Raw genomic sequence first — 83,665 nt, 5'->3', positions numbered from 1 at the left:
GGGCGCGGGGCAGGAAGGCGGTGGGCGATTTTCCCACAGATGGGCGCTTCAGCCGAGCAGCACGTTGCCCAGGCGGTCGAACAGCAGGCAGCACAGCAACAGCGGGATCGGCAGGCCGAGCAGGGTGCCGAGCATGTAGGGTGCGAAGCCGATGCCCGAGAGGGCGAGGCTGTAGTTCAGCGTCGGCGAGGTGATGAAGGCGTGGCGCAGGAGGAACACGCTGCTGGCCGGGCGTTGGTCGAGGTGGCTGAACACCGCGCGGGTCAGCCTGTTGTTCAGCAGGCGCAGGCCGTTGCCGCCGATGGAGCGCACGATCAGGAAGGTGAAGCCGCAGGAGAACACCGCCGCGCCGTAGGTGATCAGCCCGCCCCACAGCTTGCCCAGCGCCAGCACGGCGGCGGCGAGGAACAGCAGGCCGGGGATGTGCAGCAAGTTGCCCAGGGCGAACAGCCCGACGAACAGCAGCAGGCCGCGCAGGCGATTGTCCTGCAACTCATTGCGTAGATAGTCGAGGCTGAAATCCTCGTGCAGGCCACTGACGCGGTAGAGCGCGACCAGCACCCCGGCGAAGGCCAGCAGCAGGATCAGTCGGCGATAGCGCCAGATGAGGGGCGGGACGGCAAGCATACGGGTGGCTCAGGGGTACTGCAGAACGTCCTTGATCTGCGCCAGGTGCTGGGCGATCCAGCGCGGATCGATGGCGCCCCAGTCGCGGATGCGATAGTGGCCGGCATTGTTGCGTTCGCCGTCGTGCTGCTCGAAGGCGCAGTCGATGTCGAGGTCGGCCAGCGCGGCCAGGGTGTCCTGGGCGGTGCGCCGGGGCATGCCGGTGGCCTCCATCAGCGCCGGGACGCTGGTGGCGGTGCCGCTGTCGATCAGCCAGGCGACGTAGAGGCGGCGGTAGAAACTGCTTTTGGTCTTGCTCACTTCCATCGAGACATTTCCTTGTTGGCCTTGTGGGGCTGCTACAGCGGCAGCAGCCAGGGTACCAGCACAACGCTGACGATCATCACCAGAATCGTGAAGGGTACGCCAACCTTGACGAAATCTCCGAATCGATAGCGCCCGGGGCCAAGCACCAGGGTGTTCACCGGTGAGGAGATCGGCGTCATGAAGGCGGCCGAGGCGGCCAGTGCGACGATCATCGCGAAGGCCTCGGGCGAAGCGCCGAGGGCCTTGGCGGTGGCGATGGCGACTGGCGCCATGAGCACGGCGGTGGCGGTGTTGGAGATGAACAGGCCGATCAGTGCGGTGAGCACGAACAGGCTGGCGAGAATCGCATAGGGTCCGGCTTCGCCGAGTACGCCGACCAGGGCATTGACCGCGAGGTCGATGCCGCCGGTCTTCTGCAGGGCGAGGGCGAAGGGCAGCATGCCGACGATCAGCAGCAGGCTCTGCCAGTGGATGGCGCGGTAGGCACTGTCCATGTCGATGCAGCGGAAGGCGCCCATCAGCAGGCAACCGATCAGTGCGGCCATGACGTTGGGCACCAGGCCGCTGACCATCAGGATCACCATCACCGCCAGGCTGAACAGCGCGTGGGGCGCCTGGCTGGCGGCGGGAGCGGCTTCGTCCACCTCGGCCGGCAGGCTGAGCACCAGGAAGTCGCGCCCGCGCGCCTGGAGCTGGCGGATGTCCTTCCAGGCGCCGATCACCAGCAGGGTGTCGCCGACCTTCAGCTTGGCTTCCAGCAGGCCTTCCACCAGCGCTTCACGGTTGCGTCGCAGGCCGACCACGTTGAGGCCGAACTGGCTGCGGAACTCCAGTTCCAGCACGCTCTTGCCCAGCAGGGTGGATTCCGGGGGCAGCGTCACTTCGGCCATGCCCACTTCGTGGGCGCGCTCGGTGAAGTAGTCGCCCTGCAGGCTCAGCGGTTCCAGACCGTATTCGTGGTACAGGCCCAGCAGGTCGCCGCGCTCGCCGTAGATGTCCACCAGCAGCACGTCGCCGGCGTGCAGGGTGATGTTGGCGGTGGGGCCGAAGATCTTCAGGCGGAAGTGCAGCATGCGTTCGATGGCGACCACATTGGTGCCGGCGCGGGCACGCAGTTCCACGTCGCCCAGGCTCATGCCCACCAGCTGCGAGTCGGCGCGGATGCGCAGGCGGCGTTCGCGACCGGCGAGCTGGTAGTCACGGATCAGGTCGCTCAAGGTGCGGCGCTTGGCGCGCTGGCCGGCATCGCCGTCGTCGTCGCCCAGCCAGCGGCGCGCCATCAGCATGTAGCCGACGCCCAGGACGAGGATGACCAGGCCGAAGGGGGTGAAGCTGAAGAAGCCGAAGCCTTTCGAACCTTCGCGTACCAGTTCGCTGTGCACCACCACGTTGGGTGCGGTGGCGACCAGGGTGAGCATGCCGCTGATCAGCCCGGCGAAGCTCAGCGGCATCATCAGCCGTCGCGGCGAGACATGCAGGCGCGCGGTGATGCTCAGGACCACGGGAATGAAGATGGCGACCACGCCGGTGGAACTCATCACCGAGCCGAGCCCGGCCACGGCCAGCATCAGCAGTACCAGCAGGCGCGTTTCGCTGGCGCCTGCGCGGCGGGTCAGCCATTCGCCGATGCGATAGGCCACCCCGGTGCGCACCAGCCCTTCGCCAATGACGAACAGCGCGGCGATCAGGATGACGTTGGGATCGGCAAAGCCGGCCAGGGACTCCTGCACGCTGAGGATGCCGGACAGCGGCAGCGCGACCATCACCAGCAGGGCGACCACGTCCATGCGCGGCCGGTTGATGACGAACAGCGCCACGGCGGTGGCGAGCAGGAACAGAACCCAGATCAGTGGCAGACTCATGCGCTTCCCTAGCGGTATGTCGGCAGGCATTGTGCCCGCAGGGGCGGGCGCAATGCCTTGATCCGGTGCAGCTTAGCGAAGCCTGGCGCTGGCGTGCAGTCGCACGGATTCTACGGCAGGCGTGCCACCGGGGTGATCTGCCGTGGGTCGGTGCGCAGTTCGATCAGCGCCGGCTTGCCGCTGGCCTGGGCACGCTCGAAAGCGGCGGCGAAGTCCTCGGTGCGCTCGACGAGTTCGCTGTGGGCGCCGAAGGCGCGAGCCAGGGCGACGAAGTCGGGGTTGCGCAGTTCGGTCGCGCTGATGCGCCCCGGATACTCGCGTTCCTGGTGCATGCGGATGGTGCCGAGCATGCCATTGTTGACCACGATGACGATCAGCGCGGCGCCATATTGCACCGCGGTGGCCAGTTCCTGCGGGTACATCATGAAGCAGCCGTCGCCAGCGAAGCACACCACGCTGCGTTGCGGGTCGCGCAGCTTGGCGGCGATCGCCGCCGGGAAGCCGTAGCCCATTGCGCCGTTGGTGGGCGCCAGCTGGCAGCGCGCGGCGCGATAGCGGTAGAAGCGGTGCACCCAGACCGCGTAGTTGCCGGCGCCATTGCTGATTACCGCATCCTCGGGCAGGACTTCGCTGAGGTGGCTGACCACGGCGGCCAGGTCGACGCCGTTCAGTTCAGCCGGGCTGGCCGGAGGCAGGGAGTAGGCGAGGTAGTCCGCGCGGGCGGCGGCGGTCCATTCGGCCCAGGGGCGTTCGGCGAGTGGTGGCAGAGCGTCGAGGGCCGCGGCGATGGCCGGCATGCTGGCCTGCAACGGCAGGTCGGCCTGGTAGACCCGGCCCAGTTCGCCGGCGTCCGAATGGATGTGGATCAGTGTCTGCGTGGGGCGCGGGCTTTGAATCAGGGTGTAGCCGGCGCTGGGCGTCTCGCTCAGGCGCGAGCCGAGCACCAGCAGCAGGTCGGCCTCCTGCACCCGCGCGGTGAGCTTGGGCGAGGCGCCGAAGCCGAGCTGGCCGGCGTACTGGGCGTCGCGGTTGTCGTAGAGATCCTGGCGACGGAACGAGGCCACCACTGGCAGGTCATTGGCCTTGGCGAAGCGTTGCAGCGCACCGCGCGCGGCTTCATCCCAACCGGTGCCGCCGACGACCAGCAGCGGTTTACGGGCGCGGGCCAGCAGGCTGCGCAGTTCCTCCATCGCCTGCTGCGATGGGGCAGTCTGCGGAATTCGCGGCGCAGGGACGTCCGCGACGGCGGCCGAGCCGAACAGGACTTCCTCCGGCAGCCCGACCACCACCGGGCCCGGGCGGCCGGACTGGGCCACGGCGAAGGCCTGGGCGACCACTTCGGGGATGCGGCGGATGTCGTCGATCTCCGTGGCCCACTTGGCCAGGCCGCCGAACATCTGCCGATAGTCCACCTCCTGGAAGGCCTCGCGGCCCATGAACGCGCTTTCCACCTGGCCGACGAAGAGGATCATCGGCGTCGAATCCTGCTTGGCCGTATGCACGCCGTTGGCGGCATGGGTAGCGCCCGGGCCTCGGGTGACGAAGCAGATGCCCGGCCGCCCGGTGAGCTTGCCGTAGGCATCGGCCATGTTCGAGGCGGCGCCTTCGTGACGGGTGACGATGGTGCTGATCGAGGGGGCGTCGTGCAGGGCATCGAGCACCGGCAGGTAGCTTTCGCCGGGGATGCAGTAGACGGTATCGACCGCGTTGCGCAGCAGGGCTTCGACGAGGATCTGGCCGCCATTGCGGACGGGGAGGTCGGACATGGACTTCGGGCTCCTTGGGCTGAAACCGGGGCCGCTCCCGGAAGAGCGCCGACGAACCCCTGGAGCGGCCCGGCGTTGCGATCTTCGATGCAAAGCGCGGCGGGCGCCAAGTGACCATTCTTCGCGAGGTCATTCCGTGGGGGAATGACGCGGGCGGCATCTGCTCGGAGTGGTCCGGGATGCGCTGGGTGAGCGCTGTTCATTGTAGGAGCGAGCTTGCTCGCGAACCGCCTGGCACTTTGGCTTCAGGCAAAGCGTTCGCGAGCAAGCTCGCTCCTACAGGCAGGTTATGCTGTGAGTTGAACCCCGAAAAGCACAAGGCCCGCATTGGCGGGCCTTGTGATGGGGATTACAGACTGGCGATCTTCTCGCGCTGCTGGATCAGGTTGGTCACCGCCTGCTCGGCTTCAGCCAGCTTGGCGCGTTCCTTCTCGATCACTTCCGGCGGGGCCTTGGCGACGAAGCCTTCGTTGGCGAGCTTGCCGCCGACGCGTTTGACTTCGCCTTCCAGGCGCTGGATTTCCTTGTCCAGACGGGCCATTTCGGCGGCCTTGTCGATCAGGCCGGCCATCGGCACCAGTACCTGCAGGTCGCCGACCAGCGCGGTGGCGGACATCGGCGGCTCTTCGCCAGCGTCCAGCACGCGGATGGTCTCGAGCTTGGCCAGCTTCATCAGCAGCGGCTCGTTGTCGGCCAGGCGGCGGTGGTCTTCGGGCGATGCGTTGTTCAGCACCAGGTCGATGCGCTTGGCCATGGAGATGTTCATCTCGCCGCGAATCTGGCGGATGCCCAGCATCAGGGCCTTGACCCACTCGATGTCGCCTTCGGCGGCGGCGTCGATCTTCGCTTCGTCGGCGATCGGCCAGGGTTGCAGCATCAGGGTGTCACCGCTCTTGCCGGCGGACGCCTTGATGCGCTGCCAGATTTCCTCGGTGATGAACGGCATGAACGGGTGCGCCAGGCGCAGTGCGGTTTCCAGCACGCGGGCCAGGGTGCGACGGGTGCCGCGCTGGCGTTCGATGGGCGCGTTCTCGTCCCACAGCACCGGCTTGACCAGTTCCAGGTACCAGGCGCAGTACTCGTCCCAGATGAACTCGTAGAGGGCCTGGGTGGCCAGGTCGAAGCGGAAGGCGTCCAGCTGGCGCGCGACTTCGATCTCGGTGCGCTGCAGGGCGGAGATGATCCAGCGGTCCACCGAGGACAGCTCGACCGGCTCGCCATTGACGCCGGTGTCCTTGCCATCGGTGTTCTCGATGACGAAGTTGGCGGCGTTCCACAGCTTGTTGCAGAAGTTGCGGTAGCCCTCGACGCGGCCCATGTCGAACTTGATGTCGCGGCCGGTGGACGCCAGGGAGCAGAAGGTGAAGCGCAGGGCGTCGGTGCCGTAGCTGGCGATGCCTTCGGGGAACTCGGCCTTGGTCTGCTTGGCGATCTTCTCGGCGAGCTTGGGCTGCATCATGCCGCTGGTGCGTTTCTCCAGCAGTTCGTCGAGGGTGATGCCATCGACGATGTCCAGCGGGTCAAGGACGTTGCCCTTGGACTTGGACATCTTCTGGCCCTGGCCATCGCGTACCAGACCGTGGACGTAGACGGTCTTGAACGGGATCTGTGCGCTGCCATCGCCATTCTTGATCAGGTGCATGGTCAGCATGATCATGCGCGCAACCCAGAAGAAGATGATGTCGAAGCCGGTCACCAGCACGTCGGTGGGGTGGAAGGTCTTCAGGTATTCGGTCTGTTCCGGCCAGCCGAGGGTGGAGAAGGTCCACAGGCCCGAGCTGAACCAGGTGTCCAGGACGTCTTCGTCCTGGCGCAGGTTGGCTTCGCCCAGGTTGTACTTGGCGCGCACTTCGGCCTCGTTGCGACCGACGTAGACGTTGCCGGCGTCGTCGTACCAGGCCGGGATGCGGTGGCCCCACCACAGCTGACGGCTGATGCACCAGTCCTGGATGTCGCGCATCCAGCTGAAGTACATGTTCTCGTACTGCTTGGGCACGAACTGGATGCGGCCATCTTCCACGGCGGCGATGGCGGGTTCGGCCAGCGGCTTGGTGGAGACGTACCACTGGTCGGTCAGCCAGGGCTCGATGACGGTGCCGGAGCGGTCGCCCTTGGGCACTTTCAGCGCGTGGTCGTCGATCTTCTCCAGCAGGCCGGCGGCCTCGAAGTCGGCAACGATCTGCTTGCGCGCGACGAAGCGGTCGAGACCGGCGTAGGCGGCCGGCAGGCTGGCGTCGAGGTCGGGATTCACGCTGCCGTCAAGCTTGAACACCTGGGCGACGGCGAGGACGGCGGCGTCCTTGTCGAAGATGTTGATCAGCGGCAGGTCGTGGCGCTTGCCGACTTCATAGTCGTTGAAGTCGTGGGCCGGGGTGATCTTCACGCAGCCGGTGCCGAACTCGCGGTCGACGTAGTCGTCGGCGATGATCGGAATGCGTCGGCCCACCAGCGGCAGGTCGATGAAGGTGCCGATCAGCGCGGCGTAGCGCTCGTCTTCCGGATGCACGGCGACGGCGCTGTCACCCAGCACGGTTTCCGGGCGGGTGGTGGCGACGACCAGGTGGTCCTTGCCGTCGGCGGTCTTGTGGCCGTCGGCCAGCGGGTAGCGCAGGTGCCAGAGGTGGCCCTTCTCGTCGTGGTTCTCCACTTCGAGGTCGGAAATGGCGGTGTGGAACTTGGTGTCCCAGTTGACCAGGCGCTTGCCACGGTAGATCAGGCCGTCCTCGTGCAGGCGCACGAAGGCTTCCTTCACGGCGTTGGACAGGCCTTCGTCCATGGTGAAGCGCTCGCGCGACCAGTCCACGGAGGAGCCCAGGCGGCGAATCTGGCGGGTGATGGTGCCGCCGGACTGGTCCTTCCACTCCCAGACCTTCTCCAGGAACTTCTCGCGGCCCAGGTCATGACGGGCGATGCCCTGTGCGGCCAGCTGGCGTTCCACCACCATCTGGGTGGCGATGCCGGCGTGGTCGGTGCCCGGTTGCCACAGGGTGTTGCGGCCCTGCATGCGGCGGTAGCGGATCAGCGCGTCCATGATGGCGTTGTTGAAGCCGTGGCCCATGTGCAGGCTGCCGGTGACGTTCGGCGGCGGAATCATGATGGTGTACGGCTCGCCGGAACCTTGCGGGGCGAAGTAGTTCTCTTTTTCCCACAGGGGGTACCAGTGGGATTCGATGGCGTGGGGCTGGTAGGTCTTGTCCATGAGCGCGGCGGGACCCTGATAAGGCTAGACGGAAAACCGGTGAGTATAACGGGGCGCGGGGCTCTCAGGCCACCGGGGGCTTAATCGGTGGGGCTCAGGGGACAGGAGCGAGCCACCCAGCGCCGACGTTCCCTGTAGGAGCGGGCCACGCCCGCGATCGCGCGCATGGCGCGCTCCTACAGGTTAGTTACGGCGCCTCCCTTGGCGTAGGAGCGGACTTTGTCCGCGATTGGCCCGCTGCCGCGCGGAGGGTATGGAGCGGGACGTCAGCTCTTGCGCTGGGCCAGCAGGCGCTGCATCCGCGCTTCCAGGCGACGCTGCAGTTCGGCTTCGATCTGCGGTGCGAAGTCGTCGATCACGTCCTGCAGGATAAGCTGGGCGGCGGCGCGCAGCTCCAGGTCCAGACGATTGAGTTCGCTGGCCTGGGGCGAGACTTTCGGCTCGGCGGGCTCGGCGGGCTCGGCGGGCTCGGTGGACTCAGCGGCCTTGGCGGTCGACGGTTCCGGCGCACGCGGTGCCGGCGTGACGACATCGGACAGCAGCGGGATGTTGTCCGGTTCGAAGGATTCGGTGAGCAGCGGCGGCTCGGCGCCTGATTCGTCCAGCAGTTCCTGGATCGATTTCAGGTCTTCCAGCAGGTGATCGGGGTCGTGCGGGGGCTTGCGGTTGTCCATGGTCTTGGCTGAGACGTTCTCAAGGGCGCGGCAGGCGATGGTCCTGCAAAGGATAGCCCTGCTCGCGGTAGCGGCGGAAATTCTCCCGCGCGGCCTGACGAATTGCCGGTTCTTCGATCACCAGTTCGGCGACCCGGTTGAAGTGGTCGACGAAAGCGGGAATGGCCAGGGTCAGGTTGATCAGCAGGTCCCGGTGGCTCTGGGGCGGCTCGCCCAGGGCGAGTACCACCGGCGAGTCGGCGTCTTCTTCCACCGCATTGTGTGGGATGAAGGTTTCGCCTCGGAAGTTCCACAACCGCGCATCCAGCGCTTCGCGCTGGGCCTCGTCGGCGCACAGCACGAAGATGCGCATGCCCTGCCGCCAGGCCTTTTCGGCCAGGCGGCAGGCGATGGTCAGGCGTGCGTCGGGATCGGCGCTGGGGATGACGTAGAAGTCCACGCGCGTCATTTTTTGGCCCCAAAGCTGCTGCGTTTGCTCATGCTGCGTTGAAAACCTGCGCAAATTGCTCATTTACAAAACGTAAACTGCGCTTTTGCGCAGGCTTTCGCCTTGCCTGAGCGGCACTCGCGACGCTTTGGGTTCCAAAAAACATTGCTGTCTTACTCCGTTACTTCACGCGATCCAGCAGGTACTGGGTCAGCAGCGGAACAGGGCGGCCCGTGGCGCCCTTGTCCTTGCCTCCGCTGATCCAGGCGGTGCCGGCGATATCCAGGTGCGCCCAGTGGAACTTCTTGGCGAAGCGCGACAGGAAGCAGCCGGCGGTGATGGTGCCGGCCTTCGGCCCGCCGATGTTGGCGATGTCGGCGAAGGGGCTGTCCAGCTGCTCCTGGTATTCGTCGAACAGCGGCAGTTGCCAGGCGCGGTCGTCGGCGACTTCGCCGGCCTTGAGCAGTTGCTTGATCAGCGCGTCGTTGTTGCCCATCAGGCCCGAGGTGTTGGAGCCCAGGGCGACGATGCAGGCACCGGTCAGGGTGGCAATATCCACTACCGACTGCGGCTTGAAGCGTTCGACATAGGTCAGCGCGTCGCACAGCACCAGGCGGCCTTCGGCATCGGTATTGAGGATTTCGACGGTCTGGCCGCTCATGGTAGTGACGATGTCGCCCGGACGGGTCGCACCGCCGCTGGGCATGTTCTCGGCGCAGGCCATGACGCCCACCAGGTTGATCGGCAGCTGCAATTCCAGCACGGCGCGGAAGGTGCCGAATACCGAGGCGGCGCCGCACATGTCGAACTTCATCTCGTCCATGCCCAGGCCGGGCTTCAGGCTGATGCCGCCGGTGTCGAAGGTGATGCCCTTGCCGACCAGCACGTGCGGGGCTTCGTCTTTCGTCTTCGCGCCGTTGTACTGCAGCACGATCAGGCGCGGCGGCTGGTCGCTGCCCTGGGCGACGGCAAGGAAGGAACCCATGCCCAGCTCACGCAGCTTCTTCTCATCGAGGACTTCGACCTTCAGACCCTTGTATTCCTTGCCCAGCGCCTTGGCCTGCTCGCCGAGGAAGGTCGGGTGGCAGAGGTTCGGCGGCAGGTTGCCCAGGTCGCGGGTCAGGGCCATGCCGTTGGCGATGGCCTGGGCTTCCCTGGCGCCCTGTTCGACGGCGGCGGCATCGGCCTTGTCGACCAGCAGGGTGATTTTCTTCAGCTTCGGCGCTTCGGCCTTCTGGCTCTTGAAACGGTCGAAGACGTAGGTGCCGTCGGCCAGGGTTTCTACTTGCAGGCGGGCTTTGCCATGGGCGTTACGGCCTTTCACGGCGAGATCGCCCAGGGCCAGGACGGCGTCGGCGCCGCCCAGATTCTTCAAATTGCCCAGGACGGCGGAAACCAGTTTGCGGTAGGCGCGGTCGGAGAGGTCGCGTTCCTTGCCGGCGCCGACCAGCAACACGCGGTCGGCCTTAAGGTTCGGCAAATCTTGCAGGAGTAGCGTCTGACCAACCTTGCCCGTCAGATCGCCACGCTTGAGCAGGGTGCTGATGGCGCCGCCGGTGACGTCGTCAACGGCCTTGGCCGTGGCGCCAAGCTTGCGGCCTTCGCCCACGGCGATGACCAGGGTGGCGGTTTTCAGGGTTTCCGGGCGTACGCTTTTTACAAGGAATTCCATGGCTTGGTGTCCCCAGGACAAAAGGCTCACGATGGCAAGGTGGTCCGCGAGGCTCAGGCTGACTGTGCAGTGACAGGCCTGGCGAATCGCAGGATAATGCCGGCTATTTTCGCTGGTTCGCGCTCGCGCGGGCCGGCAAACGCTTCACGACGGCTAGTTTGAGCGCAGCCGCCTGAGCGTGACAACCCTGGAGTGTCCGGTTTGATTGTCTTCCGTTATCTGTCCCGTGAAGTGCTGATTACCATGAGCGCGGTCAGCGCCGTGCTGCTGGTCATCATCATGAGCGGCCGTTTCATCAAATACCTGGCGCAGGCCGCCCAAGGCATGCTCGATCCGGGCTCGCTGTTCATGATCATGGGCACGCGACTGCCGGGCTTCCTCCAGCTGATCCTGCCGCTGGGGCTGTTCCTGGGTGTCCTGCTGGCCTACGGACGGCTGTACCTGGACAGCGAGATGACGGTGCTGACCGCTACCGGCATGAGCCAGCAGCGCCTGACGGCTTACACCCTGGCTCCGGCCTTGCTGGTGGCGCTGGTCGTGGCCTGGCTGAGCCTGTGGGCGGCGCCCCAGGGCATCGCGCAGATGCAGCTGCTGCTGAACAAGCAGGACGCGATGACCGAGTTCGACACCCTGGCTCCGGGGCGTTTCCAGTCGATGCGCGATGGTTCGCGGGTGACCTACACCGAGACGCTGGCCAACGAGCGTACCCAGTTGGGCGGCGTGTTCATTGCCGACAAGAACCCGCCGCGCAATGGCAAGCCGGGCAGCGCTTCGGTGCTGGTGGCCGATAGCGGCGAGCAGCAGATTCATGCCGACGGTAGCCGCTACCTGATCCTCAAGGACGGCTATCGCTACGATGGCCTGCCGGGGCAGGCCGACTACCGGGCGATCAAGTACGACACTTATGGCGTGATGTTGCCCAAGCCGGAAGTCAGCAGCGAGATCGACGACCGCGACGCCGTTCCCACCAGCGAGCTGATCGGTAGCAAGGACGTGCGCATGCGCTCCGAGCTGCAATGGCGTCTTTCCATTCCGCTGCTGGTCTTCGTGGTCACTGTGCTGGCAGTGCCGCTCTCCCGCGTGAACCCACGCCAGGGCCGCTTCCTCAAGCTGCTGCCGGCGGTGCTTCTTTATATGGCGTACCTGGCGCTGCTGATCGCCGGTCGCGGCATGCTCGACAAGGGCAAGATTCCGCTCGCCCTGGGCCTGTGGTGGATCCATGCGCTGTTCCTGACGATTGGATTGTTGCTGCTGTATTGGGAGCCGCTGAGGCTCAAGCTGGCCGCCGCACGGGCGAATTCTGGGCGGGAGCCGAAACATGCGTAAGCTGGACCGTTACATCGGCACCACCGTTTTCATCTCCATCCTCGGTGTGCTCGGGGTGATTCTCGGCCTGGCCGAACTGTTCGCCTTCGTCGACCAGTTGAGCCAGATCACCGATACCTACACCCTCGTTGACGCGCTCAAGTTCGTGCTCCTCACCGCGCCCGGGCGCACCTACGACATGTTGCCGATGGCGGCGCTGATCGGTTGCCTGGTGGGCCTTGGCAGCCTGGCCAGCAGCAGCGAACTGACCATCATGCGTGCCGCTGGCGTGTCGCTGCAGCGCATCGTCTGGGCGGTAATGAAGCCGATGCTGGTGCTGATGTGCGCCGGCATCCTGCTCGGCGAATACGTGGTGCCCTACACCGAGACCCAGGCCCAGAACGATCGTGCCTTGGCACAGAGCGCCGGCGGGGTAGTGAGTTCGCGGAACGGCCTGTGGCATCGCCAGGGCCATGAGTTCATCCAGATCAACGTGGTCCGCTCCGATGGGGTATTGCTGGGCGTGACCCGCTACAACTTCGATGACGCGCGTCGCCTGCAGACTGCCAGTTTCGCCAAGAGTGCGCGTTTCCGTGACAACCAGTGGGTGCTGGAGAACGTGACCACCACGGTGCTGCACATGGATGAAAAGCGCAGCGAAGTGCGCCAGGCGAAGTCCGAACCGTGGAATATCCAGCTCACGCCGCGCTTGCTGAACACCGTTGTGACGGAGCCGGAAGCCCTGTCGATCAGCGGACTGTGGAGCTACATCCATTACCTGGAAGAGCAGGGTCTGAGCGCCAACCGCTATTGGCTGGCGTTCTGGACCAAGATCATGCAGCCGGCGGTCACGGCGGCGCTGGTGCTGATGGCGATTTCCTTCATCTTCGGTCCGCTGCGCAGCGTGACGCTCGGTCAGCGTGTGTTCACCGGCGTGCTGGTGGGCTTCAGCTTCCGCATTGCCCAGGACCTGCTTGGCCCGTCGAGCCAGGTGTTCAACTTCCCGCCGTTGCTCGCAGTGCTGGTCCCGGCAGCCATCTGTGCTTTCCTCGGCATGCTGCTGCTGCGCAGGGCCGGGTGATCCCGCCCCTATAGGAACGAGACGTTCCGACTAAAAAAGCCCGCCGATTGGCGGGCTTTTTGGTTCGGGCTCGGTGCGGGATCAGCGCTGTCCCTGCGTCGCCTTGCGTACGTCCTTCGGAATCTGGATCACCACGCTCTCCGAGTAGCGGTCCTGCCAGGTGCGCTTGTCCTTGTCCCAGAGCATCCACAGGAAGCCCAGCCCCAGGCAGGCCCAGGAGCCGATGGAAATGACGAAGCGCAACAGCGCCTGGAGCAGGCTGATGCGCGAGCCGTCGGCGTTCTGCACGCGAATGCCCCAGACCTGCATGCCGAGGGTCTGGCCGTTGTGGGTCCAGAACTTCGCGAAGAAGGCGAACAGGCTGATGAACAGCAGGCTGGACAGCAGCGGATCGCCGATCAGGCCGCCCTGGTCGGCCAGTTGCTTGAGCTTTTCGCCACCATAGATGAGCCGCAGGACACCCTGTTGATAGATCAGGGTCACGACCATCATCAGGGCCACGCAGAGCAGGAAGTCATAGAACATGGCGGCGAAACGGCGGATGAGCGTGGCGGGCGGGAAATTCCCCGCGGGCTGGAGCTGCGGTTTGGACATGGCGCCTTCTGGATCGAGTCGTGGATCGGCAGGGCACTGCCCTGGATGAATGGGGCGGATTATACGGTTTCCTACCGGGTTCGGCCCTTGTCGAGCTGCCCCTGTTCTAAGCTGCATCCAGAGTGCTTCCCAGGAGGCGAAGCGAAAGGTCGTACAGCAAGGAACAAGGATGCCGTTACGCAACTTTGCCCGACGCCGGCTGGTGCCGCGATTGGTGTTTGCCCTGTCGATGGCAGTGCTTCCCCTGGCACTGGGCAGTTCCATCATCTATTGGCAGACCCTGCGCAGCCTGTCCGCCGAGGCACGCCTGGCCTCCGAGGAGGCGCTGCGCCTGTTCGATCTGATGTTGGGCAATGCCGAGGGCGCGGCGAGGGTAGCGCTGTCGCAGCGAGGAAAGCCCTGCAATGACTCGGCACTGGTACTGCGCGAGCAGGTGGCCGTGGTGCCCTTCGTGCGCTCGGTCAATCTCACGCGGGGCGACAGCATCTACTGCACTTCCTTGTTCGGTGATTTCACGGCGCCGCTGGAAGGCGCCTCCTACGTGGAGGGACGCCTGCGCCTGATGGCGGGCAATCCGGTGACACCTAATGTCGCTGTGTTGATCCTGCGTCAGTTCGATGGTGAGTACGGCGCGGTGGCCACCGTCGATGGACGTTACCTGAGCAACACGCTGCAACTGGTCGATCAACGCAGCGACCTGCAGCTGCAGGTCGGCGAGACGTGGATGGATGAAGAGGGCAAAGTCCACTCCGGGCAGCCTGATCCGTTGCCGATCGGCCACATCCGCCTGGTTTCCGAACGCTACCCGTACGCGGTGATAGGGGGATTTTCCGATGGATCCCAGTGGCTCCATATTCGTCAGGAGGCCCTGCCGCTTGCCATCTTGTTATTGATGCTGGGGGTTGTCTCCGGGGTGGCCTGCTATTGGTTGTGGGGGCGCTCCGCGACGCCGAGCCTGGAGCTGGAGCGGGCGCTGCTGGCCGGAGAGTTCGTCCCCTACCTGCAGCCGCTGGTGGATGCGCGCGATGGACGCTGGGTCGGCGCGGAAGTGCTGATGCGCTGGCAGCACCCGAGCGAGGGAATGGTCGGGCCGGACCTGTTCATCCCGATGGCCGAGCGCTCGGGCCTGATCGTGCCGATGACGCGTGACCTGATGCGCCAGGTGGGGGAGGGGCTGGCGCCCTATGGCGAGTTGCTGGGAGAGGGCTTCCACCTGGGCATCAATATCAGCGCCGTGCATTGCGGCGAGACAGGGTTGCTCGATGATTGCCTGAGCCTGCAGGCGAAGTTCCTGCCGTACCGGCCGAGCCTGATGCTGGAGTTGACCGAGCGGGAGCTGATCGCCGCCAGTGAGGTCACCGAGCAGCTGTTCGGTCGCCTGGATGCCCAGGGTATCCAGTTGGCCCTCGATGATTTTGGCACTGGCAACTCGAGTCTCGCCTACCTGCACCGTTTCAAGGTGGATGCGCTGAAGATCGACAAGAGTTTCGTCGCGATGATCGGCGTGGATGCGCTTTCGGTTCGCATCCTCGACAGCATCGTCGAGCTGTGCGGCAAGCTGGATCTGATGATCATCGCCGAGGGGGTGGAGACCGAAGAGCAGCGGCGCTACCTGGTTGAGCGCGGCGTGGATGTGTTGCAGGGGTATTTGTTTGGGAGGCCGATGCCGTTGGAGGCATTTGTGCAGGCGATGCGGGGGAGAGCGAAAGAATTCGCTAATGGCAGAGGTAGGTCATGACGTGATCCAGAAGCACGAGGCCGCGCCGACTGGCTTCAAGGCCAACTCCACCGCTACAAAGATCAACTTTCAGCCTTCCGGTGTTGGCGGTGCCCGGACGACTCATTACCGTCTGTCGAGCTTTATCTAGCGTGGCGTCGCAGTAACGAGAGGTGCAAGTCGACGCGACCGGCCCTGTTTATCTCAGCAAAACTACCACTGGCAGTTGCTCATAACGCTCGCTTAAGTGAGGTCGAGAGCACTTTCATCCGCAGTCCCTTGGACATCAAAAAGGTAATGCCCTCCCTCCAGCCATCCAGCTCCGCCTTGGGCTCCGCGCCCCAATTACGGAGCTGCTGGATCACACCGCACACCAGGACTTCCAGTACCACTGACGATGATACCGAGGCGTTGAACACCATCGAACAATTCTCTCTTCAGATCCCCGCGTCATTGATCAGGTCATCCAAGGTGCTCATGCACCCGGCTGGGAAGTCTGCTCCTCCAATGAGAAATCCAATCGATCGGTTTTTTGGGGAGGCATGGAGATGGGGCGTACGTTTAGCTACACCGTTTAGTAGTTAATGGTTTGTTTTGTGAGATGGGTCACAATTTCGGTTGCCAGGTGGGAAAAGCTGCAGCCATTCACACATATAAATGCACCAATTGTCCTTGGTACATGGATTTTGGGTGTTGTTAGATGTGATCTTTCCTACGCCGGTTAAGGATTTAGGAGTCGTATTCCGTGCGTAGGAACAGTGGTTTTACCTTGATCGAACTGATGATCACGGTGGCGATCGTTGCCATTCTCGCGGCCGTTGCCTATCCCTCGTACAAGCAATACGTGATCCGAGCGAACCGCAGCGAGGCCCAGGCTTACCTGATGGATCTTTCCCAGCGCCAGCAACAGTATCTGATGGATTCGCGCACCTATGCCGACAGCGATACGACCCTCGGGGCAACCCAGCCCAGCAGGGTTGCAGCTAACTACACCATCACTGTGACCGTTCCCGCGCCCGGCGAACCTTCCCCTAGCTTTCAGATAAAAGCCGCACCCAAGAGTGGCACGATGCAGGCAGGTGACGGCGACCTTTCGATCAATCAGGCGGGGACCAAAACATGGACCAAGGGCGTCTGGTGAGGGGCCTGGGTCGTGGCCAGACGCCGGCAGGGAGGGCTTGCAGCCATTCTCTCGGCCAGGAGCATCGGGGATTCACCCTGGTGGAACTGATGGTGAGCCTGCTCGTCCTTTCCATTCTGCTGGTCATCGGTATCCCGTCGTTCAAATCGATCATCGCCGACCAGCGTGTCCGAGCGGCGACTACCGATCTACAGTCGGCGCTGATACTGGCGCGCGTCGAGGCGATCAAGCGCGGTGTCGTCATCACGCTACGCCCTGCCTCGGGGCAGACCTGGGCACAGGGATGGCTTATCCAGAATCCGGCCACAGGCAACGACAACAATCCACTCGCCAAGAACTCGTTGGGTGATGGCGTGAAGATAGATTCCGCCGCTTCTCAGGTGACGTTCCGCCCCTCCGGCCGCTTGAGCGCAGGCGCCGTGGTCAGCTTTCAGGTCAGCGCTAGCCAGGACAGTGGGAAGGTTCGCTGTGTGTCGTTGGGAATTGATGGTCGTGCCACTTCCGCCAAGGGAGGTTGCTGAAATGATGGCGGACAGACTCCACAAGACAGGAGTGCGTGGCTTCACCCTTATCGAGGTACTGGTCGCCATGCTGGTGCTGGCGATAGGGCTGTTGGGGCTCGCCGGCCTGCAAAGCCGCATGATCAATTCGCAGTTCGAGGCCTACCAGCGTGCCCAGGCGTTGACGCTTGCCGAAGACATGGCCAACCGGATTCGCAGCAATCCAGCCGCGGCCCGCTCGGAGAGCTATGTGAGCACTGCCGTGTACGGAGTCGGAAATACCACCGGTGACGGCGGTTGCAGTGCTACTGACGTAGTTGGAAAGGACCTGTGTGCCTGGAACCAGGCACTGAAGGGGGCCTCGGTGACTACCGATGACAGCCGTCAGATCGGCAGCATGATCGGTGCGCGCGGGTGCATATCCACAATAAAAACAGCTGCCAAGGCTGAGGCAGTTATTCGCGTTTCGGTAGCCTGGATGGGGACAACCCCCACCGTTTCCCCGGCCAATGCCTGCGGCAAGGGAAGCTTCGGCGGCGATGACAGTATGCGCCGTGCGATCTACATCGATGTCACGCTGGCATACCTGGGAGTTTGATCTATGCCTGTCACGAACACTGGGCAGCGTGGCTTTTCGATGATCGAGGTCATGATCGCCATGGCGCTGGGCCTGGTGATCCTGTTGGCCGTCACCGTCATCTTCACCAACAACAGCCGAACTCGCAGCGAAATGGAAAAGAGTGGCCGTCAGGTTGAGAACGGCCGTTATGCGCTGACGCTGCTGAGCGATGAGATCAGTAACGCAGGATTTTGGGGAGAGGCCGGGACCCAGAACGTGCCGGCTACATTGCCGCCTCTTTGTCCTCTGAGTGCGGCCGAAGTCAGTGACGCCCTTGGCGTACCCGTGCAAGGCGGTTCGGTTTCAGGCTCGGCGCCATCCTGCATCTCGACAGCAAAGTCCGCTAGTGACTACCTGGCGATTCGCCGCGCAAGCACTTGCGCAACGGGCAGCAGCGGGTGTGATGCCTTTGTGGCAGATTATTTCCATCTGCAGGTATCGGCGTGCGCAACGAAGACCCCAGGTGTACCGCTGGTGAAAACCGTGGCCGCTGATCTGACCGCCAAGAAACGCGACTGCACCACTGCGGCTCCCATCTACCGATTGCTCAGCCGGGTGTATTTCATCTCGGGGGCGGATGTGCTGAGTCGGGTTGAGTTGGAAAACGGCGTCTACTCTGGCGCGACTCAACTGGTTGAAGGTATCGAGCAGTTGCATTTCGAGTATGGCCTGGATACGGCTCCCGTGGCGCGAGATGGCGCTGTCGATCTATTCACGGCGACTCCGACAGCCACCCAGTGGCCCGATGTGGTGGCTATCCGCATCTGGCTGGTGGCGCGAAACCTGGAGAAGACTCCCGGATATGTCGATGGGCGAACCTACCAACTGGGTGGAAGCAGTTACAGCGTGCCGACGGGGGCTACGGGCTACAAGCGGGAGGTCTACTCCACCACCGTGTACTTGAACAATGTTTCGGGACGGAGGCAGGCGCCATGAGCCGCTTCAATCGGGGCGTACACCGGCAACGGGGCGCCGTGCTGGCGGTGGCGTTGATCATGCTGCTGCTGGTTACGCTGTTGGCGGTTGCGGGCTTCAACCTTGCCCAGACCAACCTGAAGGTCGTACAGAACCTGGAGAGCCGGGAGCTGGCCGAGAATGCGGCCAGTGCGACACTGGAAGAGGCCATCAGCACCAGCCTGTTCACCAAGAATCCGGGCAACATCTTCGCCAACTCATGCGTCAACGCGAATACCAAGTGCTATGACGTCAATGGTGACGGCGTCAATGACATCACCGTGGTCGTGGATCGTCCGTCCTGTGTGATCGTGCTGCCAATCAAGAACTCCGAACTGGACGTGTCCAAGCCCGCCGATGCGGGATGTTTCATTCAGGACCGGGAAGACTCCCTCTGCGTCAACTCCGTCTGGGAGCTTCGTGCAACCGCCACGGACAACCTGACGTCAGCAGTAACGGTCACTCGGCAAGGCGTGGCCATTCGCGCGAGCAGCGACGATGCCGAAACGGCCTGCCCGAAATAGTTGAGGAAAATTACATGAATACCTGGCTGAAGACGCTTCGTGTGACGGTTTATATCCTCGCCCTGGCTTTTCCGTTCGTGGGGGCGAAGGCCGAGGACATCGACATCTTCGTCAGGGGAGGTACCACCGACTCCAGCCTGCCCAATGTCATCTTCGTTCTCGACAACACCTCCAACTGGGCCCGGCAGAGCCAGAAGTGGCCTGGTGGCCAGCAGCAGGGGCAGTCCGAGGTCCGGGCGATTCGCAGTGCTCTGGCCGGGCAGACCGACAAGCTGAACGTTGGCTTGCTGGAGTTCACGACCGGCGGAAACGCCAATCAGGACGGTGCTTTCGTTCGTTTTGCACTACAGAAGCTGACCACGTCCAGCCAGGCCACATTGAATACCAAGCTGGACGAAATCTATAACGGTATCAACTCTACGGACGAGAAGCGCAACTCGAATACCTCATACGGCAACTTGATCTACGACCTCTACAACTACCTGGGCGGCTTCCAGCAGAGCTTCGCCGGCCAAGGTACAGTTGCCTCCAAGGCGGACGCAAACGGTTATACCTCGGCCTACTCGACATTCCGCTCGCCGCTGGCAGCCGACAGCGTGTGCGCGAAGACATTCCTTATTTTCATCAGCAACCCCAACAGTAGCGGCCCCGCGTCCGATAATGCCACCAACAGCGCTGCCCTGAGGGCGCTCTACCAAGCGGTGAATACGACCCCGGCCAAACTGGCTGGTGATGGCTCCGGGACCGCGCTGCCCATTCCCCTGTTTACCACGGTGACCGGCGCGCCGGAGACACTGGGCAAGTCGGCGCAGTGCTATGCCGATACCGAGGTAGCAGCGTGTACGACCGCTGAATCTACCGGTACCGGGCTATGTGTCGGCCAGGAAAACTGTTCATGTATTGCACCCTCCGGTAAGAAGGACAACAGTTGCGCAAACAAGAAATACCATCTGGACGTGCAGCGGGCGGGCAGTACCACCGTCACGCCCACTGGTACCGTAAACTCCACCTCCGGCGCTGCATGGAACCTCGATGACTGGACCAAGTTCCTCTTCAATTACGGTGTGCCGGTAACGGCACCGAATGAAAGCGGCGACCTGGTGACTCAGCGGGTGCCCGTCATCACCTATGCCATCGATGTTTTCAATGCGCAGCAGAACGCTGACAATACCGGGCTAATGCTGAGTGCTTCCAAGGGCGTAGGTGGCGGCAACTACTTTGCCGCGCGCAGTGAGGCGGAGCTGATCAGCTCACTCAACTCGGCGCTGTCCGATATCCTGTCGGTCAGTTCCACCTTCGCTGCGGTGAGCCTGCCGCTGAGCGCAACCAACCGCGCTCAGCAGGATAACCAGGTCTTCATCGGTATGTTCCGCCCTGATCAACAAACCAAGCCGCGCTGGTTTGGCAATCTCAAGCGTTATCAGATTGCCCTGTTCAACGGGGTCCCCGATCTGGCCGATTCGGTTGGCCGGAAGGCTGTATCTACGGCGACGGGCTTTGTCGAGGACTGTACGCAAAGTTACTGGAGTACGGACTCCCAAGGCTACTGGAATGGCCTGGGCGTTACTCCGCCGCCCAGAAGCAAGTGCACGGATAGCGCCTTCAGCTCCTATAACGTCTGGTCGGATATTCCCGATGGTGATTTCGTGGAGAAGGGCGGGGCGGCCCAGGTTGCGCGTAAAAGTACCATTGCCAATCGGAGCATATTGACGCTTTCGAGTGGTGCTCTTACTGCCATGACATCAAGCATGTTCGGCCCCAGCGATGTGGACAGCACAGTTACCAAGGACACCCTCTTTGGCTACCTGAAAGGGAGCATTGCCGGCGTTGGGGAGACCCTGCCCGCTGCTCCCAACCCCATCAGCCGCCCCAGCATTCACGGCGATGTCATCCACTCGCGACCTCTGCCGATCAACTACGGTGGCACCACCGGTACGGTGCTCTATTACGGCGGCAATGATGGTCTGTTCCGCGCGGTGGGTGCAGAGAACGGCGCGGAGAAATGGACTTTCCTCGCTCCCGAACATTACGGCAGGATCAAGCGCCTGTACGCCAACAGTCCGCTGGTGAGCTTCCCGAACCAGCCTACCGGCACCACACCGGTGGCGCCGAAGGACTATTTCTTTGACGGCTCGGCGGGGCAGATTGTCCATTACAACAGCAACAACCAGGTCGATCTGGCCTATATCTACCCGACGATGAGGCGCGGAGGGCGCATGGTCTATGCGTTCAACGTGACCAACCCGGACTCCCCGGCATTACTGTGGCGACATGGATGCACGGATGCAGGGTGCGATACTGGTTTTGACGACATGGGCCAGACCTGGTCGACACCACGTGGGGCAAGGCTGAGCGGGTACGCGGGCGGTACGACCAATCCGAGCAATTCGGTCGTGATCTTCGGTGCGGGTTATGACAATTGCCTTGATCCTGACCAGATTTCCTTTGACTGCTCGTCGGGAAAGGGCAAGGGCGTTTATGTGCTCGATGCCGTTACCGGCGACAAACTGGGCTTTTTCGCTACCGACGCCCCAGTGGCTGCAGACGTCAGCCTCGTTGACCTCAATTTCGATGGCAATGCGGACTTTGCCTATATCGCGGATGCCGCGGGCAACCTGTATCGGCTCAACTTCGTAGACCCGAGCACCCTGGCGCCCCTGGCCAAGGCTGCCTGGACAATGCCGAAAATTGCCTTTACCCACAATGCCGGGCGGCGATTCCTCAATGCGCCGGCCGTGGCAGCCTACAAGAACAGCGTCTATGTCGCCCTGGGATCAGGTAACCGCGAGCGCCCGTTGATCACCAACTATCCCTATGTGCAGGACGTGGATGATCGCTTCTATGTGTTCCTCGACACTCCCAGCAGCCCTAGTGCGAACGATAGCTCGCAGGCCGTCAACCTCGATGGCAGTCTGATGAACGATGCCACCCCGGCGCCGGCCTGCACTGCCCCGGGAGTCCTCCCGGGGGTGGGCGACAAGCGCGGGTGGTACATGAGTCTGGCGGGGCGCGGAGAGCAGATCGTGAACCCGGCGGTTATCGGCGGTGGCGACGTGCTGTTCAATAGCTTCCAGCCTGGCGGCGCGAAGGTGGGGATGTGCACGCGTCCCGGTGTCTCCACGGGCTATCAGATGAGCCTGTTCAATGGCTCGTCCTGTGAGCGGGATCGCTCAGTAGTGATCACGGGTGGTGGCATGCCAATTGCCCCAACCCTGAGCACAATCGTCGTGAAGGATCCCGATGACAAGGTGATCACCATCTGCATCGGCTGCCAGGGCCTGAATCCGAACAAGATCAAGCCTACAACGGATGAAACCCGCAAGCGGGTGTACTGGAATACCGACGTGGATCGTTGATGCGTTTCCCACAGGGCGGTCCCGCTTCGCGGGCCGCCCTTTCTCGTTCATATTTCCAGTAGAACTGCTTCATCTCCTTCGCATGTGGTCAGGGCGGACATAATGTGCCGTTCGGGATGCGTTCGCTTCCGATTTGGGCTGCACGATCTAATGATGATCTTGTAACCGATTGTGCTCTTTCCGAAGGTCGCCAGGCTTCCGGCGTGGAATGCGCCGTTCTTTTGCGCGCTTTCGGGGGGCTGGGGGGATGTAATTGCGTGATGTGTGGTCTGGCGCGCTCTCGGCTCCGTTCAGTGCTTGGTGAGCACCGATCAGGTCCTCGTGTTCCTCGCGTGGGATTCGTTTTCATTTCGCACCTCCAACATTCCCAGTTTCGAGGGCGCGGATGCGCCGCTCGTGGGCGTTGTATTGCGTGAGGCGAGCGGCAAGGCTGGACGTCCCGCGAAAAGCCGAAAGGGCCATGATTCGATGAGGGGGAGCGGATATTCTTGGGGTGTCTTCCAAGTTGAGGAGGGAGTTGCCAGTGTTTGCGGGCAAGCGAGTTGGGGGTGTAGCTGCGCGCGAGCTAGCCGGTTGGGATTTGGGGGCCGGTGTACTCAGCGATGTCCCACATAGTCGCTATGGTGCGAGGTGCAGGTGCAAAAAACTTGAGTTTACAAAGGCAAGGGGAGTTTGCAGACAACAAAAAACCGGCACAAAGGCCGGTTTCTTGGGGGGCTTTTGGGGAAGTCCCGAGAATATCGTGTGGTGCCCCGGGAGAGACTCGAACTCTCACTCTGTCGCCAGAAACGGATTTTGAATCCGCCGCGTCTACCGATTCCGCCACCGAGGCAATGGCCGCGGAGTATAGGGAGGCGCTCTGCATCGGTCAATCCGCTCGATTGGTCAGAATTTGGCAATTCCAGTAATATATCCGGCCCTTCGAGATAGCTCCTCCCATGCGTGTCGCTGACTTTCATTTCGATCTGCCCGAGTCGCTGATTGCCCGCCATCCGCTCGCCGAGCGCCGTGCCAGCCGTTTGCTGGTGCTGGATGGCCCGAGCGGCGAACTCAGCCATCGGCAATTTGCCGACATCCTCGGCTTCCTCCGGCCGGGTGACCTGATGGTGTTCAACAACACCCGGGTGATTCCTGCCCGCCTGTTTGGCCAGAAGGCCTCCGGCGGCAAACTGGAAATCCTCGTGGAGCGCGTGCTGGACAGCCATCGTGTGCTGGCCCATGTGCGTTCCAGCAAATCGCCCAAGCCGGGCTCGAAGATTATCATCGACGGTGGTGGCGAGGCCGAGATGCTGCAGCGCCATGATGCGCTGTTCGAACTGGGCTTCAGCGACGAGGTGCTGCCGCTGCTGGAGCGCGTCGGCCACATGCCGCTGCCGCCCTATATCGATCGCCCGGACGAAGACTCGGATCGCGAGCGCTACCAGACCGTCTACGCCGAGCGCGCCGGTGCCGTGGCTGCGCCTACGGCCGGCCTGCACTTCGACGAGGCGCTGCTGGAGTCGATCCGCGCCAAGGGCGTGGAGACCGCCTTCGTCACCCTGCACGTGGGCGCTGGCACCTTCCAGCCGGTGCGGGTAGAGCGTATCGAAGACCATCACATGCACCACGAATGGCTGGAAGTCAGCCAGGATGTGGTCGATGCCGTCGCTGCCTGCAAGGCGCGCGGCGGTCGGGTGGTTGCCGTGGGCACCACCAGCGTGCGTTCGCTGGAGAGCGCCGCCCGCGATGGCGTGCTCAAGCCTTTCAGCGGCGACACCGACATCTTCATCTTCCCGGGCCGGCCCTTCCATGTGGTCGACGCCCTGGTCACCAATTTCCACCTGCCCGAATCCACGCTGCTGATGCTGGTTTCGGCCTTCGCCGGCTACCCGGAGACCATGGCAGCCTACGCGGCGGCGGTGGAGCAGGGCTATCGCTTCTTCAGCTACGGCGACGCGATGTTCATCACCCGCAATCCGGCACCGCGCGGCCCCGAGGACTGATCCATGAGCTTCATGAAATTCGAACTGCTGGCCACCGAGGGCAAGGCCCGTCGCGGCCGTCTGACTTTCCCTCGTGGCGTCGTGGAAACCCCGGCGTTCATGCCGGTGGGCACCTACGGCACCGTGAAGGGCATGCTCCCCCACGATATCGAAGGCATCGGCGCGCAGATCATTCTCGGCAACACCTTCCACCTGTGGCTGCGCCCGGGCACCGAGGTGATCCAGAAGCACGGCGACCTGCATGACTTCATGCAGTGGAAGGGGCCGATCCTCACCGACTCGGGCGGCTTCCAGGTGTTCAGCCTGGGCGCGCTGCGCAAGATCAAGGAGGAGGGCGTCTACTTCGCCTCGCCCGTGGACGGCGCCAAGGTCTTCATGGGCCCGGAAGAATCCATGGCCGTGCAGCGCGCGCTGGGCTCGGACATCGTGATGATCTTCGACGAGTGCACCCCGTACCCGGCCGAGTTCGACGTTGCCAAGCGTTCCATGGAGCTGTCGCTGCGCTGGGCCAGGCGGTCGAAGATCGCCCACGGCGACAGCCCGTCGGCGCTGTTCGGCATCGTCCAGGGCGGCATGCACGAAGAGCTGCGCATGCGTTCGCTGGAAGGCCTGCAGGAAATCGGCTTCGACGGCCTGGCCATCGGCGGTCTGTCGGTGGGCGAGCCCAAGGAAGAGATGATCCGCGTGCTGGACTTCCTGCCGCCGCACATGCCGGCTGACAAACCTCGTTACCTGATGGGTGTGGGCAAACCCGAGGACCTCGTGGAAGGTGTGCGCCGGGGCGTCGACATGTTCGACTGCGTCATGCCCACCCGCAACGCGCGCAATGGCCACCTTTTCGTTGACACCGGGGTGATCAAGATCCGCAACGCGGTGCACAAGCACGACGAATCGCCGCTGGACCCGACCTGCGATTGCTACACCTGCAAGCACTTCTCCCGCGCCTATCTCTACCACCTGGACAAGTGCGGCGAAATGCTCGGCAGCATGCTCAATACCATCCATAACTTGCGGCATTATCAGCGGCTTATGGCTGGTTTGCGCGAGGCAATCCAACAGGGTACATTGGCGAACTTTGTCGACGCCTTCTACGCCAAGCGCGGCCTTCCCACGCCGCCGCTGGCGGACTGACCTTTCATCGAAAAAGCTTTGTGACAGGAGTTTCCAATGAGCTTTCTAATTCCCGCTGCCTTCGCTGACGCTGCAGCCCCCGCCGCTGCTGCCGGCCCGGCTGGCACCGGCTTCGAGTGGGTGTTCCTGGTCGGTTTCCTGGTCATCTTCTACCTGATGATCTGGCGTCCCCAGGCCAAGCGTTCCAAGGAGCACAAGAACCTGATCGCCGGCCTGCAGAAGGGCGACGAAGTCGTCACTTCCGCTGGCATCGCCGGCAAGGTGACCAAGGTCGCTGACGATTTCGTCGTGGTCGAAGTCTCCGACAGCGTCGAGCTGAAGTTCCAGAAGGGCGCGATTGCCGCGACCCTGCCGAAAGGCACGCTGAAGGCCATCTGAGCCAACCAACAGAAACCCAATCGACGGGGCGCATGATGCGCCCCGCGTCATAACGGGCGGTGTCATGCTCAACAAGTATCCCCTGTGGAAGTATCTGCTGATCCTGGCGGTCCTGGCCGTCGGTTTCATCTATTCCGCACCCAACCTCTACCCGGATGACCCGGCCGTGCAGATCAGCGGCGCGAGCACCGCGCTGCAGGTGTCGCAGGCCGATCTGGACAAGGCCAGCAAGGCGCTGACCGACGCGGGCATCGCCGTCAAGGCGGGCTCCCTCGGCAAGAACAGCGGCCTGATCCGCCTGGTCAAGCAGGAAGATCAACTGCCGGCCAAGGACATCGTCCGCCGCGCGCTGGGTGACGACTACGTGGTGGCTCTGAACCTGGCGCAGACCACGCCGAACTGGCTGCGCTCGATCGCCGCCCACCCGATGAAGCTGGGTCTCGACCTGTCCGGTGGTGTGCACTTCCTGCTGGAAGTGGACATGGACAAGGCCGTCGATGCCCGCATGAAGGTCTACGAAAGCGAGATCAAGAGCGCCCTGCGCAAGGAGCGCGTGCGCTACCGCAGCCTGCCGGCGCAGGATGGCGGCATCCAGCTGGGCTTCACCGAAGAAGCCGACCTGGACAAGGCCAAGTCCATCATCGCCAAGGACTACCGCGATTTCGAAGTCACCCAGAGCGAGCGCACCGGCATGCAGGTGCTGCGCCTGGGCATGACCCCGGCCAAGCTGGCGGAAATCCGTGAGTACTCGATCAAGCAGAACCTCACCACCGTCCGCAACCGCGTGAACGAGCTGGGCGTCTCCGAACCGCTGGTGCAGCGCCAGGGCGCCAACCGCATCGTGGTCGAGCTGCCGGGCGTGCAGGATACTGCCGAAGCCAAGCGTATCCTCGGCAAGACCGCGAACCTGGAGTTCCGTCTGGCCGCCGAGCCGGATGCGATCAAATCCGCCACCGAGACCTTCGAGTTCCGTGAGCCCCGCCGTCCGCCGGCGACCCTGGAGCGTGGCGTGATCATCACCGGTGACCAGGTCACCGACGCCAGCGCCAGCTTCGACGAAAACGGCCGCCCGCAGGTGAACATCCGTCTGGATGGCCACGGCGGCGAGCTGATGAACCGCGCAACCCGCAATAACGTCGGCCGCAGCATGGCGGTGGTGTTCATCGAGCAGAAGCCGATCACCCGCTATACCAAGCAGGTGGTCGACGGCGTCGAGCAGGACGTCGCTGTCCCGGCGTTCAAGGAAGAGAAGAAGATCATCAGCCTGGCGACCATCCAGTCGCCGCTGGGCAACCAGTTCCGCATCACCGGCCTGGATGCTCCGGGCGAGTCCTCGGAACTGGCCCTGCTGCTGCGCGCCGGTGGCCTTGCAGCACCGATGTACTTCGCCGAAGAGCGCACCATTGGCCCGAGCCTGGGTGCGGACAACATCGCCAAGGGTATCGACGCGTCCCTGTGGGGCATGGTCTTCGTCTCCCTGTTCATCATCGTCATCTACCGCTTCTTCGGCGTGATCGCCACCGTCGCCCTGGCCTTCAACATGGTCATGCTGGTGGCGCTGATGTCGATCCTCGGTGCGACCCTGACCCTGCCGGGCATCGCGGGTATCGTACTGACCATGGGTATGGCGGTGGACGCCAACGTGCTGATCTTCTCGCGGATACGCGAGGAGCTGGCGGCGGGCATGTCCGTGCAGCGTGCGATCCATGAAGGCTTCAACCGCGCCTTCACCGCGATCCTCGACGCCAACCTGACCTCGCTGCTGGTCGGCGGCATCCTCTACGCCATGGGCACCGGCCCGGTGAAGGGCTTCGCCGTGACCATGTCCCTCGGCATTATTACCTCGATGTTCACGGCCATCCTGGTCACCCGCGCGATGGTCAACCTGATCTTCGGCGGCCGCGACTTCAAGAAGCTGTGGATCTAAGGGGCCTGAGATGAACATCAAGATCGGTACTATCAACTTCATGGGCGTTCGCAACATTGCGTTCGCCGGCACCCTGATCCTGACCCTGATCGCCCTCGGCAGCTGGTTCGTCAAGGGCATCAACTTCGGCCTCGACTTCACCGGCGGTACGTCGATCAAGCTGGCCTACGAGCAGCCTGCCGACCTTGCCAAGGTGCGTGAGCAACTGGTCGCGGCCGGTTTCGGCGAAGCCGTGGTGCAGAGCTTCGGCGACACCCGGGATGTGCTGGTACGTATGCCCAGCGAGGACCCGGAACTGGGCAAGAAGGTCGCCGCTGCGCTGCAGAAGGCCGATGCTTCCAACCCGGCGAAAGTGAATGGCGTCGAGTACGTCGGTCCGCAGGTGGGTGAAGAGCTGCGCGACCAGGGCGGCCTCGGCATGCTCCTGGCGCTGGGCGGCATCCTTTTGTACGTGGGCTTCCGCTTCCAGTGGAAGTTCGCCCTGGGTGCGATTCTCTCGCTGATCCACGACGCCATCATCGTGATGGGCGTGCTGTCGTTCTTCCAGATCACCTTCGACCTGACCGTGCTGGCCGCGGTGCTGGCGGTGGTGGGCTACTCGCTGAACGACACCATCGTGATCTTCGACCGCGTGCGCGAGAACTTCCGCGTGCTGCGCAAGGCCAGTCTGATCGAGAACATCAACATCTCGACCAGCCAGACCCTGCTGCGGACCATCGCCACCTCGGTGTCGACCCTGCTGGCCATCGCCGCCCTGCTGTTCTTCGGCGGCGACAACCTGTTCGGCTTCTCCATCGCCCTGTTCGTCGGTGTGATGGCGGGTACCTACTCGTCGATCTACATCGCCAACGTGGTGCTGATCTGGCTGAATCTGTCCAGCGAGGACCTGATCCCGCCGCCGAGCAAGGAAGCCGACGAGCGCCCGTAATAGAGCGTTTCCAGGCATCCAAGGAAAGCTCCCGCTACGGCGGGAGTTTTCGTTTGTCGGCCAGGTGTAACGAAGCTGTTGGAACTTTCTTACACTTGGATCGCTCCAAGGCAAGGTAAAGGGCAGAGCCCGAACGAGACGAAAGACCAGGAGGTTTATGTGAACAAGTCGCTGCTCATCGGTACCGTGCTGGGCGCTATAGGCGTGACTGCCGGTGGCGCCGTGGCCACCTACAAGCTGGTGGATCATGGCCCTCAATATGCCGAAGTGCTCGCTGTCCAGCCGGTCAAGGAAACCATCAAGACGCCTCGCCAGGTCTGCAAGGACGTCGCTGTCACTCACCAGCGTCCTGTGAAGGACACCCACCAGATTGCCGGTACGGCGATCGGCGCCATCGCCGGCGGCCTGCTGGGCAATCAGATCGGTAGCGGCAACGGCCGCAAGATCGCCACCGTGGCGGGTGCCATCGGCGGCGGCTACGCGGGTAACAAGGTGCAGGAAGGCATGCAGGAGCGTGATACCTACACCACCACTGAAACCCGCTGCAACACCGTTAACGACACCAGTGACAAGGTCGTTGGCTATGACGTGAAGTACCTGCTGGACGGTAAGCCCGGCCAGGTCCGCATGGATCGCGATCCGGGTTCGCAGATTCCGGTCGACAAGAGCGGCCGCCTGATCCTGGGTCAGCAGTAAGCAGTCGCCAGGAGTGAACGAAAAAGGCGCCCATGGGGCGCCTTTTTCTTTGCCTTGCTTTTCGTGGGAGCGAGTCGCCCTGAATCGTAGCGTCAGAATGAAAAAGCTTCGCGAGCAAGCTCGCTCCTGCAAGGAAAGCGTTCTCGCAGGCACAAAAAAGCCCGGCATCGCCGGGCTTTTTTCAGTCGTGGCTCAGGCTCAGCGCTTGAGCGACGCCGGCAGGTGCGGCTGGATGCTGGTCAGCAGCGCCTTGAAGCACTTGGTGTTACCGGCGACGATCTGGCCCTTCTCGAGGAACTCGTGGCCGCCGGTGAAATCGCTCACCAGGCCGCCCGCTTCCTGGATCAGCAGGGCGCCGGCTGCCATGTCCCACTCGGACAGGCCGAACTCCCAGAAGGCGTCGTAACGGCCCGCGGCGACGTAGGCCAGGTCCAGGCTGGCGGCGCCGGCGCGGCGGATGCCGGCGGTCTGGCCGACCAGGCTGCGGAACATCCCCAGGTAGGCGTCCAGGTTGTCCATCTGGCTATCGCGGAACGGGAAGCCGGTGCCGAGCAGGGCACCTTCCAGGCTCTTGCGGTTGCTGACGCGCAGGCGGCGGCCGTTCAGTGCGGCGCCACGGCCACGGCTGGCGGTGAATTCTTCCTGGCGGATCGGGTCGAGGACCACGGCGTGCTCAAGGCGACCGCGGTATTTGCAGGCGATGCTGATGGCGAAGTGCGGAACGCCGTGGATGAAGTTGGTGGTGCCGTCCAGCGGATCGATGATCCACAGGTAGTCGGCGCCTTCGCCGCTGCCTTCGAGCATGCCGCCTTCTTCGCCCATGATCCCGTGGTTCGGGTAGGCCTTGCGCAGGGCGGTGACGATGGAGAGCTCGGCAGCGCGGTCGACTTCGGTGACGTAGTCCTTGGCTTCTTTTTCGTTGACCGAGAGGGTGTCCAGGCGTTCGATGGAGCGGAAGATCAGTTCACCGGCGCTGCGAGCGGCGCGCAGGGCGATATTCAGCATGGGCTGCATGGAGAGGTCACCTGGGTCGTTAAAGAAAGCCGAGTATTCTAACAGAAAACCATGGCGCTCATAGAGCGACCTGTCGCCTGCGTGGCGCAAGACCCACTGCTGCGGTAGGATTCCCTCCCTTTTTCGCTTTTGTGTGGAGTCGCTGGCGTTGCTCGACAGAATTCGCGTGGTGCTGGTCAATACCAGTCACCCCGGCAATATCGGCGGTACGGCCCGTGCAATGAAGAACATGGGCCTGTCGCGCCTGGTGCTGGTCGATCCGATGGATTTCCCCAGTGGCGAGGCGCGTGCCCGTGCTTCGGGTGCCGATGACATCCTCGATGCGGCCGTGGTCGTGTCGACCCTGGAAGATGCCCTGGCCGGCTGCAGCCTGGTGCTCGGTACCAGTGCGCGCGACCGTCGCATTCCCTGGCCGCTGCTCGACCCCCGCGAGTGCGCTACCACCAGCCTGCAGCACGTCCAGCAGGGCGGCGAGGTGGCGCTGGTGTTCGGTCGCGAATACGCGGGTCTGACCAACGAGGAATTGCAGCGATGTCAATTCCATGTGCATATCCCGGCCAATCCCGAGTTCAGCTCGCTGAACCTGGCGACGGCAGTGCAGGTGCTGGTCTATGAAGTGCGCATGGCCTGGTTGGCGGCGCAAGGCCAGCCGACCAAGCAGGAGAAGGTCGAATCCACCGCCATGCTCAATAGCATTCCGGTGACCTCGGATGAGCTGGAGCGCTTCTACGCGCACCTGGAGTCGACCCTGGTAGATATCCAGTTCCTCGACCCGCAGAAGCCGCGCCATTTGATGTCGCGCCTGCGTCGGCTGTATGGCCGCGCCGGTGTCAGCAAGCTGGAGATGAATATCCTGCGGGGTATTCTGACCGAAACACAGAAAGCTGCCCGTGGGGAGCTTTCCAAGCGGAGTGATGAAGATGTTTGAGCGTGTGCGCGAAGATATCCAGAGCGTATTCCATCGTGACCCGGCGGCGCGCAATGCCTTTGAGGTGCTCACCTGCTACCCGGGGCTGCACGCGGTGTGGCTGCATCGTCTGGCCCATGCCCTGTGGACGTCCGGCTGGAAGTGGCTGGCGCGCATGGTGTCCAACTTCGGGCGCTGGATGACCGGTATCGAGATCCACCCCGGCGCCAAGATCGGTCGTCGTTTCTTCATCGACCATGGCCTGGGTATCGTTATTGGCGAGACCGCCGAGATCGGTGACGACGTGACCATCTACCAGGGCGTGACCCTGGGTGGCACCAGCTGGAACAAGGGCAAGCGTCACCCCACCCTGGCCGACGGCGTGGTGGTGGGGGCGGGCGCCAAGGTGCTCGGTCCGTTCACTGTCGGTGCCGGCGCCAAGGTGGGCTCCAACGCGGTGGTGACGAAAGAGGTGCCGCCAGGGGCTACCGTCGTAGGTATTCCTGGCCGGATCATCATGAAGGACGATGCCGACCAGGCCGCCAAGCGCCAGGCCATGGCCGAGAAGCTTGGCTTCGATGCCTACGGCGTGAGTCAGGACATGCCCGACCCGGTGGCGCGTGCCATTGGTCAGTTGCTCGACCACCTGCAGGCGGTCGATGGTCGCCTAGAGGGCATGTGCAAGGCGCTGACGGCTCTGGGTAGCGACTACTGTGCGAAAGATCTTCCCGTTCTGCGTGAAGAGGACTTCGCCGGCGTGAAAGACACCGAGGACAGCAAGTCGGCGCAGTGATGCGCCGACGCTGGCTCTCTGCTAACATACTGCGCCGCCTCGCTGGCTAATTCCGACTAAAGTAATAGGGCTTATAGTTGACCTAAATAGTCGGAAAAGAGCATACTTCCCCTACACCAGCGATTCTTCCGGATTTCCCCATGCGATTGACCACCAAAGGCCGCTACGCCGTCACCGCCATGCTCGATCTGGCGTTGCACGCCCAGCGTGGCCCGGTTTCTCTCGCCGATATTTCCGAACGCCAGGGTATTTCCCTGTCCTACCTGGAACAGCTGTTCGCCAAGTTGCGCCGTGGCAACCTGGTGGTCAGCGTGCGCGGTCCGGGCGGCGGCTACCAGCTGTCCCGCGACATGACCGGCATCCACGTCGCCCAGGTGATCGATGCGGTCAACGAGTCGGTCGACGCTACCCGTTGCCAGGGGCAGGGCGACTGCCACTCCGGCGATACCTGCCTGACCCACCACCTGTGGTGCGACCTCAGCCAGCAGATTCACGAGTTCCTCAGCGGCATCAGCCTGGCCGACCTGGTCGAACGCCGCGAAGTTCAAGAGGTGGCCCAGCGCCAGGACGAGCGCCGCTGCTCGAGCAGCAAGACGCCGCGCCTCGACAAGATTGAAGCGTCCGCCATCGATTGAGCGAACGCCCGCCTGTAGGAGTTACCTGATGAAATTGCCGATTTACCTCGACTACTCCGCCACAACCCCGGTGGACCCGCGTGTCGCTCAGAAAATGGCTGACTGCCTCCTGGTAGATGGCAATTTCGGCAACCCGGCGTCGCGCTCCCACGTCTTCGGCTGGAAGGCCGAGGAAGCAGCCGAGAACGCACGTCGCCAGGTCGCCGAGCTGGTCAATGCCGACCCCCGCGAGATCGTCTGGACTTCCGGTGCCACCGAGTCCGACAACCTGGCGATCAAGGGCGTTGCGCACTTCTACGCCACCAAGGGCAAGCACATCGTCACCTCGAAGATCGAGCACAAGGCGGTCCTGGATACCTGCCGCCAGCTGGAGCGCGAAGGTTTCGAGGTTACCTACCTGGAGCCCACTCCCGAGGGCATCATCACCCCGGCGATGGTCGAGTCCGCGCTGCGTGAGGACACCATCCTGGTGTCGGTCATGCACGTGAACAACGAAGTCGGCAGCGTCAACGACATCGCCGCCATCGGCGAGCTGACCCGCTCCCGCGGCATCCTGCTGCACGTCGACGCCGCCCAGTCGGCCGGCAAGATCGACATCGACCTGGAAAAACTCAAGGTCGACCTGATGTCCTTCTCCGCCCACAAGGTCTATGGCCCCAAAGGCATGGGCGCCCTGTACGTGCGCCGCAAGCCGCGCGTACGCCTGGAAGCCCAGATGCACGGTGGCGGCCACGAGCGCGGCATGCGTTCGGGCACCCTGGCAACCCACCAGATTGTCGGCATGGGCGAAGCCTTCCGCATCGCCAAGGAAGAAATGCACCAGGAAATGGCCCGCATCGAAGGTCTGCGCAAGCGCTTCTTCGAGCAGGTCCAGGGCCTGGAAGAGCTGTATGTCAACGGCAGCGCCACTTCCTACGCACCGAACATCCTCAACGTCAGCTTCAACTACGTCGAGGGCGAGTCGCTGATGATGTCGCTCAAGGACCTGGCCGTCTCGTCCGGCTCCGCCTGCACCTCGGCCTCGCTGGAGCCGTCCTACGTGCTCCGCGCCCTGGGTCGCAACGACGAACTGGCGCACAGCTCCATCCGTTTCAGCTTCGGCCGCTTCACTACTGAAGAAGAGGTCGACTATGCCGCCAATAAGGTGGTGGAAGCCGTTTCCAAGCTGCGTGAACTCTCGCCGCTGTGGGATATGTACAAAGAGGGCGTCGACCTGTCCAAGGTCGAATGGCAGGCCCACTGACCCGCCCCATAGAAGTGAGGATTAGCCATGGCTTACAGTGACAAGGTCATCGACCACTACGAAAACCCGCGCAACGTCGGCAAGCTCAATGCCGAGGACCCGGACGTCGGCACCGGCATGGTCGGCGCGCCGGCCTGCGGCGACGTGATGCGCCTGCAGATCAAGGTCAACGAGCAGGGTGTCATCGAAGACGCCAAGTTCAAGACCTACGGCTGCGGCTCGGCCATCGCCTCCAGCTCCCTCGCCACCGAGTGGATGAAGGGCAAGACCCTGGACGAAGCCGAATCCATCAAGAACACCACGATCGCCGAAGAACTGGCCCTGCCGCCGGTGAAGATCCACTGCTCGGTACTCGCCGAGGACGCCATCAAGGCGGCCGTGCGCGACTACAAGCAGAAGAAAGGTCTTCTCTGAATCGCGATCGTTGAGTAAGGAGTTCCCATGGCCATCAGCATGACCGAAGCCGCCGCCAACCACGTTCGCCGCTCCCTCGAAGGGCGCGGCAAGGGCGAGGGCATTCGTCTTGGCGTGCGTACCACCGGGTGTTCCGGGCTGGCCTACGTGCTGGAGTTCGTCGACGAACTGGCAGCCGAGGACCAGGTGTTCGAGAGTCATGGCGTGAAGGTCATCATCGACCCGAAAAGCCTGGTATATCTCGACGGCACCGAGTTGGACTTCACCAAGGAAGGCCTCAACGAGGGCTTCAAGTTCAACAACCCGAACGTGCGCGGTGAGTGTGGCTGCGGCGAAAGCTTCAACGTCTGAGGCTGGGTGTGGGTAGTCCCTGTCACTTCGCGCTGTTCGACCTGCAGCCGGACTTCCGGATCGATCTGGAAGCCCTGGGCAATCGCTACCGCGAGCTGGTGCGTAACGTTCATCCGGATCGCTTTGCCGATGCCTCCGAGCGCGAGCAGCGGCTGGCGATGGAAAAGGCCACCGAGCTCAACGACGCCTACCAGACGTTGAAGAGCGCGCCGCGCCGTGCCCTATACCTGCTGGCCCTGCGCGGCAATGCGTTGCCGCTCGAAGCCACGGTGCAGGACCCGGAGTTCCTCCTGCAGCAGATGCGTCTGCGAGAGGAGCTGGAAGACCTGCAGGACAGCGCCGATCTCGATGGCGTGGCGTATTTCAAGCGTCAGCTGAAAGCGGCCCAGCACCAGCTGGATGCCGAGTTCGCCGACTGCTGGGATGACGCCGCCCGCCGCGACCTGGCTGAACGCCTGGTGCGGCGCATGCAGTTCCTCGACAAGCTGGCGCAGGAAGTGCGTCAACTGGAAGAGCGACTCGACGATTAATCCGCGTGGCCCGCGCCGCGCCCGATAAGCCTGATTAGAAACCGCATGGCCCTACTGCAGATCGCCGAGCCCGGACAAAGTCCCCATCCACACCAGCGTCGACTGGCAGTGGGGATCGACCTGGGCACTACCAATTCCCTGGTCGCTGCCGTACGCAGCGGTGTTGCCGAGCCTCTGCCCGATGAGCGCGGCGAGGTCATCCTGCCGTCGGCAGTGCGTTATCTCGCCGATCATGTCGAGGTGGGGGAGAGCGTGCGCCTTGGCGCAGCCCTGGACCCGCTGAACTCCATCATCTCGGTCAAGCGCCTGATGGGCCGTGGCCTGGAGGATGTGAAGCAACTCGGTGGCCAACTGCCGTACCGCTTCACCCAGGGCGAGTCGCACATGCCGTTTATCGAGACCGTCCAGGGCGCCAAGAGCCCGGTGGAAGTCTCGGCGGAAATCCTCCGTACCCTGCGCCAGCGTGCCGAATCCACCCTGGGTGGCGAGCTGGTGGGTGCGGTGATCACTGTCCCCGCCTATTTCGACGACGCCCAGCGCCAGGCTACCAAGGACGCGGCGCGTCTGGCTGGCCTGCACGTGCTGCGCCTGCTCAACGAGCCGACTGCTGCCGCCGTGGCCTATGGCCTGGACAAGAACGCCGAGGGCGTGGTCGCCATCTACGACCTGGGCGGCGGCACCTTCGATATTTCCATCCTGCGCCTGACCCGCGGGGTCTTCGAGGTTCTGGCCACCGGTGGCGACAGCGCGCTGGGCGGCGATGACTTCGACCATGCCATCGCCGGCTGGATCATCGAGCAGTCGGGCATCTCGGCCGATCTCGATCCGGGCGCCCAGCGCCGCCTGCTGCAGGCCGCCTGCGCCGCCAAGGAAGCTCTGACCGACAGTGCCAGTGTTGCGGTGGCCTACGAAGGCTGGAGTGGCGAGCTGAGTCGCTCGCACATGGAATCGCTGATCGATCCGCTGATCCAGCGCAGCCTCAAGGCTTGCCGTCGCGCCGTGCGTGATTCCGGCGTTGAGCTGGAAGAGGTCAGCGCCGTGGTCATGGTTGGCGGTTCCACCCGCGTGCCGCGCGTGCGCGAGCTGGTGGGTGAGCTGTTCGGCCGCGAGCCGCTGACCGATATCGACCCGGACCAGGTGGTTGCCATCGGCGCCGCCATCCAGGCCGATGCCCTGGCCGGCAACAAGCGCGGCGAAGAGCTGCTGTTGCTGGACGTAATCCCTCTGTCGCTTGGCCTGGAAACCATGGGTGGGCTGATGGAGAAGGTGATCCCGCGCAACACCACCATTCCGGTGGCCCGCGCCCAGGAGTTCACCACCTACAAGGATGGCCAGACGGCCATGATGATTCACGTGCTGCAAGGCGAGCGTGAGCTGGTCAAGGACTGTCGGTCCCTGGCGCGCTTCGAGCTGCGTGGCATTCCGCCGATGGTGGCTGGTGCGGCGAAGATCCGTGTCAGCTTCCAGGTCGACGCCGACGGGCTGCTGGGCGTTTCCGCCCGCGAGCTGTCTTCGGGCGTCGAGGCGAGCATCCAGGTCAAGCCGTCCTACGGCCTGACCGATGGCGAGATCGCCCGCATGCTGCAGGATTCCTTCCAGTATGCCGGTGACGACATGGCTGCCCGCGCCCTGCGCGAACAGCAGGTCGAGGCCCAGCGTTTGCTGGAAGCCGTGCAGTCCGCGCTGGACGTTGACGGCGAGCGCCTGCTCGACGCCGAGGAACGCCTGGCCATCGACGCCAGCATGGAATCCCTGCGCGAACTGGCCGCCGGCAGCGACACCGCCGCCATCGAACAACAGATCAAGCGCCTGTCCCAGGTGACCGACGCCTTTGCCGCGCGCCGTATGGACGCCACCGTCAAGGCCGCACTGGCCGGTCGCCGGCTCAACGAAATCGAGGAATAAGCCAAGATGCCGCAGATCGTATTTCTGCCGAACGCCGAACATTGCCCGGAAGGTGCGGTGATCGAGGCCCAGCCGGGCGAAACCATCATGAAGGCGGCGCTGCGCAACGGCATCGAGATCGAGCACGCCTGCGAGATGTCCTGCGCCTGCACCACCTGCCACGTCATCGTGCGCGAAGGCTTCAATTCCATGGAGGCTTCCGACGAGCTGGAGGACGACATGCTGGACAAGGCCTGGGGTCTTGAGCCGGATTCGCGCCTGTCCTGCCAGGCCGTGGTGGGTGAAGAGGATCTGGTGGTCGAGATTCCGAAGTACACCATCAACCAGGTTTCCGAAGGTCACTGAGCGGAGCGCCAACGATGAGTCTGAAATGGGTTGATGTGCTCGAAATCGCCATCCAGTTGGCCGAATCCAAGCCGGATGTCGATCCCCGCTACGTGAATTTCGTCGATCTGCACCGCTGGGTGCTGGCATTGCCGGAATTCAGCGACGATCCCTCCCGGGGCGGTGAAAAGGTCCTGGAGGCCATCCAGGCCGCCTGGATCGAAGAGCTCGACTGAGGGCGCGCGGCACGCTTGCCGCGTACCCATTTGTCATGAACCCGCGTATAATTCGCGGGTTTTATCTTTAGGTGTGCTGTCGAAAAATTCCCGAGGGAATTTCTTCAGCTACCGTCCCCGCGCAGTCGGAGGCGGTCCCGCGCCGCCGCCCGCCGGGCGTCGCCCGCGGCAAACCCTTGAATCACAGGAGCTCCTGGCCAACGCCAGGGGCTTCTTGGCTTTACCAACCTTGCTTTCCGGAGTTATTTCCATGGCCCTGCAACGTACCTTCTCCATCATCAAGCCCGACGCTGTTGCCAAGAACGTCATCGGCGAAATCCTGACCCGCTTCGAAAAAGCCGGCCTGCGCGTTGTCGCTTCGAAGATGGTTCAGCTGTCCGAGCGCGAAGCTGGCGGTTTCTACGCCGAGCACAAAGAGCGTCCCTTCTTCAAGGACCTGGTTGCCTTCATGACTTCCGGCCCGGTCGTTGTTCAGGTTCTGGAAGGCGAAGACGCCATCCTGCGCAACCGTGAGCTGATGGGCGCCACCGATCCGAAGAAAGCCGACGCCGGCACCATCCGCGCCGACTTCGCCGTTTCCATCGACGAGAACGCCGTACACGGTTCCGACTCGGAAGCTTCCGCTGCTCGCGAAATCGCTTACTTCTTCTCCAGCACCGAGGTGTGCGAGCGCATTCGCTGATTTCGGCGAATGAGCGAGGGTGAATCCATGACTGCTGATACCGCTGTAAAGGCCAACCTGCTGGGTATGACCAAGCCCCAGCTCGAGGAATTCTTCGAGTCCATCGGTGAAAAGCGCTTCCGCGCCGGCCAGGTGATGCAATGGATTCACCACTTTGGCGCCGTCGATTTCGACGCCATGACGAACGTCGGCAAGGCCTTGCGCGAAAAGCTCAAGGCCGTTGCCGAAATTCGTCCCCCGGAGATCGTCAGCCAGGACATTTCCTCTGACGGTACCCGCAAGTGGGTGGTGCGCGTGGCCTCGGGCAGTTGCGTCGAGACCGTGTACATCCCGCAAGGCGGCCGCGGCACCCTGTGCGTGTCGTCCCAGGCCGGTTGCGCGCTGGACTGCAGCTTCTGCTCCACCGGCAAGCAAGGCTTCAACAGCGACCTGACCTCCGCCGAGATCATCGGCCAGGTGTGGATCGCCAACCAATCGTTCGGGACCGTCCCGGGCAAGATCGACCGTGCCATCACCAACGTGGTGATGATGGGCATGGGCGAGCCGCTGCTGAACTTCGACAACGTCGTGAGCGCCATGAGCATCATGATGGAAGACCTCGGCTACGGCATTTCCAAGCGCAAGGTGACCCTCTCCACCTCCGGCGTGGTGCCGATGATCGACAAGCTCGCCGAGGTGACCGACGTGTCCCTGGCCCTGTCGCTGCACGCACCGAACGACGAACTGCGCAACAAGCTGGTACCGATCAACAAGAAGTACCCGCTGGATATGCTGCTCGATGCCTGCTATCGCTACATCACGCGCCTGGGCAAGGAGCGCGTGCTGACCGTCGAGTACACCCTGCTGGCCAACGTCAACGACCAGCCCGAGCATGCCGAGCAACTGATCGCATTGCTCAAGGATTTCCCTTGCAAGATCAACCTGATTCCGTTTAATCCGTTCCCGCATTCGGGTTACGAGCGGCCGAGCAACAACGCCATCCGCCGTTTCCAGGACATGCTGCACAAAGGCGGCTTCAATGTAACGGTGCGTACCACCCGTGGTGACGACATCGATGCTGCCTGTGGTCAACTGGTGGGCCAGGTGATGGACCGCACCCGCCGCAGCGAACGCTATATCGCCGTCCGCCAGTTGGCGACGGAAAATGAGCAGGCGTCGAACGCCGCCGATCGAAACTGACCTGGGGAGGATTCCGATGACCCTGCGCGCCGCGCTGTTCATGCTGTTGGCAACCGTGCTGACGGGTTGCGTGACGTCTGGTAAACAGGATCCTCTGAAAACCGAAAAGGGCCGGGAAGAGGCACGTGATGCCTACGTCCAGCTGGGTATCGGCTACCTGCGCGGCGGCAATGCCGAGCAGGCCAAGGTCCCGCTGCGCCAGGCGCTGGAGCTGGACCCGTCGAGTGCCGACGCTCACGCTGCACTGGCTGCGGTCTACCAGACCGAGATGGAGCCGCAGCTGGCCGAGACCGAATACCGCAAGGCGCTTTCGTCCCGTTCGGACGATGCGCGCATCCTGAACAACTACGGCGGCTTCCTGTTCGAGCAGAAACGCTACAAGGAAGCCTACGACGTCTACATGAAGGCCGCCGAGGATGGCCTGTATCCCGAGCGTTCGCGCATCTTCGAGAACCTCGGGCTGGTCAGCCTGCAGCTCAAGCAGCGCGAGCAGGCCAAGGAATATTTCGAGAAGGCCATTCGCCTCAATCGCAATCAGCCCAGCGCGCTGATCGAGATGGCCGAACTCAATTACCAGGATCGTCAGTACGTTCCTGCGCGAGCCTACTACCAGGAATACCTCAAGCAGGGCCCGCAGACCGCGCGCAGCCTGCTGCTGGGCATTCGACTGGCGAAGATTTTCGACGACCGGGATACCGCTGCCAGCTACGGGCTGCAACTCAAGCGCCTGTATCCCGCTTCTCCTGAATACCAGGCATACCAGGCGGATAAATGATGAGTACGTCGCAGTCCGATGTCATCGGCACGACCCGCGCCAATCCTGGCGACACCCTGCGCCAGGCGCGCGAAAACAAAGGTTGGAGCGTTGCCCAGGTTGCGGGCCAGCTGAACCTGACCGAGCACTCCCTGCGTCAGTTGGAGCAGGGCTCTTTCGACCAGTTGCCGGGCCACACCTTCGCCCGTGGTTACGTCCGCGCCTACGCCAAGCTGCTGGGCATGGACCAGGGGCAGATGGTCCAGGCATTCGACCAGTACACCGGCACCGACGCCACCGGCAGCAACGTGCACAGCCTCGGCCGAGTGGTCGAGCCGGTACGCCTGTCGCGCAACCTGCTGCGCCTGTTCAGCCTGGTGCTGCTCGCCCTGCTGATCGGCTTTGGCTACTTCTGGTGGCAGGAGCGTGCTGCCCGCACCGCCGAAAGCGGCAGCCTGAACATGGAGCATGTCGAGGTCGAGAGCGCCGACGGCACCACCGAAATCCATACCCTCGACGAGCCGGAAGACCAGGCGGTTGCCGAAGATCAGGCCAACCCCTCGACAGTGCCTGCCGAACCGGCCGGTGATAACGCGGCTGCCGAGGCTCCGGCCGAGGGCACGCCGCCGGTTGCCGCCGCTCCGGCGGTTCCGGGGGCGCCTGTCGCCACCGAGACTGCTCCGGCCGCGCCCGTGCAGCAACCCGCTGCCCAGCAACCGGCCGCTCCTGTCGCGCCGGCTGCCCCGGTGGAAGCCGCGCCGGCTGCTCCGACGGCCCCGGTTGCCGCTCCGGTAGTCGCCGCCGCCGGCCAGGGCGTGGTCAAGATCCAGTTCACCGAGGACTGCTGGACCCAGGTCACCGATGCCGATGGCAAGGTCCTGTTCGGCTCGCTCAAGCGCAAGGGTGACACCTTGGAGCTGGCAGCCAAGGCTCCGGTTCAGCTGCGCCTGGGCTTTGCCCGCGGTGCGCAGGTCAGCTACAACGGCCAGCCGGTCGAAGTGACACCGGCGCGCGGCGGTACCGCGCGCCTGACGTTGGGTGGACAGTAAGATGCATTGCGAGTCTCCGATCAAACGTCGCCCGTCCCGCAAGATCTGGGTGGGTAACGTGCCGGTGGGGGGGGATGCCCCCATCGCCGTGCAGAGCATGACCAACACCGATACCCTGGATGTGGCCGCCACCGTGGCCCAGATCCGTCGCCTGGAAGACGCCGGCGCCGACATCGTGCGCGTCTCCGTGCCGGACATGGACGCCGCCGAGGCCTTCGGCAAGATCAAGCAGCAGGTCAGGGTTCCGCTGGTCGCCGACATCCACTTCGACTACAAGATCGCCCTGCGCGTAGCCGAACTGGGCGTCGACTGCCTGCGCATCAACCCGGGCAACATCGGTCGTGAAGACCGGGTGAAAGCCGTGGTGGATGCCGCCCGCGATCGCAATATTCCGATCCGGATCGGCGTCAACGCCGGTTCCCTGGAGAAGGACCTGCAGAAGAAGTACGGCGAGCCGACCCCGGAAGCCCTGCTGGAATCGGCCATGCGTCACGTGGATCACCTCCAGCGCCTGGACTTCCAGAACTTCAAGGTCAGCGTGAAGGCCTCCGACGTGTTCATGGCGGTGGCCGCCTACCGCCTGCTGGCCAAGGAAATCGAGCAACCCCTGCATTTGGGCATCACCGAAGCCGGTGGCCTGCGTTCGGGCACCGTGAAGTCCGCCGTGGGCCTGGGCATGCTGCTCGCCGAAGGCATCGGCGACACCATCCGCATCTCGCTCGCCGCCGACCCGGTGGAAGAGATCAAGGTCGGCTTCGACATCCTCAAGTCGCTGCGCCTGCGCTCCCGTGGCATCAACTTCATCGCCTGCCCGAGCTGCTCGCGGCAGAACTTCGATGTGGTGAAGACCATGAACGACCTGGAAAGCCGTCTGGAGGATCTGCTGGTTCCGCTGGACGTCGCCGTGATCGGCTGCGTGGTCAACGGCCCCGGCGAAGCCAAGGAGGCCCACATCGGCCTCACCGGCGGCACGCCGAGCAACCTGATCTACATCGACGGCAAGCCGGCGCAGAAGCTGCAGAACGAAAACCTGGTGGATGAGCTGGAACGGCTGATCCGCGAAAAAGCGGCCGAGAAGGCCGAGGCCGACGCCGCACTGATCGTGCGCGGCTGACCGCAACAAGGACCCTACGTGAGCAAGTCCCTGCAAGCCATCCGTGGCATGAATGACATCCTGCCGGAGCAGACCCCGGCCTGGCGCTATCTGGAAAGTACCTTTGCCGAGCTGCTCGATGGCTACGGCTACAAAGAAATCCGCATGCCGATCCTGGAGTTCACCGAACTCTTCGCCCGCGGCATCGGTGAAGGCACCGACGTGGTCGACAAGGAGATGTACACCTTCCTCGATCGCAACGGCGAATCCCTCACCATGCGTCCGGAAGGTACCGCTGGCTGCGTGCGCGCCGTGCTCGAACACGGTCTTTCCGGTGGTGGCCAGGTGCAGAAGCTCTGGTACACCGGCCCGATGTTCCGCTACGAGAAGCCGCAGAAGGGCCGCTACCGCCAGTTCCACCAGATCGGCGTGGAAGTCTTCAACCTGCCCGGCCCGGACATCGACGCCGAGCTGATCATCCTCACCTGGCGGCTGTGGCAGAAGCTGGGCATGGCCGATGCGGTAACCCTGCAGCTCAACACCCTGGGCTCCAGCGAAGCCCGCGCGCGCTACCGTGATGCGCTGGTCGCCTATCTCAAGGATCGCTTCGACCAGCTCGACGAAGACAGCCAGCGCCGCATGACCACCAACCCGCTGCGTATCCTCGACAGCAAGGTGGAAAGCACCCAGGCCCTGCTGGTCGGCGCGCCGACCCTGCACGACTACCTGGACGAAGAGTCGCTCGCCCACTTCGAGGGCCTGAAAGCGCGCCTGGATGCGGTCGGCCTGCGCTACGAGATCAACCAGAAACTGGTGCGCGGCCTGGACTACTACTGCCGTACCGCGTTCGAGTGGGTCACCGAGAAGCTCGGCTCCCAGGGAACCGTGTGCGGCGGGGGCCGCTACGACGGCCTGGTCAGCCAGTTCGGCGGCAAGCCGACGCCGGGCGTGGGCTTCGCCATGGGCGTCGAGCGCCTGGTGCTGCTGCTGGAGACCCTGGGCCTGGTGCCCGAGGAACTCAGCCGTCCGGCCGACCTCTACCTCTGCGCCTTCGGCGAAGCCGCCGAACTCGCCGGCCTGACTCTCGCCGAGCGCCTGCGTGACGCCATCCCCGGCGTGCGCCTGCTGGTCAATGCCGGCGGTGGCAGCTTCAAGAGCCAGTTCAAGAAGGCCGACAAGAGCGGTGCACAGTTCGCAATGATTCTGGGTGACGACGAACTGGCCAACCGCGTGGTAGGTTTCAAGCCCCTGCGTGGCGAGGGCGAACAACAGAACATCGCCTGGGACGCTCTGCCCGAGCACCTGGCAGCCTGCCTCAAGCAGGCTTGAGAACCGAGCGGATAGGAGTATTGGGGTGAGTACGCGTACCGAAGAAGAACAACTGGCGGACATCAAGGACTGGTGGCAGCGCAACGGCATGCCCCTGCTGACCGGTGCCGCTCTGGCGCTGGTGGTGGTGTTCGGCTGGCAGGCCTGGAAGAAGTACCAGAACAATCAGGCCCAAGGTGCCTCGGTGATCTACCAGGCCCTGCTGGAAACCGCCCTGAATCCCGCCGGCAAACCGGATACCGCCAAGGTCGCCGAGCTGGCCAACAAGCTGACCAGCGAATACGCCGGCACCCCGTACTCCCAGTATGGCCGCCTGTTCGTCGCCAAGGTCGCGGTGGACAGCGGCAAGCTGGACGACGCCGTTCTGGAACTCAAGGCCATCGTCGACAAGCCGGTGGACGTCACCCTCGGTGAGCTGGCTCGCCAGCGCCTGGCCCGTGTGCTGAGCGCCCAGGGCAAGGCCGAGGAAGGCCTGAAGCTGCTCGACGGCAGCGTCGACAAGGCTTACGTTGCCACTCGCGAAGAACTGCGCGGCGACCTGCTGGTCCAGCTCAAGCGTGACGACGAGGCGCGCAGCGCCTACGAGAAGGCCAAGGCCGCTCTGCCGGAAGACGCCGCCGTCGGCGCCCTGCAGATGAAGCTCGACGACCTGGCCAAGGGAGACGCCTGACATGCTGCGCTGGAAACATGCCGCGCTGCTCGCGCTGACCCTGTTGGCCGTGGGCTGCAGCAGCAACAGCAAGAAAGAACTGCCACCGGCGGAGCTCACCGATTTCAAGGAAGAGGTCCGTCTGGAGAAGCAATGGAGCCGTTCGGTCGGTGACGGCCAGGGCGAGCTGTACAACCTGCTCGAACCGGCAGTGGATGGCCAGACCATCTACGCCGCGTCCGCCGAAGGCCGGGTCATGGCGATCCAGCGCGAAAGCGGCGACGTACTGTGGAAAAAGGATCTCGACCTGCCGATTTCCGGCGCCGTTGGCGTAGGCAACGGGCTGGTCCTGCTGGGCACCATGCGGGGCGACGTGATCGTCCTGGACGCCGGCAGCGGCGAGCAGAAGTGGCGCGCCAAGGTCACCAGCGAAGTGCTGGCCGCCCCGGCCACCAACGGCGACGTGGTGGTGGTGCAGACCCAGGACGACAAACTGGTCGCCTTCGATGCTGCAACCGGCAACCAGCGTTGGCTCTATGAAGGCACCGTACCGGTGCTGACCCTGCGTGGCACTGGCGCTCCGCTGATCGATGGCCGTCTGGCGCTGGCGGGTCTCGCCAGCGGCAAGGTCGTCGCCGTGGACGTGCAGCGTGGTCTTCCGGTGTGGGAGCAGCGCGTGGCCATCCCGCAGGGCCGTTCCGAACTGGACCGCGTGGTCGATATCGACGGCGGCCTGCTGCTGGCAGATGGCGTGCTTTATGTCGCCAGCTACCAGGGCCGTGCCGCGGCGCTGGACGAGAGCACCGGCCGTGTACTCTGGCAGCGTGAAGCCTCCAGCTACGTCGGCGTTGCCGAAGGTACCGGCAGCGTGTTCATCAGCCAGGCCACCGGCACTGTGGAAAGCCTGGATTCCCGCGGCTCGTCCTCGCTGTGGAGCAACGATGCCCTGGCTCGCCGCCAGCTGTCCGCTCCGGCCGTGTTCTCGAGCAACGTGGTGGTCGGTGACCTGGAAGGCTACGTGCACCTGCTGAGCCAGGTGGACGGTCGTTTCGTGGGCCGCGAGAAGGTCGACGGCGACGGTGTACGGGTTCGCCCGCTGGTGGTCGGCAACTGGATGTACGTGTTCGGCAACAGCGGCAAGCTGGTCGCCTACACGCTCCGCTAAGCTGGGTGTTACTGCCGGCCGCTGCCGTGAAAAACGGCAGCGGCCGTCGTGTTTTCTGAAAATCTGAAATTTCCTGGAGAGCCGCATGGTTCCCGTAATAGCCCTGGTGGGCCGCCCGAACGTCGGCAAGTCCACCCTGTTCAACCGCCTGACCCGCACCCGTGACGCCATCGTCGCCGAGTACGCAGGGCTCACCCGTGACCGCCAGTACGGCGAGGCCAAGTGGCAGGGCAAGAAATTCATCGTCATCGATACCGGCGGTATCTCCGGTGACGAAGAGGGTATCGACGCCAAGATGGCCGAGCAGTCGCTGCAGGCCATCGAAGAGGCCGACGCCGTCCTGTTCATGGTCGACTCCCGCGCCGGCCTGACCGCCGCCGACGAGATGATCGCCGAGCACCTGCGCAAGAAGAACAAGCGCAGCTTCCTGGTGGCCAACAAGGTCGATACTGTCGATCCGGACATCGCCCGCGCCGAGTTCAGCCCGCTGGCGCTGGGCCACGCGATCCCGATCGCCGCCGCCCACGGCCGTGGCATCACCCAGATGCTGCAGGAAGCCCTGGGCGAGATGTTCGCGCCCGAGCCTGAGGCGCCGGAAGATAACGACCTGCCGAGCGAGCTGGAAGAGGTCGCCGAGGGCGAGGAAGCCAAGCGCATCCCCGGCCCGAGCGAGAAGGATGGCATCAAGATCGCCATCATCGGTCGCCCCAACGTCGGCAAGTCCACGCTCGTGAACCGCATGCTCGGTGAAGAGCGGGTGATCGTGTACGACCAGGCCGGCACCACCCGCGACAGCATCTATATCCCCTTCGAGCGCAACGAAGAGAAGTACACCCTGATCGACACCGCCGGCGTACGCCGCCGCGGCAAGATCTTCGAGGCGGTGGAAAAGTTCTCCGTGGTGAAGACCCTGCAGGCGATCCAGGACGCCAACGTGGTCATCTTCGTCATGGACGCCCGCGAAGGCGTGGTCGAGCATGACCTCAACCTGCTCGGCTTCGTGCTGGAGACCGGCCGCGCGCTGGTCATCGCGCTGAACAAGTGGGACGGCATGGAGTCGGCCGAGCGCGAGTACGTGAAGACCGAACTCGAACGCCGGCTGATGTTCGCCGACTTCGCCGACATCCACTTCATCTCCGCGCTGCACGGCACCGGTGTCGGCCACCTGTACAAGTCGGTGCAGGACTCCTTCCGTTCCGCCGTGACCCGCTGGCCCACCAGCAAGCTCACGCAGATCCTCGAAGACGCCATCCAGGTTCACCAGCCGCCGATGGTCAACGGCCGTCGCATCAAGCTGCGCTATGCGCACCTGGGCGGTGCAAACCCGCCGCTGATCGTGATCCATGGTAATCAGGTGGACGCGGTGCCCAAGGCCTACACGCGTTATCTGGAGAAGACCTACCGCCGTGTGCTGAAGCTGGTCGGTACGCCGATCCGCATCGAGTACAAGGGCGGCGACAACCCGTTCGAGGGCAAGAAGACCCAGCTCACCGAGCGCCAGGTCAACAAGAAGCGCCGGCTGATGTCGCACCACAAGAAGGCCGAGAAGAAGAAGAAAGACAAGCGTAAATAACGCTGTCGGACTTCAGGCGTAAGGCTGTAGGCGATAGAGTAGGGCCTCCCTCTCATCGCCCGCAGCCTGTAGTCACGCCATGCTCACCAGCAAACTGCCGAACGTCGGCACCACCATCTTCACCCGCATGTCCCAGCTCGCCGCCGAATGCAGTGCGCTGAACCTCTCCCAGGGTTTCCCCGACTTCGACAGTCCCGCGCCATTGCTCGAAGCCGTCGCCCGCCACGTGATGGCCGGGCACAACCAGTACAGCCCGATGACCGGCCTGCCGGCCCTGCGCGAACAGGTCGCTGCCAAGGTCGCCAGTTTCTATGGCCGCAAGGTCAGCGCCGATGCCGAGGTGACCATCGTCCCGGGCGCGACCGAAGGGATTTTCTGCGCGGTGCAGGCGCTGATCCGCCCGGGCGACGAGGCCATCGTCCTCGATCCCTGCTACGACAGCTACGAGCCCTCGGTGGAGCTGGCCGGCGGCCGTTGCGTGCATGTGCCGCTGAGCCTGCCGGACTTCCGCATCGACTGGCAGCGCATGGCTGACGCCATCACGCCGCGCACCCGCCTGATCTTCCTCAACAGCCCGCACAATCCCAGCGGCGCGCTGATCGACCGAGCCGACCTGGACCGCCTGGCCGCGTTGATCCGCGACCGCGAGATCTATGTCATCAGCGACGAGGTCTACGAGCACCTGATCTATGACGGCGTGCAGCATGCCAGTGTGCTGGCCCACGACGAACTGTACCCGCGCGCCTTCGTGATCAGCTCCTTCGGCAAGACCTACCACGTCACCGGCTGGAAGACTGGCTACGTAGTGGCGCCGCCGGCGCTGTCGGCGGAAATGCGCAAGATCCACCAGTATGTGAACTTCTGCGGCGTGACCCCGCTGCAGTGGGCGCTGGCCGACTTCATGGCCGCGCACCCCGAGCACCTGCACGAGCTGCCGGCCTTCTACCAGGCCAAGCGCGACCTGTTCTGCGACCTGCTGGAAAGCTCGCGCTTCCGCTTCCAGCGTGCCGCCGGCACCTACTTCCAGGTGGTCGATTACTCGGCGATTCGTCCGGACCTGGACGACGTCGCCATGTCCGAATGGCTGACCCGCGAGCACGGCGTGGCCGCCATCCCGGTCTCGGTGTTCTACCAGCAGCCCCCGGCGGACATGCGCCTGGTGCGCTTCTGCTTCGCCAAGAAAGAGGAGACGCTGCGCCAGGCGGCGGAAAGACTATGCGCGATCTGAGCCAACTGCCCGACTTGAAGCTGGCCCTGGTGCAGACCACGCTGGTCTGGCACGACGCCAGGGCCAACCGCGAGCGCTTCGACGCGCTGCTGGAAAGCGCCCGTGGTGCGGACGTGGTGATCCTGCCGGAGATGTTCACCACCGGCTTTTCCATGGACTCCGAGACGCTGGCCGAGGCGGAGGAGGGCGAGACCTACGCCTGGCTGCGTGGGCAGGCCGCGAAGCTCGACGCCGTGGTCTGCGGCAGTGTGATCATTCGCACCGCCGATGGCAGCTATCGCAACCGCTTGCTCTGGGCTCGCCCGGACGGCGAGGTGAAGCACTACGACAAGCGCCACCTGTTCCGCATGGCCGGCGAGCACAAGCACTACACACCGGGCGAGCAGCAGGTGCTGCTGGAGTGGAAGGGTTGGCGGATTCGCCCTCTGGTCTGCTACGACCTGCGCTTCCCGGTGTGGAGCCGCGATCCCCAGGACACCGACCTGCTGCTCTACACCGCCAACTGGCCGGCCGCGCGGCGCCAGCACTGGAACCGTCTGCTGCCGGCGCGGGCCATCGAAAACCTCTGCTACGTCGCGGCGGTCAACCGGGTGGGCGAAGACGGCAAGGGGCACGCCTATTCCGGCGACAGCCAGGTGCTGGACTTCCAGGGCGACAACCTGCTGGCAGCCGGCAGTGCGGACGGTGTGTTCCATGTTGCCCTGAGCGCGGCGGAGCTGGCGGCCTACCGCGAGCGCTTCCCGGCCTATCTGGATGTGGATCGGTTCGAGATCCGAAGTTAACCGGATGCCAATCGCGGACGGAGTCCGCTCCTACGAAAGCCTGATGCTGTTGTAGGAGCGAGCTTGCTCGCGAACGCTCTCACGCTTGAGCTGGGCGGTTCGCGAGCAAGCTCGCTCCTACAGGTCGCCCCGTCCTTCAATACGCGCTGGCGGCGTTCAGTCGCTGGATCGCTTCGTCACTGAGCTTCAGGTCCACCGCCGCGATCAGGTCCGGCAACTGCTCCAGCTTCGACGCACTGGCGATCGGCGCGGTGATGCTCGGCCGCGCCATCAGCCAGGCCAGGGCGACCTGCGTTGGCGTCGCGTTCAGCTCGCCGGCCACCTCTTCCAGCGCATCGATGATGGCGAAGCCGCGCGCGTTCATGAAGTTCTTCACCTTGTAGCCACGCACGCTGCTCTTGTTCAGGTCCGTCTCGCTGCGGTACTTGCCGGTGAGAAAGCCCGCCGCCAGGGAATAGAAGCTGATCACTCCGAGCCCCAGTTGCTGCACCGTCGGTTCCAGGTTGGTCTCGTAGTTGGCGCGGTCGTAGAGGTTGTAGTTGGGCTGCAGGCTCTGGTAATGCGGCAGCTTCAGGTGGTCGCAGACGGCATGCGCCTCGCGCAGGCGCCGGGCATCGAGGTTGGAGGCACCGATCACGCGCACCTTGCCGTTTTCCACCGCCTCGGCGAAGGCGCCCATGGTTTCCTCCAGGGAGGTGTGCGGATCGTCGCAGTGGGCCTGGTAGAGATCGATGTAGTCGGTCTGCAGGCGCCTGAGCGAGCGTTCCAGGGCTTGCTCGATGTACACCGCCGACAGCCCCTTGTGGCCATTGCCCATGTCCATACCGACCTTGGTGGCGATCTGCACCTGGTTGCGCTTGCCGGTCCTCTTCAGCCACTTGCCGATCAGGGTTTCCGACTCGCCGCCGACGTGTCCCTCCACCCAGCGCGAATACACGTCGGCCGTGTCGATGCAGGTGATCCCGGCGTCGACAATCGCATCCAGCAGCCGGAAGGAGGTGGCTTCGTCCGCCGACCAGCCGAACACATTGCCGCCGAACACCAGGGGTGGAATGACCAGTCCGGACTGGCCCAGTTCGCGATCGTTCATCTGTCGAGTCTCCCCCGGCTGCAAGGTGGTCGAACCAGCATAGACCCTAGGACACGGTTGACAGGCGCCTAGGACCTTGCGCAGTATCGGTGGCCTGATTTCCCACACGCCAATTGCCCATGCTTGCCAACCTCGACTCCTCGCTGCCGCTTCCGGGCTTTTCTGCCCAGGCCGGCGCATGCGTCGTGGTTGCCAAGAAATCGAAGAAACAGTCGCTCATTTGACCGGGGCGTGCTGTCCCGTCAGATGGGCTGACAGGACACAAGGCGCACGGTCTGGAACACTCCCCGCTTGATTCCCGCATCCCTCCCTGACGGCGACCAGACGGTCAGCCACAAGGAGTTTTTGCATGTCTACGTTTCGAGGAATCTGGGTGGCCCTGGCCACGCCCTTCCGTGCCGGGGAAGTCGACTTCGCCGCGCTGCACACCCTGGTCGCCCGGCTGCTGGAAGACGGCGTTGCCGGCTTCGTGGTCTGCGGTACCACCGGGGAGGCAGCGGCACTGAGCCATGAGGAGCAGCTCGCCGTCCTCGATGCCGTGTTGCAGTGGGTACCGTCGCAGCAGGTGATCATGGGACTGGCGGGCAACAACCTGCGCGAGCTGCTGGCCTTCCAGCAGGAGATCCAGCGTCGTCCGCTGGCCGGTCTGCTGGTGCCGGCTCCGTACTACATCCGGCCGTCGCAGGCGGGCCTGGAGTCGTTCTTCCAGACCGTTGCCGATGCCGCCAGTGTGCCGGTGGTGCTTTACGACATTCCCTACCGCACCGGCGTACGCATCGAGCGCGACACCCTGCGGCGCATCGTGCGCCATCCGCGCATTGCCGCGATCAAGGATTGCGGCGGCGACCTGGAGACCACCCTGGCCTTGATCGCCGATGGCCAGGTCGAGGTGCTGACGGGCGAGGACCTGCAGATCTTCAACAACCTCTGCCAGGGCGGCGCCGGGGCGATTTCCGCATCCGCCCATGTGCGTGCCGATCTCTATGTGCGGATGCAGCGTCAGGTGGAGTCGGGCGACCTGGCAGGCGCGCGGGCGACCTTCTTCCGCCTGCTGCCGTGGATCCAGGCTGCGTTCGCCGAGCCCAATCCCGCGGCGGTCAAGGCGGCGCTGGCTCTGCAAGGGCTGATCGTCGATGAGCTGCGCGAGCCGATGCAGCCCTGCGCTCCGGCCACTGTCGAGCGGCTGCGTGGTGTGCTGGCAGCACTGGCTGATTAGGAGGAGAGGAGGGCCGGCAATGGGTTTTGCTCTATGATGATGGCCTGCCCATTGCCGAGTGCCTGCCATGACCACGACTCCCTACCTGCTGGATCAGCTGGAAACCGCCGACATGCTGTTGATCGACGGTCTGCACGCCTGGCAGTTCGAGCTGAACGAGTCGCTGCTGGACCAGGCCGATGCGGCCGCCCATGCGGACCAGCCGTTCGCCAGCGCAGAGGTGGTGCTGCTGATCGAATCCATCGACGGCCGTGACCGTCGCCAGTGGGCCTTCACCTACAACGAGGTGATGGAGGCGCGCTACCAGGCCGGCGAAGAGAGTTGGGTGCTGCACTCCGGCGAGCAGGAGCACCGCCTGTGTTGCCTGGGCGCCGTGACCGCCAGCGGCGACGACGAGTAACAGACGAAAGCCCCGCCAGGGGGCTTCCGCATTTCCGGGGTTCAGAACGCCAGCGGATAGCTGGTGATGAAGCGCACCTCGTCGTAATCGCTGGAGTAGCTGCTGCGGACCGTGGAGGTGCGCATCAGGAACGACAGCGTCTTCAGCGGTCCGCTCTGGATCGTGTAGCCGATATCGCTATCGCGCTCGTACTCGTGGCCGTCGCCCTGCCCCGGCCGCGCGATGTCGGTGCCTTTGGTGTAGCGCGTCATCAGGGTCAGGCCCGGCAGGCCGAGGCTGGCGAAGTCGTAGTCGTAGCGCAGCTGGTAGGAGCGCTCCTGGGCCCAGAAGAAACCACCATTGGTGACCCAGTTGACCAGGTACGGCTGCGGGGTGTTGCCCAGCAGCATGGGGAACATGTCTTCGCCAAGCATGCGCTGGTAGGTGGCCGAGAGCGTGTGGCCGCCATGCTTCACGCCGAGCCGTGCGCCGTAGGCGCGGTTGTCGATACGCCCGGCCAGCGCCTGCCCGGATTCCTCGTTGTGGAAGTAGCTCAGGGTGCCGAGCAGCGCGGTGTTCTCGCCCACTGGTTGCTTGAAGTTGGCGCCGACGTAGTGCTGGTCGTAGATGTCCTCGAGCTGGGCGAAGTAGTAGCTGGTGGACAGGCCGGGCGTCCACTGCGCATCGACGCCGCCCAGGTTCAGCTTGTTGCTGTCCTGGCTGGCGGGGCGGGTGGCCAGGTAGAACGACTCGCGGTCGCTGGAGGCGCGGGTGCTGGTGTTCCAGAGCTGCGCGGCGGTGAACCTGAAGCGATCCGACTCCTTCGACTCCAGCATCGCGCCCTGGAAGGTCTGCGGCAGCACGCGCACATCGTCCTGGAAGATCACCGGCAGGCGCGGCTCCAGCAGGCCGACCTTCAGCGTGGTCTTCGAATAGCGCAGCTTGAGCGTGGCGCCGCCGCGGCTGAAGTCATCCACCGGCTCGCCGGTGCTGCGATCGTAGGGCAGGTTGCTGTCGTTGCTGGTGCCGGCGCCGCCGTCGAGCTTCAGGGCGTAGAAGCCGGTGAAGTCCACGCCGACGCCGATGGTGCCTTGGGTAAAGCCCGAGCTGAACCTCGCCAGCACAGCTTGCGACCAACTGCCCGCCTGGGATTGCGGAGCGTTTTCCTGGCGATAGTCGCGCAGCATGTAGAAGTTGCGCAGGGTGGTGTCCAGGCGGCTGTCGTCGATCAGGTCGGCCTGGGCGCAGAGGGGCATCAGCGCGCTGGACAGCAGCGCACCGGCAAAGCGATTACGGAACATCGTCATCTCCTGGGTGCCGTTCGCCGGGGCGCAGGGCACCACGCCGGCGAACGGGCGTACGTCTTGTCGAGGCGGGCGCGATCAGTTCGCGGCGGCGGTGCTGTCCAGCGGCATGGCTTCAGGCTGAGCCGTCTGCTCCTGGCCAAGGCTGCGGCGGAAATGCTTGCGACCGCTGCCCAGCAGCCACAGGCAGAGCAGCCCGGCGAGGGTGACGATGATGCCGATGGACGAGCCGACAGCCTTCGGGTCCTTGAAGTACTGGTCGGTGAGCAGCGCCACCAGGGTGGTGCCGACGCCCAGGCCGATCAGGTTGGAGACCAGCAGGAACAGCGCTGACACCTGCGCGCGCAGGCGATTGGGCGTCAGCACCTGCATGGCGGCCGCCGAGGTGGAGATGCAGAAGGCGCAGAAGAACATCGCGGGGCCCATCAGCAGCACCGACAGCTGCAGGCTGCCGGCGGTCACCGAGCCGATGACGAAGGGAATGGTGCAGGCGGCGCCGAGCATGCCGCTGATCATCGCGGCGTCGCTGCGTCCGCGCTTCTGCAGCATGTCCACCAGCCAGCCGGCGCAGAACACTCCGGCGGTGTTGAGCACCAGCAGGATGCCGCCAAGGATGTAGCCCACTTCCAGCGGCGTCAGGCCGTACTGGCGGATGTACATGGCCGGCGCCCAGCCCATCAGCGCGTATTGGCACATGGCGAAGAAGGAAAAACCCAGGTAGTGGCAGGTGAAGGTCGCTCGGTGACGACGCAGGAAGCGCAGGCCGTCGCCGATGCTTGCCTTGTGCTCCGGGTTCGCTACCTTGCGCGCCGGATCGCGGATGGTCAGCGCGATCAGCAGCGCCACCAGCACGCCGGGCAGGCCGACGATGAAGAAGGCGATCTGCCAGGAGCGCACCGGGCCCAGCCAGCCCAGGTCGATGGCCGGCACGTCGCGCAATGCCTCGATCACATAGCCGCCGACGAGGAAGGCCAGGCCTCCGCCGAGGAACGCGCCCATGGAGTACAGCCCCAGCGCGCGGCCGAGCTTGTCCCTGGGGAACAGGTCGGCAAGCATCGAGTAGGTCGCCGGTGTCAGCGCGGCCTCGCCGACGCCCACGCTCATACGCGCCAGGAACATCTGCAGGAAGTTTTTCGAAAGCCCGCACGCGGCGGTGGCGAAGCTCCAGAAGGCCACGCCGATGGCGATGATCTTCACCCGCGAGGAGCGGTCGGCGAGATACGCGATGGGCAGGCCCATGAAGGCGTAGAACAGCGAGAAGGCCAGCCCGCTGAGCAGGCTGAACTGGGTATCGCTGATCTGCAGGTCGGCTTTGATTGGCTCGATCATCAGCGAGAGGATCTGCCGGTCAACGAAGGAGAAGATATACGCCACCATGCACAGCACGACGACATACCAGGAATAGCGCGAAGCACGGACGGATTGCGGGTGTGGGGATTGCGGGGTCACGGTTACTGGCTCCTGAAGCGGGTGAAGGCAGATGGCCAAGCACGTCGAGCTCGTTGTTGTTGTAGGTAACCAGGCGCCTCTGTACGCAAGGCAGGGGCAGCCGAAAGTGTCTGATTGCGTGACACGTTTTTTTGTTTGCCTGCCGCTTTCACGACAGTGCACGCAAGACTAGGGAAGGGGAGGGGCGGGGGTAATCGGGGCGAGTACCAGCATTGCGGAGACTTCCCCCTAGGGTGCTAGGGGGAATCTTTAGGCGGCAGTCAAAGTTCTGCGCCGAGGACGTAGACCAGGAAGAACGAGACGGCGAGGATCGCCGCGATGACGGCAAGCAGGAACAGCAGGCTGACGCCGAACGCGCGCCAGTTCGAGCGCCACTGGCCGCCAGCAGCGTGGTGGCGCTCCACGGCAACGCCGAAGGTCTGCTTGGCGAAGTAGTACATGCCGACGACTGTGCCGACGGCGATGGGCGTGCCGGAAGTGTTTTCCGGCAGGAAGTAGCCGATCACGAAGATGGCGAGGGTCAAGCCGATGCCCATCAGCCAGATATTGCGGGATTCGTGGCGGCGGCCGAGTGCCTTGAGGTTCTGCACCATGACCCAGGCGCCGGCGACGGGCGTGCCGAAGAAGGTGGCGATCCCGACGGCGGCGAGGCGATAGAGCGGTTCGCCCGTGGCGGTGGTCGCTGCGTCCTGGAGAGTGGCAGCAGGCGTCTGGAAGGGATTGTCCTGTGGTGTGCTCGTCATGTTTTCGCTCCTTCGAAAACAGCCCCGGACGCACAAGGCGTCCGGGGCAAAGGGGACAGCAGTACTACCGGGCTTACGCAGCTTTCGCGTGGCCCAGCGTCACGGCGCGGTTCAGGGCGCTGAACAGCGCACGGAAGCTCGCGGTGGTGATGTTTTCATCGATGCCGATGCCGTGCAGCGAACGACCACCCTCTACGCGCAGTTCGATATAGGCGGCCGCGCGGGCATTGGTGCCGGCGCCGATGGCGTGCTCGTTGTAGTCCATGATCTCGACCTCGACCGGCAGCGAGGCGACCAGGGCTTCCAGGGTGCCCTTGCCCTTGCCGTGCCAGCGGTGCTGTTCGCCCTTGTGGGTGACGTCGATATCGATGGCGCAGATGCCGTTCTCTTCCTGCAGGCGGTAGCTCTTCAGGCCGAACGGGGAGACGGCTTGCAGGTACTCGTTCTGCAGCAGGTTGTAGATCTGCTCGGCGGTCATCTCCAGGCCCAGGCGATCGGTCTCGTTCTGCACGACCTGGCTGAATTCGATCTGCATGCGGCGCGGCAGGCTGATGCCGTATTCCTGTTCCAGCAGGAAGGTGATGCCACCCTTGCCGGACTGGCTGTTCACACGGATCACCGCTTCGTAGCTGCGGCCGATGTCCGCCGGGTCGATCGGCAGGTACGGCACTTCCCACACGGCGTCGTCCTTCTGCTGGGCGAAGCCCTTGCGGATGGCGTCCTGGTGGGAGCCGGAGAAGGCGGTGTGGACCAGGTCGCCGACGTACGGATGACGCGGGTGCACCGGAATCTGGTTGCACTCTTCCACCACCTTGCGCACGGCATCGATGTCGGAGAAGTCCAGCTCGGGGTCGATGCCCTGGGTGTACATGTTCAGCGCCATGGTCACCAGGCACAGGTTGCCGGTGCGCTCGCCGTTGCCGAACAGGCAGCCTTCGACGCGGTCGGCGCCGGCCATCAATGCCAGTTCGGACGCAGCCACGCCAGTACCACGGTCGTTGTGGGTGTGCAGGCTGATGATCACGCTGTCGCGCTTGTTGATCTGGCGGCCGAACCATTCGATCTGGTCGGCGTAGTTGTTCGGGGTGGCGCACTCGACGGTGGCGGGCAGGTTGAGGATCAGGCGGTTCGCCGGGGTCGGCTGGAACACGTCGATCACCGCGTTGCACACCTCGACGGCGAAGTCGGTCTCGGTGGAGCTGAAGACTTCCGGCGAGTATTCGAAGCCCCACTGGGTTTCCGGCGCGGCTTCGGCCAGGCGCTTGATAGTCTGGCCGGCGGCCACGGCGATGGCTTTGACGCCGGCCTTGTCCTGGTTGAAGACGATCTTGCGGAAGCTCGGCGCGCAGGCGTTGTAGTAGTGGACGATGGCCTTCTTCGCGCCCTTCAGGGACTCGAAGGTGCGCTCGATGAGGTCGTCGCGGGCCTGGGTCAGCACCTGGATGGTGACGTCATCGGGAATGTGGCCGCCCTCGATCAGCTCGCGCACGAAGTCGAAGTCGGTCTGCGAGGCGGACGGGAAGCCCACTTCGATTTCCTTGAGGCCGACCTGAACCAGGCACTTGAAGAAGCGCATCTTCTTCTCGGCGTCCATCGGCTCGATCAGCGACTGGTTGCCGTCGCGCAGGTCGGTGGACAGCCAGATCGGCGCCTTGTCGATGATCTTGTCCGGCCAGGTGCGGTCGGGCAGGGTGATCTGGGTGAACGGACGGTATTTCTTCGACGGATCTTTCAACATGCTCATGAGCGGAATCCTTGTACTTTCTGGCCAGCGGGCCTGCGCGAAAAAGATGAAAAGAGGTGAAACCGGGGAAGAGGGCTCAGCCACGCAGTCGCGGGCTGACCAGGCGCAGGCAGGCGTGTTGGCGAAGCAGGATGAGGGTGTGTGCGGTTTTCATGAGTGCCAACCTAATGGCCTGGGAGGCCGATGGCAAGCATTCGTTAAAAATTGGTAGAAAATCTCTGTGCGCCAGATTAAGTGATAAAAAATTGCTGAAATATTTATGTTTGGGCAATTTTTATTAGAGGCGCTCGCTGTGCTTTACTGATTCTGCGTCCACGTGCCGCAGCGGAGCTTCGGAACTCCGTGCGATCATTGTCCGCCCGCTCCTGGCGGGGGCTTTCCATCCGCAAGGACATTTCGTGACCCGTCGCACCCGACAAGGCCGCTTCCGACAAGGCATAGGAACCTGGCTGGCGCTGTTCGCCATGCTGATGATCTATGTCGGCCCGCTGGTATCCCAGTCGCTGCCGATGGATCACCCTATGCCCATGGACCATTCCATGCCGATGCAGCATGGGATGTCCCCGTCGCACGACGAGGGCATGCAACACGGCCAGGCCATGGCGCACGACATGGCCGGCATGGACGAGATGGCCTGCTCCGACGGCCATCATGCTGCTGACCATCAAGCCGCCCCGGTTTCCCAGGGCAAGCAGCCGCTCAGCGCCGACGCCTTCATGGAGAAGTGCGGCTACTGCAGCCTGCTGATCCACAGCCCGCCGCTGACCCCGCCGCCGGTCCTGATCGACCACGGCCTGCCCGGCGCCGCTACGCCGGTCGCGCAGTTCGGTACTTCTCGCATTCCCGCCTCGCCGGTCTTTCCCGGCGCCCGTTCCCGCGCTCCACCGGCCCTGATCGGCTGATCCCCTATCCCGAATCCATCGACCGCAGGCGCGGATGACCGCTTCCGCCTGCGCGCCGTGCGTGTCCGCATGGAACGGGCGTTATCACCGATCATGGAATAAATGGAATGTCCCGCATGCCCCTGCGCCGTCGGCCCCGTGCCGTCGGCTTGCGCGCCCTGTGCGCGCTGACCGCCCTTGGCGGTCTCACTGCCGTCCCGGCCCTGGCCGAGGATGACGATCACGCCACCCACGCGGTGGAGCTGGAGCCCAGCGTCATCACCGCCGTGGCACAGAGCTCGCCGCTCACCGTGGTCACCGACCCAAGGCAGCCGCGCCAGCCGATCCCCGCCAGCGATGGCGCCGACTACCTCAAGACCATCCCCGGCTTCTCCGCCATCCGCAACGGCGGTACCAACGGCGACCCGGTGCTGCGCGGCATGTTCGGCTCGCGCCTGAACATCCTCACCAACGGCACCACTATGCTTGGCGCCTGCCCGGCACGGATGGATGCGCCGACCTCCTATATCTCGCCGGAGACCTATGACAGGCTCACCGTGGTGAAAGGCCCGGAGAGCGTGATCTGGGGCCCCGGCGCTTCGGCCGGCACCATCCGCTTCGACCGCGAGCCCGAGCGCTTCGGCGAGCTGGGCTCGCGGATCAACGGCAGCCTGGTGGGCGGCTCCAACGGTCGCTTCGACCGCGTGCTGGACGCCGCCGCGGGTGGCCCCGAAGGTTATCTGCGCTTCACCGGCAACAAATCCCAGTCCGATGACTACCAGGACGGTGCCGGCGATACGGTGCCCTCGCGCTGGAACAAGTGGAACGGCGACGTCGCCGTGGGCTGGACGCCGGACGCCGATACCGTCGTCGAACTCACCGCTGGCAAGGGCGACGGCGAAGCGCGTTACGCCGGGCGCGGCATGGACGGCTCGCAGTTCAAGCGCGAGAGCCTCGGCCTGCGCTTCGAGAAGTCCAACCTCGGCGAGGTGCTCGACACGCTGGAGGCGCAGGTCTACTACAACTACGCCGACCATGTGATGGACAACTACAGCCTGCGCACGCCCTCGGGCTCCGGGATGATGGCCGGCCCCATGGCCTCCAACGTCGACCGCCGTACCCTGGGCGGACGCCTGGCCGCCACCTGGCGCTGGGACGACTTCAAGCTGGTTTCCGGTGTCGACGCGCAGACCAACGAGCACCGCGAACGCATGGGCATGGGCATCGATACCTACGATGACCAGCCGTGGAACAAGGACGCGGTCTTCCACAACTATGGCGCCTTCGGCGAGCTGACCTGGTACGCCGCCGAGCGCGACCGGGTGATCGGCGGCGCGCGCCTTGACCGCGCCTCGGCCAAGGACTACCGGCAGACCACCGGGTCTGGCCACATGACCCAGCCCAACCCCACCGCCGACGACACCCGCGCCGATACCCTGCCCAGCGGCTTCCTGCGCTACGAACACGATCTGGCCGATACGCCGACCACGCTGTACGCCGGCCTTGGCCATGTGCAGCGCTTCCCCGACTACTGGGAGCTGTTCTCCCCCGACAGCGGCCCAGCCGGCTCGGTCAACGCCTTCGACAGCATCAAGCCGGAGAAGACCACCCAGCTGGACTTTGGCGCGCAGTACGAGGACGAGAAACTCAAGGCCTGGGCCTCCGGCTATGTCGGGGTTATCGACGACTACATCCTCTTCGAGTACAGCGACGGCATGATGGGCATGACGTCCCAGGCGCGGAACGTCGACGCCCGCATCATGGGGGGCGAGCTGGGCGCGGCCTATGCGCTGACCTCCAACTGGACCACCGATGCGACCCTGGCCTACGCCTGGGGCAAGAACACCACCGACGACCGCGCCCTGCCGCAGATGCCGCCGCTGGAGGCGCGCTTCGGCCTGACCTATGAGCAGGATGTCTGGAGCGCCGGTGGCCTCTGGCGGGTGGTGGCGCGCCAGGGGCGGGTCGCCGACGGGCAGGGCAACGTGGTCGGCTATGACTTCGAGGAAAGCCCCGGTTTCGCGGTGTTCTCGCTCAATGGCGCCTACAAGCTGAGCCAGCACTTCAAGGTCAGCGCCGGCGTCGACAACCTGTTCGACAAGGACTACGCCGAGCACCTGAACCTGGCGGGCAATGCCGGCTTCGGCTACCCGGCGGACAACCCCGAAGCGATCCATGAACCGGGGCGCACGCTCTGGACCAAAGTGGACTTCTCCTTCTGAACCTGACTGGCCCCGCCAGTCGGGGTCTCCTTGCGTGGGGACATTACGAATGCAGAAGAAACCATTCGATTTCTACAACCTGGCCTGGCGCTGGCACTTCTACGCTGGGCTGTTCGTCGCGCCGTTCATGATCCTGCTGTCGCTCACCGGGATCATCTATCTGTTCAAGCCACAGCTCGACCCGCTGATGTACAGCGACCTGCTGCAGGTGCGGCCCGGCGAGGTGCGGCTGTCCGCCGACGAGCAACTGATGCACCTGCATCACCAGAACCCGCAAGTGCAGGTCAGCCAGTACCTGCCGGCGCCGGCCGCCGACCGCAGTGCGCAGTTCGTCGCGCAACTGGATGGGCGCGAGGTGAATGCCTTCGTCGATCCCTACAGCGGCAAGCTGCTGGGCGTGCAGGACGCCAAGTCCAACTTGCAGGCGATGGCCCGTGCGCTGCACGGCGAGCTGATGATCGGCACCGTGGGTGACCGGCTGATCGAACTGGCCGCCGGCTGGGGCATCGTCCTGGTCGTCTCCGGTCTCTACCTGTGGTGGCCGCGCAAGCGCTCGCTGCGGGTGCTGCTCTGGCCGGACCTGTCGCGCCGTGGCCGCGCATTGTGGCGCGAGGTGCACGTGGTGGTCGGCTTCTGGGGCTCGCTGCTGATGCTGTTCATGCTGCTTACCGGCATGACCTGGACCGGCTTCTGGGGCAAGACCTTCGCCGACGTGTGGAACCGCTTCCCGGCGCCGATTTGGAACGAGGTGCCGAAGTCGGACCTGGAGGCGCGCACGCTCAACGAGGCGCATCGCCAGACCATTCCCTGGGCCATGGAAAACACCCCGATGCCGATGTCCGGCGGCGCCCACGCCGAGCACATGGCCCACGGCGCCGGCGGCATGGCGATGCCACAGATCAGCCTGCAGCAGGTGGTCGATACCGCTGACCGGGCCGGCGTCACGCCCGGCTACGCCATCGCCCTGCCCAAGGGCGAGCAAGGTGTGTTCACCGTCTCGGTGTTCGCCGACGACTCGCGCAATGACGCCACGCTGCACATCGACCAGTACACCGGCAAGGTACTCGCCGACGTGCGCTGGAAGGACTACGGGCTGGTGGCCAAGGGCGTCGAGTCCGGCGTGATGCTGCACGAAGGCAAAATGTTCGGCCTGTTCAACCAGCTGCTCATGCTCGCGGTCTGCCTGATGATCCTGCTCAGTGCCGTCAGCGGCCTGTGGATCTGGTGGAAGCGCCGCCCGCAAGGCCGTCTCGGCGTGCCGCCGATGCCCCATGCGCTGCCGGTGTGGAAGGGCGGGGTGGCGATCATGCTCATCCTCGGCGTCGCCTTCCCGCTGGTGGGCGCGTCGTTGCTGCTGGTGTGGGCGCTGGACTGGGCCGTGCTGTCGCGGATCAAGCCGCGCAGCCCGGCCATGGGCTGATGTGTGCGTTGTTTCAACCTGACGCCTGCCGCGAGGCAGGCTATGCTGCGGCGCGATCGTTTCGCCCGCGGCCCGATGTTTTCCCGCCGCCCTGGCGGACCTGATCACAAGCCAACTGGAGTTTCGAACATGCGTAAATCCCTGCTCGCTTTCGCTGTCCTGCTGGGCTTCTCCGGCGCCGCCATGGCCCACGAATACGAGGCCGGCAACCTGCATATCGACCACCCCTGGTCGCTGCTGCTGCCGGCCAACTCGGTGAACGGCGCGGCCTACTTCGTCGTGGAAAACCACGGCAAGGACGCCGACCGCCTGCTCGGCGCCGACACCGAGCGCGCCGCCAGCGCCGAGATCCACCAGCACGTGGAGAAGGACGGCATGATGAAGATGCAGAAGGTCGAAGGCGTGGACGTCCCCGCCGGCGGCAAGATCGTCTTCGCTCCTGGCCAGTACCACCTGATGCTGTTCGGCCTGAAGAAGCCGCTGGCCGATGGCGAGCGCTTCCCGCTGACCCTGCACTTCCAGAAGGCCGGTGACGTGAAGGTCGAGGTCGCCGTGCAGAAGGAAGCCCCGAAAGGCACCGACATGGGCCACGACATGCACGGCATGAAGATGGACTGATGAGCGACCTGCTCCTGCGCCCGCTGGTATGGGCGCAAGACGGTGAGTGGCTGCACGGGTTCGATGGCAGCTACTCCAGCGACTCGATCCTGCGGATCGAGTCCGCGGCCGATGGTTTCATCCTGCGCGAAGAGCGCCTGCCCGAGGCGCAGATCAAGCGCTATCCCTTCGCGGATCTGGAGGACGATGTGGCCGCGTCCGACTGGACTGCCGTCGCCATCGACGAGGCAGGCGAACGCCTGGGATTCGCCATTGCCCACTACGAGATCTGGAATCGCCGCGCGGTGCTGGACGATCTGTTTGTTCTCGCCGACGCCCGCGGACGCGGTGTCGGCAAGCTCCTGATGGACGCCTGCCTGGACTGGGCGCGTGGCACCGAGGCGCGTCATCTGTGGCTGGAAACCCAGAACCTCAACCTGCCGGCGGTGGGCTTCTACCGCTCCCGTGGTTTCGCCCTCAGCGGACTGTCCACCGACCTCTACGACCCGGCGCAGGTGCTGCCGGGGGAAATGGCGCTGTTTTTCAGCTATTCGCTGGTCTGAGATACGCGACGGCTCAGCAGTGCCAGGATCGCGCTGCGCGGACCGAAGCGACAGCGCGCTTGCACGGGATCAGGGCTTGAACGCGCCGATGAAGATTGCCGGATCGACGCGGGCGTCGTTCAGGCTGACGTTCCAGTGCATGTGCGGCCCGGTGGCGCGGCCGGTGGCGCCGACACGGCCGACCACGCCGCCGCGCGGGACCTGATCACCGACTTTTACGTCGATCTTCGACATGTGGCAGAACATGCTGATGAAGCCCTGGCCGTGGTCGACGAACACGGTGTTGCCGTTGAAGAAGTAGTTGCCGATCAGGATCACCTTGCCGGCAGCTGGCGACTTGATCGGGGTGCCGGCGGGTACGGCGAAGTCCAGCCCGGAGTGCGGGTTGCGCTCCTCGCCATTGAAGAAACGGCGCAGGCCGAAGGGGCTGGAAAGCGGGCCGTTGACGGGTTTGTCCAGTACCAGGTTGCTCGGCGTGCCGGGGCTGAAGCTGCGGTAGGCGGTGGTCTGCTCGGCCAGCTCGCGGTTGATGCGCTTGAGGTCTTCGGGCAGCGGGTTCACCTGGCGGGTGTTCTTCAAGGTGATGTGCTGCTCTTTATAGTGTTTGCTGTCCACGCTGAAACCGAGGTTGCGGCTGGCGCCGCCCTGCTTCACGACGATCTGCTGGCTGCCGGCCTTGGTGGTCAGCGGGATGCCGACGATGGCGATCCAGTCGCGGCCTTCCTCGCGCACCACCAGCACCGGTTTGCCCTGGTAGGTGGCCGTGGGCACGGCGGCGTCCTGGCCTAGCTGGACGACGGCAACACCGCCGGGCACCGGCTTGTTCAGGGTGCGGCTGATGAAGCCTTCGGCGTGGACGGGCAGGGCGAGGAGGGCGGTGAACAGCAGGCAGAATGCGCGGATCATGCGGGCTTTCCGTGAGGCGACAGCGGATGGAGCAGGCAGTCTACACGGGCCGCTGCGGCGGGCGGGGCGATTTCGTCGAAAGCGGAACGTCTTGGCGGGCTGCTTTTCGTAGGACCGAGGGGGACGCTAGTCCTTGCTCGCGAACCAACCTCTGCAGCGGGGCTGTTCGCGAGCAAGCTCGCTCCTACAAATAGCCCTGCTTGAGGGGCAGCCCTCGCTGCGAGCTATCAGACGTCGTAGGAGCGGACTCTGTCCGCGATCGCTTACCAGCCACTCCGGTGATAACGGGGCGGCGCAAAGACATCGCGGACAGAGTCCGCTCCTACGAGAGCCAACAGCTAGCGGCGCAGCCCTTCCAGCTGCTGGCGCCACAGTTGCTCCAGCGGCAGCACCTGCGCCGGGCCATAGATGGCGTGGGGTTTGCCCAGGTGCGCCGCCCACAGCTGGTCGCCATAGTCGTAGTGCCACCACTCGCTGGACAGGTTGCTGAACCCCGCCGCGCTCATGGCATTGAACAGCATTCGGCGGTTGTCACGGATGCGCCTCTGGGGTTCATCCGGCGCGGCGATCTCTTCGTAATGTCGGGTATAGGAACGCGGCGTCGCCTCGTCGAACAGGCTGCCCATGTCCAGCCAGCGGCCTTCGCGGTCGCACAGGGTCAGGTCGATGGCGCCGCCGGTGAGGTGCGGGCTGGGCGACTCTGCGCGGGTGCTGGGCGGCGCGACGAACTCGCGGGTACGGCGGGTCAGCTCGGCGGGATCGGCCTCCGGTTCGTGCTGGCGGAGAATGTCGTAGAGCGTGTCGTACAGGTGCTGCTGCACCGCGAAGGGCCGCCAGGCATCGAGGATCACCAGGCGGATGCCGTCGGGCAGCAGGCTGGCGGCGTGCAGCAGGCGCTCGAACACGTCGGTGCGGGCGTAGCACTCCGGCTGCGCATTGGGCACGCCCAGGCGGTGATAGGCCGGCCACACCGCGAAGCCGGTGGCGATGCTCAGCGCCTGCAGTGGCTGACCGCATTCGACGATGGGCATGCGGAAGGCTTCGGCCCAGTCCGGATCGGGCTGCGGCAGGATCGGTGCAAGCAGGTCGGTCATCGTTGATCAGTCCAGCAGGGAAAGGGTGACGGGCGCCTGGTGGTTGTCCTCCACCCGCACCTCCAGTTCGCCTTCGGCCAGCCGGGCTTTCAGGCGCTGGCCGTTCTTCGTCTGCGCCGCGCTGCGGATCGCCTGGCCCTTGTCGTCCAGCAGGATGCTGTAGCCACGGCCAAGGGTGGCCAGCGGGCTGACGATGTGCAGCGTCTGCATCAGGCCGTCCAGACGCTGGCGCTGTTCGCGCAGGATCGCCTGGGTGGCGCGGGGCAGGCGGCCGCTGAGGTTTTCCAGGCGCTGGCGCAGCAGGGCCAGGTTGCGGCCGGGATGCTGGGCAGCGAGGCGGGTGTCCAGCCGTGCGACGCGCTCCTGGCGGATGTGCAGCTGGCGCTCGAAGGCGCGGCGCAGGCGCATGTCCAGGTCATCCAGGCGCTGGGCCTGCTGGCGCAGGCGTTCGCCGGGGTGGCGCAGGCGCCGGGCGGTGCCTTCCAGGCGCAGGCGCTCGCGGGTCAGGCGGTCCTGGATGCGCAGGATCAGTCGACGGCGCAGCCCGTCCAGGCGCTGCTGCAGGTCGCCGCTGTGGGGCGCCAGCAGTTCGGCGGCGGCCGAAGGCGTGGGCGCGCGCACGTCGGCGACGAAATCGCTGATGGAAACGTCGGTTTCATGGCCCACGGCGCTGACGATGGGCGTCACGCAGGCGGCGATGGCGCGGGCCACCGGCTCCTCGTTGAAGCACCAGAGGTCTTCCAGCGAGCCGCCGCCACGGGCCAGGATCAGCGCGTCGAAGCCCTGCGCATCGGCCAGCTTGAGCGCGCGGACGATCTGCCCGACAGCCTCGCGGCCCTGCACGGCGGTGGGGATCAGGGTCAGCTCGACTTGCGGGGCGCGGCGGCGGAACACGCTGATGATGTCGCGGATCACTGCGCCGGTGGGCGAGCTGACGATGCCGATGCGCCGGGGATGTGCCGGAAGCTCGCGCTTGCGCTCGGCGGCGAACAGGCCCTCGGCGGCAAGCTTTTCCTTCAGCGCCTCGAAGGCCAGGCGCAGCGCGCCGTCACCGGCCGGTTCGACGGCATCGGCGATCAGCTGGTAGTCGCCGCGCCCCTCGAACAGCGAGACCTTGCCGCGCACCCGCACGGCGAGACCGTCGCGCAGGGCCTGGCGTACGCGCAGGGCGTTCTGCCGGAACAGCGCGCAGCGCACCTGGGCGTTGCTGTCCTTGAGGGTGAAATACATATGGCCGGAGGCCGGGCGGGCGAGGTTGGAGATCTCGCCCTCGACCCAGACCTGCGGGAACACGTCCTCCAGTAGGTGGCGGGCGCGCTGGTTGAGCTGGCTGACGGTCAGAACCTCGCGGTCGAGGCCCAGCCGTTGGAAGGGATCATTCTGCATGGCGAAGGATGATAAGCGCGCCCGTGGACAGGGGCCAGCGCGCAGGGTTGAGAAAGCTTCATTCAGATCGTCCGGTTACGTTGAGCCGCGCCCCCCAGCTGGGATATAATGCCGCGCTTCCATTTTTCCCGATCGGGAGCCCCCGCCATGCTGCGCATCAGCCAAGAAGCCCTCACTTTCGACGACGTCCTCCTGATTCCCGGTTATTCGGAAGTCCTACCCAAGGACGTGAGCCTGAAAACCCGACTGACCCGTGGCATCGAGCTGAACATTCCGCTGGTATCCGCCGCGATGGATACCGTGACCGAATCCCGCCTGGCCATCGCCATGGCGCAGGAAGGCGGCATCGGCATCATCCACAAGAACATGGGCATCGAGCAGCAGGCCGCCGAAGTTCGCAAGGTCAAGAAACACGAGACCGCGATCGTCCGCGACCCGGTCACCGTGACCCCGTCGACCAAGATCATCGAGCTGCTGCAGATCGCCCGCGAATACGGCTTCTCCGGCTTCCCGGTGGTGGAAGAGGGTGAGCTGGTCGGCATCGTCACCGGTCGCGACCTGCGCGTGAAGCCGAACGTCGGCGACAGCGTTTCCGCGATCATGACCCCGAAAGACAAGCTGGTCACCGCTCGCGAAGGCACCGCCCTGGAAGAGATCAAGGCCGCTCTCTACGAGAACCGCATCGAGAAGATGCTGATCGTCGACGAGAAGTTCCGCCTGACCGGCCTGGTCACCTTCCGTGACATCGAGAAGGCCAAGACCTATCCGCTGGCGTCCAAGGACGACCAGGGCCGCCTGCGCGTCGGCGCAGCCGTCGGCACCGGCGCCGATACCGGCGAGCGCGTTGCCGCACTGGTCGCCGCTGGCGTTGACGTCGTCGTCGTCGACACCGCCCACGGGCACTCCAAAGGCGTGATCGACCGCGTTCGCTGGGTGAAGGAAACCTTCCCACAGGTACAGGTCATCGGCGGCAACATCGCCACCGGCGAAGCCGCCAAGGCGCTGGCTGACGCCGGCGCCGACGCCGTCAAGGTCGGCATCGGCCCGGGCTCCATCTGCACCACCCGTATCGTCGCAGGCGTCGGCGTGCCGCAGATCTCTGCCATCGCCAACGTTGCCGCTGCCCTGGAAGGCACCGGCGTTCCGCTGATCGCCGATGGCGGCATCCGCTTCTCCGGCGACCTGGCCAAGGCCATGGTGGCTGGTGCCTACTGCGTGATGATGGGTTCGATGTTCGCTGGTACCGAAGAGGCTCCGGGCGAGATCGAGCTGTTCCAGGGCCGTTCCTACAAGTCCTACCGTGGCATGGGCTCGCTGGGCGCCATGGCCGGCTCCACCGGTTCCTCCGATCGCTACTTCCAGGACGCTTCCGCTGGCGCCGAGAAGCTGGTGCCGGAAGGCATCGAAGGCCGCGTGCCCTATAAAGGCCAGCTGACCGCCATCGTCCACCAGCTGATGGGTGGCCTGCGTGCCGCGATGGGCTACACCGGCAGCGCCGATATCCACGACATGCGCACCAAGCCGCAGTTCGTGCGCATCACTGGCGCCGGCATGGCCGAGTCCCACGTCCACGATGTGCAGATCACCAAGGAAGCCCCAAACTACCGCGTAGGCTAAGGGCTTCAGGTTAATGAGTCGGACACGGGGCTGGTTGATACAGCCCCGTGTCGTTTAAGAATTTCGCTACGAGAGATGGCCATGTCCCAAGACATTCACGCTCACCGGATCCTGATCCTCGACTTCGGCTCCCAGTACACCCAGCTGATCGCCCGCCGCGTTCGCGAGATCGGCGTGTACTGCGAGATCCACCCGTTCGACATGAGCGACGAAGACGTTCGTGCCTTCGCCCCGCGCGGCATCATCCTGGCCGGCGGCCCGGAGTCGGTGCATGAAGCCAACAGCCCGCGCGCGCCGAAGGCCGTGTTCGACCTGAAGGTGCCGCTGTTCGGCATCTGCTATGGCATGCAGACCATGGCCGAGCAGATGGGCGGCAAGGTGCTGGGTTCGGACCTGCGCGAGTTCGGCTATGCCCGCGTCGACGTGGTCGGCAAGGCCCGCCTGCTGGACGGCATCGAAGACCACGTGGACGAGGACGGCGTCTTCGGCCTCGACGTGTGGATGAGCCATGGCGACAAGGTCACCGAGATCCCGGAAGGCTTCCACATCCTCGCCAGCACCCCGAGCTGCCCGATCGCCGCCATGGCCGACGATGCCCGTGGCTACTACGGCGTGCAATTCCACCCGGAAGTGACCCACACCAAGCAGGGCGGTCGCATCCTCTCCCGCTTCGTGCTGGACATCTGCGGCTGCGCAGCCCTGTGGACCCCGTCCAACATCGTCAACGACGCCATTGCCACCGTGCGCGCCCAGGTGGGTTCGTCCAAGGTGCTGCTGGGCCTGTCCGGCGGCGTGGACTCCTCGGTGGTTGCGGCGCTGCTGCACAAGGCCATCGGCGACCAGCTGACCTGCGTCTTCGTCGACAACGGCCTGCTGCGCCTGCACGAGGGTGACCAGGTGATGGCCATGTTCGCCGAGAACATGGGCGTCAAGGTCATCCGCGCCAACGCCGAAGAGCTGTTCCTCGGCCGTCTGGCCGGCGTCAGCGACCCGGAGCAGAAGCGCAAGATCATCGGCAAGACCTTCATCGAGGTCTTCGACGATGAAGCCACCAAGCTGCAGGACGTGAAGTTCCTCGCCCAAGGCACCATCTACCCCGACGTGATCGAGTCGGCTGGCGCCAAGACCGGCAAGGCCCATGTGATCAAGTCGCACCACAACGTCGGCGGCCTGCCTGAAGACATGCAGTTCGAACTGGTCGAGCCGCTGCGCGAGCTGTTCAAGGACGAAGTCCGCAAGATCGGCCTGGAGCTGGGCCTGCCCTACGACATGGTCTACCGCCACCCGTTCCCGGGCCCGGGCCTGGGCGTGCGCATCCTCGGCGAAGTGAAGAAGGAATACGCCGACCTGCTGCGTCGCGCGGACCACATCTTCATCGAAGAGCTGCGCAACTTCGACTGGTACCACAAGACCAGCCAGGCCTTCGTGGTGTTCCAGCCGGTGAAGTCCGTCGGCGTGGTCGGCGATGGCCGTCGCTACGCCTGGGTCGTGGCCCTGCGCGCGGTGGAAACTATCGACTTCATGACCGCTCGCTGGGCGCACCTGCCGTACGAGCTGCTGGAAAAGGTCTCGAATCGCATCATCAACGAGATCGAAGGCATCTCCCGCGTCACCTATGACGTGTCGAGCAAGCCGCCGGCCACCATCGAGTGGGAATGATCGGGGACAGTTAACGTCCTCTTAACGAAGAGGCGGCACGCTCGCCGCCTTCTTCGGCAGGCGGGGCGGGCGAGTGCCCGTCCTTGACCTGACGCACGAGCGGCGCTGCCGTCTTCGTGCAAAGTCTCTCCGTGCAGCGGGCCGCAAGAGCCTGTGCCGGGCGCGAAACGCGCCAACCTCCGTGAAAGTCGATGGGGTCGCATGTCCCTTGTTCGAGGAGTCTGGACCCATGTCGTTTACCCGTAGACAAGTACTCGGCGGCATCGCCGGCCTGGCCGTGCTCGGCCTGGGCGCCGGTGGCGCGCGCCTCTGGCTGGCGCGCCCGGAAGTGGCCGCCGAACACGATTACGAGCTGATCGCCGCTCCCTTGGACCTGGAGCTGGTGCCCGGCCACAAGACTCCTGGCCTGGGTTATGGTGGTCAGGCGCCGGGCGTGGAAATCCGCGCGCGCCAGGGTGACTGGCTGCGGGTGCGCTTCACCAACAAGCTGGACGAGCCGACCACCATCCACTGGCATGGCATCCGCCTGCCCATCGAGATGGATGGCGTGCCCTACATCTCGCAGCCGCCGGTGCAGCCGGGCGAGAGTTTCGTCTACCAGTTCAAGACGCCGGACGCCGGCAGCTACTGGTACCACCCGCACCTGATGAGCAGCGAGCAGCTGGGGCGCGGCCTGGTCGGGCCACTGATCATCGACGAGCGCGAGCCGACCGGGTTCACCAGCGAGAAAGTCCTCTGCCTGAAGACCTGGCACGTGGACGAGGAAGGCAACTTCACGCCCTTCAGCGTTCCCCGCGAGGCTGCGCGCGAAGGCACGCGCGGGCGCCTGTCGACCATCAATGGCGAACGTACGCCGGTGATCGAACTGCCGGCCGGCGAGATCGTCCGGGTGCGCCTGCTCAACGTCGACAGCACCGTGACCTACCGCCTCAACTTGCCGGACGCCGAGGCGAAGATCTACGCCATCGACGGCCATCCTGTGGAGCCGCGCGATTTCGGCAGGGGGCCGAAGGACCAGTACTGGATCGGCCCGGGCATGCGCCTGGAGCTGGGCATTCGTGGCCCGGCCGAAGGCACCGAACTGTCGCTGCGCAATGGTCCGGTACGCCTGGCGACCCTCCGTGGCGTGGCCAACCCGAAGGCGCCGACCGCCCAGTGGCCGGCCGCGCTGCCGCACAACCCTGTGGCCGAGCCGGACCTGAAGAACGCCGAGACCATCAACTTCAAATTCGAGTGGGTGGGCGCCATATCCGACTACTCCAAGGGCCAGTCGGCGCCTTCGCTGTGGCAGATCAACGGTGTGGCCTGGCAGGGCGGCGAGGAGCACAAGCACAATGCGCCGCCGCTGGCGAAGCTCAAGGAAGGCAACAGCTACATCTTCGTGCTGCGCAACATGACCCAGTACCAGCACCCGATCCACCTGCACGGCATGGCCTTCAAGGTGCTGGATTCCGATCGTCGGGAGATCATTCCGTACTTCACCGACACCTACCTGCTGGGCAAGAATGAGACGGCACGCGTGGCGCTGGTGGCGGATAACCCCGGCCTGTGGATGTTCCACTGCCACGTGATCGATCACATGGAGACCGGTTTGATGGGAACCATCGCAGTGGGTGAGGCATGGTGCGGCTGACCAACAGCAAGGGGCATCCCACCGTGAAGGGGCTGCGGCCGGTCATCGACCGCAGCCAGGACATCCCCTTCATGCGTGAGGCCCTGTTGCTGGCCGAGCAGGGCGCGGCCCTGGGCGAAGTGCCGGTGGGGGCCGTGCTGGTGCTGGACGGACAGGTGATTGGCCGTGGCTTCAACCGGCCGATCACCTCTCACGATCCCAGTGCCCATGCGGAGATGGTCGCCATCCGCGAGGCGGCCGCCGCCGCGCAGAACTATCGCCTGCCCGGCAGCACCCTCTACGTCACGCTTGAGCCCTGCAGCATGTGCGCCGGGCTGATCGTCCATTCGCGCATCCAGCGCGTGGTGTTCGGCGCCACGGAGCCCAAGTCCGGTGTAGTGGTCAGCCGGGCGGCATTCTTCGAGCAGGATTTCCTCAACCACCGGGTGCTGGTGGAGGGCGGAGTGCTGGCGGAGGAGTGCAGCGCGATGCTCTCGGCCTTCTTCAAGGCCCGCCGCAAGGGCTGAGCTGGGAGCTTTTGCTTTTGTAGGAGCGAGCTTGCTCGCGAACGGTGGGCCAGCGTGATGAAGCCTCAGAGCTTCTCGTCCTGCGGAGTGTCTTGCGGCTTGGTCTTGTTCACGCCCGGCAGGTGCAGGCCGCTCTCGGCGAGCTGGCCGCCTTCCATCTGCGGCTGGGTCACCCAGGTAAGGATGTCGTAGTAACGCCGCACGTTCTGCACGAAGTGCACCGTCTCGCCGCCGCGTGCATAGCCGTAGCGGGTCTTGCGGTAATACTGCTTCTGCGACAGGCGCGGCAGCATCTTCTTCACATCGAGCCACTTGTTCGGATTCAGGCCTTCCTGCTCCGCCATCTTGCGCGCGTCGTCCAGGTGGGCGCCGCCGATGTTGTAGGCAGCGAGGGCGAACCAGGTGCGGTCCGGGTCCTGGATGCTCTCGGGCAACTCGTCCTTGATCTGGATGTAGTACTTGCTGCCGCCCTGGATGCTCTGCTTGGCATCGAGGCGATTGGCCACGCCCATGGCCTGGGCGGTGCGGTTGGTCAGCATCATCAGGCCGCGTACGCCGGTCTTGGAGGTGGCGTCCGGTTGCCACATGGACTCCTGGTAGCCGATGGCGGCCAGCAGGCGCCAGTCGGCTTCGAGCTTCTGGCCGCTCTGGCGGAAGTGCGGCTCGTATTTGGGCAGGCGCTGCTGCAGGTGCTGGGCGAAGGTGTAGGCGCCGACATAGCCCAGTACATCGACGTGGCCGTAGTAGCGGTCCTTCAGGCGTTGCAGCAGGCCGTCCTGCTTGGCCTTGTCGAGGAAGGCGTTGACCTTCTCCAGCAGGCTGTTGTCGTCGCCGGCCGGCAGCGCCCAGGCCAGGCCGCGGGAGTCGCCGAGGTCGAAGGCCACGCGGACGTTGGGGAAGTACACCTGGTTCATCGCCAGTTCATTGGAATCGACCAGCGTCAGGTCGATCTCGCCGACATCGACCATGCGCAGCAGGTCGACCATCTCGTCGGCGTCGGATTCGCGGTAGGTGATCCTGGGGAACTGCTTCTTCAGTTCGGCCAGCTGGGCGGCGTGGCTGCTGCCCTTGAGCACGACGATGCGCTTGTCTTCCAGGTCCTCGGGGCGGGTCGGGCGCTGCTCGCCGTTGCGGTAGACGACCTGCGGTGTGACATCGAGGTAGGAGTGCGAGTAGTGCACCTGCGAGCTGCGGTCGCCACCCGGCGTCAGGCCTGCGGCGGCGAGATTGGGACCGCCGTCATGGCCGAGCTGGCTGTAGAGGTCGTCCAGGTTGTCGGCGGTTTCGATTTCCAGCTTGACCCCCAGGCTATCGGCAAAGCGTTTGGCCAGCTCGTACTCGAAGCCGGTGTCGCCGTTGCGATCCTGGAAGTAGGTAGCGGGGCTGTTGCGGGTGATCACGCGCAGGACGCCGTCCTTCTGCACACGTTCCAGGGCCGTCGGGACTTTCGCCTCGGTACAGCCGGAAATCAGCAGAAAGATACAGGTCGCCAAGAACCAGGCGGTGCGACGTACGCGGGACGCAGTCAGGGCAAGCATCGACGCAGTATACGCAAAGGCCATGTGGCGCCATATATCGACAGGTTGACGCTTCTCTGCTAGCTGGCATGTCGTTCGTCGGTATTTTGGCGCATGAGGCCGGGCCAGGCGGGCCGGATGCGGGCTGATCGAAGCTGTTCGAAGGTGAAAAAACGACTCGGTGGCGGTGGGCGCGAGGAAGGTGCTGGAAAGGTGCCGCCGCCTCTCTCTTTACGGTAGAATGCACGGCCTCTGTGGGCCGGCCCGTCCGGCCCCACACACTTCCCCGTCTCCAGAGGCTGTTCCGACAATGCTGATCCTGCGCGGTGCTCCCGCCCTTTCCGCTTTCCGCCACGGCAAACTGCTCGACCTGCTGACCCAGCATGTGCCCGCCGTCACCGGGCTGTATGCCGAGTTTGCGCACTTCGCCGAGGTCATCGGAGCCCTCAACGCCGAGGAAGAACAAGTCCTGGCGCGCCTGCTGAAGTACGGCCCGAGCGTCCCCGTGCAGGAACCCGCCGGCCGCCTGTTCCTGGTGGTTCCGCGCTTCGGCACCATCTCGCCCTGGTCGAGCAAGGCCTCTGACATCGCCCGCAACTGCGGCCTGGCCAAGATCGAGCGCATCGAGCGCGGCATCGCCTACTACGTCACCGGCGAGCTGAGCGAGGCCGACGCGCAAGCCGTCGCCGCCCGCCTGCACGACCGCATGACCCAGCTTGTGCTGAATGAGCTGGAAGAAGCCTCCGCCCTGTTCAGCCACGCCCAGCCCAAGCCGCTGACCGTGGTGGACATCCTCGCCGGCGGTCGCGCCGCGCTGGAAAAGGCCAACCTCGAGCTGGGCCTGGCCCTGGCCGAGGATGAGATCGACTACCTGGTGAAAAGCTTCGTCGAGCTGGGCCGCAACCCGCACGACGTCGAACTGATGATGTTCGCCCAGGCCAACTCCGAACACTGCCGCCACAAGATATTCAACGCCAGTTGGGACATCGACGGCCAGGCTCAGGACAAGAGCCTGTTCGGCATGATCAAGAACACCTATGAAATGCACCGCGAAGGCGTGCTGTCCGCGTACAAGGACAACGCCGCGGTGATGAAAGGCTACGTCGCCGGCCGCTTCTACCCGAACGCCGAGACCCGCCAGTACGGCGCCAGCGAAGAGCCGGTGCACATCCTGATGAAGGTGGAAACCCACAACCACCCGACCGCCATCGCTCCCTTCCCCGGCGCCTCCACCGGTTCCGGCGGCGAGATCCGCGACGAGGGCGCGACTGGTCGTGGCGCCAAGCCCAAGGCCGGCCTGGTCGGCTTCACCGTCTCCAACCTGAACATCCCCGGGTTCGAGCAGCCCTGGGAAGTGCCCTATGGCAAGCCCGAGCGCATCGTCACCCCGCTGGACATCATGATCGAAGGCCCGCTGGGCGGCGCCGCGTTCAACAACGAATTCGGCCGCCCGAACCTGGCCGGCTACTTCCGTACCTTCGAACAGGCCATCGCCACCCCGCGTGGCGAGGAAGTCCGCGGCTACCACAAGCCGATCATGATCGCCGGCGGCATGGGCAACATCCGCGAAGACCATGTGCAGAAGGGCGAGATTTCGGTCGGCGCCAAGCTGATCGTGCTCGGCGGCCCGGCCATGCTGATCGGCCTGGGCGGCGGTGCCGCGTCCTCCATGGCTACCGGCGCTTCCGCCGCTGACCTGGACTTCGCCTCGGTACAGCGCGAGAACCCGGAAATGGAACGCCGCTGCCAGGAGGTCATCGACCGCTGCTGGCAGATGGGCGAGAACAACCCGATCAAGTTCATCCACGACGTGGGCGCGGGCGGTATCTCCAACGCCCTGCCGGAACTGATCAACGACGGCGGCCGTGGCGGCCGCTTCGAACTGCGCAACGTGCCCAACGACGAGCCGGGCATGAGCCCGTTGGAAATCTGGTGCAACGAGTCGCAGGAACGTTACGTGCTGTCCGTCGACGCCGCCGACTTCGAGACCTTCAAGGCTATCTGCGAGCGTGAGCGCTGCCCGTTCGCCGTGGTCGGCGAAGCCACCGAAGAGAAGCAGCTCACCGTCGCCGACAGCCACTTCGGCAACAAGCCGGTGGACATGCCGCTCGAAGTGCTGCTGGGCAAGCCGCCGCGCATGCACCGTTCGGTCACCCGCGAAGCCGAACTGGGCGATGACTTCGCCGCCGCCGGCCTGGACCTGACCGAGTCCACCGAGCGCGTGCTGCGCCACCCGGCCGTGGCCAGCAAGAACTTCCTGATCACCATCGGCGACCGCACCATCACCGGCCTGGTCGCCCGCGACCAGCTGGTCGGCCCGTGGCAGGTTCCGGTGGCCGACTGCGCCGTCACCGCCACCAGCTTCGACGTCTACACCGGTGAAGCCATGGCCATGGGCGAGCGCACTCCGCTGGCCCTGATCGACGCCCCGGCCTCCGGCCGCATGGCGATCGGCGAGACCATCACCAACCTGGCCGCCGCGAGCATCGACAAGATCTCCGAGATCAAGCTCTCCGCCAACTGGATGGCCGCTGCCGGCCACCCGGGCGAGGACGCGCGCCTGTACGACACCGTCAAGGCTGTCGGCATGGAGCTGTGCCCGGCGCTGGGCATTACCATCCCGGTGGGCAAGGACTCCATGTCCATGAAGACCCGCTGGCAGGATGGCGACGCCGAGAAGAGCGTCACCTCGCCGATGTCGCTGATCATCTCCGGCTTCGCCCCGGTCAACGACATCCGCAAGACCCTGACCCCGCAGCTGCGCCTGGACAAGGGTGAAACCGACCTGATCGTCATCGATCTGGGTCGTGGCAAGAACCGCATGGGCGGCTCCATCCTCGCCCAGGTCAACGGCCAGATCGGCCGTGCCGCGCCGGACGTCGACGATGCCGAAGACCTGAAGGCCTTCTTCGCCGTGATTCAGGGCCTGAATGCCGACGGTCACCTGCTGGCCTACCACGACCGTTCCGACGGCGGCCTGATGGCCACTGTGGTGGAGATGGCCTTTGCCGGTCATTGCGGTCTGGACCTGAACCTTGACGCGCTGGCCGACAGCCGTGACGAACTGACCGCCGCCCTGTTCAACGAAGAGCTCGGTGCGGTCATCCAGGTTCGCTCCGCTGCCACCCCGGAAGTGTTGGCCCAGTTCAGCGCCGCCGGCCTGGAAGACTGTGTCGCCGTGATCGGCCAGCCGGCCGCTGGCGCCGACATCGAACTGGCCTTCAACGGCGAGCGGGTGTTCAACGCCCAGCGCCGCAACCTGCAGCGTATCTGGAGCGAGACCAGCTACCGCATCCAGCGCATGCGCGACAACGCCGATTGCGCCGACCAGGAATTCGACGGCCTGCTGGAAGAAGACAATCCGGGTCTGTCGGTGAAGCTGAGCTTCGACGTCAACGACGACATCGCCGCGCCTTACATCAAGAAGGGCGTGCGTCCGCAGATCGCCATCCTGCGCGAGCAGGGCGTCAACGGTCAGGTGGAAATGGCCGCGGCCTTCGACCGTGCCGGCTTCGCCGCGGTCGACGTGCACATGAGCGACATCCTTTCCGGCCGCATCAGCCTGGAGCAGTTCAAGGGCCTGGTGGCCTGCGGCGGCTTCTCCTACGGCGACGTACTGGGCGCCGGCGAGGGCTGGGCCAAGTCGATCCTCTTCAACAGCCGTGCCCGTGATGGCTTCCAGGCCTTCTTCGAGCGCAAGGACAGCTTCGCCCTCGGCGTGTGCAACGGTTGCCAGATGATGTCCAACCTGCACGAGCTGATCCCCGGCACCGAGTTCTGGCCGCACTTCGTGCGCAACCGCTCCGAGCAGTTCGAAGCCCGCGTGGCGATGGTCCAGGTGCAGGAATCGCAGTCGATCTTCCTGCAGGGCATGGCCGGTTCGCGCCTGCCGATCGCCATCGCCCACGGCGAAGGCCATGCGGAGTTCGAGAGCGAAGAAGCGCTGCTGGAGGCGGACCTGTCCGGCACCGTGGCCCTGCGTTTCCTCGACAACCTGGGCAAGGTTACCGAGAGCTACCCGGCCAACCCCAACGGCTCGCCCCGTGGCATCACCGGCCTGACCAGCCGCGACGGCCGCGTCACCATCATGATGCCGCACCCGGAACGAGTGTTCCGCGCCGTGCAGAACTCCTGGCGTCCGGATGAGTGGGAAGAGAACGGCGGCTGGATGCGCATGTTCCGCAATGCCCGCGTCTGGGTGGGTTGAGTCCGGTTTCCGGATGGGACACGAAAAGGGGAAAGCTTCGGCTTTCCCCTTTTTCTTTGCCCCTAGGGCGTACAACCGTTCGCGGTTGTACGCTGTTTCACCTTGGTTGGTCGTCGACGCCGGGGTTGGGCTCGAAGAGCGCCTTGGGCCATGGCCAATCAGCGTATAACGTGGAACGTTATACGCCCTACGTTGGGCAGAGGAGGGGGCGTTGGCTGAATCGGAGATACTGCCTGAGGTTCGCCCGGTCGAGCCGGGGCAAATCCTTCGCCTGTGCGGCTGTGGGCGATGCACAAGCCTGCCGGACGCCGCCGGCGACTGTACCCGCGCTCTTGATCTGACCGTGGGGCGCGAGCGCCATCTGTTGCTTTGCCGCTGTGGTCGTTCGGCCAGCCTTCCGTATTGCGATGGCTCCCACGCGCCGGAGACGCCCGGTCTGAAGGCGCGCTGGCGGCGCTTCATGGGCCGCTGATCTCGAAGTCGGTCACAGATTTCGAACAAAGTCGGTCGTGGGCGAACGCACACTGCACCGGAAGGTCGAACTTTCCCGATGACTCGCTGGTCATAAGGGGCAAAGTGCCACTATTTGTGGCAGCATTTGCCAAGCGTGGCGCCATTCGCCACGGCGTTTTCTGTTTCGATCTCCCTGTTTCGGAGCACTCGATGTACAAACTTTGTTTCTACGTTCCGGAGAGTCATCTGGAACCGGTCAAGAAGGCGGTATTCGCCGCCGGTGCAGGACGCATCGGTGCCTATGACAGCTGCTGCTGGCAGGCATTGGGACAGGGGCAATTCCGGCCATTGCAGGGCAGCAACCCGTTCATCGGCCAGGCGGGCACCGTCGAGCAGGTGGCCGAGTGGAAGGTCGAGATGGTGGTGGCCGACGAGCTGATCCATGACTCGGTCAAGGCCCTGAAGGCGGCTCATCCGTATGAGACCCCAGCCTTCGAAGTGTGGCGGCTGTCGGACATGGTGTTCTGAGAGCCCAGGCTCTTGCGAACGCCCATGAAAAAGGCGCCCTGGGGCGCCTTTTTCATTTGTGAGTCCGATCAGGGGCGGATCTCGATCAGCGTGCCGTCCTTCACCAGGCTCCAGACCTCGCGCAGGTCGGCGTTGGTCATGGCGATGCAGCCGTTGGTCCAGTCCAGGGTGGAGAAGTACCACTCGGGGTATTCCTCATCCAGCGGGGTGCCGTGGATCATGATCATGCCGCCTGGCGACAGGTTCTTCTCCCGCGCCTTGGCCACGTCGCGCGCGTTGGGGTAGGAGATGTGCATGGAGAGGTTGTACTTGTCGCTGGTCTTGCGCCAGTCGATCCAGTAGAAGCCCTCCGGCGTGCGGTTGTCGCCCTCGGCGAGCTTCGGGCCCTGCGGGCGCTTGCCCAGGGACACGCGGTAGCTCTTGAGAATCTTGCCGTTGCTCATCAGGTGCAGTTTGCGCTCGGACTTGAGCACGAGAATCTTGTCGATGTGACCGTCGAGCGTAGGCGTCGCACTGGCGTTCGAGAACGCTGCGAAGGTCAGACAAAGAACGGCAATCAGCCAGCGCATTGAAACGTATTCCCCAGTGATCCTAATGCCTTAGAGGCGGTGTACAGGTCTTTTAGTTCTTTTTCTGTGCCAGCATCGGTGCGATGGCTTCGTTGCGTACCGGGAAGCTTCGCTTGATGCGGTCCGCAAAGTAGCATTCTAAGGTACGGCCCACGGTGGGGAAAGCCAGCTCACCCCACGGGATGTCGGATTCTTTGAACAGCGCCACCTCCAGGCTTTCATCGCCGGCGCAAAAGTCCAGGTCGGCCAGTTCCGCGCGGAAGAACATGTACACCTGGCTGATGTGCGGCAGGTCGAAGAGGGTATAGAGCTGCAGGTCGCGGACGCGGGCACAGGCTTCTTCGAGGGTTTCCCGGGTGGCGGCTTGCTCCAGGGTTTCGCCGTTCTCCATGAAGCCGGCGGGCAGGGTCCAGAAGCCCTGGCGCGGTTCGATGGCGCGGCGGCAGAGGAGGATGCGGCCTTCCCACACCGGCAGGCAGCCGGCGACGATCCGGGGGTTCTGGTAATGCACGGTATGGCACTGGTCGCAGACGTAGCGCGGGCGATTGTCGCCGCTGGGGATGCGCAGGCTCACCGGAGCGCCGCACTGACTGCAGAATTTCATGCCGTTTCCTTGTTCGAATGTACATTCATCTTGCGCGCAGCGCCCGGCACGCAGCAAGGGGCGGGGCTTGGGCAGTTCGGTCTTTCGTGCCATGATCGTTCAATTAAAAGAAACGGCCCTTTCCCGCAGGATGTTCGGCATGCTGGACCAGCTGCGCCAACGCATACAGGCGCATACGCCTCGCGACTTCGAAACGGATCGCAGCTTCCCTGAAGCGGCGGTCCTGCTCCCCATCACTCCCCACGAGGAACTCGTGCTCACCCTGCGCGCGACGGGGTTGTCCACCCACAGCGGCGAGGTGGCGTTCCCGGGTGGGCGACGCGATCCCGAGGACGTCGACCTGATCCACACCGCTCTGCGCGAGGCGGAGGAGGAAATCGCCCTGCCGCCGGGGCTGGTGGAAGTGGTCGGACCGTTGAGCACCCTGGTTTCCCGGCATGGCATCGTGGTCAAGCCATTCGTTGGCTTCGTCCCGGATTTCGTCGAGTACCGACCCAATGACGGTGAGATCGACGCGGTATTCAAGGTGCCGCTGGAGTTCTTCCGCGGCGACCCGCGGGAAACCACCCATCGCATCGATTACTTCGGCCGCAGCTGGTACGTCCCCAGCTACCTCTACGAGGGGTACAAGATCTGGGGGTTGTCGGCGATCATGCTGGTCGAGCTGGTCAACCTGCTGTATGACGCCCGCATCGACCTGCACCAGCCGCCTGCACAATTCATCAAGCTGAGCTGATTCAAAAAAGGCGCCGAACCAGCGGCCCCGCCTGAGGAGAAACCCATGAAGTACCGCCTGGGCTCGTCCCGAGTCGAAACCCATCCGGAAAGCTGGATCGCGCCGAACGCCACGGTGATCGGCAAGGTTCGCCTGGAGGCCGGCGCCAGCGTGTGGTTCAACGCCGTGCTGCGCGGCGACAACGAGCTGATCCATATCGGCGAGAACAGCAACGTGCAGGACGGCACCGTGATCCACACCGACATGGGCTTCCCGCTGACCCTGGGCAAGGGCGTGACCATTGGCCACAACGCCATGCTGCATGGCTGCCAGGTGGGCGACTACAGCCTGATCGGCATCAACGCGGTGGTCCTCAACGGGGCGAAGATCGGCAAGTACTGCATCATCGGCGCCAATGCGCTGATCCCCGAGGGCAAGGAGATTCCCGACGGTTCCCTGGTCATGGGCTCGCCCGGCAAGGTGGTGCGCGAGCTGACCGAGGCGCAGAAGAAGATCCTCGAAGCCAGTGCCGCCCATTATGTGCACAACGCCCAGCGCTACGCCCGCGAGCTGGCTGAGCAGGAAGAATGACCGTCGAACGTCCCGTGGCCTCGCCCTGCGTGCATGTCTGCGCGTTGGATGACGCCGACATCTGTCTGGGCTGCCAGCGCAGCGCCGACGAAATCACTCGCTGGGGGCGCATGGACAACGCCGAGCGCCGCGAGGTGCTCGTGCGCTGCGAAGAGCGCGCCCGCCAGCAGGGCGTGCTGATCTAGCGCGCCATCGAAATTTTCATTCCCCGAGGTTTCACACAATGCCCCGTATTGGAACTCCCCTGTCGCCGAGCGCGACCCGTGTACTGCTCTGTGGCTCCGGCGAGCTGGGCAAGGAAGTGGCCATCGAGCTGCAGCGCCTGGGCTGCGAAGTGATCGCCGTCGACCGCTACGAGAACGCCCCGGCCATGCAGGTGGCGCATCGCAGCCACGTGATCAGCATGCTCGACGGCGTCGCTCTGCGCGCCGTGATCGAGCAGGAGAAGCCGCACTACATCGTGCCGGAGATCGAAGCCATCGCCACCGCCACACTCGTGGAGCTGGAGAGCGAAGGCTACACCGTCGTCCCCACCGCTCGTGCCGCGCAGCTGACCATGAACCGCGAAGGCATCCGCCGCCTGGCCGCCGAGGAGCTGGGCCTGCCCACCTCGCCGTACCACTTCGCCGACACCTACGAGCAATACGCTGCCGGCGTCGCCGCCGTGGGCTACCCCTGTGTGGTCAAGCCGATCATGAGCTCCTCCGGCAAGGGCCAGAGCGTGCTCAAGTCCGACGCCGACCTGAAGGCCGCCTGGGACTACGCCCAGGAAGGCGGCCGCGCCGGCAAGGGGCGGGTGATCGTCGAGGGCTTCATCGACTTCGATTACGAAATCACCCTGCTGACCGTGCGCCACATTGGCGGCACCACCTTCTGCGCGCCCATCGGCCACCGTCAGGTGAAGGGCGACTACCACGAGTCCTGGCAGCCCCAGGCCATGAGCCCGAAGGCGCTGGCCGAGTCCGAGCGCGTGGCCAAGGCGGTCACCGAGGCGCTGGGCGGCCGTGGCCTGTTCGGCGTGGAGCTGTTCGTGAAGGGCGATGAAGTGTGGTTCAGCGAAGTCTCGCCGCGTCCGCACGATACCGGCCTGGTCACCCTGATTTCCCAGGACCTCTCCGAGTTCGCCCTGCACGCCCGCGCCATTCTCGGCCTGCCGATCCCGGTGATCCGCCAGCTGGGCGATTCCGCCTCGGCAGTAATCCTGGTGGAAGGCAAGTCGCAGCAGGTGTCCTTCGGCAACCTCGGCGCGGCCCTGAGCGAGCCGGACACCGCGCTGCGCCTGTTCGGAAAGCCGGAAGTGGACGGCCAGCGCCGCATGGGCGTGGCTCTGGCGCGGGACGAGTCCATTGACGCCGCCCGTGCCAAGGCGACCCGCTCGGCCCAGGCGGTCAACGTCGAGCTGTGAGCCGCTGGGCGGGGCTGGCGTGGTGGGCGGCGGCGTTGCCGTTGCTGCCGCTGGTCCTGCCAATGGCCGTGCGCACCCGGCGCACGGCCTTGCGCCTGGCTCCCGCCGCTGGCGTGTGTGAGGGCGTCGCGGGTGCGGAGCTTGCGGGCGAGGCCTTTCGCCTGCTCCTGTTGGGTGAGTCCACGGTTGCCGGAGTCGGCGCGTCCTGCCTGGATTTCGCCCTGGCCGGGCGACTGGCGCTGGCGCTCTCCGGTCGTCTTCAGCGCCCCGTCGCCTGGCGTGCGGTGGGGGAGAACGGCATCACCGCCAGCGAGGCCTGCGCTCGCTGGCTGCCGCTGGTCGCTGATCAGGATTACGACCTGGTGGCGCTGGTCTTCGGCGTCAACGACACCACGCATTTCAGTTCCAGCCAGCGTTGGTTGGGCGCCTTGCAGCAGCTGATCGAGCATTTCCGAGCGCGTGGCGCGCGGGTCGTATGCACGGCGGTTCCGCCGTTGCAGCATTTCACGGCGCTGCCCTGGTTATTGCGGCAGTTGCTGGGCTGGCGCGCGGCGTTGCTGGATCGCCAGCTCAGCGGGTTGGCCGTGGCGCAGGGCGCCGGTTACTGCGAGGTCAGCCTGGAAATGCAGCCGCAGTTCCTCGCCATCGACGGCTATCACCCGTCGGCGCTGGGCTATCAGGTCTGGGGCGAACACCTGGCGCAGTGGCTGGTGCAATCGTAGGGCGTACAACCGTTCGCGGTTGTACGCCGATTAGGGCTCAGCTCGGAGTATTTGGCTCTTTGTAGGAGCGAGCTTGCTCGCGAACAGATGTATCCGGTTGCTCCGGCGCTGGGCGATTCGCGAGCAAGGACTGGGCGTCCCCCTCGGTCCTACAGAAAAGCGGGCCCTCAACCGATATTGTTCAAATCATCCTCGCGGGTCTCCCGCAGGCACAGCACGGCCAGCAGACTGAGCACCGCTGCCACCGAGACGTAACCGCCCACCCAGCTCAGTCCGCCCATGCCCACCAGCTTCTGCGCGATGTACGGCGCCACCGAGGCGCCGAGAATGCCGCCCAGGTTGTACGCTGCCGAAGCGCCGGTGTAGCGCACGTGGGTGGGGAACAGCTCCGGCAGCAGCGCGCCCATGGGGGCGAAGGTCACGCCCATCAGGAACAGCTCCAGCGCCAGGAATATCGCCACCTCGACCGAGGAGCCCTGGCTCAGCAGCGGCTGCATGGCGAAGCCTGAGGCGATGGCGGCGACACAGCCGACGATCAGTACCGGCCGGCGCCCGAAGCGGTCGCTCAGCCAGGCGGATAGCGGCGTCGCGGCGGCCATGAAGAGCACGGCGAAGCACAGCAGGCCGAGGAACTGCTCGCGGCTGTAGCCCAGGCTGGTCACCCCGTAGCTCAGCGAGAACACCGTGGAGATATAGAAGAGGGCATAGCACACCACCATCGCCAGGGCGCCGAGCAGGGTCGGC

The 83,665-nt window shown here is 64.5% G+C and carries 77 protein-coding genes and 1 tRNA gene; 55 read left to right on the top strand and 23 right to left on the bottom strand.

What is annotated here, in order from left to right; genetic code table 11:
• Positions 1-48: 48 nt before the first annotated feature.
• From J5M67_RS22415 to J5M67_RS22380, 8 genes are all read right to left on the bottom strand, one after another.
• A complete protein-coding gene (locus J5M67_RS22415) occupies positions 49-627 on the bottom strand; it encodes a VTT domain-containing protein (RefSeq protein WP_207887516.1) in 579 nt (192 codons plus the stop codon).
• Between the two features lie 9 nt (positions 628-636).
• Entirely contained in the window at positions 637-933 is a 297-nt protein-coding gene (locus tag J5M67_RS22410) for a helix-turn-helix domain-containing protein (protein WP_207887515.1), read from the bottom strand.
• A gap of 32 nt (positions 934-965) precedes the next feature.
• Complete coding sequence (locus J5M67_RS22405) at positions 966-2,795, bottom strand: SLC13 family permease (protein ID WP_207887514.1); 1,830 nt, start codon at positions 2,793-2,795, stop codon at positions 966-968.
• Positions 2,796-2,905: 110 nt separating this feature from the next.
• Positions 2,906-4,561, bottom strand: coding sequence for a thiamine pyrophosphate-binding protein (locus tag J5M67_RS22400; protein WP_207887513.1), 1,656 nt, complete (start codon positions 4,559-4,561; stop codon positions 2,906-2,908).
• A 349-nt stretch (positions 4,562-4,910) separates the two neighbouring features.
• Positions 4,911-7,760 carry a valine--tRNA ligase gene (locus J5M67_RS22395; protein WP_207887512.1) on the bottom strand — a complete coding sequence of 950 codons (2,850 nt, stop codon included), beginning with the start codon at positions 7,758-7,760 and terminating at the stop codon, positions 4,911-4,913.
• Positions 7,761-8,026: 266 nt separating this feature from the next.
• Positions 8,027-8,434, bottom strand: a complete 408-nt coding sequence (locus J5M67_RS22390; RefSeq protein ID WP_207887511.1) for a DNA polymerase III subunit chi — start codon at positions 8,432-8,434, stop codon at positions 8,027-8,029.
• 19 nt (positions 8,435-8,453) lie between these two features.
• Complete coding sequence (locus tag J5M67_RS22385) at positions 8,454-8,882, bottom strand: DNA polymerase III subunit chi (RefSeq protein WP_207887510.1); 429 nt, start codon at positions 8,880-8,882, stop codon at positions 8,454-8,456.
• 160 nt (positions 8,883-9,042) lie between these two features.
• Positions 9,043-10,533, bottom strand: coding sequence for a leucyl aminopeptidase (locus J5M67_RS22380; protein WP_207887509.1), 1,491 nt, complete (start codon positions 10,531-10,533; stop codon positions 9,043-9,045).
• A gap of 201 nt (positions 10,534-10,734) precedes the next feature.
• Here J5M67_RS22380 and lptF point away from each other — a divergent pair, with 201 nt between their 5' ends.
• Both lptF and lptG read left to right on the top strand, forming a co-directional pair.
• Entirely contained in the window at positions 10,735-11,859 is a 1,125-nt protein-coding gene (lptF, locus tag J5M67_RS22375; protein WP_207887508.1) for an LPS export ABC transporter permease LptF, read from the top strand.
• Positions 11,852-12,919, top strand: coding sequence for an LPS export ABC transporter permease LptG (gene lptG / locus J5M67_RS22370; RefSeq protein ID WP_207887507.1), 1,068 nt, complete (start codon positions 11,852-11,854; stop codon positions 12,917-12,919). The genes lptF and lptG overlap by 8 nt, the downstream gene beginning before the upstream one ends.
• Positions 12,920-13,000: 81 nt before the next feature.
• Here lptG and J5M67_RS22365 read toward each other — a convergent pair whose 3' ends face one another.
• On the bottom strand, positions 13,001-13,513 hold the full coding sequence (locus J5M67_RS22365; RefSeq protein WP_207887506.1) for an RDD family protein: 513 nt from the start codon (positions 13,511-13,513) through the stop codon (positions 13,001-13,003).
• Between the two features lie 169 nt (positions 13,514-13,682).
• Between J5M67_RS22365 and J5M67_RS22360 the strand changes: the two genes are divergently transcribed.
• The 7 genes from J5M67_RS22360 (at position 13,683) to J5M67_RS22330 (ending at position 22,324) form a co-directional block, all read left to right on the top strand.
• The gene (locus J5M67_RS22360; protein WP_207887505.1) at positions 13,683-15,251 is read left to right on the top strand and encodes an EAL domain-containing protein; all 1,569 of its coding nucleotides are present in this window, start codon (positions 13,683-13,685) and stop codon (positions 15,249-15,251) included.
• Between the two features lie 724 nt (positions 15,252-15,975).
• Positions 15,976-16,371: a type IV pilin protein gene (locus tag J5M67_RS22355; protein WP_207887504.1), complete on the top strand. Its 396-nt coding sequence runs from the start codon at positions 15,976-15,978 to the stop codon at positions 16,369-16,371.
• Positions 16,350-16,892 carry a GspH/FimT family pseudopilin gene (locus tag J5M67_RS22350; protein WP_279381578.1) on the top strand — a complete coding sequence of 181 codons (543 nt, stop codon included), beginning with the start codon at positions 16,350-16,352 and terminating at the stop codon, positions 16,890-16,892. Before J5M67_RS22355 ends, J5M67_RS22350 begins: the two co-directional genes overlap by 22 nt.
• Positions 16,893-16,896: 4 nt before the next feature.
• On the top strand, positions 16,897-17,469 hold the full coding sequence (gene pilV / locus J5M67_RS22345) for a type IV pilus modification protein PilV (protein ID WP_207887502.1): 573 nt from the start codon (positions 16,897-16,899) through the stop codon (positions 17,467-17,469).
• 3 nt (positions 17,470-17,472) lie between these two features.
• Positions 17,473-18,426, top strand: a complete 954-nt coding sequence (locus tag J5M67_RS22340; RefSeq protein ID WP_207887521.1) for a PilW family protein — start codon at positions 17,473-17,475, stop codon at positions 18,424-18,426.
• Positions 18,423-18,968, top strand: a complete 546-nt coding sequence (locus J5M67_RS22335; RefSeq protein ID WP_207887501.1) for a hypothetical protein — start codon at positions 18,423-18,425, stop codon at positions 18,966-18,968. The genes J5M67_RS22340 and J5M67_RS22335 overlap by 4 nt, the downstream gene beginning before the upstream one ends.
• Positions 18,969-18,982: 14 nt before the next feature.
• On the top strand, positions 18,983-22,324 hold the full coding sequence (locus J5M67_RS22330) for a pilus assembly protein (RefSeq protein ID WP_207887500.1): 3,342 nt from the start codon (positions 18,983-18,985) through the stop codon (positions 22,322-22,324).
• A gap of 745 nt (positions 22,325-23,069) precedes the next feature.
• Here J5M67_RS22330 and J5M67_RS22325 read toward each other — a convergent pair.
• Positions 23,070-23,156: transfer RNA gene (locus J5M67_RS22325), tRNA-Leu, on the bottom strand.
• 106 nt (positions 23,157-23,262) lie between these two features.
• On the opposite strand from J5M67_RS22325, the gene queA reads away from it, so the two are divergent.
• The 6 genes from queA to J5M67_RS22295 all read left to right on the top strand — a co-directional run bounded on the left by queA (position 23,263) and on the right by J5M67_RS22295 (position 29,366).
• Positions 23,263-24,306 carry a tRNA preQ1(34) S-adenosylmethionine ribosyltransferase-isomerase QueA gene (gene queA / locus J5M67_RS22320; RefSeq protein WP_207887499.1) on the top strand — a complete coding sequence of 348 codons (1,044 nt, stop codon included), beginning with the start codon at positions 23,263-23,265 and terminating at the stop codon, positions 24,304-24,306.
• Between the two features lie 12 nt (positions 24,307-24,318).
• A complete protein-coding gene (gene tgt / locus J5M67_RS22315) occupies positions 24,319-25,437 on the top strand; it encodes a tRNA guanosine(34) transglycosylase Tgt (RefSeq protein WP_207887520.1) in 1,119 nt (372 codons plus the stop codon).
• Between the two features lie 36 nt (positions 25,438-25,473).
• The gene (yajC, locus tag J5M67_RS22310) at positions 25,474-25,815 is read left to right on the top strand and encodes a preprotein translocase subunit YajC (RefSeq protein WP_152225372.1); all 342 of its coding nucleotides are present in this window, start codon (positions 25,474-25,476) and stop codon (positions 25,813-25,815) included.
• A 64-nt stretch (positions 25,816-25,879) separates the two neighbouring features.
• Positions 25,880-27,742, top strand: a complete 1,863-nt coding sequence (gene secD, locus J5M67_RS22305; protein ID WP_207887498.1) for a protein translocase subunit SecD — start codon at positions 25,880-25,882, stop codon at positions 27,740-27,742.
• A gap of 10 nt (positions 27,743-27,752) precedes the next feature.
• The gene (gene secF / locus J5M67_RS22300) at positions 27,753-28,670 is read left to right on the top strand and encodes a protein translocase subunit SecF (RefSeq protein WP_207887497.1); all 918 of its coding nucleotides are present in this window, start codon (positions 27,753-27,755) and stop codon (positions 28,668-28,670) included.
• Between the two features lie 159 nt (positions 28,671-28,829).
• Positions 28,830-29,366, top strand: coding sequence for a glycine zipper 2TM domain-containing protein (locus tag J5M67_RS22295; RefSeq protein ID WP_207887496.1), 537 nt, complete (start codon positions 28,830-28,832; stop codon positions 29,364-29,366).
• Positions 29,367-29,564: 198 nt separating this feature from the next.
• Here the strand turns inward: J5M67_RS22295 and suhB are convergent, their stop codons facing one another.
• On the bottom strand, positions 29,565-30,380 hold the full coding sequence (suhB, locus tag J5M67_RS22290; protein ID WP_207887495.1) for an inositol-phosphate phosphatase: 816 nt from the start codon (positions 30,378-30,380) through the stop codon (positions 29,565-29,567).
• A gap of 148 nt (positions 30,381-30,528) precedes the next feature.
• Between suhB and trmJ the strand changes: the two genes are divergently transcribed.
• From trmJ to J5M67_RS22185, 21 genes are all read left to right on the top strand, one after another.
• The gene (gene trmJ / locus J5M67_RS22285) at positions 30,529-31,308 is read left to right on the top strand and encodes a tRNA (cytosine(32)/uridine(32)-2'-O)-methyltransferase TrmJ (RefSeq protein WP_207887494.1); all 780 of its coding nucleotides are present in this window, start codon (positions 30,529-30,531) and stop codon (positions 31,306-31,308) included.
• Positions 31,301-32,080, top strand: coding sequence for a serine O-acetyltransferase (gene cysE, locus J5M67_RS22280; RefSeq protein WP_207887493.1), 780 nt, complete (start codon positions 31,301-31,303; stop codon positions 32,078-32,080). Before trmJ ends, cysE begins: the two co-directional genes overlap by 8 nt.
• 140 nt (positions 32,081-32,220) lie before the next feature.
• The gene (iscR, locus tag J5M67_RS22275; RefSeq protein WP_207887492.1) at positions 32,221-32,715 is read left to right on the top strand and encodes a Fe-S cluster assembly transcriptional regulator IscR; all 495 of its coding nucleotides are present in this window, start codon (positions 32,221-32,223) and stop codon (positions 32,713-32,715) included.
• Between the two features lie 28 nt (positions 32,716-32,743).
• The gene (locus J5M67_RS22270; protein WP_207887491.1) at positions 32,744-33,958 is read left to right on the top strand and encodes an IscS subfamily cysteine desulfurase; all 1,215 of its coding nucleotides are present in this window, start codon (positions 32,744-32,746) and stop codon (positions 33,956-33,958) included.
• A gap of 27 nt (positions 33,959-33,985) precedes the next feature.
• Positions 33,986-34,372, top strand: coding sequence for a Fe-S cluster assembly scaffold IscU (gene iscU, locus J5M67_RS22265; RefSeq protein WP_015478505.1), 387 nt, complete (start codon positions 33,986-33,988; stop codon positions 34,370-34,372).
• A 27-nt stretch (positions 34,373-34,399) separates the two neighbouring features.
• Entirely contained in the window at positions 34,400-34,723 is a 324-nt protein-coding gene (gene iscA, locus J5M67_RS22260) for an iron-sulfur cluster assembly protein IscA (protein ID WP_207887490.1), read from the top strand.
• An 8-nt stretch (positions 34,724-34,731) separates the two neighbouring features.
• The gene (gene hscB, locus J5M67_RS22255) at positions 34,732-35,253 is read left to right on the top strand and encodes a co-chaperone HscB (RefSeq protein ID WP_207887489.1); all 522 of its coding nucleotides are present in this window, start codon (positions 34,732-34,734) and stop codon (positions 35,251-35,253) included.
• A 45-nt stretch (positions 35,254-35,298) separates the two neighbouring features.
• The gene (gene hscA / locus J5M67_RS22250; RefSeq protein WP_207887488.1) at positions 35,299-37,158 is read left to right on the top strand and encodes a Fe-S protein assembly chaperone HscA; all 1,860 of its coding nucleotides are present in this window, start codon (positions 35,299-35,301) and stop codon (positions 37,156-37,158) included.
• Between the two features lie 6 nt (positions 37,159-37,164).
• Positions 37,165-37,503: an ISC system 2Fe-2S type ferredoxin gene (gene fdx / locus J5M67_RS22245; RefSeq protein ID WP_015478501.1), complete on the top strand. Its 339-nt coding sequence runs from the start codon at positions 37,165-37,167 to the stop codon at positions 37,501-37,503.
• 14 nt (positions 37,504-37,517) lie between these two features.
• The gene (gene iscX / locus J5M67_RS22240; protein WP_207887487.1) at positions 37,518-37,718 is read left to right on the top strand and encodes a Fe-S cluster assembly protein IscX; all 201 of its coding nucleotides are present in this window, start codon (positions 37,518-37,520) and stop codon (positions 37,716-37,718) included.
• 250 nt (positions 37,719-37,968) lie between these two features.
• A complete protein-coding gene (ndk, locus tag J5M67_RS22235) occupies positions 37,969-38,400 on the top strand; it encodes a nucleoside-diphosphate kinase (protein ID WP_015478499.1) in 432 nt (143 codons plus the stop codon).
• 27 nt (positions 38,401-38,427) lie between these two features.
• Positions 38,428-39,579, top strand: coding sequence for a 23S rRNA (adenine(2503)-C(2))-methyltransferase RlmN (rlmN, locus tag J5M67_RS22230; protein ID WP_207887486.1), 1,152 nt, complete (start codon positions 38,428-38,430; stop codon positions 39,577-39,579).
• 16 nt (positions 39,580-39,595) lie between these two features.
• Complete coding sequence (gene pilW, locus J5M67_RS22225) at positions 39,596-40,354, top strand: type IV pilus biogenesis/stability protein PilW (RefSeq protein ID WP_207887485.1); 759 nt, start codon at positions 39,596-39,598, stop codon at positions 40,352-40,354.
• Positions 40,351-41,382: a RodZ family helix-turn-helix domain-containing protein gene (locus J5M67_RS22220; protein ID WP_207887484.1), complete on the top strand. Its 1,032-nt coding sequence runs from the start codon at positions 40,351-40,353 to the stop codon at positions 41,380-41,382. Before pilW ends, J5M67_RS22220 begins: the two co-directional genes overlap by 4 nt.
• Position 41,383: 1 nt before the next feature.
• Positions 41,384-42,496, top strand: coding sequence for a flavodoxin-dependent (E)-4-hydroxy-3-methylbut-2-enyl-diphosphate synthase (gene ispG, locus J5M67_RS22215; RefSeq protein WP_207887483.1), 1,113 nt, complete (start codon positions 41,384-41,386; stop codon positions 42,494-42,496).
• An 18-nt stretch (positions 42,497-42,514) separates the two neighbouring features.
• Positions 42,515-43,804, top strand: coding sequence for a histidine--tRNA ligase (hisS, locus tag J5M67_RS22210; RefSeq protein ID WP_207887482.1), 1,290 nt, complete (start codon positions 42,515-42,517; stop codon positions 43,802-43,804).
• Between the two features lie 25 nt (positions 43,805-43,829).
• On the top strand, positions 43,830-44,474 hold the full coding sequence (locus J5M67_RS22205) for a YfgM family protein (RefSeq protein ID WP_207887481.1): 645 nt from the start codon (positions 43,830-43,832) through the stop codon (positions 44,472-44,474).
• A gap of 1 nt (position 44,475) precedes the next feature.
• Complete coding sequence (gene bamB / locus J5M67_RS22200; protein WP_207887480.1) at positions 44,476-45,618, top strand: outer membrane protein assembly factor BamB; 1,143 nt, start codon at positions 44,476-44,478, stop codon at positions 45,616-45,618.
• Positions 45,619-45,703: 85 nt separating this feature from the next.
• Positions 45,704-47,191, top strand: a complete 1,488-nt coding sequence (der, locus tag J5M67_RS22195; RefSeq protein WP_207887479.1) for a ribosome biogenesis GTPase Der — start codon at positions 45,704-45,706, stop codon at positions 47,189-47,191.
• Positions 47,192-47,270: 79 nt separating this feature from the next.
• Positions 47,271-48,419, top strand: a complete 1,149-nt coding sequence (locus J5M67_RS22190) for a pyridoxal phosphate-dependent aminotransferase (RefSeq protein WP_207887478.1) — start codon at positions 47,271-47,273, stop codon at positions 48,417-48,419.
• The gene (locus J5M67_RS22185) at positions 48,407-49,201 is read left to right on the top strand and encodes an amidohydrolase (protein WP_207887477.1); all 795 of its coding nucleotides are present in this window, start codon (positions 48,407-48,409) and stop codon (positions 49,199-49,201) included. The genes J5M67_RS22190 and J5M67_RS22185 overlap by 13 nt, the downstream gene beginning before the upstream one ends.
• Before the next feature lie 136 nt (positions 49,202-49,337).
• Here the strand turns inward: J5M67_RS22185 and J5M67_RS22180 are convergent, their stop codons facing one another.
• The gene (locus J5M67_RS22180; RefSeq protein ID WP_207887476.1) at positions 49,338-50,291 is read right to left on the bottom strand and encodes an aldo/keto reductase; all 954 of its coding nucleotides are present in this window, start codon (positions 50,289-50,291) and stop codon (positions 49,338-49,340) included.
• Between the two features lie 349 nt (positions 50,292-50,640).
• Between J5M67_RS22180 and dapA the strand changes: the two genes are divergently transcribed.
• The gene (gene dapA / locus J5M67_RS22175) at positions 50,641-51,507 is read left to right on the top strand and encodes a 4-hydroxy-tetrahydrodipicolinate synthase (RefSeq protein WP_207887475.1); all 867 of its coding nucleotides are present in this window, start codon (positions 50,641-50,643) and stop codon (positions 51,505-51,507) included.
• 67 nt (positions 51,508-51,574) lie between these two features.
• Entirely contained in the window at positions 51,575-51,907 is a 333-nt protein-coding gene (locus J5M67_RS22170; RefSeq protein WP_207887474.1) for a DUF5629 family protein, read from the top strand.
• A gap of 41 nt (positions 51,908-51,948) precedes the next feature.
• On the opposite strand, the gene J5M67_RS22165 is transcribed toward J5M67_RS22170, so the two are convergent.
• The 4 genes from J5M67_RS22165 to leuA all read right to left on the bottom strand — a co-directional run bounded on the left by J5M67_RS22165 (position 51,949) and on the right by leuA (position 57,126).
• Positions 51,949-53,187 (bottom strand): OprD family porin, encoded by a 1,239-nt coding sequence (locus J5M67_RS22165; protein WP_207887473.1) that lies wholly within the window; start codon positions 53,185-53,187, stop codon positions 51,949-51,951.
• Positions 53,188-53,268: 81 nt separating this feature from the next.
• Positions 53,269-54,639 carry an MFS transporter gene (locus J5M67_RS22160; protein ID WP_207887472.1) on the bottom strand — a complete coding sequence of 457 codons (1,371 nt, stop codon included), beginning with the start codon at positions 54,637-54,639 and terminating at the stop codon, positions 53,269-53,271.
• A 260-nt stretch (positions 54,640-54,899) separates the two neighbouring features.
• Entirely contained in the window at positions 54,900-55,382 is a 483-nt protein-coding gene (locus J5M67_RS22155; protein WP_207887471.1) for a hypothetical protein, read from the bottom strand.
• Positions 55,383-55,455: 73 nt separating this feature from the next.
• Positions 55,456-57,126 (bottom strand): 2-isopropylmalate synthase, encoded by a 1,671-nt coding sequence (gene leuA / locus J5M67_RS22150; protein WP_207887470.1) that lies wholly within the window; start codon positions 57,124-57,126, stop codon positions 55,456-55,458.
• A gap of 398 nt (positions 57,127-57,524) precedes the next feature.
• Between leuA and J5M67_RS22145 the strand changes: the two genes are divergently transcribed.
• From J5M67_RS22145 to J5M67_RS22125, 5 genes are all read left to right on the top strand, one after another.
• Positions 57,525-58,028, top strand: a complete 504-nt coding sequence (locus tag J5M67_RS22145; protein WP_368735949.1) for a DUF2946 domain-containing protein — start codon at positions 57,525-57,527, stop codon at positions 58,026-58,028.
• A 116-nt stretch (positions 58,029-58,144) separates the two neighbouring features.
• Positions 58,145-60,229 (top strand): TonB-dependent copper receptor, encoded by a 2,085-nt coding sequence (locus J5M67_RS22140; protein ID WP_243434822.1) that lies wholly within the window; start codon positions 58,145-58,147, stop codon positions 60,227-60,229.
• A 49-nt stretch (positions 60,230-60,278) separates the two neighbouring features.
• Positions 60,279-61,649: a PepSY domain-containing protein gene (locus J5M67_RS22135; protein ID WP_207887468.1), complete on the top strand. Its 1,371-nt coding sequence runs from the start codon at positions 60,279-60,281 to the stop codon at positions 61,647-61,649.
• A 129-nt stretch (positions 61,650-61,778) separates the two neighbouring features.
• Positions 61,779-62,267, top strand: a complete 489-nt coding sequence (locus J5M67_RS22130; protein WP_207887467.1) for a copper chaperone PCu(A)C — start codon at positions 61,779-61,781, stop codon at positions 62,265-62,267.
• Positions 62,267-62,809, top strand: a complete 543-nt coding sequence (locus J5M67_RS22125; RefSeq protein WP_207887466.1) for a GNAT family N-acetyltransferase — start codon at positions 62,267-62,269, stop codon at positions 62,807-62,809. The genes J5M67_RS22130 and J5M67_RS22125 overlap by 1 nt, the downstream gene beginning before the upstream one ends.
• Positions 62,810-62,878: 69 nt before the next feature.
• Here J5M67_RS22125 and J5M67_RS22120 read toward each other — a convergent pair whose 3' ends face one another.
• The 3 genes from J5M67_RS22120 to xseA all read right to left on the bottom strand — a co-directional run bounded on the left by J5M67_RS22120 (position 62,879) and on the right by xseA (position 66,195).
• Positions 62,879-63,715 (bottom strand): M23 family metallopeptidase, encoded by an 837-nt coding sequence (locus J5M67_RS22120; RefSeq protein WP_207887465.1) that lies wholly within the window; start codon positions 63,713-63,715, stop codon positions 62,879-62,881.
• A 338-nt stretch (positions 63,716-64,053) separates the two neighbouring features.
• Positions 64,054-64,809, bottom strand: a complete 756-nt coding sequence (locus J5M67_RS22115) for a M15 family metallopeptidase (protein ID WP_207887464.1) — start codon at positions 64,807-64,809, stop codon at positions 64,054-64,056.
• A gap of 6 nt (positions 64,810-64,815) precedes the next feature.
• Positions 64,816-66,195 (bottom strand): exodeoxyribonuclease VII large subunit, encoded by a 1,380-nt coding sequence (xseA, locus tag J5M67_RS22110; protein ID WP_207887463.1) that lies wholly within the window; start codon positions 66,193-66,195, stop codon positions 64,816-64,818.
• A 147-nt stretch (positions 66,196-66,342) separates the two neighbouring features.
• On the opposite strand from xseA, the gene guaB reads away from it, so the two are divergent.
• The 4 genes from guaB (at position 66,343) to tadA (ending at position 71,610) form a co-directional block, all read left to right on the top strand.
• Positions 66,343-67,812, top strand: a complete 1,470-nt coding sequence (guaB, locus tag J5M67_RS22105) for an IMP dehydrogenase (RefSeq protein ID WP_207887462.1) — start codon at positions 66,343-66,345, stop codon at positions 67,810-67,812.
• Positions 67,813-67,893: 81 nt separating this feature from the next.
• Complete coding sequence (gene guaA, locus J5M67_RS22100; protein WP_207887461.1) at positions 67,894-69,471, top strand: glutamine-hydrolyzing GMP synthase; 1,578 nt, start codon at positions 67,894-67,896, stop codon at positions 69,469-69,471.
• A 229-nt stretch (positions 69,472-69,700) separates the two neighbouring features.
• Positions 69,701-71,104 carry a multicopper oxidase family protein gene (locus tag J5M67_RS22095; RefSeq protein ID WP_207887460.1) on the top strand — a complete coding sequence of 468 codons (1,404 nt, stop codon included), beginning with the start codon at positions 69,701-69,703 and terminating at the stop codon, positions 71,102-71,104.
• Positions 71,095-71,610 carry a tRNA adenosine(34) deaminase TadA gene (tadA, locus tag J5M67_RS22090; RefSeq protein ID WP_207887459.1) on the top strand — a complete coding sequence of 172 codons (516 nt, stop codon included), beginning with the start codon at positions 71,095-71,097 and terminating at the stop codon, positions 71,608-71,610. The genes J5M67_RS22095 and tadA overlap by 10 nt, the downstream gene beginning before the upstream one ends.
• A gap of 65 nt (positions 71,611-71,675) precedes the next feature.
• On the opposite strand, the gene mltF is transcribed toward tadA, so the two are convergent.
• Positions 71,676-73,148: a membrane-bound lytic murein transglycosylase MltF gene (mltF, locus tag J5M67_RS22085; protein WP_207887458.1), complete on the bottom strand. Its 1,473-nt coding sequence runs from the start codon at positions 73,146-73,148 to the stop codon at positions 71,676-71,678.
• A gap of 289 nt (positions 73,149-73,437) precedes the next feature.
• Here mltF and purL point away from each other — a divergent pair, with 289 nt between their 5' ends.
• From purL to J5M67_RS22070, 3 genes are all read left to right on the top strand, one after another.
• Positions 73,438-77,334, top strand: coding sequence for a phosphoribosylformylglycinamidine synthase (purL, locus tag J5M67_RS22080; RefSeq protein WP_207887457.1), 3,897 nt, complete (start codon positions 73,438-73,440; stop codon positions 77,332-77,334).
• 343 nt (positions 77,335-77,677) lie between these two features.
• The gene (locus J5M67_RS29965; protein ID WP_368735950.1) at positions 77,678-77,806 is read left to right on the top strand and encodes a CDGSH iron-sulfur domain-containing protein; all 129 of its coding nucleotides are present in this window, start codon (positions 77,678-77,680) and stop codon (positions 77,804-77,806) included.
• Positions 77,807-77,997: 191 nt separating this feature from the next.
• Positions 77,998-78,315, top strand: a complete 318-nt coding sequence (locus J5M67_RS22070; protein WP_207887456.1) for a YqfO family protein — start codon at positions 77,998-78,000, stop codon at positions 78,313-78,315.
• A gap of 68 nt (positions 78,316-78,383) precedes the next feature.
• On the opposite strand, the gene J5M67_RS22065 is transcribed toward J5M67_RS22070, so the two are convergent.
• Together J5M67_RS22065 and J5M67_RS22060 are read right to left on the bottom strand one after the other, a co-directional pair.
• Complete coding sequence (locus J5M67_RS22065) at positions 78,384-78,884, bottom strand: murein L,D-transpeptidase family protein (protein WP_207887455.1); 501 nt, start codon at positions 78,882-78,884, stop codon at positions 78,384-78,386.
• 52 nt (positions 78,885-78,936) lie between these two features.
• Positions 78,937-79,488, bottom strand: coding sequence for an NUDIX hydrolase (locus J5M67_RS22060; protein ID WP_207887454.1), 552 nt, complete (start codon positions 79,486-79,488; stop codon positions 78,937-78,939).
• 130 nt (positions 79,489-79,618) lie between these two features.
• On the opposite strand from J5M67_RS22060, the gene J5M67_RS22055 reads away from it, so the two are divergent.
• From J5M67_RS22055 to J5M67_RS22035, 5 genes are read left to right on the top strand one after another with little or no spacing between them, the layout of a single operon-like run.
• Positions 79,619-80,224, top strand: a complete 606-nt coding sequence (locus J5M67_RS22055) for a CoA pyrophosphatase (protein WP_207887517.1) — start codon at positions 79,619-79,621, stop codon at positions 80,222-80,224.
• A gap of 45 nt (positions 80,225-80,269) precedes the next feature.
• Positions 80,270-80,794: a gamma carbonic anhydrase family protein gene (locus tag J5M67_RS22050; RefSeq protein ID WP_152225281.1), complete on the top strand. Its 525-nt coding sequence runs from the start codon at positions 80,270-80,272 to the stop codon at positions 80,792-80,794.
• Positions 80,791-80,979, top strand: a complete 189-nt coding sequence (locus J5M67_RS22045) for a DUF1289 domain-containing protein (protein ID WP_207887453.1) — start codon at positions 80,791-80,793, stop codon at positions 80,977-80,979. The genes J5M67_RS22050 and J5M67_RS22045 overlap by 4 nt, the downstream gene beginning before the upstream one ends.
• 38 nt (positions 80,980-81,017) lie before the next feature.
• Complete coding sequence (gene purT, locus J5M67_RS22040; protein WP_207887452.1) at positions 81,018-82,199, top strand: formate-dependent phosphoribosylglycinamide formyltransferase; 1,182 nt, start codon at positions 81,018-81,020, stop codon at positions 82,197-82,199.
• A complete protein-coding gene (locus J5M67_RS22035; RefSeq protein ID WP_207887451.1) occupies positions 82,196-82,921 on the top strand; it encodes an SGNH/GDSL hydrolase family protein in 726 nt (241 codons plus the stop codon). The genes purT and J5M67_RS22035 overlap by 4 nt, the downstream gene beginning before the upstream one ends.
• Before the next feature lie 167 nt (positions 82,922-83,088).
• On the opposite strand, the gene J5M67_RS22030 is transcribed toward J5M67_RS22035, so the two are convergent.
• Positions 83,089-83,665 (bottom strand): MFS transporter (locus J5M67_RS22030; RefSeq protein ID WP_207887450.1); only part of this gene is annotated, 577 nt, incomplete at its 5' end.

Source organism: Pseudomonas sp. 30_B (assembly GCF_017491605.1).
Classification (GTDB): domain Bacteria; phylum Pseudomonadota; class Gammaproteobacteria; order Pseudomonadales; family Pseudomonadaceae; genus Pseudomonas.
The sequence above is the reverse complement of the archived record's forward strand: the minus strand, read 5'-3'. Positions and strand labels throughout refer to the sequence as shown.

Bases quoted from the DNA above. Each gene is read 5' to 3' on its own strand.
- J5M67_RS22415 (WP_207887516.1), bottom strand. From the start codon at position 627: ATGCTTGCCGTCCCGCCCCTCATCTGGCGCTATCGCCGACTGATCCTG.
- J5M67_RS22410 (WP_207887515.1), bottom strand. From the start codon at position 933: ATGGAAGTGAGCAAGACCAAAAGCAGTTTCTACCGCCGCCTCTACGTC.
- J5M67_RS22405 (WP_207887514.1), bottom strand. From the start codon at position 2,795: ATGAGTCTGCCACTGATCTGGGTTCTGTTCCTGCTCGCCACCGCCGTG.
- J5M67_RS22400 (WP_207887513.1), bottom strand. From the start codon at position 4,561: ATGTCCGACCTCCCCGTCCGCAATGGCGGCCAGATCCTCGTCGAAGCC.
- J5M67_RS22395 (WP_207887512.1), bottom strand. From the start codon at position 7,760: ATGGACAAGACCTACCAGCCCCACGCCATCGAATCCCACTGGTACCCC.
- J5M67_RS22390 (WP_207887511.1), bottom strand. From the start codon at position 8,434: ATGGACAACCGCAAGCCCCCGCACGACCCCGATCACCTGCTGGAAGAC.
- J5M67_RS22385 (WP_207887510.1), bottom strand. From the start codon at position 8,882: ATGACGCGCGTGGACTTCTACGTCATCCCCAGCGCCGATCCCGACGCA.
- J5M67_RS22380 (WP_207887509.1), bottom strand. From the start codon at position 10,533: ATGGAATTCCTTGTAAAAAGCGTACGCCCGGAAACCCTGAAAACCGCC.
- lptG (WP_207887507.1), top strand. From the start codon at position 11,852: ATGCGTAAGCTGGACCGTTACATCGGCACCACCGTTTTCATCTCCATC.
- J5M67_RS22365 (WP_207887506.1), bottom strand. From the start codon at position 13,513: ATGTCCAAACCGCAGCTCCAGCCCGCGGGGAATTTCCCGCCCGCCACG.
- J5M67_RS22360 (WP_207887505.1), top strand. From the start codon at position 13,683: ATGCCGTTACGCAACTTTGCCCGACGCCGGCTGGTGCCGCGATTGGTG.
- J5M67_RS22350 (WP_279381578.1), top strand. From the start codon at position 16,350: ATGGACCAAGGGCGTCTGGTGAGGGGCCTGGGTCGTGGCCAGACGCCG.
- pilV (WP_207887502.1), top strand. From the start codon at position 16,897: ATGGCGGACAGACTCCACAAGACAGGAGTGCGTGGCTTCACCCTTATC.
- J5M67_RS22340 (WP_207887521.1), top strand. From the start codon at position 17,473: ATGCCTGTCACGAACACTGGGCAGCGTGGCTTTTCGATGATCGAGGTC.
- J5M67_RS22335 (WP_207887501.1), top strand. From the start codon at position 18,423: ATGAGCCGCTTCAATCGGGGCGTACACCGGCAACGGGGCGCCGTGCTG.
- J5M67_RS22330 (WP_207887500.1), top strand. From the start codon at position 18,983: ATGAATACCTGGCTGAAGACGCTTCGTGTGACGGTTTATATCCTCGCC.
- queA (WP_207887499.1), top strand. From the start codon at position 23,263: ATGCGTGTCGCTGACTTTCATTTCGATCTGCCCGAGTCGCTGATTGCC.
- tgt (WP_207887520.1), top strand. From the start codon at position 24,319: ATGAAATTCGAACTGCTGGCCACCGAGGGCAAGGCCCGTCGCGGCCGT.
- yajC (WP_152225372.1), top strand. From the start codon at position 25,474: ATGAGCTTTCTAATTCCCGCTGCCTTCGCTGACGCTGCAGCCCCCGCC.
- secD (WP_207887498.1), top strand. From the start codon at position 25,880: ATGCTCAACAAGTATCCCCTGTGGAAGTATCTGCTGATCCTGGCGGTC.
- secF (WP_207887497.1), top strand. From the start codon at position 27,753: ATGAACATCAAGATCGGTACTATCAACTTCATGGGCGTTCGCAACATT.
- suhB (WP_207887495.1), bottom strand. From the start codon at position 30,380: ATGCAGCCCATGCTGAATATCGCCCTGCGCGCCGCTCGCAGCGCCGGT.
- cysE (WP_207887493.1), top strand. From the start codon at position 31,301: ATGTTTGAGCGTGTGCGCGAAGATATCCAGAGCGTATTCCATCGTGAC.
- iscR (WP_207887492.1), top strand. From the start codon at position 32,221: ATGCGATTGACCACCAAAGGCCGCTACGCCGTCACCGCCATGCTCGAT.
- J5M67_RS22270 (WP_207887491.1), top strand. From the start codon at position 32,744: ATGAAATTGCCGATTTACCTCGACTACTCCGCCACAACCCCGGTGGAC.
- iscU (WP_015478505.1), top strand. From the start codon at position 33,986: ATGGCTTACAGTGACAAGGTCATCGACCACTACGAAAACCCGCGCAAC.
- iscA (WP_207887490.1), top strand. From the start codon at position 34,400: ATGGCCATCAGCATGACCGAAGCCGCCGCCAACCACGTTCGCCGCTCC.
- hscA (WP_207887488.1), top strand. From the start codon at position 35,299: ATGGCCCTACTGCAGATCGCCGAGCCCGGACAAAGTCCCCATCCACAC.
- fdx (WP_015478501.1), top strand. From the start codon at position 37,165: ATGCCGCAGATCGTATTTCTGCCGAACGCCGAACATTGCCCGGAAGGT.
- iscX (WP_207887487.1), top strand. From the start codon at position 37,518: ATGAGTCTGAAATGGGTTGATGTGCTCGAAATCGCCATCCAGTTGGCC.
- ndk (WP_015478499.1), top strand. From the start codon at position 37,969: ATGGCCCTGCAACGTACCTTCTCCATCATCAAGCCCGACGCTGTTGCC.
- rlmN (WP_207887486.1), top strand. From the start codon at position 38,428: ATGACTGCTGATACCGCTGTAAAGGCCAACCTGCTGGGTATGACCAAG.
- pilW (WP_207887485.1), top strand. From the start codon at position 39,596: ATGACCCTGCGCGCCGCGCTGTTCATGCTGTTGGCAACCGTGCTGACG.
- J5M67_RS22220 (WP_207887484.1), top strand. From the start codon at position 40,351: ATGATGAGTACGTCGCAGTCCGATGTCATCGGCACGACCCGCGCCAAT.
- ispG (WP_207887483.1), top strand. From the start codon at position 41,384: ATGCATTGCGAGTCTCCGATCAAACGTCGCCCGTCCCGCAAGATCTGG.
- bamB (WP_207887480.1), top strand. From the start codon at position 44,476: ATGCTGCGCTGGAAACATGCCGCGCTGCTCGCGCTGACCCTGTTGGCC.
- der (WP_207887479.1), top strand. From the start codon at position 45,704: ATGGTTCCCGTAATAGCCCTGGTGGGCCGCCCGAACGTCGGCAAGTCC.
- J5M67_RS22190 (WP_207887478.1), top strand. From the start codon at position 47,271: ATGCTCACCAGCAAACTGCCGAACGTCGGCACCACCATCTTCACCCGC.
- J5M67_RS22185 (WP_207887477.1), top strand. From the start codon at position 48,407: ATGCGCGATCTGAGCCAACTGCCCGACTTGAAGCTGGCCCTGGTGCAG.
- J5M67_RS22180 (WP_207887476.1), bottom strand. From the start codon at position 50,291: ATGAACGATCGCGAACTGGGCCAGTCCGGACTGGTCATTCCACCCCTG.
- dapA (WP_207887475.1), top strand. From the start codon at position 50,641: ATGTCTACGTTTCGAGGAATCTGGGTGGCCCTGGCCACGCCCTTCCGT.
- J5M67_RS22170 (WP_207887474.1), top strand. From the start codon at position 51,575: ATGACCACGACTCCCTACCTGCTGGATCAGCTGGAAACCGCCGACATG.
- J5M67_RS22165 (WP_207887473.1), bottom strand. From the start codon at position 53,187: ATGTTCCGTAATCGCTTTGCCGGTGCGCTGCTGTCCAGCGCGCTGATG.
- J5M67_RS22155 (WP_207887471.1), bottom strand. From the start codon at position 55,382: ATGACGAGCACACCACAGGACAATCCCTTCCAGACGCCTGCTGCCACT.
- leuA (WP_207887470.1), bottom strand. From the start codon at position 57,126: ATGAGCATGTTGAAAGATCCGTCGAAGAAATACCGTCCGTTCACCCAG.
- J5M67_RS22140 (WP_243434822.1), top strand. From the start codon at position 58,145: ATGCCCCTGCGCCGTCGGCCCCGTGCCGTCGGCTTGCGCGCCCTGTGC.
- J5M67_RS22135 (WP_207887468.1), top strand. From the start codon at position 60,279: ATGCAGAAGAAACCATTCGATTTCTACAACCTGGCCTGGCGCTGGCAC.
- J5M67_RS22130 (WP_207887467.1), top strand. From the start codon at position 61,779: ATGCGTAAATCCCTGCTCGCTTTCGCTGTCCTGCTGGGCTTCTCCGGC.
- J5M67_RS22125 (WP_207887466.1), top strand. From the start codon at position 62,267: ATGAGCGACCTGCTCCTGCGCCCGCTGGTATGGGCGCAAGACGGTGAG.
- J5M67_RS22120 (WP_207887465.1), bottom strand. From the start codon at position 63,715: ATGATCCGCGCATTCTGCCTGCTGTTCACCGCCCTCCTCGCCCTGCCC.
- J5M67_RS22115 (WP_207887464.1), bottom strand. From the start codon at position 64,809: ATGACCGACCTGCTTGCACCGATCCTGCCGCAGCCCGATCCGGACTGG.
- xseA (WP_207887463.1), bottom strand. From the start codon at position 66,195: ATGCAGAATGATCCCTTCCAACGGCTGGGCCTCGACCGCGAGGTTCTG.
- guaB (WP_207887462.1), top strand. From the start codon at position 66,343: ATGCTGCGCATCAGCCAAGAAGCCCTCACTTTCGACGACGTCCTCCTG.
- guaA (WP_207887461.1), top strand. From the start codon at position 67,894: ATGTCCCAAGACATTCACGCTCACCGGATCCTGATCCTCGACTTCGGC.
- J5M67_RS22095 (WP_207887460.1), top strand. From the start codon at position 69,701: ATGTCGTTTACCCGTAGACAAGTACTCGGCGGCATCGCCGGCCTGGCC.
- mltF (WP_207887458.1), bottom strand. From the start codon at position 73,148: ATGCTTGCCCTGACTGCGTCCCGCGTACGTCGCACCGCCTGGTTCTTG.
- purL (WP_207887457.1), top strand. From the start codon at position 73,438: ATGCTGATCCTGCGCGGTGCTCCCGCCCTTTCCGCTTTCCGCCACGGC.
- J5M67_RS22070 (WP_207887456.1), top strand. From the start codon at position 77,998: ATGTACAAACTTTGTTTCTACGTTCCGGAGAGTCATCTGGAACCGGTC.
- J5M67_RS22065 (WP_207887455.1), bottom strand. From the start codon at position 78,884: ATGCGCTGGCTGATTGCCGTTCTTTGTCTGACCTTCGCAGCGTTCTCG.
- J5M67_RS22060 (WP_207887454.1), bottom strand. From the start codon at position 79,488: ATGAAATTCTGCAGTCAGTGCGGCGCTCCGGTGAGCCTGCGCATCCCC.
- J5M67_RS22055 (WP_207887517.1), top strand. From the start codon at position 79,619: ATGTTCGGCATGCTGGACCAGCTGCGCCAACGCATACAGGCGCATACG.
- J5M67_RS22050 (WP_152225281.1), top strand. From the start codon at position 80,270: ATGAAGTACCGCCTGGGCTCGTCCCGAGTCGAAACCCATCCGGAAAGC.
- J5M67_RS22045 (WP_207887453.1), top strand. From the start codon at position 80,791: ATGACCGTCGAACGTCCCGTGGCCTCGCCCTGCGTGCATGTCTGCGCG.
- purT (WP_207887452.1), top strand. From the start codon at position 81,018: ATGCCCCGTATTGGAACTCCCCTGTCGCCGAGCGCGACCCGTGTACTG.